The sequence below is a fragment of the Streptomyces sp. NBC_00096 genome, assembly GCF_045041305.1.
GTDB lineage: Bacteria > Actinomycetota > Actinomycetes > Streptomycetales > Streptomycetaceae > Streptomyces.
This window is the reverse complement of the sequence record NZ_CP108221.1, coordinates 4,116,612-4,231,954: the sequence shown is the minus strand read 5'-3', so window position 1 is coordinate 4,231,954 and position 115,343 is coordinate 4,116,612. Positions and strand designations below refer to the sequence as shown.

82 protein-coding genes and 3 rRNA genes (2 of these 85 cut by a window edge) are annotated in these 115,343 nt (G+C 71.6%); 34 read left to right on the top strand and 51 right to left on the bottom strand.

The genetic code is table 11. The features are described 5' to 3' along the window. On the top strand, positions 1-271 hold the end of the coding sequence (locus tag OG904_RS18540; RefSeq protein ID WP_405492332.1) for an isopenicillin N synthase family dioxygenase. The gene continues 791 nt to the left of window position 1, outside the view; 271 of the gene's 1,062 nt are visible here — the last part of the coding sequence; its start codon lies beyond the left edge, outside the window; its stop codon occupies positions 269-271. 359 nt (positions 272-630) lie between these two features. On the opposite strand, the gene OG904_RS18535 is transcribed toward OG904_RS18540, so the two are convergent. Both OG904_RS18535 and OG904_RS18530 read right to left on the bottom strand, forming a co-directional pair. Further along, entirely contained in the window at positions 631-1,872 is a 1,242-nt protein-coding gene (locus OG904_RS18535; protein WP_405492330.1) for a serine/threonine-protein kinase, read from the bottom strand. 168 nt (positions 1,873-2,040) lie between these two features. Next, positions 2,041-3,873, bottom strand: a complete 1,833-nt coding sequence (locus OG904_RS18530) for a serine/threonine-protein kinase (RefSeq protein WP_405492328.1) — start codon at positions 3,871-3,873, stop codon at positions 2,041-2,043. A gap of 503 nt (positions 3,874-4,376) precedes the next feature. Here OG904_RS18530 and OG904_RS18525 point away from each other — a divergent pair. The 5 genes from OG904_RS18525 (at position 4,377) to OG904_RS18505 (ending at position 14,257) form a co-directional block, all read left to right on the top strand. After that, positions 4,377-8,084, top strand: coding sequence for an FHA domain-containing protein (locus tag OG904_RS18525; protein WP_405492326.1), 3,708 nt, complete (start codon positions 4,377-4,379; stop codon positions 8,082-8,084). A 136-nt stretch (positions 8,085-8,220) separates the two neighbouring features. Further along, the gene (locus tag OG904_RS18520) at positions 8,221-9,669 is read left to right on the top strand and encodes an ABC transporter substrate-binding protein (RefSeq protein WP_405492324.1); all 1,449 of its coding nucleotides are present in this window, start codon (positions 8,221-8,223) and stop codon (positions 9,667-9,669) included. A 4-nt stretch (positions 9,670-9,673) separates the two neighbouring features. Further along, on the top strand, positions 9,674-11,032 hold the full coding sequence (locus OG904_RS18515; protein ID WP_405492322.1) for a carbohydrate ABC transporter permease: 1,359 nt from the start codon (positions 9,674-9,676) through the stop codon (positions 11,030-11,032). After that, complete coding sequence (locus OG904_RS18510; RefSeq protein ID WP_405492320.1) at positions 11,029-11,880, top strand: carbohydrate ABC transporter permease; 852 nt, start codon at positions 11,029-11,031, stop codon at positions 11,878-11,880. Before OG904_RS18515 ends, OG904_RS18510 begins: the two co-directional genes overlap by 4 nt. Positions 11,881-12,007: 127 nt before the next feature. Further along, positions 12,008-14,257, top strand: coding sequence for a CDP-glycerol glycerophosphotransferase family protein (locus OG904_RS18505; protein WP_405492318.1), 2,250 nt, complete (start codon positions 12,008-12,010; stop codon positions 14,255-14,257). 461 nt (positions 14,258-14,718) lie between these two features. Here OG904_RS18505 and OG904_RS18500 read toward each other — a convergent pair whose 3' ends face one another. Next, on the bottom strand, positions 14,719-15,360 hold the full coding sequence (locus OG904_RS18500; protein WP_405492316.1) for a TetR/AcrR family transcriptional regulator: 642 nt from the start codon (positions 15,358-15,360) through the stop codon (positions 14,719-14,721). 134 nt (positions 15,361-15,494) lie between these two features. Here OG904_RS18500 and OG904_RS18495 point away from each other — a divergent pair, with 134 nt between their 5' ends. Further along, entirely contained in the window at positions 15,495-16,415 is a 921-nt protein-coding gene (locus tag OG904_RS18495) for an ABC transporter permease (RefSeq protein WP_405492314.1), read from the top strand. Then, entirely contained in the window at positions 16,408-17,184 is a 777-nt protein-coding gene (locus tag OG904_RS18490; protein WP_405492312.1) for an ABC transporter ATP-binding protein, read from the top strand. The genes OG904_RS18495 and OG904_RS18490 overlap by 8 nt, the downstream gene beginning before the upstream one ends. A 220-nt stretch (positions 17,185-17,404) precedes the next feature. Here the strand turns inward: OG904_RS18490 and OG904_RS18485 are convergent, their stop codons facing one another. From OG904_RS18485 to OG904_RS18475, 3 genes are all read right to left on the bottom strand, one after another. After that, positions 17,405-22,387, bottom strand: a complete 4,983-nt coding sequence (locus OG904_RS18485) for an NAD-glutamate dehydrogenase (RefSeq protein ID WP_405492310.1) — start codon at positions 22,385-22,387, stop codon at positions 17,405-17,407. A gap of 390 nt (positions 22,388-22,777) precedes the next feature. Further along, positions 22,778-23,458: an HAD family hydrolase gene (locus OG904_RS18480; RefSeq protein WP_405492308.1), complete on the bottom strand. Its 681-nt coding sequence runs from the start codon at positions 23,456-23,458 to the stop codon at positions 22,778-22,780. Further along, on the bottom strand, positions 23,455-23,955 hold the full coding sequence (locus OG904_RS18475; protein WP_405492306.1) for a DUF6912 family protein: 501 nt from the start codon (positions 23,953-23,955) through the stop codon (positions 23,455-23,457). Before OG904_RS18475 ends, OG904_RS18480 begins: the two co-directional genes overlap by 4 nt. Before the next feature lie 338 nt (positions 23,956-24,293). Between OG904_RS18475 and OG904_RS18470 the strand changes: the two genes are divergently transcribed. Beyond that, positions 24,294-24,695, top strand: coding sequence for an Rv3235 family protein (locus OG904_RS18470; RefSeq protein WP_405492304.1), 402 nt, complete (start codon positions 24,294-24,296; stop codon positions 24,693-24,695). Positions 24,696-24,877: 182 nt separating this feature from the next. On the opposite strand, the gene secA is transcribed toward OG904_RS18470, so the two are convergent. Next, on the bottom strand, positions 24,878-27,652 hold the full coding sequence (gene secA / locus OG904_RS18465; RefSeq protein ID WP_405492302.1) for a preprotein translocase subunit SecA: 2,775 nt from the start codon (positions 27,650-27,652) through the stop codon (positions 24,878-24,880). Between the two features lie 240 nt (positions 27,653-27,892). Between secA and OG904_RS18460 the strand changes: the two genes are divergently transcribed. After that, positions 27,893-28,489: a GNAT family N-acetyltransferase gene (locus tag OG904_RS18460; protein ID WP_405492300.1), complete on the top strand. Its 597-nt coding sequence runs from the start codon at positions 27,893-27,895 to the stop codon at positions 28,487-28,489. 9 nt (positions 28,490-28,498) lie between these two features. Further along, the gene (locus tag OG904_RS18455) at positions 28,499-29,683 is read left to right on the top strand and encodes a winged helix-turn-helix domain-containing protein (RefSeq protein ID WP_405492298.1); all 1,185 of its coding nucleotides are present in this window, start codon (positions 28,499-28,501) and stop codon (positions 29,681-29,683) included. A gap of 274 nt (positions 29,684-29,957) precedes the next feature. Here OG904_RS18455 and OG904_RS18450 read toward each other — a convergent pair whose 3' ends face one another. The 6 genes from OG904_RS18450 to mtrA form a co-directional block, all read right to left on the bottom strand. After that, complete coding sequence (locus OG904_RS18450; protein WP_405492296.1) at positions 29,958-30,686, bottom strand: response regulator; 729 nt, start codon at positions 30,684-30,686, stop codon at positions 29,958-29,960. Between the two features lie 259 nt (positions 30,687-30,945). Beyond that, positions 30,946-31,647 carry a ribosome hibernation-promoting factor, HPF/YfiA family gene (gene hpf, locus OG904_RS18445; RefSeq protein ID WP_405492294.1) on the bottom strand — a complete coding sequence of 234 codons (702 nt, stop codon included), beginning with the start codon at positions 31,645-31,647 and terminating at the stop codon, positions 30,946-30,948. 363 nt (positions 31,648-32,010) lie between these two features. Further along, positions 32,011-32,820: a ComF family protein gene (locus OG904_RS18440; protein WP_405492292.1), complete on the bottom strand. Its 810-nt coding sequence runs from the start codon at positions 32,818-32,820 to the stop codon at positions 32,011-32,013. A gap of 96 nt (positions 32,821-32,916) precedes the next feature. Beyond that, positions 32,917-34,803, bottom strand: coding sequence for an LpqB family beta-propeller domain-containing protein (locus tag OG904_RS18435; RefSeq protein WP_405492290.1), 1,887 nt, complete (start codon positions 34,801-34,803; stop codon positions 32,917-32,919). Continuing rightward, on the bottom strand, positions 34,793-36,871 hold the full coding sequence (gene mtrB / locus OG904_RS18430; protein WP_405492288.1) for an MtrAB system histidine kinase MtrB: 2,079 nt from the start codon (positions 36,869-36,871) through the stop codon (positions 34,793-34,795). The genes OG904_RS18435 and mtrB overlap by 11 nt, the downstream gene beginning before the upstream one ends. A gap of 13 nt (positions 36,872-36,884) precedes the next feature. After that, positions 36,885-37,574, bottom strand: a complete 690-nt coding sequence (mtrA, locus tag OG904_RS18425) for a two-component system response regulator MtrA (RefSeq protein ID WP_328298976.1) — start codon at positions 37,572-37,574, stop codon at positions 36,885-36,887. 234 nt (positions 37,575-37,808) lie between these two features. Here mtrA and OG904_RS18420 point away from each other — a divergent pair, with 234 nt between their 5' ends. The 6 genes from OG904_RS18420 to OG904_RS18395 are packed head-to-tail and all read left to right on the top strand — an operon-like array spanning position 37,809 to position 44,017. Then, the gene (locus tag OG904_RS18420) at positions 37,809-39,050 is read left to right on the top strand and encodes a glycerophosphoryl diester phosphodiesterase membrane domain-containing protein (RefSeq protein ID WP_405492285.1); all 1,242 of its coding nucleotides are present in this window, start codon (positions 37,809-37,811) and stop codon (positions 39,048-39,050) included. A 16-nt stretch (positions 39,051-39,066) separates the two neighbouring features. After that, positions 39,067-39,711 (top strand): DUF4129 domain-containing protein, encoded by a 645-nt coding sequence (locus OG904_RS18415; RefSeq protein WP_405492283.1) that lies wholly within the window; start codon positions 39,067-39,069, stop codon positions 39,709-39,711. After that, the gene (locus OG904_RS18410) at positions 39,708-41,093 is read left to right on the top strand and encodes a DUF4350 domain-containing protein (RefSeq protein ID WP_405492281.1); all 1,386 of its coding nucleotides are present in this window, start codon (positions 39,708-39,710) and stop codon (positions 41,091-41,093) included. Before OG904_RS18415 ends, OG904_RS18410 begins: the two co-directional genes overlap by 4 nt. Then, a complete protein-coding gene (locus OG904_RS18405) occupies positions 41,090-42,052 on the top strand; it encodes an AAA family ATPase (protein ID WP_405492279.1) in 963 nt (320 codons plus the stop codon). Before OG904_RS18410 ends, OG904_RS18405 begins: the two co-directional genes overlap by 4 nt. Then, the gene (locus OG904_RS18400; protein WP_405492277.1) at positions 42,052-43,362 is read left to right on the top strand and encodes a DUF58 domain-containing protein; all 1,311 of its coding nucleotides are present in this window, start codon (positions 42,052-42,054) and stop codon (positions 43,360-43,362) included. The genes OG904_RS18405 and OG904_RS18400 overlap by 1 nt, the downstream gene beginning before the upstream one ends. A 58-nt stretch (positions 43,363-43,420) precedes the next feature. Next, the gene (locus tag OG904_RS18395) at positions 43,421-44,017 is read left to right on the top strand and encodes a Uma2 family endonuclease (RefSeq protein ID WP_405492275.1); all 597 of its coding nucleotides are present in this window, start codon (positions 43,421-43,423) and stop codon (positions 44,015-44,017) included. Positions 44,018-44,122: 105 nt separating this feature from the next. Here OG904_RS18395 and rrf read toward each other — a convergent pair. The 4 genes from rrf to OG904_RS18375 all read right to left on the bottom strand — a co-directional run bounded on the left by rrf (position 44,123) and on the right by OG904_RS18375 (position 50,863). Further along, positions 44,123-44,240: ribosomal RNA gene (gene rrf, locus OG904_RS18390) — 5S ribosomal RNA — on the bottom strand. Positions 44,241-44,313: 73 nt separating this feature from the next. Then, positions 44,314-47,436, bottom strand: a 23S ribosomal RNA gene (locus OG904_RS18385). A 285-nt stretch (positions 47,437-47,721) separates the two neighbouring features. Next, positions 47,722-49,246: ribosomal RNA gene (locus OG904_RS18380) — 16S ribosomal RNA — on the bottom strand. The 16S, 23S and 5S rRNA genes sit together here, the layout of an rRNA operon. A gap of 609 nt (positions 49,247-49,855) precedes the next feature. Further along, positions 49,856-50,863, bottom strand: coding sequence for a stage II sporulation protein M (locus OG904_RS18375; RefSeq protein ID WP_405492273.1), 1,008 nt, complete (start codon positions 50,861-50,863; stop codon positions 49,856-49,858). A 162-nt stretch (positions 50,864-51,025) separates the two neighbouring features. Here OG904_RS18375 and OG904_RS18370 point away from each other — a divergent pair, with 162 nt between their 5' ends. Continuing rightward, complete coding sequence (locus OG904_RS18370) at positions 51,026-52,000, top strand: RDD family protein (protein WP_405492271.1); 975 nt, start codon at positions 51,026-51,028, stop codon at positions 51,998-52,000. Here OG904_RS18370 and OG904_RS18365 read toward each other — a convergent pair. Next, a complete protein-coding gene (locus OG904_RS18365) occupies positions 51,997-52,632 on the bottom strand; it encodes a hypothetical protein (protein ID WP_405492269.1) in 636 nt (211 codons plus the stop codon). The genes OG904_RS18370 and OG904_RS18365 overlap by 4 nt on opposite strands. A 112-nt stretch (positions 52,633-52,744) precedes the next feature. Then, positions 52,745-54,196 carry an adenosylhomocysteinase gene (gene ahcY, locus OG904_RS18360; protein ID WP_405492267.1) on the bottom strand — a complete coding sequence of 484 codons (1,452 nt, stop codon included), beginning with the start codon at positions 54,194-54,196 and terminating at the stop codon, positions 52,745-52,747. Positions 54,197-54,548: 352 nt separating this feature from the next. Between ahcY and OG904_RS18355 the strand changes: the two genes are divergently transcribed. Further along, positions 54,549-56,615 carry a fructose-specific PTS transporter subunit EIIC gene (locus OG904_RS18355; protein ID WP_405492265.1) on the top strand — a complete coding sequence of 689 codons (2,067 nt, stop codon included), beginning with the start codon at positions 54,549-54,551 and terminating at the stop codon, positions 56,613-56,615. Positions 56,616-56,733: 118 nt separating this feature from the next. Beyond that, the gene (lepB, locus tag OG904_RS18350; RefSeq protein ID WP_405492263.1) at positions 56,734-57,459 is read left to right on the top strand and encodes a signal peptidase I; all 726 of its coding nucleotides are present in this window, start codon (positions 56,734-56,736) and stop codon (positions 57,457-57,459) included. A gap of 69 nt (positions 57,460-57,528) precedes the next feature. Here lepB and OG904_RS18345 read toward each other — a convergent pair whose 3' ends face one another. From OG904_RS18345 to OG904_RS18320, 6 genes are all read right to left on the bottom strand, one after another. Continuing rightward, positions 57,529-58,494: a cation diffusion facilitator family transporter gene (locus OG904_RS18345; RefSeq protein ID WP_405492261.1), complete on the bottom strand. Its 966-nt coding sequence runs from the start codon at positions 58,492-58,494 to the stop codon at positions 57,529-57,531. A gap of 93 nt (positions 58,495-58,587) precedes the next feature. Next, positions 58,588-59,760 (bottom strand): mannose-6-phosphate isomerase, class I, encoded by a 1,173-nt coding sequence (manA, locus tag OG904_RS18340; RefSeq protein WP_405492259.1) that lies wholly within the window; start codon positions 59,758-59,760, stop codon positions 58,588-58,590. Between the two features lie 42 nt (positions 59,761-59,802). Then, positions 59,803-60,936, bottom strand: a complete 1,134-nt coding sequence (locus tag OG904_RS18335; RefSeq protein ID WP_405492257.1) for an SIS domain-containing protein — start codon at positions 60,934-60,936, stop codon at positions 59,803-59,805. A gap of 83 nt (positions 60,937-61,019) precedes the next feature. Beyond that, positions 61,020-61,208: a Trm112 family protein gene (locus OG904_RS18330; RefSeq protein ID WP_274552984.1), complete on the bottom strand. Its 189-nt coding sequence runs from the start codon at positions 61,206-61,208 to the stop codon at positions 61,020-61,022. A 150-nt stretch (positions 61,209-61,358) separates the two neighbouring features. Further along, positions 61,359-62,729 (bottom strand): phosphomannomutase/phosphoglucomutase, encoded by a 1,371-nt coding sequence (locus tag OG904_RS18325; RefSeq protein ID WP_405492255.1) that lies wholly within the window; start codon positions 62,727-62,729, stop codon positions 61,359-61,361. A 78-nt stretch (positions 62,730-62,807) separates the two neighbouring features. After that, on the bottom strand, positions 62,808-63,185 hold the full coding sequence (locus tag OG904_RS18320) for a DUF3499 domain-containing protein (protein WP_405492253.1): 378 nt from the start codon (positions 63,183-63,185) through the stop codon (positions 62,808-62,810). A gap of 226 nt (positions 63,186-63,411) precedes the next feature. On the opposite strand from OG904_RS18320, the gene OG904_RS18315 reads away from it, so the two are divergent. Then, positions 63,412-63,795 (top strand): metallopeptidase family protein, encoded by a 384-nt coding sequence (locus OG904_RS18315; protein WP_328303791.1) that lies wholly within the window; start codon positions 63,412-63,414, stop codon positions 63,793-63,795. 201 nt (positions 63,796-63,996) lie between these two features. Here the strand turns inward: OG904_RS18315 and OG904_RS18310 are convergent, their stop codons facing one another. The 3 genes from OG904_RS18310 to OG904_RS18300 all read right to left on the bottom strand — a co-directional run bounded on the left by OG904_RS18310 (position 63,997) and on the right by OG904_RS18300 (position 69,805). After that, the gene (locus tag OG904_RS18310) at positions 63,997-65,490 is read right to left on the bottom strand and encodes a DUF5719 family protein (protein WP_405492251.1); all 1,494 of its coding nucleotides are present in this window, start codon (positions 65,488-65,490) and stop codon (positions 63,997-63,999) included. After that, complete coding sequence (locus OG904_RS18305; protein ID WP_405492249.1) at positions 65,487-69,167, bottom strand: glycosyltransferase; 3,681 nt, start codon at positions 69,165-69,167, stop codon at positions 65,487-65,489. Before OG904_RS18305 ends, OG904_RS18310 begins: the two co-directional genes overlap by 4 nt. A 374-nt stretch (positions 69,168-69,541) precedes the next feature. Beyond that, positions 69,542-69,805 (bottom strand): WhiB family transcriptional regulator, encoded by a 264-nt coding sequence (locus OG904_RS18300; protein WP_112450237.1) that lies wholly within the window; start codon positions 69,803-69,805, stop codon positions 69,542-69,544. A gap of 732 nt (positions 69,806-70,537) precedes the next feature. Here OG904_RS18300 and OG904_RS18295 point away from each other — a divergent pair. The 3 genes from OG904_RS18295 (at position 70,538) to OG904_RS18285 (ending at position 73,450) form a co-directional block, all read left to right on the top strand. Then, complete coding sequence (locus OG904_RS18295; protein ID WP_405498104.1) at positions 70,538-71,029, top strand: cysteine dioxygenase; 492 nt, start codon at positions 70,538-70,540, stop codon at positions 71,027-71,029. 157 nt (positions 71,030-71,186) lie between these two features. Further along, the gene (gene cofD / locus OG904_RS18290) at positions 71,187-72,146 is read left to right on the top strand and encodes a 2-phospho-L-lactate transferase (RefSeq protein WP_405492246.1); all 960 of its coding nucleotides are present in this window, start codon (positions 71,187-71,189) and stop codon (positions 72,144-72,146) included. Continuing rightward, positions 72,143-73,450 carry a coenzyme F420-0:L-glutamate ligase gene (locus OG904_RS18285; RefSeq protein ID WP_405492244.1) on the top strand — a complete coding sequence of 436 codons (1,308 nt, stop codon included), beginning with the start codon at positions 72,143-72,145 and terminating at the stop codon, positions 73,448-73,450. Before cofD ends, OG904_RS18285 begins: the two co-directional genes overlap by 4 nt. 130 nt (positions 73,451-73,580) lie before the next feature. Here OG904_RS18285 and OG904_RS18280 read toward each other — a convergent pair whose 3' ends face one another. Together OG904_RS18280 and OG904_RS18275 are read right to left on the bottom strand one after the other, a co-directional pair. Beyond that, a complete protein-coding gene (locus tag OG904_RS18280; RefSeq protein WP_405492242.1) occupies positions 73,581-74,471 on the bottom strand; it encodes a DNA-3-methyladenine glycosylase family protein in 891 nt (296 codons plus the stop codon). A gap of 718 nt (positions 74,472-75,189) precedes the next feature. After that, on the bottom strand, positions 75,190-76,722 hold the full coding sequence (locus tag OG904_RS18275) for a peptidoglycan recognition protein (RefSeq protein ID WP_405492240.1): 1,533 nt from the start codon (positions 76,720-76,722) through the stop codon (positions 75,190-75,192). A 150-nt stretch (positions 76,723-76,872) separates the two neighbouring features. On the opposite strand from OG904_RS18275, the gene OG904_RS18270 reads away from it, so the two are divergent. The 4 genes from OG904_RS18270 to OG904_RS18255 all read left to right on the top strand — a co-directional run bounded on the left by OG904_RS18270 (position 76,873) and on the right by OG904_RS18255 (position 82,862). Further along, positions 76,873-77,622, top strand: coding sequence for a TIGR03089 family protein (locus OG904_RS18270; protein ID WP_405492238.1), 750 nt, complete (start codon positions 76,873-76,875; stop codon positions 77,620-77,622). A 169-nt stretch (positions 77,623-77,791) separates the two neighbouring features. After that, positions 77,792-79,048, top strand: coding sequence for an LCP family protein (locus OG904_RS18265; RefSeq protein ID WP_405492236.1), 1,257 nt, complete (start codon positions 77,792-77,794; stop codon positions 79,046-79,048). A 222-nt stretch (positions 79,049-79,270) separates the two neighbouring features. Next, positions 79,271-81,019 carry an LCP family protein gene (locus tag OG904_RS18260; protein WP_405492234.1) on the top strand — a complete coding sequence of 583 codons (1,749 nt, stop codon included), beginning with the start codon at positions 79,271-79,273 and terminating at the stop codon, positions 81,017-81,019. Positions 81,020-81,167: 148 nt separating this feature from the next. Then, entirely contained in the window at positions 81,168-82,862 is a 1,695-nt protein-coding gene (locus OG904_RS18255) for an LCP family protein (protein WP_405492232.1), read from the top strand. 113 nt (positions 82,863-82,975) lie between these two features. Here the strand turns inward: OG904_RS18255 and OG904_RS18250 are convergent, their stop codons facing one another. Beyond that, positions 82,976-84,016 (bottom strand): glycosyltransferase family 2 protein, encoded by a 1,041-nt coding sequence (locus OG904_RS18250; protein ID WP_405492230.1) that lies wholly within the window; start codon positions 84,014-84,016, stop codon positions 82,976-82,978. Between the two features lie 141 nt (positions 84,017-84,157). Here OG904_RS18250 and OG904_RS18245 point away from each other — a divergent pair, with 141 nt between their 5' ends. Continuing rightward, positions 84,158-85,651 carry an LCP family protein gene (locus OG904_RS18245; protein WP_405492228.1) on the top strand — a complete coding sequence of 498 codons (1,494 nt, stop codon included), beginning with the start codon at positions 84,158-84,160 and terminating at the stop codon, positions 85,649-85,651. Between the two features lie 63 nt (positions 85,652-85,714). On the opposite strand, the gene OG904_RS18240 is transcribed toward OG904_RS18245, so the two are convergent. The 3 genes from OG904_RS18240 to OG904_RS18230 form a co-directional block, all read right to left on the bottom strand. Further along, on the bottom strand, positions 85,715-87,226 hold the full coding sequence (locus OG904_RS18240; protein WP_405492226.1) for a glycosyltransferase family 39 protein: 1,512 nt from the start codon (positions 87,224-87,226) through the stop codon (positions 85,715-85,717). Beyond that, a complete protein-coding gene (locus OG904_RS18235; RefSeq protein WP_405492224.1) occupies positions 87,223-88,449 on the bottom strand; it encodes an acyltransferase family protein in 1,227 nt (408 codons plus the stop codon). The genes OG904_RS18240 and OG904_RS18235 overlap by 4 nt, the downstream gene beginning before the upstream one ends. Positions 88,450-88,627: 178 nt before the next feature. Beyond that, a complete protein-coding gene (locus tag OG904_RS18230; RefSeq protein ID WP_405492222.1) occupies positions 88,628-89,170 on the bottom strand; it encodes an acyl-CoA thioesterase in 543 nt (180 codons plus the stop codon). 104 nt (positions 89,171-89,274) lie between these two features. Between OG904_RS18230 and OG904_RS18225 the strand changes: the two genes are divergently transcribed. Then, positions 89,275-90,630, top strand: coding sequence for an LCP family protein (locus OG904_RS18225; RefSeq protein ID WP_405492220.1), 1,356 nt, complete (start codon positions 89,275-89,277; stop codon positions 90,628-90,630). Between the two features lie 93 nt (positions 90,631-90,723). On the opposite strand, the gene OG904_RS18220 is transcribed toward OG904_RS18225, so the two are convergent. The 3 genes from OG904_RS18220 to OG904_RS18210 all read right to left on the bottom strand — a co-directional run bounded on the left by OG904_RS18220 (position 90,724) and on the right by OG904_RS18210 (position 93,988). Then, entirely contained in the window at positions 90,724-91,533 is an 810-nt protein-coding gene (locus tag OG904_RS18220) for a polyprenol monophosphomannose synthase (protein WP_405492218.1), read from the bottom strand. Between the two features lie 32 nt (positions 91,534-91,565). Next, entirely contained in the window at positions 91,566-92,648 is a 1,083-nt protein-coding gene (locus tag OG904_RS18215; RefSeq protein ID WP_405492216.1) for a sugar phosphate nucleotidyltransferase, read from the bottom strand. A 167-nt stretch (positions 92,649-92,815) separates the two neighbouring features. Next, the gene (locus OG904_RS18210; protein WP_405492214.1) at positions 92,816-93,988 is read right to left on the bottom strand and encodes an acyl-CoA dehydrogenase family protein; all 1,173 of its coding nucleotides are present in this window, start codon (positions 93,986-93,988) and stop codon (positions 92,816-92,818) included. A 215-nt stretch (positions 93,989-94,203) separates the two neighbouring features. Between OG904_RS18210 and OG904_RS18205 the strand changes: the two genes are divergently transcribed. Together OG904_RS18205 and OG904_RS18200 are read left to right on the top strand one after the other, a co-directional pair. Continuing rightward, positions 94,204-95,547: a UDP-glucose dehydrogenase family protein gene (locus OG904_RS18205; RefSeq protein ID WP_405492212.1), complete on the top strand. Its 1,344-nt coding sequence runs from the start codon at positions 94,204-94,206 to the stop codon at positions 95,545-95,547. A gap of 110 nt (positions 95,548-95,657) precedes the next feature. Next, complete coding sequence (locus OG904_RS18200; protein WP_405492210.1) at positions 95,658-96,950, top strand: glycosyltransferase 87 family protein; 1,293 nt, start codon at positions 95,658-95,660, stop codon at positions 96,948-96,950. Between the two features lie 62 nt (positions 96,951-97,012). Here OG904_RS18200 and OG904_RS18195 read toward each other — a convergent pair whose 3' ends face one another. The 4 genes from OG904_RS18195 to OG904_RS18180 form a co-directional block, all read right to left on the bottom strand. Next, positions 97,013-98,089: a membrane dipeptidase gene (locus OG904_RS18195; RefSeq protein WP_405492208.1), complete on the bottom strand. Its 1,077-nt coding sequence runs from the start codon at positions 98,087-98,089 to the stop codon at positions 97,013-97,015. 151 nt (positions 98,090-98,240) lie between these two features. Continuing rightward, positions 98,241-99,419 (bottom strand): dipeptidase, encoded by a 1,179-nt coding sequence (locus OG904_RS18190; protein ID WP_405498102.1) that lies wholly within the window; start codon positions 99,417-99,419, stop codon positions 98,241-98,243. A 53-nt stretch (positions 99,420-99,472) separates the two neighbouring features. Next, the gene (purE, locus tag OG904_RS18185) at positions 99,473-100,009 is read right to left on the bottom strand and encodes a 5-(carboxyamino)imidazole ribonucleotide mutase (protein ID WP_405492206.1); all 537 of its coding nucleotides are present in this window, start codon (positions 100,007-100,009) and stop codon (positions 99,473-99,475) included. Next, complete coding sequence (locus tag OG904_RS18180; RefSeq protein ID WP_405492204.1) at positions 100,006-101,145, bottom strand: 5-(carboxyamino)imidazole ribonucleotide synthase; 1,140 nt, start codon at positions 101,143-101,145, stop codon at positions 100,006-100,008. The genes purE and OG904_RS18180 overlap by 4 nt, the downstream gene beginning before the upstream one ends. Before the next feature lie 200 nt (positions 101,146-101,345). Here OG904_RS18180 and OG904_RS18175 point away from each other — a divergent pair, with 200 nt between their 5' ends. Then, positions 101,346-101,879 (top strand): GtrA family protein, encoded by a 534-nt coding sequence (locus OG904_RS18175; protein ID WP_405492202.1) that lies wholly within the window; start codon positions 101,346-101,348, stop codon positions 101,877-101,879. 112 nt (positions 101,880-101,991) lie between these two features. Here OG904_RS18175 and OG904_RS18170 read toward each other — a convergent pair whose 3' ends face one another. After that, the gene (locus tag OG904_RS18170; RefSeq protein ID WP_405492200.1) at positions 101,992-103,257 is read right to left on the bottom strand and encodes an ATP-binding protein; all 1,266 of its coding nucleotides are present in this window, start codon (positions 103,255-103,257) and stop codon (positions 101,992-101,994) included. 30 nt (positions 103,258-103,287) lie between these two features. After that, on the bottom strand, positions 103,288-103,965 hold the full coding sequence (locus OG904_RS18165) for a response regulator transcription factor (RefSeq protein ID WP_125816630.1): 678 nt from the start codon (positions 103,963-103,965) through the stop codon (positions 103,288-103,290). Positions 103,966-104,455: 490 nt separating this feature from the next. Here OG904_RS18165 and OG904_RS18160 point away from each other — a divergent pair, with 490 nt between their 5' ends. Further along, positions 104,456-105,973 carry a peptide MFS transporter gene (locus OG904_RS18160; protein ID WP_405492198.1) on the top strand — a complete coding sequence of 506 codons (1,518 nt, stop codon included), beginning with the start codon at positions 104,456-104,458 and terminating at the stop codon, positions 105,971-105,973. Between the two features lie 82 nt (positions 105,974-106,055). Here the strand turns inward: OG904_RS18160 and OG904_RS18155 are convergent, their stop codons facing one another. The 8 genes from OG904_RS18155 to hutU all read right to left on the bottom strand — a co-directional run. Then, a complete protein-coding gene (locus OG904_RS18155) occupies positions 106,056-107,339 on the bottom strand; it encodes a hypothetical protein (RefSeq protein WP_405492196.1) in 1,284 nt (427 codons plus the stop codon). Then, positions 107,336-108,490 carry a hypothetical protein gene (locus tag OG904_RS18150; protein ID WP_405498100.1) on the bottom strand — a complete coding sequence of 385 codons (1,155 nt, stop codon included), beginning with the start codon at positions 108,488-108,490 and terminating at the stop codon, positions 107,336-107,338. The genes OG904_RS18155 and OG904_RS18150 overlap by 4 nt, the downstream gene beginning before the upstream one ends. Positions 108,491-108,609: 119 nt before the next feature. Further along, entirely contained in the window at positions 108,610-109,626 is a 1,017-nt protein-coding gene (locus tag OG904_RS18145) for a hypothetical protein (RefSeq protein WP_405492194.1), read from the bottom strand. Positions 109,627-109,643: 17 nt separating this feature from the next. Next, positions 109,644-110,324, bottom strand: coding sequence for an LPXTG cell wall anchor domain-containing protein (locus tag OG904_RS18140; protein WP_405492192.1), 681 nt, complete (start codon positions 110,322-110,324; stop codon positions 109,644-109,646). A 155-nt stretch (positions 110,325-110,479) separates the two neighbouring features. After that, complete coding sequence (hutI, locus tag OG904_RS18135) at positions 110,480-111,661, bottom strand: imidazolonepropionase (RefSeq protein WP_405492190.1); 1,182 nt, start codon at positions 111,659-111,661, stop codon at positions 110,480-110,482. A gap of 231 nt (positions 111,662-111,892) precedes the next feature. Then, positions 111,893-113,254 (bottom strand): formimidoylglutamate deiminase, encoded by a 1,362-nt coding sequence (locus OG904_RS18130; RefSeq protein WP_405492188.1) that lies wholly within the window; start codon positions 113,252-113,254, stop codon positions 111,893-111,895. Beyond that, positions 113,245-114,435, bottom strand: a complete 1,191-nt coding sequence (locus tag OG904_RS18125; protein ID WP_405498098.1) for an allantoate amidohydrolase — start codon at positions 114,433-114,435, stop codon at positions 113,245-113,247. The genes OG904_RS18130 and OG904_RS18125 overlap by 10 nt, the downstream gene beginning before the upstream one ends. A gap of 35 nt (positions 114,436-114,470) precedes the next feature. Continuing rightward, positions 114,471-115,343, bottom strand: partial view of a urocanate hydratase gene (hutU, locus tag OG904_RS18120; RefSeq protein ID WP_405492186.1) — the 3' portion only. Its footprint extends 792 nt past the window's final position; the window shows 873 of its 1,665 coding nt (coding positions 793-1,665); the start codon falls outside the window, past its right edge — the gene reads right to left on this strand; the stop codon is at positions 114,471-114,473.

Below are 115,343 nucleotides of genomic sequence, written 5' to 3'. Positions count from 1 at the left end.
CGCGACGGAGGGGTACCTGACCGCGACGGACCACCGGGTGGTCAGCCCGCAGGGGGCGGTGGAGCGCTACTCGGTGCCGTTCTTCTACAACCCGCGGCTGGACGCCGTCATCGAGACGGTCCCGGGCGACTACCTGCGCTCGGCGCCGGGCATCGCCCACGACGCGTCGAACCCGCTGCACGCGGAGTACGGCCGCAACGAGCTGAAGGGATGGGTCCGCGCCCACCCCGCCGTTGCGCGGCGCTGGCACCCGGAGCTGGTCGGCGCGTAACCACCGCCGCGGCGGCACCCGGGCCCGGCGACCGCGCCGGGCCTCCCCCGTGCCTCAATCGCCGGCGGGGCTGGATGTGCCTCCGGCGGCGCCTCAAACGCCGGCGGGGCTGGATTTTCCGGCCCCCCGGCGATCACGTGCGGGCTGAGGCCGGCCAAGATCCAGCCCCTCCGGCGTTTGAGGAGCGGGGTCTGGGGCGGAGCCCCAGGAGGGGTCCGGGCGCAGCCCGGGGAACGGTGGAAGGGCGGGTAGGGGACGGCCCCGCAGGGCAGCCCCGGGGTGCGGGGCCGCGGAGTCACCGGGACGCCGGGGCACCGGGGCACCGGGGCACCGAGCTACCGAGCTACCGGGCTACCGGGCTACGGAGTGGCCGGGCCGGACTGTTTGTTGTCCTGGGGCGGCGGGGAGTCCGAGGACACCGCCAACCAGCTGCCGACCCCGACCACAGCGGCCAGCACAACGGCGGCAGCCGACAACGCCAGCCTCCGCTTGCGCACCGTCTCCGCCCGGTGCCGCGCGGCCCCCGGCCGGTGCCCGCCGGCCGGCCGCGGCACCCGGGCCGTACCCAGCGCACCGCCCGCCAGCTCCTCCGGCCCCGGCACCCGCATCGAGGTGTGGGTGTCCCGGTTGGAGTCCGTGGAGGACCCCGGCACCAGCGGAACCACGCCCCGCCGCCGAACCGGGTCCGCGGCTTCCTGTTCCGGGAAGTCCGCCGGCTCCGGCTCGTCCGGCTCGTCCACGTCCAGCGGCGGCATCCCCGCCAGCAGCGGCAGCAGCTCCCGCAGCCGCAGGGAGAGTTCCGAGGCCCGCAGCCGCGAAGCGGGGGCCTTCGCCAGGCACTGGACGATCAGCTGCCACAGCTCGTCGGGGATACCGGGCAGCGGGACGACGGTTTCCGTCACGTGGCGCCGTAGCACCGCCCCGGGATGCCCGCCGCCGAACGGCGTGAAACCCGCCAGGAGTTCGTACAGCACGGTGGCCAGGGCGTAGATGTCCACCGCCGCTCGCGGCGGCAGGCCCTCCACGATCTCCGGCGCCAGGTAGTCGGGCGTCCCGATGATCCGGGTGGTCGGGGCGGACGCCCGCCCGCCGGTGGCCCGCCGCGGGGAATCGATGAGCTTGGCCACGCCGAAGTCGGTGAGCAGCGCCGGGTGCGCGCCGCCCGGCCCGAGCGGGCCCTGCATGTCGAGCAGGACGTTCTCCGGTTTGACGTCCCGGTGCACGACCCCGGCCGCGTGCGCCGCGGCCAGCGCGTCCGCGACGTCCGCGACGATCGCGACGGCCGCCTCGGGGGCGAGCCGCCGCTCGCGGTCGAGGCGGGTACGGAGATCCGTACCGCGGACGAGGTCCATGACGAGGGCCAGGTCGTTGCCGTCCACGACGAGGTCGCGGACGCAGACGACGTGCGGGTGCTCCAGTCCGAGCAGCGCGCTGCGCTCCTGGACGAACCGTCCGACGAGTTCCTGGTCGGACGCGAGGTCCTCGCGCAGCAGTTTGACGGCGACGGGCCCGTCAGGCCCCTCGCCCAGCCACACCGTGCCCGCGCTGCCGCGTCCAAGGATCTGGTGCGCGGTGTACCGGCTGCCGATCTTCCGTGCCACAACTGCTCCCTCAGCGGCTGGCGTACGCACCAAAGCTACGCGGCCGGGTGGGGGTTGGAGCCCACGGATCGCGGCGACCTTCACTTCTGCGGGCGAAATCACGTCCCGGAAGTCGACAAATCCATGAAGTCAGTGGCGCGGGGCCCGGTTCGGCCCGTTTCGGCCCGGTCAGGGGTTCGGGCCACCCGTCGAGTCGCCGATCGCGCTCACCCAGTCCACGACGTCGGAGCCCCAGGTCCACACCTGGTCCCACCAGCCCTTGCCGGTGCCGACCCACTCCTGGAGCGGGGTCAGCTCCCAGATCAGCCAGCCCGCGACGAAGAACACCAGGATCATCACCAGGCAGCCCTTGAGGCAGCCCAGCCCCGGGATCCTGACCGGGTTCGCACTGCGGCGCGGCTCGCGCGGCTCGCGCTGGGGCGGCTGCTGACGCGGCGGCGGTCCCTGCGGGGGCTGCTGCTGGGGCTGCTGCTGGGGCTGGCGGTACTGGGGCTGCCCCTGCGGCTGCTGGTACTGCTGAGGGTGGTGCTGCTGCGGCTGGTAGTGCTGCGGCGGGGGCGGCGGGGCGTACTGCTGCTGCTGGTACTGCTGAGGCTGCTGGTACTGCTGCTGCGGCGGGCCCTGGCGGTACTGCGGCGGCTGCTGCGGCTGTTGGCCCCGCTGGGGCGGCTGCTGGCCGCGCGGGGGCTGCTGCGGCTGCTGGTACTGCTGCTGCGGCGGCGGGCCCTGCCGTTGCGGACGGCGGCGCAGCGGGTCCTCGCTCGGGTCGAGGTACTGCATCTGCGTCTGCTCGTTGCGGTCGCGGGCCGCCTGCATCTGCGACTGCCACGGGTGCGGCTGGTCCGGCCGCTGCACGGGCGGCATCACGGAGGTCGGATCCGCGCCCGGACCACCTCCCGGACCGCCTCCCGGACCACCTCCCGGCCCGCCGGTGCTCGGCAGCACGGAGGTGGCGTCGGCCGCGCCGACCGGCGGCAGCACGCTGGTCATGCCGTTGGGGTCGTAGGCCCCCAGCGGGGAGATCCCGGCGCCTCCGGGCAGCACCTGCGTCGCGTCGGCGGCGCCCGGGGTCGCGGGGACCGGCGCGGGCGAGGGGTCGGGCGCGAGGAGCGCGCCGACGCCGAGCGCGGCCTCGACCTCGGAGACCGTGGAGTGCACTCCGATGCCGGAGGCGACGACGCGCAGGCCGCGCGCCAGGCTCTCCGCGCTCGGGCGCTCGTGGGGCTCCTTGCGCATGCAGCACTCGATGACGGTCCAGAGCGGCTCGGGCACGTTCGGCGGGCGCTGCGGGTCCTCGCTGAGGTGGCGGTGCAGGACCTCCAGCGCGGTGCCGCCGGCGAAGGGCGGACGGCCGGTGAGGAGCTCGTAGAGCAGGATGCCGGCGCCGTAGATGTCGACGGCGGAGGTCTGCGGGCGGCCCTCCGCGGACTCGGGGGCGACGTAGGCCGGGGTGCCGACGAACTCGTGCGTGCGCGTCAGGCCCGGGGAGTCGGCCAGGCGCGCGATGCCGAAGTCGGTCAGCATCGGCTTCATCTGGCCGTCGCGCTCGTCGAGCAGGACGTTGGCGGGCTTCAGGTCGCGGTGGACCACGCCGTCGGCATGGCTGGCGGCGAGCGCGTCCGCGATCTGGGCGGTCAGCAGGCTCGCGGCGACCGGCGTGAAGGGGCCGTTCTCGCGGAGGTACTTGTGCAGGTCCGGACCGTCGATGAGGTCCATGACGAGCGCGAGCAGGTCACCCTCGACCACGAGGTCGCGGGTGCGGACGATGTTGGGGTGGGTCAGGCGCAGCAGGACGGAACGCTCGCGCAGGAAGCGCATGACGATGTCCGCGTCCTGGGCCAGCTCCTCCTTGAGGACCTTGATGGCCACGGTCTCGCCGGGGTGGCCGGCCACGGCCGCCTCCGCGCCGGCGGCCTCCCTCTGGCGGGCGCGCCAGACGGTGCCCGTGGCGCCGCGCCCGAGCGGCTCCTCGAGCAGGTACTTGCTGCCGACTGGCCGCACGTCGCGCGCTCCCTGCTGTAGTCGATGGTCGATTTCGGCGAACTGTCCGGCTGGTCCGGCGAACGATCCGGCACATGGTTTTCCGGCCCACTCTAGGGGTTGTCCGAGGGAAGACGCGGGGCGTGGAGGGTTGGTTGCCGCACATATGCACGAAGGGTGATGTTTGCGGTGTATGCCAGGGGCGATTTTCCTCCGGTCGGTGTCGATATCCGATCGGCCCGCTGGCCGGTCCCGTGCCCATCCCGTGCCGGTCCGCGACCGATCAAGATCACTTGTTGGTGGGTGGCGGGCGCGTCGCGGACGACAGGTGCGAGGATGCACCCGTACGGAACGGCCGGGACGGGAGCCCCGCCTTCCGGGCAGACCTGACCGGACGACGCGTCCGTGCCGGGTGGGGGTGGGCGGACAGCCATGTCATGTCATGCAAATGACGTGTGACATGTCCCGCAGGTCCCTGCCGGGCGCACACACCGCGCACCGCGCAGAAGGGACCGCTGACGGCGATGCAGATCCGGCTGACCGTCCTTGGGTCGGGGTCGCGCAGCGGCCACCAGACCGCCACCGCGACCGCCTCCGGCGGGGGCACCGGCGGAGGCGGCGCACCGGCGAGCTGTGACGTACTCGTCACCGCGCCCGCCGGTACCGCGCTGTCCTCGGTGGCCTCAGGGCTCGCTGCGACCGTCGGCGGGCCCGACACCGGCGGCACGGTCGTGCTGTACGCCGGTACGGAGCGGCTCGACCCCGCCCGGTGCGCGCTCGGTGAGCCGCCGCTCGTGGACGGCGCGGTGCTGTCGCTGAACGTGCCCGGCCCCGACCTCCAGGCGGACGCCGAGACCGGGGACGGGCCGCAACTGCACGTCGTGGCCGGGCCGGACGCGGGTGGTGTGCACCTGCTGCACCCGGGGGCGATCCGGATCGGGCGCTCGGCGGACGCGGACGTACCGCTGGACGACCCCGACGTCTCGCGCCTGCACTGCACCGTGACGGTGCTCCCGGACGGGCGGGTGGCGGTGGCCGACCTCGGGTCGACGAACGGTACGACGCTCGACGGCGCGGTGGTCGGCGCGGAGCGGGTGTCGCTCGCGCCGGGTGCACTGCTGCGGGTGGGCGAATCCACCCTCCGCCTGGCCGTGGGCCCGGCCCCCGCACGCCTCGCGGTCACCCCCGACCTGGAGGGCCACCTCTCCCTCACCCTCCCGGACCCTCCACCGGGCCCCACCGCCGACGGCGGCACCCCGGGGCCCGGGACCGCACCCGACCCCCACCCGAACCCCTCCCCGGACGAAGCCCGCACCGGCGCCCCCTCCGGGGCGTACCCCGGCGGCGGGACCTCCGGCGGAGCCTGGAGCGGCGTCACCTCCGGGGCGTACCCCGGCGGCGGGACCTCCGGCGGCGCGCGGGGGGTCGGCGGGGGCCCGAGGGGACAGTTCCCCCAGCCCGCCCCTTCCCGTAACGGGGGCTCCGCCCCCGACCCCGTCTGGCCCGGCGCGGAACCCGGCGGCCGGGCCACCGGCCCGGGCCTCCCCGCACCCGCCGCGAACTGGGACGGCACCGCCGACCAGGGCCACGGCGGCCCGACCACCACCCCGCGCACCGGAGCCGACCGGGGCACCTCCGGCACCGGACAGCACGCCGGAGCAAGCTGGGGCGCGCCCGATCCGGGCCAGTACGGCACCGGCGGCACCGGGCGGTCCACCGCCCCCGGCACCGGACAGCACGGCGCAGCGGGCTGGGGCACCGAGCAGTACGGCGCAGAGAGCTGGGGAACCCCGGGCTCGGGTCAGTACGGCACCGGCGGCACCGAACAGCGCGGGACCGGCGGCACCGGGCAGCCCGCCACCCCCGGCACCGGGCAGCACGGCGAGGGCACCCAGAGCACCGCACAGCACAGGGGAACCGACTCGGGCACCCAGAGCACCGAACATCACAGCGGAGCCGGCTGGGGCACCCCCGCTGGCGAGCAGCACGGCGGGGGTGGCGGGGGCGCCCCCGCCACCGGCCAGTACGGCACCGGCGGCGCCGGACAGTCCAGCACCCCCGGCTCCGCCGCCCCCGGTGCGGACGCCGCCCCCGGTGCGGACATCGCCCCCGAGCCCCGTCGCGGGGCCCGTCGCGGGATCGGGGCGTGGGCCCGGAAGTGGGTGCGGGGAGCGGAGGCCGCGGAGGTGGCTGAGGAGGTGGCCCAGGCCGAGGCCGCCGTCGCCGCGCGGCCCGGTTCCGACGATCCGGCGGCCCTGCTGCTCGCCGCCCTCGGGCCGGCCCCGCGGCTGTGGGCCGGGCCCGCCGGGCTCGACGTCACGCTCGGCGCGGGCAGCGAGGTGGCGCTCCGCGAGACCGGCGCGCTCGGCATCGCCGGGCCCCGGGCCAGGCTGACCGGCGTCGCCCGGTCGGTGATCGCGCAGCTCGCCGCCCTGCACGCCCCCGGCCAGCGCCTGGAGATCGTGCTGGTCGCCGCCGACCGGGCCCGCCCGCTCGCCGAACGCCGCCGCGACTGGGGCTGGCTCGGCTGGCTGCCCCACGTACGGCCCGCGCACGGGCAGGACTGCCGGCTGCTGCTCGCGTACGACCGCGACCAGGCGACCGCCCGCGCCGGCGAGCTGACCCGGCGCCTCGACGACGGCCCCCTCGGCACCCACTGGGCCGCCGCCCCGGCGGACGCCGTCCGCGAGGCCTCGTACGCCTACCGGGGCCCGTACACCCTCCTCGTCATCGACGGTGACCCCGGCTCCGGCGCGCTCCGGGACGTCACCGGCCGGCTCACCACCCACGGTCCGGCCGCCGGGATCCACGTGCTGGTCCTCGCGGACGCGCCGGCCGCGACGCCCGCCTCCCCGGTCGCCGAAACGTACGAATCGGCCTGCGCGGCCGCCCCCGCCTTCCGGGACTGCGCCGCCGCAGCCCTGCTCAGCGGGGACGTGGCCACGGCCGTACGGACCTTCGCGGTCTCGGGAGGCCGGCCGGCCGGGTCCGGCTCGATGGCCACCGCGGACGCCGTGTCGGCGGCCTGGGCGGAGCGGTTCGCCCGCGCCCTGGCCCCGCTCAAGGCCGACTCCCCATCGGCGGAAGGCGGTTACCGGCCGGCCGCCGCGAACCTGCCCCAGACCGCCCGGCTGCTGGACGAGTTGGGGCTGGCCCGGGCCACCCCGGCCTCCCTGATGGCCCGTTGGGCCGCCGCCACCGACCAGGGGCAGCGGGTCGGCGGTCTCGCCGAGATCGTCCTCGGCACCGGCCGGCGCGGGCCGGTGGGCGCCGAACTCGTCACCGACGGACCGCACCTGCTGATCGAGGGGCCCGCCGGCAGCGGCCGTACCGAGCTGCTCCGTTCCGTCGCCGCCTCCCTGTCGGCCGCCGCCCGACCCGACCGGCTCGGGCTGGTCCTGCTCGACGGGGCCGGCGGCGAACGCGGTGACGGGCTGCTGCCCTGCACCGAGCTGCCGCACGTCTCGGCCCACCTGGTCGCCTCCGATCCGCTGCGCATGCGGGAGTTCGCGCAGGCCCTGGGTGCCGAGCTCAAGCGGCGGGCCGAACTGCTGGACGGGGTCCCCTTCTCCGAGTGGCACGCACTGCGCGAGGTCTCCGACCGCTTGGTCTCGCCCCGCCAGCCCACCCCCGGCGAGCTGCGCGGGGACATCGACCCCCAGCGTTCCGGCACCCTGCGGCTACGCTCCTCGGCCACCCGCACCGACCCGGCGGCCGGTCCCAGCCCGCTGCCCCGCCTCGTCGTGCTGGTGGACGACTTCGACGCGCTGGTCGCGCCGGGGCTGGGCAGCACGGGCCGGCCCGCCGCCGGTTCGGTGGTCCGCGCGCTGGAGGCGGTGGCCCGCGAGGGTGCGCGGCTCGGTGTGCACCTGGTGGCCACCAGCGCCCGCCCGGACCGGACCGCCGATACCGAACTGGCCCGGCTGACCACCCTGCGCGTGGAGCTCGACGCCCCCGACCAGCCGGGGCCCGGCCGCGGCGTGCTCCGGTCCGCCGACGGCCGCACGGTCCCGTTCCAGGGCGGCCGGGTCACCGGCCGGATCCCGCGGACGGCGACGCTGCGGCCGACGGTGGTGCCGGTGGAATGGGAGCGGATGGGTGATCCGCCGGCCCGCCGCCCGGTCCGCGAGCTGGGCAACGGCCCGACCGACCTCGCCCTGCTGGCGAGCGCCCTGGACCGGGCCTCGCACCTGGTGTCGGCGATACCGGTGCTGTTCCCGCCGGCCCCCTGACCCCCTCCCCGGCCCCCTGAGCGACGGTCGTCCACCCGGTCGTACGCGGCGAGGCGCTATTGCGGGGGTGCGCGGGTCGGCGTAGACCTTGTGGCACGGGACACACCATCGCCAGCGAGGCATCGGGGGCACCGCCATGCGCAAGCACGGAACGAGCCGCACGAGGACGCTTACGGGACGCCGCACGAGAGTGCCCACGGGCCGCCGTACCGGGACACCCGACCGCGACCGTACGAAGGCGCTTGCGGGGCACCGCGCTTGGGCCGCCCTCGCGGCCGTCGGCGCGCTCGCGCTCAGCGGGTGCGGCGGCGGCGCCAAGGAGCCCCCGAAGGCGGCCGACGGTCCCACCCCGACCGCGGCCACGGTCGTATTACCCCGGCTCGACGGCGAGAAGCTGGAGGTCGCGGCCGTCTGGACGGGCCAGGAGCAGGAGAACTTCGTCAAGGTGCTGAAGGAGTTCGAGCGGCGGACCGGCGCCACGGTCACCTTCGTCCCGGCGCAGGACCCGATCGTCACCTTCCTCGGCTCGAAGATCGCGGGCGGCGCCCCGCCGGACGTGGCGCTGCTCCCGCAGGTCGGTGCGCTGGTCTCGGCGGTGAAGAACAAGTGGGCGCAGCCGGTCGGCACCGAGGCGCAGGCCCAGCTCGACAAGAACTACTCGAACGGCTGGAAATCGCTGGGCGCGGTCGACGGCGCCCAGTACGGCGTGTACTACAAGGCCGCCAACAAGTCGCTGATCTGGTACAACGCGAAGGCCTTCGAGGCGGCGGGGGTGAAGCCCCCCAAGACCTGGAAGGAGCTCATCGCCGCGGCCGACACCCTGTCCGCGTCCGGCACCCCGGCGGTCTCGGTGGCCGGTGCCGACGGCTGGACCCTGACGGACTGGTTCGAGAACGTCTACCTCTCGCAGGCGGGCCCGGAGAAGTACGACCAGCTCGCCGGGCACCAGCTCAAGTGGACGGACGACAGCGTCAAGCAGGCGCTGACCACCCTCGCCGAGCTGTTCGGGCGGGCGGACTTCCTGGCGGGCGGCCAGAGCGGGGCGCTGGCGACGGAGTTCCCGAAGTCGGTGACGCAGACCTTCACCGGCGGTGACCGGCCGGCGGCCGCGATGGTCTACGAGGGCGACTTCGTGGCGGTGAACATCGCGCAGACGCAGGCCAAGGTGGGCACGGACGCCCTGGTCTTCCCCTTCCCCTCGGTCGGCGCGAAGGCCCCGGTGGTCTCGGGCGGTGACGTGGCGGTCGCGCTGAAGGCCTCGAAGGGCGCGCAGGCGCTGCTGACGTTCCTGGCCTCGGCCGATTCGGCGCGGATCCAGGCCCACGAGGGCGGTTTCCTCTCCCCGAACAAGTCGGTCGAGCCGGGCGCGTACCCGAACGACATCCAGCGCGGCATGGCCCAGGCCCTGATCGCGGCGGGCGACGACTTCCGCTTCGACATGTCGGACCAGGCGCCGGCGGCCTTCGGCGGGACTCCGGGCGCGGGCGAGTGGAAGGCGCTCCAGGACTTCCTGGCGAACCCGTCGGACGTGGCGGGGACGCAGGCGAGGCTGGAGGCGGACGCGGCCAAGGCCTACGGGAACTGAGCCCGTGACCACCCGTGACGCCCATGGCACCAGCGACGCCCGCGGCTCTCGCGGCACCCGCGTCACCCCCAGGTGGAAGGAGACCCGGCGCCGCCGCCTGACCGCGGTGGCGTTCCTCCTCCCCTCCCTCGTGCTGCTCGGGGCGCTCGTCGTCCATCCCATCGGCTACTCGCTCTACCGCAGCTTCTTCGACCGCTCCGGCGACACCTTCGTGGGCGCCGGGAACTACCGGGAGATACTGCGCGACGACACGATCCGCACCGCCCTGGGGAACACCGCGATCTGGGTGGTGGTGGCCCCGGTCACCGCCACCGTGCTCGGCCTGCTCTTCGCGGTGCTGACCGAACGGGTGCGCTGGGGAACGGCGTTCAAGCTGATCGTGTTCATGCCGATGGCCATCTCGATGCTCGCGGCGGGCATCATCTTCCGGCTCGTCTACGACGCCGACCCCGACCGGGGCGTCGCGAACGCCGTCTGGGTGGGCGTCCACGACACCTTCGCCGAGTCCTCCGCCTTCCCCAAGGCCCGCCCCGGCCGGGACTCCCCGCTGGTCCCGGCCGCCGGGGGCGCGTACCTGACCCGCGATCCGGTACGGGCGGGCGTGCCCGCGCTGCTCCCGCTGGTCGGCATCGCCCCGGAGGACCTGCCCGGGGGCACCGGCACGGCGAAGCCGGCCGCCGCCGAGCCCGGCAGGGTCACCGGCACCGCCTGGCAGGACTTCACCCGGGGCGGGGGCGGCGTCACGAACGCGGTCGACCCCACGGAGTCCGCTCTCGCGGGGCTGCGGATCGAGGCGGTGAAGGACGGCCGGGTGGTCGACTCCGCGACGGCCCGCGCCGACGGCACCTTCTCCCTGTCCGCGAAGGCCGACGGGGCGCTGCTACGCCTGCCCGCCTCGAACTTCCGTGAGGCGTACGGGGGCGTGGAGTGGCTCGGCCCGACGCTGGTGACCCCGGCGGTGATCGGGGCCTACGTGTGGATGTGGGCCGGGTTCTCGATGGTGCTGATCGGGGCCGGGCTGGCCGCCGTACCGCGCGAGCTGCTGGAGGCGGCGCGGGTGGACGGGGCGACCGAGTGGCAGGTGCTGCGGCGGATCACCGTGCCGCTGCTGGCGCCCGTCCTGGCCGTCGTCATGGTCACCCTCGTCATCAACGTGATGAAGGTCTTCGACCTGGTGTTCGTGATCGCTCCGGGCGCGGTCCAGGACGACGCCAACGTCCTGGCCCTCCAGCTGTACCGGACCTCCTTCGGCGCGGACGCCGATCCGGGGCTGGGCAGCGCCATCGCCGTGCTGCTGCTGGTGCTGGTGGTCCCGGTCATGGCCTACAACATCCGCCGGATGCGCCGGGAGGCCCGCCGATGAGCACGATGTCGCACTCCCTCGCCTCCCGCGCGGCCGGCGGGGCGCTGCGCGTCTTCCTGGTCCTCGCGGGCCTGTTCTGGCTGCTGCCCACGCTCGGGCTGCTGGTCTCCTCCTTCCTTTCCCCCACCGCCCTGAACGAGGGCGGCTGGTGGCGGGCGCTGACGGAGCCGTCCCGGCTGACGGCCGCCAACTACGAGCGGCTGCTGGCCAACGACACCATCACGGGCTCGCTGCTCAACACGGCGGCCATCGCCGTGCCCGCGACCCTGCTGGTCCTGGCGCTGGGCGCGTTCGCCGGATACGCCTTCGCCTGGCTGGAGTTCCCCGGCCGGGACTGGCTGTTCCTGATCGTGGTCGGGCTGCTCGTGGTCCCCGTCCAGGTGGCGCTGATCCCCGTGTCCGAACTCTTCGGTTCCATCGGCCTGTTCGAGACGACGGCGGGGGTGGTCCTCTTCCACACCGCTTTCGGGCTGCCGTTCGCCGTGTTCCTGCTGCGGAACTTCTTCGCGGAGATCCCGCGCGAGCTGCTGGAGGCGGCCCGGCTGGACGGGGCGGGCGAACTGCGGCTGTTCACGCGGGTGGTGCTGCCGCTGGGCGCTCCGGCGATCGCCTCGCTCGGCATCTTCCAGTTCCTGTGGGTGTGGAACGACATGCTGGTCGCGCTGGTCTTCGCGGACTCGACGCACCCGCCGATCACGGTCGCGCTCCAGCAGCAGGTACGGCAGTTCGGGAACAACATCGACGTACTGGCCCCCGGCGCGTTCCTGTCGATGGTGGTGCCGCTCGCCGTGTTCTTCGCCTTCCAGCGGCAGTTCGTCTCGGGGGTGATGGCGGGAGCGATCAAGTAACCCGGATTGATCATGCGGTTGACGTGCCGGGTTGACGCTGCGTAACCCGAATGCCGCACGGTGCGTAACCCGATCACCACGCCGGGGGTTCCTGGGCAATATGCCCGTGCCGACCCCTGGATGTGCCGTGCCCCGGTTCAGCGTCATCGTGCCCGCGTACAAGGTCCAGGCCTACCTCCAGGAGAGTCTGGACTCGGTCCTGAGCCAGTCGTACCCGGATCTCGAACTGATCGTGGTCGACGACGCCTCCCCGGACGCCTGCGGTTCGATCATCGACGACTACGCCACCCGGGACCCCCGGGTGACCGCCGTGCACCTGGCGCACAACCTCGGCCTGGGGCCGGCCCGCAACGCGGGCCTGTCCCGGGCCACGGGCGACTACCTGATCTTCCTCGACGGGGACGACACCCTCGCCCCGGGCGCCCTGCAGGCCATCACCGACCGGCTGAAGGCCACAGGCTCCCCGGACGTCCTGGTCTACGACTACGCGCGCACCTTCTGGACCGGCGAGCTGGTCCGCAACAGCCTCTCCCACCGCCTCTCCGAAGAGGGCCCGGCCAGCTTCCGCCTCGCCGACCGCCCCTCCCTGCTGGGCATGCTGATGGTGGTGTGGAACAAGACGTACCGCCGCGAGTACGTGGAGCGCGAGGGCCTCTCCTTCCCGCCCGGCTTCTACGAGGACACCCCCTGGACCTATCCCGCGCTCCTCGCGGCGGAGTCCGTGGCCGTCCTGGACCGGGTGTGCGTCCACTACCGCCAGCGCCGCACCGGCTCGATCCTGACCACCACCAGCCGGCGCCACCTCGACATCTTCGACCAGTACGACCGCGTCTTCGGCTACCTCGCCACCCGCCCCGAGCTGGAGCGCTGGCGGCCCGCCGTGCACCGGCGGATGGCCGAGCACTTCTGCACCCTGTACGCGGACCCGCGCCGCCTCCCGCGCGCCGCCCGGGCCGAGTTCTTCACCCGGGCCTCGGCCCTGCTGCGCCGCTACCGCGCCGCCGGCCCCCGGCCCCTGTCCCTCACCCGCACCGACCGCACCCGCCACCTCCTGATGCGGCTCGGCACGAGGCGCACGTACCGCCTGCTGTCCCTGCTGCGCTCGGCCTCGCTGACGGCCCGCCGCGCGGGGGTCACGCTGTGGCGGGGGCTGCGCGAAACGGGCCTGCGCCTGCACTACCGCGTGCAGCGGCTGCTCCCGCTCCGCCCGGAGCTGGCGGTCTTCTCCGCGTACTGGCACGGCGGTTACGCCTGCAATCCGGCGGCGATCGAGGCCAAGCTGCGCGAACTGGCCCCGCGCATGCGGACGGCCTGGATCTGCGACCCCGCCCACGCCGCGACCCTGCCGCGCGAGACGACCCCCCTGCGCCCGGGATCGATGGCGTACTGGACGGCCCTGGCCCGCGCCACGTACCTCGTCACGAACGTCAACTTCGAGCGCACGCTGGTCAAGCGCCCGGGCCAGATCCTGCTCCAGACCCAGCACGGCACCCCGCTCAAGCGGGTCGGCCTCGACCTCCAGGACCGCCCGGCGGCCACCCCGACCACGGACTTCGCGGGCCTGCTGCGCGGCGCCGACCAGTGGGACTACCTGCTCTCCGCGAACCGCCACTCCACCCTGGTCTGGGAGAAGGCCGTCCCCTCGTCGTACACGACGCTCGAATACGGCTACCCCCGCAACGACGTGTTCCACCGGGCCACCCAGGCGGACGTCCTCGAACTGCGCGAACGCCTCGGCATCCCGCCGGGCTCCACGGCGATCCTGTACGCGCCCACGCACCGCGACTACCGCCGCAGCCGCCCGGCACACCTGGACTTCGAGCGCATCCTGCGCGACCTGGGGCCCCGCTACACGATCCTGACCCGCACCCACCTCACCTACGCGGGCTCACCCGCCCCCGACCCGCACCCCCGCCTGCTGGACGTCTCCTCCCACCCCTCGGTGGAGGAACTCTGCCTGGCCTCGGACGCGCTGGTGACGGACTACTCCTCGCTGATGTTCGACTACGCGTCCCTGGACCGGCCGATCGTGATCCACGCGGACGACTGGGAGGCGTACGAGGCCTCGCGCGGCACGTACTTCGACCTGCGCGGGTTCCCTCCGGGGGCGATCGCCCGCACCGAGGACGAGCTGGTGGACATCTTCTCCACCGGCCACTGGCAGGGCTCGCGCTCGGCGCAACTCCGCGCGTCGTTCCGGACCCGCTTCTGCACGCACGACGACGGCCAGGCGGCCGAGCGCGTGGTCCGCCGGGTCTTCCTGAGCCAGCCCGCGCCGCCCATCATCCCCCCGGAGGACCGCCGCCCCACCCCCGCGGCCCCCTCCGCCACCCCGGAACCCACCCTGGCCCACCTCACCACGACCCGCTGGCCATAACCGAGCCCCACCCCGCGGGCCAGCGGGGCTTGATTTTTTCGGCGTCAGCCCACACGTGACCGCCGGAAAATCCAGCCCCGCCGACGATCTTTCCAGCCCATCCGGGAACCCCTCCAGCCCGTCCGGCGCTTGAAGACCGGGCCCGGGCAGCGCCCGGGAACCCCTCCAGCCCGCCCGGCGCTTGAAGACCGGGTCCGGGCAGCGCCCGGGAACCCCTCCAGCCCGTCCGGCGCTTGAGGACCGGGCCCGGGCAGCGCCCGGGGAACGGGCGAAGGGCGGGTAGGGGACTTCCGCCCCGCAGGGCCGACCGCCCGCACCCGCCCACCGGCCCACGCCGGGACGACGGCGGCCGCGACCGCGCTCAGGCCCCGCCGGACGGAGTCATGCGCAGCGGCCCGAAGCCCGGAAGGCCCGCCAGGGCCGAGCGGTGCGAGGGCCGCGTCAAGAAGGCACGCGGCCCGTCAAGAAGGTGCGGGCCCGGCCGTGAGCCCCGCGACCACCGACCGCGCCAGGTCATCCAGGTAGCCGCCGGCCACGGCATCCCGCACGACCACCTGCCGCCAGTACAACGGCCCGATCGCCAGATCGAGCGCCCTCCCCGCGTCCACCCCCACCGGCAGCTCCCCCCGAGCCACCGCCTCCGAGATGATCCCCTCGGCCATCCGCCGCTGCCCCTCCAGCAGCGCCCCCCGCACGGCGTCCGCGATCTCCGGGTTCCGCGCCGCCTCCACCAGCAGGTCAGGGATCACCGCCGAGGCCACCGGATGCCGCAGCACGTGTGACATCACCTCGAGCAGCGCCCGTACGTCCCCGTACAGCGTCCCCGTCGCCGGGACCGGCAGGCCGTCCACGGCGAAGGCCCCCACCAGGTCCAGCACCAGGTGCAGCTTCGACTTCCACCGGCGGTACACGGCCGTCTTCCCCACGCCCGCCCGCCGCGCGATCCCCTCGATCGACATCCGCGCGAACCCGACCGTCGCCAGCTCCTCGACCACGGCCGCCCGGATCGCCTCGGTCACGTCCTCGCGCAGGACGGCGGCCCCGGCGGGGGCTCTGCGGGCGGCGGGGGCGGGGTTGGCGGGGGCAGCAGGATCAGTCGTCATGGGCAGAGCATATCCGCGCGACGACGATACGGTTGCGTTCCGACGCTCGAGGTCTTAACCTCGCCGTAGCGACGATACGGACCCGTCCCATCGCCAGCGACGCACTGACCCCGTCGAAAGCGACCCTCGTGACAGTGACCACCGCGCCCCCGGCCCCCGCCCCGGCGAAGGACGGGGCCAAGGCCCCGGACCCCATCGCCGAACTGGCGGCGGCCCACGACCTGACCCTCAGCGGCGCCCGCCCCCCGCTCCCCCAGTACGTCGCACAGCTCTGGGGCCGCCGCCACTTCGTCACCGCGTACGCCACCGCCCGGATGCACGCCCAGTACAGCGAGGCCAGCCTCGGCCAGGTCTGGCACCTGGTGACCCCGCTGCTCAACGCGGCCGTCTACTACTTCATCTTCGGCATCGTCATGCACGCCAGCCACGGCGTGCCGGACTACCTGCCCTTCCTGATCACCGGCGTCTTCGTCTGGGACTTCATCGGCAGCTCCATCAACGCCTCCACCCGCGCCGTCCAGGGCAACCTCGGCCTGGTGCGCGCCCTGCACTTCCCGCGCGCCTCGCTGCCCCTGTCCACGGTCGTCCAGCTCTTCCAGCAGCTGCTCGTCACCATGGGCGCGCTGATCATCCTGCTGTTCGTCTTCGGCCAGACCCCCACCCTGAACTGGCTGTTCGTCTTCCCCACCCTGCTCCTCATGGCCGCCTTCTGCGCCGGCTGCGCCATGATCATGGCCAGGATCGGGGCGAAGCACCCCGACGTCAGCCAGCTGATGCCGTTCGTCCTGCGGACCTGGATGTACGCCTCGGGCGTCATGTGGTCCATCGACTCGATGCTCAAGACGGACCACCTGCCGAGCTGGGTCGCCATGGCGCTCAAGCTCAACCCCGCGGCCGTCTACATCGACCTGATGCGCTTCGCACTCATCGGCTCCTACAAGGCGAGCCAGCTCCCGCACCACGTCTGGCTGATCGCACTGGGCTGGGCCCTGCTCGCCGGCGTCGGCGGGTTCATTTTCTTCTGGAAGGCTGAGGAGGAGTACGGCCGTGGCTGACACCGCAACCCGTGTCCCGACCGTCATCGCGGACGACGTGCACGTGATCTACAAGGTGCACGGATCCGGCGGCCGCAAGGGCGGCGCCACCGCCGCCCTGAGCCGGATGTTCTCCCGCAAGCCCGCCCCCGGCATCCGCGAGGTGCACGCCGTCAAGGGCGTCAGCTTCACCGCCTACAAGGGCGAGGCCATCGGCCTGATCGGCACCAACGGCTCGGGCAAGTCCACCCTGCTGTCGGCCATCGCCGGGCTCCAGCCCGTCGCCCACGGCCGGATCTTCTCGCACGGCCAGCCCTCCCTGCTCGGCGTGAACGCCGCCCTGATGAACGACCTGACCGGCGAACGCAACGTGGTGCTCGGCGGCCTCGCGATGGGCATGTCCAAGCAGCAGATCCGCGAGCGCTACCAGGGCATCGTCGACTTCTCCGGGATCAACGAGAAGGGCGACTTCATCTCCCTCCCGATGCGCACCTACTCCTCCGGCATGGGCGCCCGGCTGCGCTTCTCCATCGCCGCCGCCAAGGACCACGACGTCCTGATGATCGACGAGGCCCTGGCCACCGGAGACGCGGCCTTCCAGCGGCGCAGCCAGGCCCGCATCGAGGAACTGCGCGAACAGGCCGGCACCGTCTTCCTCGTCAGCCACGGCATCGGCACGGTCCGCGAAACCTGCGACCGCGCGATCTGGCTGGAGTCGGGCGTCCTGCGCATGGACGGCCCCTCCGCAGAAGTCTGCGACGCGTACGAAGCCTTCACGAACAGTCGCTGACCCCCCGCCACATCCAGCGCCGCCACATCCAGCCCCGCCAGATCCGGCCCCGCCCCGCCAAATCCAGCCCCGCCGGCGTTTGAGGCGCGGGGGTCCGGGGGCAGAGCCCCCGGCAACGGCGCCGCACCAGCCCACAACGGGACACACGAACGGGCCGGGCCCGGGACCACCAAAGGTCCCGGGCCCGGCCCGCTTCAGTTCCCGCACAAGCCCCGCAGGGCTACGTGTGGGCCCGGAGCAGCGACCGCATCGTCCGCATCGCCACCGACAGGTTCGCCAGGTCGAAGTCGTCCGACCCCTGGATCTCGTCCAGGGTCGTCCGCGCCCGCCCGATGATCGCCGAGTTCTTCTCCTCCCAGGCCTTGAACCGCTCCTCGGGAGTCGACGTGCCGTTGCCGACCGTCAGCACGTCGGCGGTCAGGGCCGCGTGCGCCGAGAAGAGGTCCTCGCGGATGGAGGCACGGGCCATCGACTGCCAGCGGTCGGCCCGCGGCAGGTCGATGATCCGGTCCATCAGCTGGGTGATGTCCAGACGGTCCGCGAGGTCGTAGTACACCTCGGCGACGGCCAGCGGCTCCACACCCGTACGGTCCGCGATCGCGACGATGTCCAGCGTCGGGAAGGCGGACGAGAAGCCGGCCACCTTCGCCGCCAGCTCCTCCGGCACGCCCTCGCCGATCAGCTCGGCCATGACCGCCTCGTACCACTCCAGGTCCGCGCCGCGCACCAGCTTCGGCACGTCCGACCAGACCCGCGCCACCCGCTCGGAGAACAGCTCGATGGTCTCGGTGATCTGGAGCGGCTGCGGCCGGTTGTTCAGCAGCCAGCGCGTACCGCGCTCGACCAGGCGCCGCGAGTGCAGCCGCACCCGGGTCTGGACGTCCGCGGCGACCTTGTTGTCGAGCGCCTCCACCGCGTCCCACACATCGGCCAGGCCGAAGATCTCGCGGGCCGCGAGCTGTGCCCGCACGATCTCCTCCAGGGAGGCCCCGGTCTCCTCGCGCAGACGGTGCAGGAAGGTCGAGCCACCGCTGTTGACGGTGTCGTTGACCAGCACGGTGGTGATGATCTCGCGGCGCAGTGCGTGCCCGTCGACCTGCTCCGGGAACTTCGCGAGCAGTGCGCCCGGGAAGTAGGCGTGCAGCAGGCGGTCCAGGTACGGGTCGTCCGGGAGCTCGGTGTGGATGAGCTCGTCCGCCACCGTGATCTTGGTGTAGGCGAACAGGACGGCCAGCTCCGGCTGGGTCAGGCCCTTGCCGTTGTTGAGCAGCTCGCGGATCTGCCGGTCGTTGGGCAGGAACTCCAGCGCCCGGTCCAGCAGTCCGTCGCGGCCCAGGCGGCGCATGAAGCGCTGCTGGGCGTGGAGCAGGCTGGGCGCCTGGGCGGCGCCGTTGGCCAGCGCCACGTTCTGCGCGTAGTTGTTGCGCAGCACCAGACGGCCGACCTCGTCGGTCATCGCGGCGAGGAACTTGTTGCGCTGCTTGACGGTCAGGTCCCCGTCGGCGACCACCGAGTTCAGCAGGATCTTGATGTTCACCTCGTGGTCGGAGGTGTCCACGCCCGCACTGTTGTCGATGGCGTCGGTGTTGACCTTGCCGCCCTCGCCGCCGGCGCCGCCGCGGGCGAACTCGATGCGGCCGAGCTGGGTCAGGCCCAGGTTGCCGCCCTCGCCGATGACCTTGGCCCGCACGTCGGAACCGTTGACGCGGATGGCGTCGTTGGCCTTGTCGCCGACGTCCGCGTGCGTCTCGGCCGTGGCCTTGACGTACGTACCGATGCCGCCGTTCCACAGCAGGTCCACCGGGGACTGGAGGATCGCCTTCATCAGGTCGGCCGGGGTCATCTTCGTGACGCCCGCCTCGATGCCCAGGGCCTCGCGGACGTGCGCGTTGACCGGGATGGCCTTCGCGCTGCGCGGGTGGATGCCGCCGCCCGCCGAGAGCAGCGAGGTGTCGTAGTCGGCCCACGAGGAGCGCGGCAGGTCGAACAGGCGCCGGCGCTCGGCGTACGAGGTCGCCGCTTCCGGGGTGGGGTCGATGAAGATGTGCCGGTGGTCGAAGGCGGCGACCAGGCGGATGTGCTCGGAGAGCAGCATGCCGTTGCCGAAGACGTCACCGGACATGTCACCGACGCCGACGACCGTGAAGTCCTGCGTCTGGGTGTCGTGACCCAGCTCGCGGAAGTGCCGCTTGACGGACTCCCAGGCGCCGCGGGCGGTGATGCCCATGCCCTTGTGGTCGTAGCCGGCCGAGCCGCCGGAGGCGAAGGCGTCGCCCAGCCAGAACCCGTAGGACTCGGCGACCCCGTTGGCGATGTCGGAGAAGGTCGCGGTGCCCTTGTCGGCGGCGACGACGAGGTAGGTGTCGTCCTCGTCGTGGCGGACCACGGCCTTGGGGTGGACGACCTCGCCGCCGACCATGTTGTCGGTGATGTCGAGCAGCGCCGAGATGAAGATCTTGTACGAGGCGATGCCCTCGGCGAGCCACGCGTCGCGGTCCACCGACGGGTCCGGCAGGTTCTTGGCGACGAAGCCGCCCTTGGCGCCGACCGGGACGATGACGGTGTTCTTGACCATCTGCGCCTTGACCAGGCCGAGGATCTCCGTACGGAAGTCCTCGCGCCGGTCGGACCAGCGCAGACCGCCCCGGGCGACCTTGCCGAAGCGCAGGTGGACGCCCTCGACGCGCGGGGAGTACACCCAGATCTCGAAGGCCGGGCGCGGCGCCGGCAGATCGGGGATGGCCTGCGGGTCGAACTTCATCGACACGTAGGAGTGCTGCTCGCCCGAGTCGTTGAGCTGGAAGAAGTTCGTGCGCAGCGTCGCCTTGATGAGGGTGAGGAAGGAGCGCAGGATCCGGTCCTCGTCCAGCGAGGCGACCTGGTCCAGGGCCCCGTCCAGCTCCTCCAGCATCGCGTCCACGAGCTCGCTGCCCGCCGACTGGCGGCCCGGCGACATCCGCGCCTCGAAGAGGGAGACCAGCAGCCGGGTGGTGTGGACGTTGTTGCGGAGGGTGTCCTCCATGTAGTCCTGGCTGAAGGTGGCACCGGCCTGGCGCAGGTACTTGGCGTACGCGCGCAGCACGACGGCCTGGCGCCAGGTGAGTCCGGCGCCCAGCACCAGGGTGTTGAAGTTGTCGTTCTCGGCGTCGCCCTGCCAGACCGCCGCGAAGGCGTCCTGGAACCGCTCGCGGGCGTCGTCGCCGAGGTAGTTGGACGTCGGGACGGAGTCGCCGTTGCCCGTGGGGAGCGGCATGCGCAGGCCGAAGTCGTAGATCCACGCGTTGGAGCGGTCGCTGCACCGCAGCTCGTACGGCCGCTCGTCGGTGACCTCGACGCCCAGGCGCTGCAGGACCGGCAGGACCGCGGAGAGCGAGACCTGCTCGCCGGTGCGGTAGATCTTGAACCGGCGCTCGCCGGGGCCCGCGCCGACCGGCTCGTACAGCGACAGCGCGAACTCGCGGTCGCTCGCGGAGAGCCGCTCCAGGTGGCACAGGTCCGCCACGGCCGCGCGCGGCGAGTGGTCGGCCTTGTAGCCCTCGGGGAAGGAGGTCCCGTACTTGCGCAGCAGCTCGGCGGCGCGCTCCTCGCCCAGCTCGGCGACGAGCGCCTCGCCGAAGCCGTCGGCCCAGGAGCGGGCGGCCTCGACCAGGCGGCCCTCGATCCGCTCCACGTCGGCGTCGGTCAGCATGGGCAGCTCGGTGCCCTGCGGGACGCGGACGACGAAGTGGATGCGGGAGAGGATCGACTCGGTGTTCCAGGCGGTGAAGTCGACGCTGATGCCGTCGAGCTCCTCCTGCAGGATCGCGATCAGCCGCAGCCGCACGCCGGTGGTGTAGCGGTCGCGCGGCAGGTAGACGAGCGCGGAGTAGTAGCGGCCGTACTCGTCCTGGCGCAGGTACAGCCGCAGCCGGCGGCGCTCCTGCAGGTAGAGCACGGAGGTGGCGATGGCCTGGAGCTGCTCGACGGGGGTCTGGAACAGCTCGTCGCGCGGGTAGGTCTCCAGGATCTGGAGCAGGTCGCGGCCGTCGTGGCTGGACGGCGCGAAGCCGGCGCCCGCGAGGACCTCGGCGACCTTGCGGCGGATGACCGGGACCCGGCGCACCGACTCGGTGTAGGCGGCGGAGGAGAACAGGCCGAGGAAGCGGCGCTCGCCGACGACGTTGCCCTCGGCGTCGAACTTCTTCACGCCCACGTAGTCGAGGTACGAGGGGCGGTGCACGGTGGAGCGGCTGTTGGCCTTGGTCAGCACCAGCAGGCGGTGCTCGCGGGCCTTGGCCCGGGCGTCGGCCGGCAGCCGGTTGAAGGACGGCGAGACGGGGTGCGCCTCGTCCTGGCCGTGGTGCAGCGGGTCGGAGCGCAGGATGCCGAGGCCGGTGCCGGGCACGGCGGCCAGGGAGTCCCCGTCCACGAGGTTGTACTCGCGGTAGCCGAGGAAGGTGAAGTGGTCGTCGGCGAGCCAGCGCAGCAGCTCACGGGCCTCTTCGAGCTCGTATTCACGCAGGTCGGGAGCGGTGGGCTCGTCCGGAAGGCCCTCGGCCATGCGCAGCGCGGCGTCGCGCATCTTCTCCCAGTCCTCGACGGACTCGCGGACGTCGGACAGGACGCGCAGCAGGTCGACCGTCATCTGCTTGAGGTCGGCCTTGTCGGTCTCGCGGTCGATCTCGACGTGGATCCAGGACTCGACGAGGGAGTCGTGGGGGCGCGCGGTGCGGGGACCGTGCGCGTCGCAGTCGGGGCCGAGGATCTCGATCAGCTTGCCGGTGACGTCGCGGCGGACGACGACCTGCGGGTGGATCACGACGTGGATGCCGCGGCCCTGGCGGGACAGCTCGTTGGTGACGCTGTCGACCAGGAACGGCATGTCGTCCGTGACCACCTCGACGACGGAGTGGCTGGAGGTCCAGCCGTTCTCCTCCACCGTGGGGGTGTGCACGCGGACGTTCGCGGTGCCCTGCGGGCGGGTCTCCGCGAGCCGGTAGTGGGAGAGCGCTGCCCCGAACACGTCGACCGGATCCCGGTCCAAGAGGTCCTCGGGAGCGGTGTGCAGGTAGTAGCGCTGGAGGTAGGAGAGCATCGCGTCCCGGTCAGGACGCTCCCCTTGCTCGGACCCAGTCGGAAGTAGCCCCCCGGCCGGGCTGTTCTCAGCTACCCGTGCCGCCCGCGCGAGCAGCTCGGCCTTTGCTTCGTCCAGCTTGGTCTGCATGTCCTCTGGCTCCTGTCGCGCGCCATTGCGTGACGTAGGTGAAGGAAGGAATGACATAGCTCCGCGAGGCGGTGTGTCCGTTCGGGATCGACGCTATGTCGTCGGGAGAGCCGCTCGGGAGGAAATCGGCCATGATCGGCAGGATGTCCCGGCGGCGGGGATCAGCGATGGCCCGGGCACGGTGGTGCGCCGGGCGCTGGCCGGAGGCTTCAGTGCCTCCGAGGACTATCGCGCTGATCACGGGTACCAGGCTATCTCGCCCCACCCCCGGCTCGTCATGAGCTGTATGTGTACAAAACCTGGGGTGGAACTTTGACACTCTGGACAGCGACTGGCCTGATCTGGCGTGCCAGACCGTCGCTCCGTCGCTCTCCGCTCATTTCCCTGTCGCTATCCGGCCAGCTCGCGAGCCGTGCGCACGGCGTCCGCCAGGCTGTCGACGACGGGGACACCGGCCGATTCCAGACTGCTGCGACTGTGCGAACCACCCGTGTAGAGCACGGCCCGGGCGCCCACGTGCGCGGCGGCCAGCGCGTCGTCCACGGCGTCTCCGATGAGCACCGTACGGCCGGCCGTCACCCCCGTCCCGTCCAGGGCCTCCAAGTGACGTACGAGGTGTCCCGCCTTGGTGGTGTGCGAGGGGCCGGTACGCCCGTCGACGCGCAGGAAGTGCCGGTCGATGCCGTGCGCCCGGACGAGTGGCACGAGCTTGTCGTGGGGCGCGAGGGACAGCAGGGACTGCGTGAGCCCGGCCGCCTGCCAGTCCCGCAGCAGCTCCCGGGCCCCCTCGGCGAGCCCGGCGTCCTCGGCGGCGGCCCAGTAGTGACGGTGGAAGGCCTCGTCCATGACGGCCCACTCGGCGTCCGTGGGCAGCCGGCCCATGAGCCGCTCGTAGAACTTCGGCACCGGTACGACGTACAGCTCGCGGTACCTCTCCAGGGTGATCGGCGCGAAGCCGAACTCGGCGAAGGAGGCGTTCGTCGCCGCTATGACGGCGTCGATGTCGTGGAGCAGCGTGCCGTTCCAGTCCCAGACGATGTGCGAGGCGGCGGTGGCGGGGGCCTGGCTCACTTCAGCAGCCCCGCGATCTCCTGGATCCCGAACCAGAGCAGCTCGTGGTCCTCGGCCCCGTCGACGGCGGACTGGGCCCCCTGGTCGCCCTGGTCCGCGGCCGCGACGGCCCCTACGGCGGCGCTCACGTCCTCCAGGGCGTCCTCCGCGTCCACGTGCACCGCGGCCGCCACCGAGAGCCGTACGGCCCCGGCGAGGGCGACCTGGCCGAACGCGTCCCCGTCGGGCCCGGGGGCCGCGGTGGCCGCCTTGTCGTCCACGTCCACGGCCACGACGACCCGCTTGGCGGGGGCCGCCCCGTCCTCGGCGATCATCCGCAGCGAGGCGGCGGCGGCCAGGGTCAGCGCGGCGTACTCCAGCTCCTCCATGTCGTCCGACGCGTACCACTCGCGCAGCGCGGGCGTGACGGCGTAGGCCCGCAGCGGAGCCGGACCCAGCTCACCCGCCTGGTGCGCCTCGGCGAGGCCGGGCAGGGTCAGGGGTACGTACACGCGCATGGCCGGCTGCTTTCGGTAGTCGGAAACGCCTTCAGGATACGACCGCACCCGGCTCCGTCAGCTGATGGCCCGGGGCGCCGCCCCCGACTCCGTCCGTGACGGGTCGCGTCCCCCTTCGGAGTGCGGGGGCGCGGCCGCGGGGCGTCCACCCCGCTCCCGGCGGGCAGGCCGCGGGGGCGCCGGGGCCGCGGGAGGGCGACCCGGATAGGTGAAGGCGGGCCGGGTCCCCGCGGGCTCCGCGGCGCCGTTGCGGAGCGTGTTCGCGGGCCCGTAGAAGTCCCCTACCAAGTTACCGCCCGGTACTCGACCGGGCCCGGCCTTCTCGGGGGACGACCGCCATGACCACCAGGACCGCCCGGACCAGGAACACCACCCGGCCCCCCGGCCGCCACGACCAGCACCGGCCGCCGGCCGTCGTCCACCGCGGCCCGCACCACTGGTTCGCGGACCGGCTGCTCGCGGTGCTCACCGGCCGCCGCCCGGTCCACTCGCTCATGGGCCACACCGTCGGCCCCGCCTACGACCAGCTGATCGCCCTGGCCCCCGCGGACCCCCGGTGCGAGCACCTCACCCCCGTGATCCGCGGATGCGGCCGCTTCACCCCCGGGCCCGGGGTCATCGAGGCCTTCGCCCGCATCGCCACCGGGGACCGGCTGACGGCCCTGGCCTTCCGTCTGGAACAGGGCCCCGACCTGCGCTGGCGCTGCGCGGCCGTCGAACTCCAGGGCCTGCGCCCATGACCCCGCCGGCCGCCCGCGGCGCCCGTACCCCGTACGACGACGCCGGGGCCGCCGCCGGGGCCGCCGCCTGGGCCGGGGCCGGGGCCGGGGCCGGGGCCCCGTACGACGACGCCGGGGCCGGACCCCACGCGGTACGTGGTGTCCGGCCCCGGCGGGCACGCCTGCGCCGCGAACGGCGGAGGTTACTTCTTGCGGCGACGGCCACCCGTGGCCTTGGCGGCCTTGCGGCGCTCCGCGCGCGTCATCCCGGAGTCGTCACCGGACTCCGATTCGAAGTCACCCTCGACGACGCCGCCCTCCCCGTCCACCGTCGGGGCGGAGAAGTGCAGGCGGTCCGGGCGCTGCGGGGCGTCCAGGCCCTTGGCCCGGATCTCCGGCTTCGCCAGCGACGGACCGGCGTCCGCCACCAGGACCTCCTCGACCTGCTGCTCGACCTGGACCTCCAGGTTGAACAGGTAGCCGACGGACTCCTCCTTGATGCCCTCCTGCATGGCGTTGAACATGTCGAAGCCCTCGCGCTGGTACTCGACCAGCGGGTCCTTCTGGGCCATCGCCCGCAGGCCGATGCCCTCCTGCAGGTAGTCCATCTCGTACAGGTGCTCGCGCCACTTGCGGTCCAGCACCGACAGCACCACGCGCCGCTCCAGCTCGCGCATGATGTCGGAGCCGAGCGCGGTCTCGCGCGCCTCGTACTGCTCGTGGATGTCGTCCTTGACGGACTCCGCGATGAACTCGGCGGTGATGCCCGCGCGGTCGCCCGCGGCGTCCTCCAGCTCGTCCACCGTGACCTTGATCGGGTAGAGCTGCCGGAAGGCGGTCCACAGCCGGTCCAGGTCCCACTCCTCCGCGAACCCCTCGACCGTCTCGGCCGTGATGTACGCGTCGATCGTGTCGTCCATCATGTGCCGGATCTGCTCCTGGAGGTCTTCGCCCTCCAGGACCCGCCGGCGCTCCGCGTAGATGACCGTGCGCTGGTTGTTGAGCACCTCGTCGTACTTCAGGACGTTCTTGCGCGTCTCGAAGTTCTGGGTCTCGACCTGCGACTGGGCCGACGCGATGGCCCGCGTGACCATCTTGTTCTCGATCGGCACGTCGTCCGGCACGTTCGCCATCGACATGACGCGCTCGACCATCTGCGCCTTGAACAGACGCATCAGGTCGTCGCCGAGCGACAGGTAGAACCGGGACTCGCCCGGGTCGCCCTGACGGCCGGAACGACCGCGCAGCTGGTTGTCGATACGGCGCGACTCGTGGCGCTCGGTGCCCAGCACGTACAGCCCGCCGAGCTCCTTGACCTCCTCGAACTCCGCCTTCACGGCCGCCTCGGCCCGCGTGAGCGCCTCGGGAAGGGCGTGCGCCCACTCCTCGATGTGCTCCTCCGGGTCCAGACCGCGCTGGCGCAGCTCGGCCTCGGCGAGGTCGTCCGGGTTGCCGCCCAGCTTGATGTCCGTACCGCGGCCGGCCATGTTCGTGGCGACCGTGACGGCGCCGCGGCGGCCGGCCTGCGCGACGATCGAGGCCTCGCGCTCGTGCTGCTTCGCGTTCAGCACTTCGTGCGGGATGCCCCGCTTGGAGAGCTGCTGCGAGAGGTACTCGGACTTCTCGACCGACGTCGTACCGACGAGGATCGGCTGGCCCTTCTCGTGCTTCTCCGCGATGTCGTCGACGACGGCGGCGAACTTCGCGACCTCGGTGCGGTAGATCAGGTCCGCCTGGTCCTTGCGGACCATGTCGCGGTTGGTGGGGATCGGGACGACACCGAGCTTGTAGATCTGGTGGAACTCCGCCGCCTCGGTCATGGCCGTACCGGTCATGCCCGACAGCTTCGAGTACAGGCGGAAGAAGTTCTGGAGGGTGATCGTGGCAAGGGTCTGGTTCTCGTCCTTGATGTCCACCCCTTCCTTCGCCTCGATCGCCTGGTGCATGCCCTCGTTGTAGCGGCGGCCCGCCAGGATGCGGCCGGTGTGCTCGTCGACGATCATGACCTCGCCGTCGATGACGACGTAGTCCTTGTCGGCCTTGAACAGTTCCTTCGCCTTGATGGCGTTGTTCAGGTAGCCGACGAGCGGGGTGTTGACCGCCTCGTAGAGGTTCTCGATGCCGAGCCAGTCCTCGACCTTCGCGACACCGGTCTCGTGGATGGCGACGGTGCGCTTCTTCTCGTCGACCTCGTAGTCGCCGGTCTCCTCGATGCCCTTCAGCGGCTGGCCGGGCTCGCCCTTGGTCAGGCGGGTGACCAGCTTCGCGAAGTCCGCGTACCACTTGGTGGCCTGGTCGGCCGGGCCCGAGATGATCAGCGGGGTACGGGCCTCGTCGACGAGGATCGAGTCGACCTCGTCGACCACGGCGAAGTTGTGGCCGCGCTGGACGAGCTCCTCCTGCGACCACGCCATGTTGTCGCGCAGGTAGTCGAAGCCGAACTCGTTGTTCGTTCCGTACGTGATGTCGTTGGCGTACTGCTCACGGCGCTGCGCCGGAGACATGTTCGCCAGGATGCACCCGACCTCCAGACCGAGGAACTTGTGCACCCGGCCCATCATCTCGGAGTCGCGCTCGGCGAGGTAGTCGTTCACCGTGATCAGGTGGACGCCCTTGCCGGACAGCGCGTTCAGGTACGCGGGGAGCGTGCCGACGAGGGTCTTGCCCTCACCGGTCTTCATCTCGGCGACGTAGCCGAGGTGCAGCGCGGCACCGCCCATGATCTGGACGTCGTAGTGCCGCTGGCCGAGGACGCGCTTGGCGGCCTCGCGGACGGTCGCGAAGGCCTCGGGCAGCAGGTCGTCCAGGCTCTCGCCGTCCTGGAAGCGCTGCTTGTACTCCTCCGTCAGCGCACGCAAGTCGGCGTCGGAGAGGTTGACGAAGTCCTCTTCGATGGAGTTGACCTGGTCCGCGATGCGGTGCAGTTTTTTGAGGATCTTGCCTTCGCCTGCACGCATGAGCTTGTTGAAGACGGACACCGAGGTTTGTCTCCTTGCCGGTCGGGCCTGGCACTGGTTCGTGCACGGGCACGGAGGGTGGGCCCCACCGCAACGGCCATCGTAAGCGAGGACGCGGTCGCGTCGGGAGGTCCGCACTGCCGCGGGACAGGACTGCCCGGAAATGAGAACGTGCGGGGGGCGCCGAAGGTGCCGGGACGGATCGTCCCACTTCCCCAAAAAGTGTTCACACCCGCTGTCCTCCACCAGCAGAATCCGTTCATGGAACCGATCACCCTGACCACCGAACGCCTCGTCCTGCGCCCCCACCTCCCCTCGGACGCCGACGAGGTGCACGCCGCGTGCCAGGACCCGGCCATCCAGCGCTGGATCCCCGTCCCCGTCCCGTACGCGCGCACGGACGCCGAGGGCTACGTGGCCAGGGGCCCGGCCGGGTGGGAGGAGGACTCCGAGTACAACTTCGCGGTCCGCCTCCGCGCCGGCGGCCCGCTCGTCGCCACCGTCGGGATCGTGCCGCGCGGCCCGCACGCGCACGAGGTCGGCTACTGGACCGTCGCCGCGCACCGGGGCCTCGGCTACCTCCCCGAGGCCCTGTCCGCCGTACTGCCCTGGGCCTTCACCGAGGCCGGCTGCGTCCGCATGATCTGGCGGGCCGGCATCGGCAACGACGCCTCCCGCGCCGTCGCCGAAAAGGCCGGATTCACCGTCGAGGGCGTCCAGCGCGCGGGCATGGAACACCGCGGCACCCTGCGGGACTGCTGGGTGGGCTCCCTGCTCCCCTCGGACCTGGGCCTGCCCGCCCGCCTCCCGTACCTGCCCTCGCCCGCTCCGCGGACCGCTGTCAGTGGCCGGGTCTAGGGTGCGGTCATGACGACCGCCACACCCCGGCCGCGGCCGACCGTGTCCCTGTCCGCCGACGATGCCCGCCTCATCGCCCTGCGCGCGCAGGGGTTCCTGGGAGCGCCCGACCGCAAGGGCGGCGTCCGCGGCGTCCTGCGCCACCTGGGCGCCGTCCAGCTCGACACGATCTCCGTACTGGCCCGCTCCCACGAGCTCGTCCCGTACGCCCGCCTGGGCGCGGTCGGCCGCTCCACCGTCGAGGCCTCCTACTGGTCGGACCAGCACGCCTTCGAGTACTGGTCGCACGCGGCCTGCATCCTGCCCATCGAGGAATGGCCGCACTTCGCCTTCCGCCGCCGGGCCCGCAAGGCCCGCGGCCACCGCTGGCACGTCCTGCAGGAAAAGGACCGCTCCACGAAGACCGTCCTGGACCGGCTGGCCGCCGAGGGCCCGCTCACCTCCACCGAACTGGGCGGCGCCAAGAACGGCGGCGAATGGTTCGAATGGTCCGAGACGAAGATCGCGGTGGAGTGGCTCCTGGACATCGGCGAGGTCGTCTGCACCGAACGCCGCGGCTGGAAGCGGGTCTACGACCTCCCCGAGCGGGCCGTCCCCGCGGCACTGCTCCACGACGACCTGGACGACCTCGAGTGCAAGCGCCGCCTGGTCACCCTGGCGGGGCAGTCGCTGGGCGTGGGCACCCGGTCCGACATCGCGGACTACCACCGCCTCAAGGGGCCGGACTTCGACGCGGTCGTCGCGGACTCGGGCCTGGTCCCGGTGGAGGTGGAGGGCTGGTCCAAGCCGGCCTGGGCCGATCCCGCGGCCCTGGCGTCACCGCCCCGCGGCCGCCACCGCACCACGCTCCTGTCGCCCTTCGACTCCCTCGTCTGGGAACGCCCGCGCACGGAGCGGATCTTCGGCTTCACGCACCGTCTGGAGGCGTACGTACCCAAGCCCCAGCGGATCCACGGCTACTTCGCGATGCCCCTGCTGGCGGGAGGCCACCTCCAGGGCCGCGTGGACCCGGCCCGCGAAGGCACCACCCTGGTGGCCCGCCAACTCTCCCTGACCACCCCCAAGGCAGCCCGCCCCATGGCCCAGGCCCTCCGGGAAGCCGCCTCCTGGGTCGGCTGCGACACCATCCGAATCGACCGAGCCACCTCTCCCGCGGAAGCGGAGGCGGTCACCTCGGAACTCTCGACCCTCTGACGAGCGATCTCCCAGCCCGTCAGACGCTCAGGGCCCGGGTCCGGACGCAGCCCAGGCCCCTCAGCCCGTCCGGCGTTTGAGGCCCGGGTCTGGGCGGAGCCCAGGCCTTTCAGCCCGTCCGGCGTTTGAGGACGGGGCCCGGGCGCAGCCCAGGCCTTTCAGCCCGTCCGGCGTTTGAGGACCGGGTCTGGGCGGAGCCCAGGGAACGGGCGAAGGGCGGGTAGGGGACAGCCCCGCAGGGCCCAACCACCCGCACCCACCGCCACCCACCCACTCACCGGATCTCGAGGATCTTCTCCCGCATCGCGTACACCACCGCCTCCATCCTGGAGTGCAGCTGCAACTTCTCCAGAATGTTCCGCACATGGTTCTTCACGGTGTTCTCGGAGATGAACAACTCCTTGGCGATGTCCCGGTTGTTCATCCCGGTGGCCACCAGCTTCAGGACCTCCAGCTCCCGGTCCGTCAGCCTCGGCGCCGGCACCAGCCGCCGCTCATCCGTCCGCTGGATCATCGACTTGAACTCCGTCAGCAGCTTCGACGCCATCGACGGACTGATCTGCGACTGCCCGTCCGCCACCGCCCGGATCGCCGTGGCGACCTCGTCCGTCGAGATCTCCTTCAGGAGGTACCCCGTCGCGCCCGCCTTGATCGCGTCGTAGAGGTCCGCCTCCTCGTCGCTGATCGTCAGCATGATGATCTTCGCGGAGGGCGCCACCTCCTTGATCGACGTGCACGCCTCGATCCCGCCGCGCCTCGGCATCCGCACGTCCATCAGCACGATGTCCGGCAGTAGGTCCGCCGCCTTGTCCACGGCCTCCGCGCCGTCACCCGCCTCGCCGACGACCTGGATGTCCTCCTCCTGCGCGAGGACGATTTCCAGCCCGCGCCGGAACAGCGCGTGGTCGTCGACCACGAGCACCCGGATCGGCTCTGCCGTCCGGCCTTCCTCACGGCAGCCCGCACCGTCGTCATCGCGCACCGGCCCGAAGCTGTCCGCCATCGTTCCTCCCCCTGCACCGCGTGTGCTGAGCTGCTGGGTCAATCCGACGAGAGCGGCCGCCGGGTGACTGCCCGACATGATTCCATGCCCGCGTGGCCCGGCGGGGGCAGACGATTACAGGCCGGTGGTTACCAGCCACCGTGAGCCATCGGGTTGCAGCCACCACATCGCACAAATGCCCCCGCGCCCGCCTGAGCGAACGCGGGGGCACCGAACGGACATCCGGTTTCAGCCCGGAATCAGTCCGGAATCAGCGGTTTCAGCCGCCGAGCGCTCCACCGGCTCCGGCGCCGTCGAGCTCGCCCGAGCTGGACGCGGCGTCGGAGGCGTCGAGGTGGATCACGCCGTAGTCATAACCGTGGCGCCGGTAGACGACGCTCGGCATCTTGGTGTCGGAGTCGACGAACAGGTAAAAGTCGTGACCGACCAGCTCCATCTCGTACAGAGCCTGGTCGAGTGACATGGGTGTGGCCGCGTGGGTCTTCTCGCGAACGATGAGCGGGCCTTCGCCCTGCACTTCCAGCGATCCGATCCGCGTGGTCGGAATCGCGTCCGCCTTCTCGCCGTTGACCGGCTCGCCGTTGCCGTTCAGGGTCGCGGCGTTCGGGACCACATCGGCGACCTCGGCCGCCGAGAGCCGTCCGGCGCCGCGCCGGGTGTAGCGCTTGTCGTGCTGCTTGCGCAGCCGGGCCTCCAGCTTGTCCTGAGCGAGGTCGAGCGCCGCGTACGGGTCTGCGGCGGCGGCTTCGGCACGAATCACCGGGCCCCGCGAACGCAGGGTGATCTCCACGCGGTCGGAACGGTCGGCCTGGCGCGGGTTGTGCTCCTTGGACACCTCGACGTCCAAGCTGATCACCTTGGCGTCGAGCTTCTGGATCCGCTCCGGATTCAGCTTCTCGGCGACGTGCTTGCGGAACCGGTCGGGCACCTCGGTCTTACGGCCCTTGACGACGATGTCCACGCAGAACTCCGTTCCCGGATAGCTCCGCCCCAGGGGCGAAGCGTCTCCCTTTCGCACCAGACTCCGGTGAACACCGGAGCCTCGGACTTGGCGACTTTCACCTCCTCCTCCCCCACCGGCAAGATCTACACCCCACCGACTTCGGAGTCGAGGGACAACCTCTGACACGAAGTTTCCGAAACGTACAAACGCTCGAAATGCCCGTTCCGACGCGCGGGGCCCAAGGTTCGCCAATTCCTTACAACCGAACATATCCCTCTATGCCGGTTGTCGGCACCCGCTACCGGAACGTACCTCCGTTCAGGTGGCCGTTCCCTCTTACTACCTGCAACGATGCGCCTTCCCTCCCAGTTCCAAATCTATTCACAAGTTTTTTGCTCTGTTCGAGTTGCGGACCGGATCCGCCCGGCTCCGACCGGACCCGCCACCCGCACCGGGGCGTACGAAGGCATCCGCCGGCGCGGCCACCACCGCGGCCAGCAGCACGGCCCCCGGCGCCGCCCCGTCCGGTCTCCCGATCCCGGCCGCACGCAGCGCCCGCGCCGCCTCCACCAGCGTGGACCCGGTGGTGACGAGGTCGTCCACGATCACGATCCGGGCCGCGCCGGCCGTCACCCGACCGGCGCCGGGACGTGCCACCAGGGCACCCGCGAGGTTCTCCCGGCGCTCCGACGCCCCCAGGCCCGCCTGGTCGGCCACCGCCCGCCGCAGCCGCAGCACGGGCGTCACGCGCGCGGGCACGCCCTCCCGCCGCAGCCGCGCCGAGGCGGCCAGCGCGATCCTGCGCGCCGGGTCGTGACCGCGCGCCCGTACCCGGTGGGGCGCGGAGGGGACCGGAACCAGGGCCACTTCCCCCTCCCCCACCCCGCCCACCCCGCCCGTGCGGACCGCCGCCGCCAGGGCTGCGCCGAGGGCACCGGCCAGCGGGAGCGCGCCGCGCTCCTTGTGTGCCAGTACGACGGCCCGTACGGCCTCCCGGTACGCGACGGCCGCATACACCGCGGGCAGCCCCGCGGGGCTGGGAGACGGGCGTACCGGGCCCGCCCCGGCCCCGCTGAGCGCCGACCGGCAGACTCCGCACAGCGTCTCCCCGGCGGCCCCGCATCCCGCGCAGTCGACCGGCAGCACCAGCCCGGCGAGCTCACCGGCCAGCCCCCGCCACCACTCCCGCATGACGTCCACTCTGCGGGTCGGGGCCGGGACGCCGCCACCCCTGTGGACAACGCGGAAAAGAGCAGGCCAGACCCCGGGCGGGGCAGTCCGGACAGGTCAGCCCGGGTAGACCGGCGCGCGGCCGCCCGCCGCCACCATGCGCCACTGCGCACCCGGCGGCAGCCAGACGATCCCGTCCTCCGCCGAGGAGGCGACCACGGGCTTCTTCTCGTCCTCGCTCGCCGCGACCGCCTCCAGCCCGGTCGCACCGGGCAGCCCGGCCCCGACCATCGAGCCGTCGGCCAGCATGTAGCGGGCCTGCACGACACCGCCGCTCTCGCGGCCCACCACCAGCAGCCGGCCGCGCGGCGCCCAGCTCATCGCCGTCACGTCCGCCAGCTGCGGGGCGGCCGGGCGCAGCTCGCGCACCGAGACCGCCGAGGAGTCGCCCTTGCCGTCGGGCCGCTCGATCCGGCCGATGTACAGGGTCTTGCGGCCCTGCCGTTCCACCAGCAGCGCCATCCGCACCCCGTCGGGCGAGGCCTTCAGCCCCGTGATGCGCCCGCCGTCCAGCCCGGACACCTCGACCCGCTCGGCGGGCCCCGCCCCGTGGGGCAGCCGCCACAGCGCCGGGGCCTGCGGGTCCGGGTCCGCGATCCACAGATCGCCGGCCGCGTCCCACGTGGGGGCGGTCAGCCCGTTCGGTTTGGCGCCCTTGCCGGTCAGCAGGGGCTGCGGCATCGGTCCGGCGGTGGTCAGGTTGACCACGTACAGCCCGTGCCCGTCGTCGGAGACCACCGCGGCGCGCTTCTCGTCGTAGGCGATGGCGGCGGAGGAGACCTTGAAGGGCGGGTTCCCGGACAGCGGTCCGGGGACCGGCCTCGAAGGCTCCTGCTCCTCCCGGTTGGGGTCCAGGCTCATCCACTGGAGCCGGCCCTCGCTGTCCACGTAGTACTGGTGGCCGGGCGAGAGCGGCCGGTTGGCGATCACGGCGGCGGTGGCCTCGGTGACCTGGCACAGCGAGGACTTGCCGTCGGCGCGCACGAGTTCGACCCGGTCGACCCGGGAGCCCGTCAGGTCCTTGACGGTATAGAGGAGTTGGGTGGCCATCTTCTGGCACTGCGGCCCCGCTACGTCGTCCGCCTTCTCGTTCAGCGGCACGCGCAGCGTGTTCTGGCCGTCGTACGAAAGGGACTTGGTGCCCTCGCGCAGTTCGGTACCGGTGGGGAAGCTGGACGTGACGACGGGCCCGAGCCACTTGGAGGGGCCCGCCAGCAGCGATTTGACGGTCTGGGTGGTGGGGTCCATCCGGGAGTCGGGGTCACTGCGCTGGCGCATGTAGACGGGGTCGGCCACGAGCGTGCCGCCCGCGAAGTAGTACTTGTTGACCGGCATGTAGATGCGCTGGAAGTCGGACTCGCTCAGGACCAGGCCCCTGGGCGGGGTCGCGATCCGCCACTCCTTGTTCTCCTGCGTGAGCTGGAGGAACTCCTCGTAGCGCCGGTCGCCGGTCTCCGGCTGGTAGGCGCTGCGCTCGTCCACCGTGGCCAGCGTCTTGCCCGCGACCTTGAAGCGGGGGGCCGCCGGGTCCTTCTCGCCCTGTACGGAGAACCGGTCGAGGCCGGAGGAGAGCACGGTGACCGCCGAGGCGGGCTTCCAGTTCTTCGCCGCTTCCTCGGTGAGGTACTTGCGGGCGGTCTGGAGCTGCGGGTCGTCGCTGGTCATGGCCTCCAGGAAGCCGTCGACGATCTCCTGCGGGCTGGCCCGGTCGGCCGGCGGCACGCCGAAGACGCGGACCTGCGAGTCGACGCCCTGCGAGGCCTGCACGGGCCGGATCTCGCCGTGGTCGGGCATGGAGGCGCAGCCGGCGAGCAGCAGCCCGGCCGCGGCGAAGGCGTACGCCCTGAGGGTGCGCGTCGTACGGGGCCTGCGCGGCGGGAGTCCCGTCCGCAGGGGTTCCGTCCGCAGGGGTACCGTCCGCGGACGGTCCGGGTCAGTGCCCATGCGATCCACCCGCTCCGCCCGCTCCACCGGCTCCACCCTCTCGGTCCGCCGCTCCGCCCGTCCCGCCCGCTCCGCCCGTCCCGCCCGGCCCGGCACCCGCCACCCCGTTGCCGGCACCGGCACCGGCACCGGCACCGGCACCGGCACCAGCACCGTTCGCCGTCTGCTCCGCCGGCCGGGTGACGACCCGCGCCCCGCTGCCGGGCAGCGCCGTCGGGTCGGCCGGTACCTGAAGCGCGCTGGCGACCGGGGACCTCGACGGTATCGGCGACCGGTCGGGCCGCCCCGCGGGCTCCGCCTGCCCGCGGGGCTCCAGGGAGCCCTCCGCGGCGGCCCTGGCCCGGTTGGCCCGGGAGTCCTCGGGCTCCAGCGGGATCGGCGATCCGCGCAGCGGCTCGTCGGCGGTGCGCGGCAGGGTCAGGCGGAACTGCGAGCCTCCGCCGGGCTCGCCCCAGGCCTGGAGCCAGCCGCCGTGCAGCCGGGCGTCCTCGACGGCGATGGACAGGCCCAGGCCCGTACCGCCGGTCGTGCGCGCCCGCGCGGGGTCGGCCCGCCAGAAGCGGTTGAAGACGCGGGTGGCCTCGCCGGGCTTGAGCCCGACGCCGTAGTCCCGTACGGCCACGGCGACGGCACCGCCGGCCGAGGCGAGCCGGACGACCACGTCGCGGCCCTCCCCGTGCTCGACGGCGTTGACGACGAGGTTGCGCAGGACCCGCTCCACGCGCCGGGCGTCGGCTTCGGCTATCACCGGCTGGGTGTCGCCGAGGACGCGGATCCGGGTGTTCTTGTGTTCGGCGAGCGGTTCTGCGGCGTCGATGACGCGGTGCACGACGTCCCGCAGGTCGATCGGCTCCGCCTCCAGGGCGGCGGCGCCCGCGTCGAACCGGCTGATCTCCAGCAGGTCGGCCAGGAGCGACTCGAAGCGGTCGAGCTGTCCGGCGAGGAGTTCGGCGGAGCGTGCGGTGACCGGATCGAAGTCGGCGCGGGCGTCGTGGATGACGTCCGCGGCCATGCGTACCGTCGTGAGCGGGGTGCGCAGCTCGTGCGAGACGTCCGAGACGAAGCGGCGCTGGAGCCGGGAGAGGTCCTCCAGCTGCTGGATTTTGTTCTGGAGGTTCTGGGCCATCTTGTTGAACGCTTCGCCCAAGCGGGCGATGTCGTCCTCGCCGGTGACCTTCATCCGCTCCTGGAGCCGCCCCGCGGAGAGCCGCTCGGCGATGCCCGCGGCCATCCGGACGGGGGTGACGACCTGGCGCACGACGAGCCAGGCGATCCCGCCGAGGAGGACGACGACGAAGAGCCCGGCGGTGGCGATGGTGGCCTTGACCAGGTTGAGGGACTCCTCCTCCTGGGTCAGCGGGAAGAGGTAGTACAGGTCGTACGGGTCGCCGTTGATGTCCGTGAGCCGCTTGCCGATGACGAGCGCGGGCTCGGGCGCCTTGTCCCCGGCGTCGGTGTAGCGGATCCGGGAGAAGGTCTTGAAGGCGCCGGTGGCGTGGTTGACGTTGCGGCGCAGTCCCAGCGGGACGCTGGCCGTGGGGTCCACGTTGCCGGAGGCGCGGGCACCGCGGACGCCGACCGCCCCGCGGCCGGCCTGCTGTTCCTCGCCGGTTCCGGTGCCCGCGCCCAGCGCGGCCACCTCGAAGGCGCTCTGCCCGCCACTGGCGAGCTGTTTGACCAGGGAGTTCATCCAGGTGCTGGCGTCGCGGCCGACCTTGTTGTCGGAGGCGTCGGGCCCGTCGGCCGTATAGGGCGTGTTGGCCTTCTCCTGTGCGACCGCGAACCCTCCCGCGGCCTGGCTCTGCGCGGCCTCCTCCTTGGCGTCGAGGAGGCCCTTGCTGACCTGTGCGATGACCACGAAGCCGAGGGCGAGGACCACGGCGAGTGAGATCAGCAGGGTGGCGGCGACCACCCGGAGCTGGATGTTGCGCCGCCAGAGCCGGACAGCCGGAAGCAGCGGCCGGCGTCCGAGGCGCACGCACAGCCGCAGCACGGGGCCGCCGGGTGCTCCGTCGCGGAGCAGCCGGCTTCCCCGCAGCGCTCCCCAGCGGGAGCGGCCACGGGGCATGCCGGGTTTCATGTCAGCTCGGTCCGGCCTTGTAGCCGACACCGCGCACCGTCACGACGATCTCGGGGCGCTCGGGGTCCTTCTCGACCTTGGAGCGCAGCCGCTGCACGTGCACGTTGACCAGGCGGGTGTCCGCCGCGTGCCGGTAGCCCCAGACCTGCTCCAGCAGCACCTCGCGGGTGAACACCTGCCAGGGCTTGCGCGCGAGGGCGACCAGGAGGTCGAACTCGAGCGGGGTCAGGGCGATCGAGGCGCCTTCGCGCTTGACCGAGTGCCCGGCCACGTCGATGACCAGGTCACCGATGGTCAGCTGCTCGGGTGCGGGCTCCTCCGACCGGCGCAGACGGGCCCGGATGCGGGCCACCAGCTCCTTCGGTTTGAACGGCTTCACGATGTAGTCGTCGGCCCCGGACTCCAGGCCCACCACGACGTCGACCGTGTCGCTCTTGGCGGTGAGCATGACGATCGGCACGCCGGATTCGGCCCGGATCAGCCTGCACACCTCTATGCCGTCCCGTCCGGGAAGCATGAGGTCGAGCAGTACCAGATCCGGCTTGGCCTCCCGGAAGGCAGCCAGCGCCTTGTCACCGTCCGCTACGAACGACGGCTCAAAACCTTCTCCACGCAGCACAATGCCGAGCATCTCGGCCAGCGCGGTGTCGTCGTCGACGACAAGGACTCGTCCCTTCATGCTTGACATCATCCCATTAGCTAATCGTTACCTGGCGGTGAGCTGTCCCACAGCCAAAGGGGCTGGAAATAGTCCCTCGGACCTGCGTGGAGATCAGGGCGCCCAGTGTGCCCCGGATCCACACGACAAATGAAGGCGCGAACGGCCCGGGATCCAGGGGACGGCTGGTCCGTTCGAGGTTGTCACATGGCACGATGGCAGCCGGACCAAGCGCCCCGCACCAGCAGTGCACGTGAAGGAGCGACGATGAACGACTCTCCGGGCTGGGCTACGCCCGGATCCTCCCCGTCCGATGGTGAGGGCTCCCACGGTACGCAGCCACCCGCGCCGGCCCCGCAGCCCCCGGGCGGCGACCCGAAGTGGTCCGCCGAGCAGCCGCCGCCCGGCCAGTGGTCGAGCCCGGCCGCCGGTCAGGCCCCGCAGCCGCCCGCGCCCGCGCAGCCCCCGCAGGGCTGGGGCTCGTACGGCGGCGGCTACCCGCCCCAGAACGGCAGTGGTGGCGCACCCGGCAGCTGGGGCAACCAGGCCCCGGCGGCCAAGCCGGGCGTGATCCCGCTGCGCCCGCTCGGCCTGGGCGAGATCCTCGACGGCGCGGTCGCCACCATGCGCAAGCACTGGCGTTCGGTGCTGCCGATCACCCTGGCCGTGTCCGTCGTCGTGCAGCTGGCCACCGTCATCACCCAGAAGTACGCCCTCTCCGACCTCACGATCGACCCGGCGCGCCCCGAGATGGCCCCCGACGAGGTCCTCAACAGCCTGGGCAGCACCCTGGCGCTGAGCGGCGCGAGCCTCTTCCTCCAGTTCGTCGGCGGCATCGTGGCCACCGCGATGCTCACGATGATCTTCAGCCGTTCGGTGCTCGGTCAGAGCTCTTCGGTCGCCGAGGCCTGGCGCGGTGCCCGTTCGCAGCTGCTGCGGCTGGCCGGTCTGACCCTGCTCCTGGGCCTCGGCGCGGGCCTCCTGATCCTGGTGCTGATCCTGCCCGGCGTCCTCCTCGAGAACGTCCCCGTCGGCGTCCTCGGCGGCTTCGCCGCCTTCGGGCTGATCGTGTGGCTGTGGATCAGGTTCTCGCTCGCCTCTCCGGCACTGATACTGGAGAAGGCGTCGGTGTTCAAGTCCCTCGCCCGCTCCTCGAAGTTGGTCAAGGGCTCCTGGTGGCGCGTCTTCGGGATCACCGTCCTCACCGTCGTCATCACGTTCTTCGTCTCCATGATCATCGTGACACCGCTGACGATCGTGGGCGCCGCGCTGTTCGGTGACGGCCTCCGGAACCTCGCCGAGGGCACCGGGACCACCAGCTGGGGGTACCTGATCGTCTCGGCGATCGGCGCCGTCATCGCGATGACCATCACCATGCCGATCCAGTCGGGCGTCACGGTCCTGCTCTACGTCGACCAGCGGATCCGCCGCGAGGCCCTCGACCTGGAGCTCGCCCGGGCGGCGGGCATCGAGAACTACGGCGCCGCGTCGCCGCCGACCGCGGGCTGACGCGGGGATGAGGGGCATGGGGGGCCTGCTCTCGGAAACACCACCGGTCACGACAGGACGTGAGGCCGCTCGCGAGGCGGCACGGCACGAGCTGTCCAGGCCGGAGTACCACCGGAACGACCCGGGCCTGTTCCGGCGTGCCATGGACCGCTTCTGGGACTGGATCGGGAGCCTCTTCGAGCACGCCTCCGGCGCGACTCCCGGCGGCACGGCCGGTCTGGTCGCCGTGGCCGTCCTCGTCCTCCTCGTCGTCGCCGCGCTGTGGTGGCGCCTGGGCACCCCGCGCCGGGCCGCGACCGCGGCGGGCCACCTCTTCGACGACCGCGTGCGCAGTGCGGCCGACCACCGCGCGGCCGCCGAGGCACTGGCCGCGGACAGCCGCTGGAACGAAGCCGTCCAGGAGCGCATGCGCGCCGTCGTCCGCTCCCTGGAGGAGCGCACCCTCCTCGACCCCCGCCCCGGCCGCACCGCGGACGAGGCGGCCGCCGAGGCCGCCGTCTCCCTCCCGTCCCACGCCGCGGACCTCCGCGCGGCGGCCCGCACCTTCGACGACGTCACCTACGGCGCCCGCCCGGCCGACGCGACGATGTACGCCACCCTGCGCACCCTGGACCAGGCCCTGTCCCGCACGAAGCCCCTCCTGACGGGCCCCACCCCATGACCACCCCCACCCCGGACCCCCGAGTCCCCACACCCCAACCCACCACCCCCGGACCCACCCCGGACACGCCCGGCCCCGGCACGACGGCCGGAGGGGCCCCGCAGACGGGCACGGCCTCCGAGTTCGGCGCCACCCCGGGGGGAACACCAGCCGGCCCCCGTACGACCGCCGGAGGCACCGGCACCGGCGTCCGTGCCCGCGACCTCTGGGCGCGCTCCCGGGGGTTCCTCGTCGCGCTCGCGGTGCTCCTCGCCGCCGGGCTGGCGCTCGCCGCGCTGAACTCCGGCGCCCGGCACGGCTACCTCGACCCCCGCTCCGCCGACCCCTTCGGCAGTCAGGCCGTCGCCGAACTCCTCAAGGCCCGCGGGGTCGCCACCCGCGTCGTCACCACCGCCGAGGAAGCCGCCGACGCCGCCGGTCCCGACACGACCCTGCTGGTCACCGACCCCGACCGGCTCGACGAAACCCGGCTGCGCTCGATCCGCTCCGCCATCGACCTGTCCGGCGGCCGCACCGTCCTGCTCGCCCCGAGCGTCCTGAGCCTGCCCGCCCTGGCCCCCGGCACCCGCACCCACGGCAGCACCACCCCGGACACCCCCCTGGACCCGGGCCCCACCTGCACCCTGCCCGCCGCGAAGACCGCCGGCCGCGCGGCCACCGGCGGCGGCTACCGCTACACCACCAACACCCCCGGAGCCGGCGGCTGTTACCCCTCCGCCGGTCACCCCACCCTCCTCGTCCTGCCCACCGGCACCCCCGGCGGCGACACCGTCCTCCTCGGCTCCGAGACCGTCCTGCTCAACAAGAGCCTCGCCAAGGAAGGCAACGCCTCCCTCGCGCTTCAGCTCCTCGGCTCCCGCCCCCACCTCGTCTGGTACCTGCCGTCCCCCGCCGACAGCAACCCCGACGAGGCCACCGACAGCCGGCAGCAGGACTTCCTCGAGCTGATCCCCGCCGGCTGGAGCTGGGCCCTGCTCCAGCTCTTCCTCGCCGCCGCCGTCGCCGCCCTCTGGCGCGCCCGCCGCCTCGGCCCGCTCGTCACCGAACGCCTGCCCGTCCTCATCCGCGCCTCCGAAGCCACCGAGGGCCGCGCCCGCCTGTACGTCAGGGCCGGCGCCCGCGACCGCGCCGCCACCGTGCTGCGCACCGCCGCCCGCGAACGCCTGGCCGCACTGGTCGGCGTACCGCCCTCGCAGGCCCACGACCCGGCCGCCCTGGTCCCCGCGGTCTCCGCCCGCCGGAGCGCCGACCCGGGCACCGCCCCCGGCCCGGGACATGACCCGGCCACCCTGCTCTTCGGCACCACCCCCGCCACCGACGCGGCGCTCGTCGCGCTCGCCGACCAACTCGACGCCCTCGAAAGAGAGGTCCGCACCTCATGACGGCCACCACGGACAGCGCCCGCTCCGCCCTGGAAGCGCTCCGCACCGAGATCGGAAAGGCCGTGGTCGGCCAGGACTCCGCCGTCACCGGTCTCGTCGTAGCCCTCCTGTGCCGCGGCCACGTCCTCCTCGAAGGCGTCCCCGGCGTCGCGAAGACCCTCCTCGTGCGGGCCCTCGCCGCCTCCCTCGAACTCGACACCAAGCGCGTCCAGTTCACCCCGGACCTGATGCCGAGCGACGTCACCGGCTCCCTCGTCTACGACGCCCGCACCGCCGAATTCTCGTTCCAGAACGGCCCGGTCTTCACCAACCTCCTCCTCGCCGACGAGATCAACCGCACGCCTCCCAAGACCCAGTCCTCCCTCCTCGAAGCGATGGAGGAGCGCCAGGTCACCGTCGACGGCACCCCCCGCAAGCTGCCGGAGCCGTTCCTCGTCGCCGCCACCATGAACCCGGTCGAGTACGAGGGCACGTACCCCCTGCCCGAGGCCCAGCTCGACCGCTTCCTCCTGAAGCTCACCGTCCCCCTCCCCTCCCGCGAGGACGAGATCGGCGTACTCACCCGCCACGCGGCCGGCTTCAACCCGCGCGACCTGCACTCCGCCGGGATCCGCCCGGTCGCCGGCCCCGCCGAACTCGAAGCCGCCCGCAAGGCCGTCGAGGCCACCGCCGTCTCCCCGGAGATCACCGCGTACGTCGTCGACATCTGCCGCGCCACCCGCGAGTCCCCCTCCCTCACCCTGGGCGTCTCCCCCCGCGGCGCCACCGCCCTGCTGGCCACCGCCCGCGCCTGGGCCTGGCTCACCGGCCGCGACTACGTCACCCCCGACGACGTGAAGGCCCTCGCCCTGCCGACCCTGCGCCACCGCGTCCAGCTGCGGCCCGAGGCCGAGATGGAGGGCGTCACGGCCGACGCGGTCATCACCGCGATCCTCACCCACGTCCCCGTCCCGCGCTGATGGGGTTCACCGGACGCGCCGCCCTCCTCGCGGCCCTCGGCTCCGTCCCCGTCGGCATCCTCGAACCGAGCTGGACCGGGATGCTCGCGGTCAACGGCCCCATCGCCCTGGCCTGCGCGGTCGACTACGCCCTCGCGGCGCCGGTCCGCACGCTCCAACTGGCCCGCTCCGGCGACACCTCGGTGCGGCTGGGCGAATCCGCCGACGTGCACCTGACCGTCACCAACACCTCCACCCGCACCCTGCGCGCCCGGATCCGCGACGCCTGGCCCCCCAGCAGCTGGGTCCCCGGCACCGAATTCGACGCCTCCCGGCACGCGTTGACCGTTCCGGCCGGCGAACGCCGCCGCCTCGCCACCCGCCTGCGGCCCACCCGCCGCGGCGACCGCCGGGCGGCCCGCGTCACGATCCGCTCGTACGGCCCGCTCGGACTGCTGGCCCGGCAGGGCCACCACACCGTCCCGTGGACGGTCCGCGTGCTCCCGCCCTTCGCCAGCCGCAAGCACCTCCCCTCCCGCCTGGCCCGACTGCGCGAACTCGACGGCCGCACCAGCCTCCTGACGCGCGGTGAGGGAACGGAGTTCGACAGCCTGCGCGACTACGTGCCCGGCGACGACACCCGTTCCATCGACTGGCGGGCCACCGCCCGTCAGAACAAGGTCGCCGTCCGCACCTGGCGCCCGGAACGCGACCGCCACATCCTCATCTGCCTGGACACGGGCCGTACTTCGGCGGGCCGCGTCGGCGACGCCCCGCGCCTGGACGCCGCGATGGACGCCGCCCTGCTCCTGACGGCCCTGGCCACCCGCGCCGGTGACCGCGTGGACCTCCTGGCCCACGACCGCCGCCCCCGCGCCCAGGTCCAGGCCCGCACGGCCGCCGACACCCTCCCGGCCTTCGTCAACGCGATGGCCACCCTGGAGCCGGAGCTCGTCGAAACCGACTCCCGCACCCTGGTCTCCACCATCCTGCGCAGCGCCCCGCGCCGCTCCCTGGTGGTACTCCTGACCAGTCTCGACGCGGCCCCGATCGAGGAGGGCCTGCTCCCGCTCCTCCCCCGCCTCACCCAGCGGCACACGGTCCTGCTGGCCTCGGTCGCGGACCCCCACATCGCGGAGATGACGAAGTCCCGCGGCACCCTCGAAGCCGTCTACGAAGCCGCCGCCGGCACCCAGTCCCAGTCCGCCCGCCGCCGCACCGCCGACCAGCTCACCCGCCACGGCGTCCACGTGGTCGACGCCACCCCCGAAACCCTGGCCCCGGCCCTGGCCGACGCCTACCTGTCCCTCAAGGCCGCCGGCCGGCTGTAGTACGGCCCATCCGTCCCAACCTGGATACGCTGGGTGGCGCACCCACCAGGAGGACACCATGGCCGACCTCACTCCCGAGCAGATGCGTCGCATGCACGACTTCGCGGAGCAGCTCTCGGAGCTGGCCGAACACCAGGAAGACCAGTGGAAGGTGCAGACCACCGACGGTCAGATCTCCCTCACGATGATGAGTCCCACGGCTCCGCACGGGCTGAACGTGGTGCGGCTGCGCCGACAGATCGAGGCCCAGACACCCGAGGTCATGGCCCTCAACGACACGAACATGGGCGATCCGGTGACCGGCCTGACCAAGGTCCCCGACCTCATGGTCATCGCCGAGGAAGACACCGACGACACAGCGAAGGTCGTGAACTCCCGCGATGTCCTGATGGTGGTCGAGGTCGTCTCACGCACGAACTCCCTCACCGACATCCGCGACAAACTTCACGACTATCCGAAGATGGGGGTCCCGCTCTACGTCGTGGTGGACCCCCGCAAGGACAAGAGGACCGCCACAGTGCACAGTGACCCCTCGGAAGGTCCCGACGGCATCCGCTACCGCAAGACAGTTCCCTACTCCTTCGGGGACACCGTCCCCGCCGGCCGCTGGACGCTCGAGACGAGCAGCCTCAAAAGCTACCCCGCCGACTGGTAGGCCCCGACTGAATCCACACATACTGGTCCCAGAACAGGTCTGTAAACGCAGAAAAGCCCCGCACCGAACCCATAAGGGCTGGTGCGGGGCTTCCCCACAATAATTGTTCGGCGGCGTCCTACTCTCCCACAGGGTCCCCCCTGCAGTACCATCGGCGCTGAAAGGCTTAGCTTCCGGGTTCGGAATGTAAACCGGGCGTTTCCCTAACGCTATGACCACCGAAACACTATGAAGTTAACCAACCGGATATGACACAGTTCGTTACTTCAGAACTAACACAGTGGACGCGAGCAACTGAGGACAAGCCCTCGGCCTATTAGTACCAGTCAGCTCCACCCGTTACCGGGCTTCCACATCTGGCCTATCAACCCAGTCGTCTACTGGGAGCCTTACCCTCTCAAGGAGGTGGGAATACTCATCTTGAAGCAGGCTTCCCGCTTAGATGCTTTCAGCGGTTATCCCTCCCGAACGTAGCCAACCAGCCATGCCCTTGGCAGGACAACTGGCACACCAGAGGTTCGTCCGTCCCGGTCCTCTCGTACTAGGGACAGCCCTTCTCAATATTCCTACGCGCACAGCGGATAGGGACCGAACTGTCTCACGACGTTCTAAACCCAGCTCGCGTACCGCTTTAATGGGCGAACAGCCCAACCCTTGGGACCGACTCCAGCCCCAGGATGCGACGAGCCGACATCGAGGTGCCAAACCATCCCGTCGATATGGACTCTTGGGGAAGATCAGCCTGTTATCCCCGGGGTACCTTTTATCCGTTGAGCGACGGCGCTTCCACAAGCCACCGCCGGATCACTAGTCCCGACTTTCGTCCCTGCTCGACCCGTCGGTCTCACAGTCAAGCTCCCTTGTGCACTTACACTCAACACCTGATTGCCAACCAGGCTGAGGGAACCTTTGGGCGCCTCCGTTACTTTTTGGGAGGCAACCGCCCCAGTTAAACTACCCATCAGACACTGTCCCTGATCCGGATCACGGACCGAGGTTAGACATCCAGCACGACCAGAGTGGTATTTCAACGACGACTCCACCCCAACTGGCGTTGGGGTTTCAAAGTCTCCCACCTATCCTACACAAGCCGAACCGAACACCAATATCAAACTATAGTAAAGGTCCCGGGGTCTTTCCGTCCTGCTGCGCGAAACGAGCATCTTTACTCGTAGTGCAATTTCACCGGGCCTATGGTTGAGACAGTCGAGAAGTCGTTACGCCATTCGTGCAGGTCGGAACTTACCCGACAAGGAATTTCGCTACCTTAGGATGGTTATAGTTACCACCGCCGTTTACTGGCGCTTAAGTTCTCAGCTTCGCCACACCGAAATGTGACTAACCGGTCCCCTTAACGTTCCAGCACCGGGCAGGCGTCAGTCCGTATACATCGCCTTACGGCTTCGCACGGACCTGTGTTTTTAGTAAACAGTCGCTTCTCGCTGGTCTCTGCGGCCACCCCCAGCTCACGGAGTAAATCCGATCACCAGTGATGGCCCCCTTCTCCCGAAGTTACGGGGGCATTTTGCCGAGTTCCTTAACCATAGTTCACCCGAACGCCTCGGTATTCTCTACCTGACCACCTGAGTCGGTTTAGGGTACGGGCCGCCATGAAACTCGCTAGAGGCTTTTCTCGACAGCATAGGATCATCCACTTCACCACAATCGGCTCGGCATCAGGTCTCAGCCTTATATGAGGGACGGATTTGCCTACCCCTCGGCCTACACCCTTACCCCGGGACTACCACCGCCCGGGCTGGACTACCTTCCTGCGTCACCCCATCGCTTACCTACTACAAGTCTGGTCCGCCGGCTCCACCACTTTCCATTCCCCGAAGGGTCCGGAACGGCTTCACGGGCTTAGCATCGCCTGATTCGATATTGGGCGTTTCAAAGCGGGTACCGGAATATCAACCGGTTGTCCATCGACTACGCCTGTCGGCCTCGCCTTAGGTCCCGACTTACCCTGGGCAGATCAGCTTGACCCAGGAACCCTTAGTCAATCGGCGCACACGTTTCTCACGTGTGTATCGCTACTCATGCCTGCATTCTCACTCGTGAACCGTCCACAACTAGCTTCCGCTGCTGCTTCACCCGGCACACGACGCTCCCCTACCCATCACAGCGGGCGTTGGCCCTATAGCTGCAATGACACGACTTCGGCGGTACGCTTGAGCCCCGCTACATTGTCGGCGCGGAATCACTTGACCAGTGAGCTATTACGCACTCTTTCAAGGGTGGCTGCTTCTAAGCCAACCTCCTGGTTGTCTCTGCGACTCCACATCCTTTCCCACTTAGCGTACGCTTAGGGGCCTTAGTCGATGCTCTGGGCTGTTTCCCTCTCGACCATGGAGCTTATCCCCCACAGTCTCACTGCCACGCTCTCACTTACCGGCATTCGGAGTTTGGCTAAGGTCAGTAACCCGGTAGGGCCCATCGCCTATCCAGTGCTCTACCTCCGGCAAGAAACACGTGACGCTGCACCTAAATGCATTTCGGGGAGAACCAGCTATCACGGAGTTTGATTGGCCTTTCACCCCTAACCACAGGTCATCCCCCAGGTTTTCAACCCTGGTGGGTTCGGTCCTCCACGAAGTCTTACCTCCGCTTCAACCTGCCCATGGCTAGATCACTCCGCTTCGGGTCTAGAGCGTGCAACTCAATCGCCCTATTCGGACTCGCTTTCGCTACGGCTTCCCCACACGGGTTAACCTCGCTACACACCGCTAACTCGCAGGCTCATTCTTCAAAAGGCACGCAGTCACGACGCATTGAGTAAACTCAATGCGCGACGCTCCCACGGCTTGTAGGCACACGGTTTCAGGTACTATTTCACTCCGCTCCCGCGGTACTTTTCACCATTCCCTCACGGTACTATCCGCTATCGGTCACCAGGGAATATTTAGGCTTAGCGGGTGGTCCCGCCAGATTCACACGGGATTTCTCGGGCCCCGTGCTACTTGGGAGATTCTTAAGCAAGCCGCTGATGTTTCGTCTACGGGGGTCTTACCCTCTACGCCGGACCTTTCGCATGTCCTTCGACTACATCAACGGTTTCTGACTCGCCGACCGGCCGGCAGACCGATCAAAAGAATTCCCACAACCCCGCATGCGCAACCCCTGCCGGGTATCACACGCATACGGTTTGGCCTCATCCGGTTTCGCTCGCCACTACTCCCGGAATCACGGTTGTTTTCTCTTCCTGCGGGTACTGAGATGTTTCACTTCCCCGCGTTCCCTCCACACTGCCTATGTGTTCAGCAGTGGGTGACAGCCCATGACGACTGCCGGGTTTCCCCATTCGGACACCCCCGGATCAAAGCTCAGTTGGCAGCTCCCCGGGGCCTATCGCGGCCTCTCACGTCCTTCATCGGTTCCTGGTGCCAAGGCATCCACCGTGCGCCCTTAAAAACTTGGCCTACAGATGCTCGCGTCCACTGTGTAGTTCTCAAGCAACGACCAGCCACCCATCACCCCCATCCGAAGATGAAGTTCACTGGGGCCGGCATCACAGAAGGCATGACCTTACGGCCGTACCCTCAGATACCCAACAACGTGCCAAGCACGATCCCCCATCAGTGAGTCACTTTCCACGCCGAAGCAGTACTCGTGATCCATCAAGGAAACCGTGCCAACTAATCAACGTTCCACCCATGAGCTGACCGTGCAGAACATTCGTCTGCAATCGGTACTGTGCTCCTTAGAAAGGAGGTGATCCAGCCGCACCTTCCGGTACGGCTACCTTGTTACGACTTCGTCCCAATCGCCAGTCCCACCTTCGACAGCTCCCTCCCTTACGGGTTGGGCCACCGGCTTCGGGTGTTACCGACTTTCGTGACGTGACGGGCGGTGTGTACAAGGCCCGGGAACGTATTCACCGCAGCAATGCTGATCTGCGATTACTAGCAACTCCGACTTCATGGGGTCGAGTTGCAGACCCCAATCCGAACTGAGACCGGCTTTTTGAGATTCGCTCCACCTCACGGTATCGCAGCTCATTGTACCGGCCATTGTAGCACGTGTGCAGCCCAAGACATAAGGGGCATGATGACTTGACGTCGTCCCCACCTTCCTCCGAGTTGACCCCGGCGGTCTCCTGTGAGTCCCCATCACCCCGAAGGGCATGCTGGCAACACAGGACAAGGGTTGCGCTCGTTGCGGGACTTAACCCAACATCTCACGACACGAGCTGACGACAGCCATGCACCACCTGTATACCGACCACAAGGGGGGCACTATCTCTAATGCTTTCCGGTATATGTCAAGCCTTGGTAAGGTTCTTCGCGTTGCGTCGAATTAAGCCACATGCTCCGCTGCTTGTGCGGGCCCCCGTCAATTCCTTTGAGTTTTAGCCTTGCGGCCGTACTCCCCAGGCGGGGAACTTAATGCGTTAGCTGCGGCACCGACGACGTGGAATGTCGCCAACACCTAGTTCCCAACGTTTACGGCGTGGACTACCAGGGTATCTAATCCTGTTCGCTCCCCACGCTTTCGCTCCTCAGCGTCAGTAATGGCCCAGAGATCCGCCTTCGCCACCGGTGTTCCTCCTGATATCTGCGCATTTCACCGCTACACCAGGAATTCCGATCTCCCCTACCACACTCTAGCTAGCCCGTATCGAATGCAGACCCGAGGTTAAGCCTCGGGCTTTCACATCCGACGTGACAAGCCGCCTACGAGCTCTTTACGCCCAATAATTCCGGACAACGCTTGCGCCCTACGTATTACCGCGGCTGCTGGCACGTAGTTAGCCGGCGCTTCTTCTGCAGGTACCGTCACTTTCGCTTCTTCCCTGCTGAAAGAGGTTTACAACCCGAAGGCCGTCATCCCTCACGCGGCGTCGCTGCATCAGGCTTTCGCCCATTGTGCAATATTCCCCACTGCTGCCTCCCGTAGGAGTCTGGGCCGTGTCTCAGTCCCAGTGTGGCCGGTCGCCCTCTCAGGCCGGCTACCCGTCGTCGCCTTGGTGGGCCATTACCCCACCAACAAGCTGATAGGCCGCGGGCTCATCCTTCACCGCCGGAGCTTTTAACCCCCGCCCATGCAGGCAGGAGTGTTATCCGGTATTAGACCCCGTTTCCAGGGCTTGTCCCAGAGTGAAGGGCAGATTGCCCACGTGTTACTCACCCGTTCGCCACTAATCCACCCCGAAGGGCTTCATCGTTCGACTTGCATGTGTTAAGCACGCCGCCAGCGTTCGTCCTGAGCCAGGATCAAACTCTCCATGAATGTTTACCCGGCTGTGCTTAATTAAAAGCTGCCCGGTGCACACGCACTTAGAGCGGGACAGTCATGTCGGAATAAGACCGACCGTCCACTGCGTCCTCGCTGTGTAATTGCCTGCAAGCATCACAGCCGAAGCCGCGACCTCACAGGTCTTTTTCAAAGGAACCTCATCCACCGAAATGGACGGGGTATCAACTTTTGGCGTTGATTTTTGGCACGCTGTTGAGTTCTCAAGGAACGGACGCTTCCTTTGTACTCACCCTCGCGGGTTTTCCTCCGGGCGCTTCCTTCGTTCTTACGTTTCCGACTCTATCAGAGTCAGTCTCGCTTGTTTTCCGCCTTCCAGGTCATTCGCTTTCGCGTTTTCCCTTTCCGGCGAGTCCGACTCTATCAGAAGTTTTCCACCGGATTTCCCGGCTTCAGTTTCCTGAATGAAGAGTCGAGTGTGCCCACTTGGAATTCAATTCCTGGGGGCGAGAAAGACTTTAAACCATCGCTGCCGAACTTGTCCAGTTCGAGGCAACCGTTCGAATCTACCTCCCCGCAGCTTCCGTGTCAACGGTGTTTGCGGGACGACGAGGAGACTAGCAGCTCAGCAGGCCTGTACGCACATCAGGCTGCCGTGGGGAGCGTCGCCGTCTGGTCGGCGAGCTCCACGTCGCCCACGTCGCCGGCTCGGGCCGCTCGGCCGCCCAGGGCGTAGACGTAGAGGAGGAAGGCCGCCTCGGCTGCGACGCCGATGGTGATGCGGGCCCAGGTGGGGAGGCCGGAGGGAGTGACGAAGCCTTCGATCAGGCCCGAGACGAAGAGCACCACCGCCAGGCCCATCGCCATGCCGAGGGCGGCGCGGCCCTGTTCGGCCAGTGCGGTGCGGCGGGTGCGGTGGCCGGGGTCGATGACCGTCCAGCCCAGGCGCAGGCCGGTACCGGCGGCGACGAAGACGGCCGTCAGTTCGAGCAGGCCGTGCGGGAGGATCAGGCCGAGGAAGACGTCGAGGCGGTCGGCCGAGGACATGAGGCCGATGCCGACTCCGAGGTTCAGCATGTTCTGCCACAGGATGTACAGCACCGGCAGGCCCAGGAAGCCGCCCAGGACCAGGCAGATCGCGGCGGCCTGGGCGTTGTTCGTCCAGACCTGGGCCGCGAAGGAGGCCGCGGGGTGGCTGGAGTAGTACGTCTCGTACTCGCCGCCCGGCTTCGTCATCGCCTTCAGGTCCTCCGGTGCGCCGATGGCGCCCTGGATCTCCGGGTGGGTGGCTATCCACCAGCCGACGAGCACGCCGGCCGCGGTGGAGATGAGCGCCGTGGGTATCCACCAGCGCCGGCTGAGGTAGACGGCCGCGGGGAAGGTGGACGTGAAGAAGCGGGCCGCGTCGCGCCAGCCGCCCTTGCGGGTGCCCGTCACCGTGGCGCGGGCGCGGGCGACGAGCTGGGTCAGGCGGCCCGTGAGCATCGGGTCCGGGGTGCTGGACTGGATCAGGGAGAGGTGGGTGGAGGTGCGCTGGTACAGCGCGACGAGCTCGTCGGCCTCGGCCCCCGTCAGGCGGCGGCCGCGGCCCAGGAGCTGTTCCAGGCGGGCCCATTCCGCCTGGTGGGCTGCAACGAAGACGTCGAGATCCATGTGGTTGGCGCTCCCCTGCCCCTGGTCCCTCTGATGGCCGGCCCCTGGTCGGACCCCGGTCCGTCCCCGGCCGGCCCCTGATTGTCCTACTGCTTCCTTCGTCAGCTTGGCAGACTGGGTGCCAAAGGGGCGGGGCAGGTCACGTGAAGGGTGTGTGCGTCGGTGAGCGATCTGGTGACGGGGGACGCGGTCGTCCTGGGGCTGCGGCCGGCGAGGCTGCCGAGCCGGGCGCTGGCGATCCTGCTCGACCTGGTCGTGTACGTCGCCGGCTATCTGGCCGTCTCCATGGGGCTGGTCCTCGCCACCGCCTCGATGGACGGGGCGGCGCAGGCTGCCGTGTCGGTGACCTCGTTCGTCCTCGTCCTGGTCGGCGTGCCGATCGCGGTGGAGACGCTGAGCCACGGACGGTCGCTGGGCAAGCTCGCGTGCGGACTGCGCGTGGTGCGTGACGACGGCGGGCCGATCCGGTTCCGGCACGCGCTGGTGCGCGGGGCGTTCGGGGTCTTCGAGCTGCTGATGACCTTCGGGTCCGTGGCGTGCATCGCCTCGCTGTTCTCGGAGCGGGGGCGGCGCCTCGGGGACGTGTTCGCGGGGACCCTGGTCATCCGGGAACGGGTGCCGGGGGCGCGGGTGATGCCGGTTCCACCGCCACCGCCGTGGCTGGCCGGGCGGTTCGGGGGGCTGGACCTGTCGGCGGTGCCGGACGGGCTGTGGCTGGCGATCCGGCAGTACCTGACGCGGATGAACCAGCTGGATCCGCAGGTGGGCGCCGCCATGGCGGTGCGGCTCGCGGACGATCTGGTGGCGCGTACAGGGACCCCGCCGCCGGTCGGGGTGCCGGCCGCCGCGTTCCTGATGGCGGTGGTGCACGAGCGGCAGTCGCGGGATGCGGCGCGGGCCTTCCGGCGGCCGGCTCCGGGGGCCTTCCCCGTCCCGTACGGGCTGCCCGTGCCGTACGGGCAGCCCGTGCCGTACGGGCAGCAGCCCGTGCCCGTGGTGATGCCGACCGTGGGACCCGTCGCGGCAAGCGTGGTTCCGGTCGCGCCGGTGGCGCCCGCGCAGGTGGCACCCGTACCCGTACCCGTATCCGAACCGGGGCCGCCGCCGCGGGCGACCGGGTTCGCTCCGCCCGCCTAGACGGCCGGAGTCGTCTCGGGGAAGGCGGACGGCGGGGTTTCCAGGTGTTCCAGTTCGATGCCGGGGGCCGAGAGGACCACGTCGCCGGCGATGTGGACCGTGTGGACCTCGCCGGTGTCCAGGGCGCTGACCCGGTACTCGTCGACGAGGAGCGGGCCGCTGTCGGTGGGGTGCTCGGCGCGGCGCAGGAGGGACCAGGCCTGGTCGACCGTACGGGCCGCCAGGACGGGGTCGGTCAGGGCGACGAGGCGGACGCGGGTGGCGGGGGCTCCGGGGGTGAGGCGGAGCAGGCGGGCCGTGGCGACGAGGAAGGCCGGGGAGCTGCCGGTGAAGCCGGCGGCGCCGCGGACGTTGCCCTCGGTGGCCTCGGCTCCGGTGGGGTCGGTGCGGACCCAGGTGACGCCGTCGATGGCGGCGCCGCGGACCTGCCAGCTGGAGGCGTTGGCCTCGAGGCGGATGGGGCGGCCCAGTTCGTCGACGGCCAGGTCGACGGAGCCGCGGTGCCCGCCGTCGGGGGCGGTGAGCTGGGAGACGTAGCGCCAGCCGGAGGGGCCCGGGGCGCAGTGGAAGTGCTCCTCGCCGAGCGGGGTGTGGTCGTGCGGGTCGTGGAGCGAGTAGCGGCCGCGGGGCATGGGGGCGTCTTCCTGGGTTTCGGGCGGGTACGGGGCAGGCCCCCGGCACGGATGCCGGGGGCCTGACGCGTGGTTGTTCCTGGTGCTCGTGGGTGCTGCGGATCCGTGGGGATCAGTAGCGGTAGTGGTCCGGCTTGTACGGGCCCTCGACCTTGACGCCGATGTAGGCGGCCTGCTCGGGGCGCAGGGTGGTGAGCTTGACGCCGAGGGCGGCGAGGTGGAGGCGGGCCACCTTCTCGTCGAGGTGCTTGGGCAGCACGTAGACACCGGTGGGGTATTCGGCCGGCTTGGTGAAGAGCTCGATCTGGGCCAGGGTCTGGTCCGCGAAGGAGTTCGACATCACGAAGGACGGGTGACCGGTCGCGTTGCCCAGGTTCAGCAGGCGGCCCTCGGACAGGACGATGAGGACCTTGCCGTCGGGGAACTTCCAGGTGTGGACCTGCGGCTTGACCTCGTCCTTGACGATGCCCTCGATCTTCGCGAGACCGGCCATGTCGATCTCGTTGTCGAAGTGACCGATGTTCCCCACGATCGCCTGGTGCTTCATCCTGGCCATGTCCCCGGCCATGATGATGTCCTTGTTGCCCGTGGTCGTGATGAAGATGTCCGCGGTCTCCACCACATCGTCCAGCGTCGCGACCTGGTAGCCGTCCATGGCCGCCTGAAGGGCGCAGATCGGGTCGATCTCCGTGATGATCACACGCGCGCCCTGGCCGCGCAGGGACTCGGCGCAGCCCTTGCCGACGTCGCCGTAGCCGAAGACGACGGCCGTCTTGCCACCGATCAGGACGTCGGTGGCACGGTTGATGCCGTCGATCAGGGAGTGGCGGCAGCCGTACTTGTTGTCGAACTTCGACTTCGTGACGGCGTCGTTCACGTTGATCGCCGGGAAGAGCAGGGTGCCCTCGGCCATCATCTCGTAGAGGCGGTGGACGCCGGTCGTGGTCTCCTCGGTGACACCGCGGATCTCGGACGCCAGCTGCGTCCACTTCTGCGGGGCCTCGCCCAGGGTGCGGTTGAGGAGGGTCAGGATGTGGCCGTACTCCTCGGAGTCCGCCGTGGACGGGTCCGGGGCGGCGCCGACCTTCTCGAACTCGACGCCCTTGTGGACGAGGAGGGTGGCGTCACCACCGTCGTCCAGGATCATGTTCGGGCCGCCGGTGGGGGTGTTGGGCCAGGTCAGCGCCTGCTCCGTGCACCACCAGTACTCCTCCAGCGTCTCGCCCTTCCAGGCGAAGACCGGGACGCCCTGCGGGTTGTCCACGGTGCCGTTCGGGCCCACCGCGATGGCGGCGGCCGCGTGGTCCTGGGTGGAGAAGATGTTGCAGGACGCCCAGCGGACATCGGCACCCAGAGCCACGAGGGTCTCGATGAGGACGGCCGTCTGCACCGTCATGTGCAGGGAACCGGTGATACGGGCGCCGGCCAGCGGCTGGGTGGCCGCGTACTCCCGGCGGATCGACATCAGGCCCGGCATCTCGTGCTCGGCGAGGGTGATCTCCTTGCGGCCGAACACGGCCAGGGAGAGGTCCGCGACCTTGAAGTCGGTGAATGCGGCAGTCATGTGGTGCTGCTCCTCGTGCGTAGAGAGGTGGGTACGGCTGAGCCGCGCACCGTCCGTGGGACGGCGTGCTTGGCGCTCAGTCCGTCGGGGGTCCTCTCTCCCCTCGGCCGGTCCGTGGACCGCCCGACCGCCATCAGCAGCGACGCCTGACACTGATGACGAATCTACACCGATCGGCGGAGCGGGGCCCAGGTGACCGAGGGGCAAGTCGTGGCCGGGGTTCGGGGCCTCTGGCGCTGAATCCGGGGCCTTTCGGACTTTTGATGCACCCCCTACATGCGGAAGGATGCCGGTGGGTCGGGTTGTACGCGCGATCCCGCAGGACCAAGGCATGTGGCGTGAGGAGATTCCAGTGACCAGTCCGGTAGGCCCTCCCGGCAGTGGGGACGCGAGCGGGCGCAAGCCCGTGAAGTTGGTCGCCGTCACCGCGTGTCCCACGGGCATCGCGCACACCTACATGGCCGCGGAGAAGCTCCAGCAGGCCGCCGACCGCCTCGGCATCTCGATGAAGGTGGAGACGCAGGGCTCCATCGGGGCCGAGAACGTGCTCTCTGACAACGATGTCAGAGAGGCGGACGGCGTCATCATCGCGGCCGACAAGGAGGTCGACCGGGAGCGGTTCGCCGGAAAGCGCGTGCTGTCCACGGGCGTCGCGGACGGCATCCACAAGCCGGAGGAGCTCTTCGAGCGCGTGCGCACCGCGCCGGTGCAGGCCGGGACCGCCGCGGCCCCGGGCAGCGGCGGCGGTGGCGGTCGCCAGCGCCGCCAGGCGTACAAGGCGCTGATGAACGGCGTCTCCCACATGATCCCGTTCGTGGTGGTCGGCGGTCTGCTGCTCGCCATATCCCTGTCGCTCGGCGGGCACGCGGACGCCAAGGGCGGCCTGGTCATTCCCGACGGGACCTTCTGGTTCTACGTCAACAAGCTCGGCGTGACCGGCTTCAGCCTGATGCTGCCGATCTTCTCCGGCTACATCGCCTACGCACTGGGTGACCGGCCGGCGCTCGTACCCGGCATGATCGGCGGCTTCCTCGCCGCCGACGCCGTCCACATCTACGGGGCCGATGCGAACGCCGGCTTCCTGGGCGCCATCGTGACGGGCTTCCTCGCGGGCTATCTGGTCATGTGGATCAAGAAGGTCAAGGTCCCCAAGGTCATCCAGCCGATCATGCCGATCATCGTGATCCCGATCCTGTCGACACTGGCCCTGGGGTTGTTCTACATCTACGTGATCGGCCGTCCGATCTCCTGGGTCTTCACGCACCTGACCAGCTGGCTGAACGGGATGACCGGCTCCAGCGCGATCGTGCTGGGCACCCTGATCGGCCTGATGATCGCCTTCGACATGGGCGGTCCGGTCAACAAGACCGCGTTCCTCGTCGCCGTCGGCCTCATCGGCACCAACAACCACGTCATGGGCATGGCCGCGGCCGCCATCCCCGTCATGCCGCTCGGCCAGGGTCTGGCCACACTCCTGCGCCGCAAGCTCTACAGCGACGAGGAGAAGGAAACCGGCCTCGCGGCCCTGTTCATGGGCTTCTTCGGCATCTCGGAAGGCGCGATCCCCTTCGCCGCCGCCAGGCCCGCCCAGGTCATCCCGGCGAACATGCTCGGTGGCGCGGTGGCCGGTGCGATCGCCGGTGTGGCCGGGGTCCAGGACTCCGTACCGCACGGTGGTCCGATCGTCTCGCTGTTCGGTGCGATCAGCGGTGTCGCGATGTTCTTCGTGGCCATCGCGGCCGGCGCCGTGGTGACGGCGCTGACGACCAACGCGCTGATCGAGATCAAGCAGCGCCGGGACGGTACGGCGGGCACGCCGGCGGCGCTCTCGCCGGAGCCGGTCCTGGTCGGGGCCGGTGTCGGGGCCGGTGTCGGCGCCGGTTCGGGTGCCGGTGCGGGCGCCGGGACGGCCGTACGGACGCAGGCCGCGGCCGCGGCCCCCGTCTCGGCGGCCGGTCCGGCGGAGGTGCTGTCCGGGTACCTCACCGAGCGGACCGTGAAGACGGAGCTGGCCTCGGACTCCAAGGAGGCCGCGATCCGCGAGATGGCGGAGATGCTGGCCACCACCGGCAACGTCCGCGACGTGGACGAGCTCGTACGGGTCGCGCTCGCCCGGGAGGCGCAGGGTACGACGGGTCTCGGCGAGTCCATCGCGATCCCGCACGCCAAGACGGACGCGGTGACCCGCCCGACGGTGGGCTTCGCCCGGTCCGACGAGGGCATCGAGTGGGGTGCGCTGGACGGGACGAAGGCCCGGCTGGTCTTCATGATCTCCGTGCCGGAGGCCGCCGCCGGGGACGAGCACCTGCGGATCCTGGCGCTGCTGTCGCGCAAGCTGATGGACACCGGCTTCCGGGAGCGGCTGCAGGCCGCGCCGGACGAGCCCGCGGTCCTGGACGTCCTGCGCGAGATCCGGTAGCCGCGCGGCCCCTCCGCACGAGCCGCCGGGCCCCGTACCCCACCTCGGTGGTACGGGGCCCGGCGGCTGTGCGTACGCTTCGCCGACCGGACAGGACTTTGGGCGAAGGGGAACGGGCATGGGGCGGGATCAGCGCAGGCCGGGGCGGCGCAGGGGGATGTGGGCGGTATCGCTGATGGTCCTCGGCGCGGGGCTGTTCGTCGGGGCGGGCACGGGAGTCCGGTACAGCTTCGCGGACGAGTACTCCCATCAGCTCATCGCGTCGCAGTCGATGGAGCCGGCCTACACCAAGGGCGACGAGGTCTGGTTCGGACGGGTCGCCCCACAAGAGCTGCGCCACGGGGACCCCGTCCTCGTCACGCCGCCGGACTCGTGGCGGACCGGCGGGGACGTGTTCAAGCGGGTGGTCGCGCTGGGCGGGGACCACGTCTTCTGGGCCAAGGGGGACGCCACCCTGACGCTCAACGGGAAGCCCCTCACCGAGCCGTACCTGAAGGACCCGGCCGTCCCGGCGTTCGTTCCCTTCGACGTCACGGTGCCCGAGGGCCGGGTGTTCGTCATGGGCGACCACCGCCTCAACTCCGTCGACTCCTCCCTGATGGCGAGCCAGGACGGGACGGACGGCACCCTGCCGGTGTCGGCCGTGCGCGGAGTGCCCATGGGCGATGTTCCCGTCACCGTGCTGGTCCTCGCGGCGCTCGGCACCCTGGGCGCGACCGTCTTCCTCGCCGGAGGGGGGCTCGGCATCGCCTCGCTGGTGGCGCGGCGGCGGGCCGCGAAGGCCCCGCAGGGCGCCGGCCCCGCCCACGTGACCTGGTCCGACGAGACGGCGGCGAACGACTGACCCGGTGCCTCCGGAAACGGCGAGGCCCCCCGCACCGCCGCGGGGGGCCTCGTCACGTCGCGGAGCGGGTCAGTGGCCGTCGCCGCCCGGGGACTTGGCCGGGTTGGCGCCCTTCGCCGCGGCTTCGGCGTTGAAGATGTCCGGCTCCAGGTAGATCACGCGGGCGATCGGGACCGCCTCGCGGATGCGGGCCTCGGCGGCGTTGATGGCGTTGGCCACCTCGGTCGCCGTGTCGTCGCTCTGGACCGCGATCTTCGCGGCGACCAGCAGCTCCTCGGGGCCCAGGTGCAGCGTGCGCATGTGGATGACGCCGGTCACCACGTCGCCGTCGACCACGGCGGCCTTGATCTTCTCGACGTCCTCGGTGCCGGCGGCCTCGCCGAGCAGGAGGGACTTGGTCTCGGCGGCGAGGACGATGGCGATGACGATCAGCAGGACGCCGATGCAGAGCGTGCCGATGCCGTCCCAGATCCCGTCCCCGGTCGCCAGGGCGATGCCGACGCCCGCGAGGGCCAGGACCAGGCCGACGAGGGCGCCGAGGTCCTCGAGGAGGACCACTGGGAGCTCGGGGGCCTTGGCGCGCTTGATGAACTGGCCCCACGAGAGGTTCCCGCGGATCTCGTTCGACTCCTTGATGGCGGTGCGGAAGGAGAAGGACTCCGCGAGGATCGCGAAGACGAGCACGCCGATCGGCCAGTACCAGTGCTCGATCTCGTGCGGGTCCTGGATCTTCGCGTAGCCCTCGTAGATGGCGAACATGCCGCCGACGGTGAACAGCACGATGGAGACGAGGAAGGCGTAGATGTAGCGCTCGCGCCCGTATCCGAAGGGGTGTTGCGGTGTCGCCTCGCGCTGGGCCTTCTTGCCGCCCAGCAGGAGCAGGCCCTGGTTTCCGGAGTCCGCCAGCGAGTGGACGCTTTCCGCGAGCATCGACGACGAGCCGCTGAAGACGAAGGCCACGAACTTGGCCACGGCGATGGCCAGATTGGCGGCGAGTGCCGCCACGATCGCCTTGGTACCGCCCGACGCGCTCATGGTTGCGATGTGTCCCTTCCTCGGTGCGGCGCCCCTGTGCGGGGCGCCGCGCTACGGCCGCAGATTCTCACAGCCACCGGTAGGGACGGTACGTCAGACCACCACGGTGGCACGGAAGACGGTGCCGGTTCCGGACAGTTCGACCTTTTCGCCGGCCGGTACGAAGACCGATTCGCCGGGGGCCAGGGTCAGTTCGCCGGACTTCGTGGAATCCGCCTTCGGGGATCCGGCCGTGCACAGCAGGATCTGCGGGGTGCCGTCCGGGACGGGGCGGGGGGCGCCGCCGGGTGCCAGGACGAAGCGGGAGAGCCGGAATTCGTCGATGGGGGTCTCGTAGACCTCCTCGCCGTTGCCCTCGGGGCGCAGGACCGCGGGGTCGCCGGGCTCGAAGATGGTGACCTTCAGCAGCTCGGGGACGTCGACGTGCTTGGGCGTGAGCCCGCAGCGCAGGACGTTGTCGGAGTTGGCCATGAGCTCGACGCCGAGGCCCTCGATGTAGGCGTGCGGAATGCCGGCGCCGAGGAACATGGCTTCGCCGGGCTGGAGCCGCACGTGGTTGAGGAGCATCGCGGCGATGACCCCGGGGTCGCCGGGGTAGTCGTGGACGAGTCCGGCGTACGGGGCGTACGGGCCCCCGAGCCGCTGTGCGGCGGTCGCGGCCTCGGTGACCGTACGGGCCATCTCGGTGCGGTCGGCGGTCAGTACGGCGGTGAGCACCTCGCGCAGGGCCGCCTCCTCGGGATGGGCCCGCAGGAGATCGGCGTAGGGCTTCAGGGAGTTGACGCCGAGGCCCTCGAGCAGTTCGGCGGCCTCCAGCGGGCGGCGGAATCCGCACAGGCCGTCGAAGGGGGTGAGCGCGCAGATCAGCTCGGGCTTGTGGTTGGCGTCCTTGTAGTTGCGGTGCGGTGCGTCGATCGGGACGCCGCGGCGCTCCTCGTCCGCGAATCCGGCCTTCGCCTGGGCCAGGTCGGGGTGGACCTGGAGGGAGAGCGGGGCGCCGGCGGCGAGGATCTTGAGGAGGAAGGGGAGCCGGGGGCCGAACTTGGCGACGGCGGCGACTCCGAGCTCGCCTTCGGGGTCGGCCGCGATGACGTCCGAGAGGGCGCTCTCGCCTGCTCCGCGGTCGATGCGGGAGGGGGCTCCGGGGTGGGCACCCATCCACATCTCCGCCTGGGGTTCACCGGTGGGCGCTGCTCCGGTGAGTCCGGGGATCGCGGTGGTCGATCCCCAGGCGTAGGGGCGGATCGTGTTCGTGAGGCGGTCCATCGCTGGTCTTCCTGCAGTAGTGCGGGCACGGGATCGTGTGCCTCAGCTGTGTCCCCCGGAGGCCAGCGCCAGGTAGGCGGTGGCGAAATCCGTGACGGCGAGGAGTTCGGCGAGCTGTTCCAGCTCGGTGCCCTCCTCCGGTTCGAGCTCGCTGATGGCCGTGTCGTGGCTGAGGGCGAGCTCTCGTGCGGCAGGGGCGGCTGTCAGTCCGCCCGCGGGCCGGTCGCGCAGCAGGACGATGCGTGCGCGGAGGGCCTGCGGTTCTTCCACTCGGTCGCGGAAGAAGTCTTCGGGGTCGGCGCCCGCGGCGAAGTCCCCGGCGAGCAGGACTCCGTGGGCCGGCAGGGCCTCGGGGAGGTCGGCGGCGAGCGCGGGGCGTCCGGCGAGTTCTGCGAGGGTGGCGGCGAAGCGCCGGCCGGCGGGTCCGGCGCCGATGCCCTCGCTCCAGATGAGCGGGAGGGAGTCGGCGAGCTCGGAGGCGAGGGTCTTGGCCGGGTTGGAGTAGGTGGCGATGGCGGGGCCGCAGCGTTCGGCGGTGCGGTCGAGCCGGTCGGCGACGAGTTGCAGGGTGTGCGGGGCGGCGGCGATCAGGCCGACCCGGTCGAGGAGCACCAGCAGCGGGGTCAGCAGCGCCCACAGGGCGCCGGGGCCGGCCGCGGCGGACTCGTCGTACTCCTGGTACGGGGCTTTGGCCATCGGTACGAGGAGTCCGTGCGCGCCGTCCACCGCCTCGCTCAGGGGCGAGCGTTCGGGGGCGACGGCGACGACGGTGGAGCCGCGCCGGTAGGCCTGCTCGGCGAGGACGGCGAGGCCGGGCTCGGTTCCGTCGGTGGTGGCGATGAGCAGCAGGTCGACGGGGCCGGCCCAGCCGGGCAGGGTCCAGCGCAGCGCCCCGGCGGCGTGCGCGACGCCGGTCGGGTGCAGCCGGATGACGGGCGCGGAGGCCCCGGCGAGTGCTCCGAGGAGGTCCGCGACCCCGGTCGCGGCGGTGCCGGGTCCGGCGATGAGGACCGCGCGGGGGCGGCCGTCGGGGCGCAGGTCGCCGAGACCGGCCTCGGCGGCGTGCCGGGCTGCGGTGCGGACCCTGGCTCCGGCGTCCGCGGCGCCGCGGAGCAGGCCGCGGCGGTCGGCTCGGGCGAGATCGTCAGGTGCGTCGAGGAGCGGCTCGTCGAGCATGGCGGCCTCCGGCTGTTCGGGTGACGGAACCTATGAGGTGACGGAACCAGTCTCAGCTCTTGCGCGGGGTGGCGGTAGGAGGCTCAGGCGGGACGGCGTGCCTCGTCGACGAGGAGTACCGGGATGCCGTCGCGGACCGGGTAGGCGAGACCGCAGTCCTGGCCTCCGGTGCAGATCAGCTCGGGGGTCTCCGCGTCGGCCGACTTGTCCTCGAGGGGCGAGTGGCAGGCGGGGCAGGCGAGGATCTCCAGGAGGCCGGCTTCGAGCGGCATGGGGCGGTTCCCTTCGGGGATGCGGATCGGGCCTGGTCAGCCTACCGCCGAGTCACCTCCGGTGTGGGGTGGAGGTGGCTCGGCGGTACGGCGGGGGTCGGGTGCGGCACCGTTGCCGGGGCTCCGCACCGGGCACCGGGCATCGGGCCCTTACGCGCGGATGAGGGCCAGGACCTCGTCGCGCACCTTGGCGAGGGTGGCGGCGTCGCGGGCCTCGACGTTCAGGCGCAGCAGCGGCTCGGTGTTGGAGGCGCGCACGTTGAACCACCAGTCGGTGCTGGTCACGGTGAGGCCGTCGAGCTCGTCCAGGGTGATGTCGGGCTGGCCGCCGTACGTCTCCTTGACTGCGGTGAGGCGGGCCGCCTGGTCGGCGACGGTCGAGTTGATCTCGCCCGAGCCCGCGTAGCGGTCGTAGGAGGAGACCAGGTCGGAGAGGGTGCCGTCCTGGCCGCCGAGGGCTGCGAGGACGTGGAGCGCGGCGAGCATGCCGGTGTCCGCGTTCCAGAAGTCCTTGAAGTAGTAGTGCGCCGAGTGCTCGCCGCCGAAGATGGCGCCGGACTTGGCCATCTCCTCCTTGATGAAGGAGTGGCCGACGCGGGTGCGGACCGGGGTGCCGCCGTGTTCGCGGACGACCTCGGGTACGGACCAGGAGGTGATCAGGTTGTGGATCACGGTGCCGGTGCCGCCGTTGCGGGCCAGTTCGCGGGCCGCGACCAGGGCGGTGATGGCGGACGGGGAGACGCCTTCGCCGCGCTCGTCGACGATGAAGCAGCGGTCGGCGTCGCCGTCGAAGGCGATGCCGAGGTCGGCGCCCTCGGACTTCACGCGGGCCTGGAGGTCGACGATGTTCTTCGGGTCGAGGGGGTTGGCCTCGTGGTTGGGGAAGGTCCCGTCCAGTTCGAAGTACATGGGGACCACGTCCAGCGGGAGGCCCGCGAAGACGGTGGGGACGGTGTGTCCGCCCATGCCGTTGCCCGCGTCGACGACGACCTTCAGCGGGCGGATGGCGGTGAGGTCCACCAGGCCCTTGAGGTGCTCGGCGTAGCCGGTGAGGGTGTCCTGCTCGGTGACGGTGCCCGGGACGGTGCCGGCGGGGATCGCGGGGGCGCCGTCGTCGCTCCACTTCTCCGCGAGCTCGCGGATGGTGGACAGGCCGGTGTCCTGGCCGACCGGGGCGGCGCCCGCGCGGCAGAGCTTGATGCCGTTGTACTGGGCCGGGTTGTGCGAGGCAGTGAACATCGCGCCGGGCAGGTCCAGCTTGCCGGAGGCGTAGTACAGCTGGTCGGTGGAGCACAGGCCGATGAGGGTGACGTCGACGCCGCGGGCGGCCGCGCCGCGGGCGAAGGCGGCGGACAGCGCGGGGGAGGAGGGGCGCATGTCGTGGCCGATGACGATCGCCGCCGCACCGGTCACCTCGACGAAGGCGGCACCGAACAGTTCGGCCAGGGGTTCGTCCCACTCGTCCGGCACGACGCCTCGTACGTCATAAGCCTTGACGATGTTCGAAAGATCGGTGGCCACTGCCTGCCCTCCTGAAGGTGATGTGCGGGGAAGCAAACCTACCGTGGATGCAGTACGGCTTTTCGGACGAGCCGAATGTCAGGTTTCTGGCGAACGCAGGACGCGCAGGTGTCCGCGACGGGTCTCGCCGGTGGCCGGACCACCGTTGCCCGCTCCGCCGCCGGCGCCGGCCGCGCGCTCGGGCGGACGGGCCGCCTCGCGCACGGCGTTGGCGAGGGCTTCGAGGTCGTCGCCGGTGGGACGGGAGGGAGAGGAGGCGCCGGTGAGGCGTACGACGTCCCAGCCGCGCGGGGCGGTCAGGCGCTCCGAGTGCTCGGCGCACAGGTCGTAGCAGTGGGGTTCGGCGTAGGTGGCGAGCGGGCCGAGAACTGCGGTCGAATCGGCGTAGACGTACGTCAGTGTCGCGACGGCAGGGCGGCCGCACGCGGTGCGCGAACAGCGACGTACAAGGCTCACGACGTTGGACGGTACCGCACTCTTGACCGGGCCGCGACGACGCTCCCTCCGGCCGGTCCCCCGTGTCGTCCGATCGCCCCCGCCCCGGTGGGGGTGTGCGGGCTACCCTGCGTGGGTGACGGACAGCACTCTGCCTCCCCCTCCCCCTCCCTCTTCGGCGTCCCTTCCTGGCGGCTCCCCCATCGGCGAACCGCGGGTGCGGCGGCGCGACCGGCACGGGCGGGGGATGCGCGGGCCGGTGGCCCCACCGCAGGTGCCGCTGTCGGCGAGCCGGGGGGAGCTCTTCGGCGATCTCGTACGGGACTCCGTGGAGCGGCTGGAGCGGCGCTGGCCGCAGCTGGCGGAGGTGGAGTTCATGGTCGGCGACGTCCCCGGCCCGCCGGGCGGCGCGGACGCGGGCTGGAACGACGAGGCGGTGCCGCTGGGGGCGCTGGTGGAGGCCGGGGGCGGGCGGCCGGCGCGGATCGTGGTGTTCCGGCGGCCGGTGGAGATCCGGGCGAAGTCGCGGGACGAGCGGGCGATGCTCGTGCACGAGATCGTGGTGGAGCAGGTCGCCGAGCTGCTGGGACTGTCGCCGGAGACGGTGGATCCGAGGTACGGGGAGGCTTAGGCCCGGGCTTGGGCCTCGGTCCGGGCCCCGGTCCGGGCCTGCCTGGACCCAAGCCGGGGCCCCGGTCCGGGCCCAAGCCGGGGCCGAGCCCAAGCCGGGGCCGAGCCCAAGCCGGGGCCGAGCCCAAGCCGGGGCCGAGCCCAAGCCGGGGGCCCGGGCCCGGGCCGACCGGCTGAGGATTCCCGGGGTCCCGGGGTCGGGTCAGCGGGCCGTGAGGACCGTGAGGTCCTGGGTGGCCTTGGGGACCGCGACCGTGGAGCGGTCGTCCGTCAGGGTCTGGACCGTGAACATCGGGATTCCGTCGCGCGGGATCGTCAGGGTGCGGGCCGCGTGGACCGGGCCGCCGGAGAGGGTTTCGACCGTCAGGGCGTAGGAGCCCTTGCCGCCCGTCGGAACCAGCGTCAGGTTCTGGGTGGTACCCGCCTTGAGGGTGACCTCCTGGGAGGCCGGTTCGCCGCCCTCCGTGCCCGGCGAGGCCGTCACCCTGACCTTCGCGTCGGCCCCGGACGCGGCCGTCAGCGACAGCACCGTCGCGTTCTGGTCGGTCCGGTTGTCGGCCACGGTCGCCCGCGCGCCCACCGGGGCGGCCGCCTGGATGAAGGCGATGTCCTGCTTGGGGCCGTTGCCGCGGACCACCCGTAGCGCCGCGACCACCGGGACGGCCTTCTTGCCGTCGGCCGGGGACAGGATCAGGGAGCCCGCCTCGCCGCGGGTGACGTCCTTGAGGTCGACGCTCGCGGTCATGCCGGCCTTGACGTGGAGCTGCTCGTTGTCCGCGGGGCTGATCGAGCCCGTCGGCCCGGCCAGCCGGAGCCTGAGGTCCGCGTCGTCCTCGCCGGGCGCGAAGGCCACCAGCCGGACGGAGGTGGCGTCCGCCGGGATGCCGGGCAGGACCAGGGTCCCGGCCGGGTCCACGGAGGCGGGCAGCCAGTCGGAGCCGGTGCCCTCCTCGCCCGCCTGGGTGGTGGCCCCGACCCGGCCCGCGCGGGTCGTCACGTGTGCGGTGACGTCCGCGAGCTGCGCGCCGGGGGCGAGCGAGGTCAGGGAGATGGCCTTGCTGGACTTCGGGTCGATGCGGATGTTCTCGCTGGTGCCCGGTTCGGTCTTGACCGCTCCGTCGGGGCCGAACAGCTTGATGTCCACCACGGCCGCGGTGTCGTCGGGGTTGGTGAGGTGGATGTAGTCCTCGCGGCCCTTGGCGGTGCTCACGCCGGGGAACCAGAAGTCGGTGCCGGCCGCGGTGCAGCCGACGCCGAGCAGGCCGCGGGTCCGGCCGACCGAGACCACGGTGGTCTGCTGGGCGCTCCAGCCGGGGGCGAGGAACCCGTCGGCGATGCCGGTGAGCGCGGGGGCCTCGGCTCCGGAGGCCTTGGCGCCGACGGGTTTGCCGGGCTCCTTGAGCTCCAGTACCTGCTTGGCGTCCTTGGTCGCGCCCAGCAGCCGGGCCGTGCCCTTGGCTCCCGCGGCGGCCGACCCCGGGGTGATCGCCGTGTACACGGTCTCGGCGATGTCGGACGTGCTGGGCGCGGGGCACACCAGCAGGGACCGCTCCACCGGCATCCGCGCGGCCGCCTTGCCCTGCGCGGCGGCCGCGGGGGCCCCGTCGGCGGCGGGCGCGGTGAGCGCGGCCAGGCCCGTGACGGCGGCCAGGGCGGCCGTCACCGCGGCGAGCGTGAGGGGTACGCGCTGCTTCACTGGGGGCTCCCGTCGGGACGCGGGGCGTGCTGCCCGTCCTGCTGTCCGTGTCCGTCGTGCTGTCCGTCGTGCTGTCCGTAGCCGTCGTACGGCTCGTAGGGGCGGCCGTGCTGCTGCCCTTGCTGTTCCTGCTGCTGGTAGGGCGGGTACGGCTGCTCGTACGGGTACTGCTCGAAGGACTGCTGCCCGCCGTACTGCTGCGGCTGCTCCGGTTCCTGCTCGTACGGGTACTGCTCGTACGACTGCGGCTGCTGCGGCTGGTGGTGGGGCTGCGCCTGCTGCTGTCCGTAGGCGTAGCCGCCCTGGTCACCGTAGGCCGGCTGGTAGGCGTACGCCTCGTCCTCGCCGTACGCAGGCTGCGCCGGGATCTGCGCGTACGGGTCGGCCGCGACGGCCGCCTCGGCGGGGGCTTCGGTCTCGGTCTCGGACTGCTCGCGCAGCCGGCGGGCGCGGCGGCCCTCGCCGGCCTCCTCGGCGGCGGGGGCGTCCTCCTCGGGCAGGTCGTCGTCGAGGCGGGCGCGGCGGCCCGGCAGGGCCATCACGAGGAGCACCAGGGCGAGCAGGCCCTGGGCCCAGTGCCAGGCGGTCCGGGCGAGGGCGTCCTCGTGGACGAGGTCGAGCTTGCCGCCGCCGGCGGGGAGCTCGAAGCCCTGCGCCCAGCCGTCGAGGGTCTTCGCCTTGAGCGGCTTGCCGTCGAGGGTGGCCTGCCAGCCGGGGTCGGCCTTGTCGGCGATGCGCAGGACGCGGCCGGCCTCGCCCTCCGGGATCTTGGTGTGGGCCTCGACGGGTCCGGAGGCGACGGGGATCGGCGCTTCGCCGGGCTTGCCGGGGACGATCACGGCGCGGGCGACCTGCCGGTCCACGCGCCACAGGGCGCTGCCTTCGAGCTTGCTGAGGCGGCTGAGGCCGGGGGTGGCGTCGAGGACGCGGCCGATCTGCGGCGGAGCTCCGTCGCGGACCAGGATGTAGCGGATGGCGAAGCCGCCGAGCTGGTCGGTCTGGTCGGCGCCGGAGCCGGCGACGAGGCTGGAGACGACCTTGTCGAGGCGGGTGTCGCTGCCGGCCCGGTCGCCGAGTTCGGCGTCGCCGAGGCGGCCGCCGGAGCCGCGGACCAGGCTGTAGGAGACGGCGGCGGGGGTGGTGGCGCCGAGGACGAGGGTGCGGGCCTGGTCGCGGGTGCCGCTCTCCTCGGCGACGAAGGCGGGGACCTGTACGGGGTCGCGCCGCTCCAGCGGTCCGGCGGCGCCGCTGAGCATCCAGGCGGCCGCGCCGATCAGCGGGCCGGCGGCGGCGGCGAGTGCGATCAGGGCGGCGAGGGGCTGGCGCCAGCCGAAGCTGCGGGCGGCCACGCGCTCCTTGGCGCCGTCGGCGCCGATGGCGGCGGCGGCCAGCAGGGCGAGTCCGTGGACGAGGGTGGCGGGGCCGGCCCAGGTGGTGCGGTTGACGAGGACGGCGAGGACCAGCGCGGCGAGCGCGGCGGCCCAGGCGGTGCGTACGGCGAACTGCCGGTCGGTGCGCAGCAGCGCGCCCAGGGCGGCCAGGACGATGCCGATGAGGATCAGCCCGCCGGCGGTGCGGGGTCCGCCGGGGCTGATGCCGAGCAGGTCCAGGGCGGTGGCCGAGCCGGCTCCGTAGGACAGTCCGGCCTCGTGCAGGAAGCGGGCGGGGTGGGTGAACAGGGTCAGCGACCAGGGCGCGAGGACCAGGAGCGGGACGCCGAGCGTCGCGAGGAGGCGCGGGCCGTACGTCTTCCACTGCGCGCGGCGCAGGACCAGCGCGGCGGCTCCGAGGACGGCGGCGAGCGGCCAGACGACGGGGGTGAAGGCGGCGGCCAGGGTCAGCAGCAGGGTGTAGGTCCAGGCGGAGCGCCAGCTGCCCTCTTCCCCGCCGAAGCCGAAGGCGGCGACGGCGGAGCGGGCGATGAGCGGGAGCAGGATCGCGAGGACGGCGGTGCCCAGGCGGCCGCCGGCGAGGGCTCCGGTGACGGCGGGGAGGAAGGCGTAGGCGACGGAGGCCCAGGCGCGCAGCAGCCGGGATTCCACCAGCGGCCGGGAGGCGAAGTAGGCGGTGAGTCCGGCGAGCGGGACCGAGCAGACGAGCAGCAGGGTCAGCGCGGCGTTGGTGGATCCGAAGAGCAGGGTGGACAGGGCACCGAGGACGGCGAGGTAGGGCGGGGCGCCGGCGGTGGAGCCGGTGCCCACGGGCTGCCAGTCGTCGGCGTAGACGCGCCAGAGGTCGAGTCCGCCGCCGGGGGCGGGGAGCAGGGCTCCGCCCATGAGGGAGCCGCCGCCGAGCAGGGAGCGGCAGGCGATGACGGAGACGAGCAGGAGGAGCGCGAAGAGGACGGGCGCGGGCTTGCGGGCGATCCGCTTGAGGCGCGCGAACTGTTCGATCTCCAGGTAGTCGGCGTCGTCCCCGCCGGGCCCCGATTCGACGGCTCCGCCGTGCCGGCCGGCGTTGGAGGCCTCGGCTTCGGCGTCGGCCCCGAAGTAGCCGGCGAGCTGTTCGGCGTTGGCGCGCAGGGTGGCGCCGGGCGGCGGGAAGAGGGGGCGCAGTTCCTTGGCGGGGACGGCGGGGCGGCCCCGTCTGCGGCGGGCTCCGAGGATGCGGCCGGGGCGCAGCAGGGTGGCGAGGAGGCCGGTGACCTCGTCGACGGCCTGTCCGGGGGCCTTGCCGACGAGGTAGGCGAGGGCGCGCAGGACGGTGCCGACGAGGACGCGGAGCAGGACGTAGGGGAGGGCGCTGCCGGAGCTGTTGGCCAGCATCGTGTAGACGGCGCCGGCCTTGTCGACGCGGTGCGGGCTGGCGGCCGAGCGGCCGGCGCAGTCGACGGTGCGGCGTTCGCGGGCGGAGGCCTCGGCGTGGCGCAGGACGGCGTCGGGGGCGATGAGGACGGCGTGGCCGGCGCTCTGGACGCGCCAGCACAGGTCGACGTCGTCGCGCATGAGGGGCAGGCGGCGGTCGAAGCCGCCGAGGGCGTCGTAGACGTCGCGGCGGATCAGCATGCCGGCGCTGGAGACGGACAGGACGGGCTGGACCTGGTCGTGCTGGCCCTGGTCCTGTTCGCGGCGGTCGAGGCCGGTCCAGCGGCGGCCGCTGCGGGCGATGGTGACGCCGACTTCGAGGAGCTGCTTCTTGTCGTACCAGCCGCGCAGTTTGGGGCCGATGACGGCGGCGTCGGGGTTGCCCTCGGCGACGCGCAGCAGTTCGGCGAGGGCGTCGGGCTCGGGTGCGCAGTCGTCGTGGAGCAGCCAGAGCCACTGGACGGGTTCGCCGTGGGGCAGTTCGGGGAGGTCGTACGCGTCGTCGCGCCAGGTGCGGCTGACGGGGTCCCAGCCGGAGGGGCGCTTGAGGTACGGGAGTTCCTCGGGAGTCAGGGTGCCGGCGGTGCGGGCGGCCTCGTCCACGGCGGCGCCGAAGCCGGTGCGGCGGGCGAGGTGCAGGACGCGGTCCTCCCCCAGGGCCTCGCCGAGCAGTCGCGCGGAGTCGTCGGCGCTGCCGGTGTCGGCGGCGACGTGGTTCTGGGCGGGGCGTTCCTGGCCGAGGAGACCGGCGAGGGTCCGGGGCAGCCAGCGGGAGCCGTCGTGGGCGACGATGACCGCGGTGACGACGTGCCGGGGAAACTCTGGTGCGGCGGCAGCCTGGTGGGAGGCGCTCGACTGGCTGTGCAGGGACATCGCGGTACGGGCCCTCCGGCCGGGGGTCCGGGGGTGGTGTGCCCTCGGAGGCTGCTGGACAGGCGACCCACACTAACGGCTGGGAACACAGCGGTCCGCCTCCTGCGGGGAAGGTGCGGGAGGCGGACCGTTTGCTCTGCTCGTCATCGTGTTCGTTGTACTGCGATTTGTACCGTTGTGTGCACTGCCGTGTGCACCGCTGTGTGTACTACTGCGCGTACTGCCGCGTGTGCTGCTGTGTGCACTGGCGTGTGCACGGGCGGTCACGCCGCCGGATATGCCGTGGGGCACGCCGCCGGATATGCCGCTCGGGATGCCGCCGGATATGTCATGGATCGCCCTGTGAGCGCCGGCCGGTGCGCGCCGGGAGCGTTTCAGACGGCGGCCTTCTTCAGACGTCGTCGCTCGCGCTCGGACAGGCCGCCCCAGATGCCGAATCGCTCGTCGTTGGCGAGGGCGTACTCAAGGCATTCGGAGCGGACTTCGCAGGCGAGGCAGACCTTCTTGGCCTCGCGGGTCGAGCCGCCCTTCTCGGGAAAGAAGGATTCGGGGTCGGTCTGGGCGCAGAGAGCTCGCTCCTGCCATCCGAGCTCTTCGTCCGCCTCCTCGACCAGCAGTTCCTGAACCAGCTCGGTCATGTGCGCCCCTCGCTCTGTCTGTGCGTCCCCGTGGTGATGCCGTTACTCATCGCTACGTAACGACACGAGTGAAATTACAAGTGCGGGCTCCGGAGCAGTCAAGCCGAGATCTGCTATTGGGCCCCTTATTCACTCTGCGGAACCAAGCCTATGCAGAAAGTGTTCAAATCGCCAAAAATCGTGACACATGCCACACGTGTCACATGCGGGACTCCCTCACCCGTAACCGACGGATCACTCTGCGACGTGGTTCCGATCCGGCCGAAGAAGCGGCGCAGATCACATTTCAGCCACAGCCCGACATCACACGGCGTTACGGGTTTGAGAGCCGCCGCGGTGGGTTGCAGCGCGACTCGCAGCGCCACATCCCCTGGTGGCGACTGCACAAACCTTTCTCCGGGCACGGTAACCGGATGAGGTGAAACTTTTCCACCAAATCGGACATTGGGTTGACAGTCCGGCCTCTCAGACGGTCTCCTTGTTGCCATGTCAGCGCCCGCAGCCACCACCTGGACCCCCATTCGTGGGTTCCTGTGCGCTGCGCAGGTTCGCTGTTGCTGTTGCAGCTGTTGATGCCTCGGGAGCTTCGGCTCCCCTGAGCTCCAGCTCGCCCCCCACAGCACCCGCCTGCACGACTGACATCCGTCGAGGAACCCCCCGATGAACCGCACCAGCACGCTGAACGCCACCCCCACCGCGGCCCCCACCGGCCCCACCGCCTCCACCACCCGGATGGTCGAGAGCGACCTCCAGATCGCCGGCGACATCCTCTCCGTCCAGCACCTCCTGCAGCCCGCCCGCGAGCACCCGGCCACCGTCGCCGAGTTCGTGGGCCTCGCGCGTTCCATCGCCCAGAACCGCTCCGAGTGGGAGCACCTGGTCCAGTACGACGCCACCACCCGCTGGTACCACCGGCTGCGCACGGGTCCCGGCTACGAGGTCTGGCTGCTCAGCTGGGTCCCCGGCCAGGGCAGCGGCCTGCACGACCACGGCCCCTCCTCCGGCGTGCTGACCGTCCTGGACGGGGAGCTCACCGAGCGCACCGCCCGCGGCGCGCTCACCCTCGGCGCCGGCTCCCAGCGGGTCTTCGCCCCCGGCTACGCCCACGAGGTCCAGAACGACAGCCTCGACGGAGCGGTCAGCCTGCACGTGTACTTCCCCGGCCTGACCGAGATGCCCATGCACAGCTGCTCCCCGGCCCGGCCCGAGGCCCTCCCGGTCTGATCCCGGCGCCGCCCGGGTCCGATCCCGCCCCATCCCGGGTCCGATCCCGTCCCGCCCCGTCCCGCCCCGGGTCCGATCCCGGCGCCGCCCGGCAGTCCCACCCGTCACCCGACCACCGCCACCCGGCGGACAACCCGCGGCTGACAGACTGTGCCGCATGCGCATTGTTGTTCTGGCCGGCGGCATCGGCGGCGCCCGTTTCCTCCGCGGTCTGCAGATCGCGGTTCCCGACGCGGACATCACGGTCATCGGCAACACCGGTGACGACATTCACCTGTTCGGGCTCAAGGTGTGCCCCGATCTGGACACGGTGATGTACACCCTCGGCGGTGGCATCAACGAGGACCAGGGCTGGGGCCGCACCGACGAGTCCTTCACCGTCAAGGAGGAACTCGCGGCGTACGGGGTCGGACCCACCTGGTTCGGCCTCGGCGACCGCGACTTCGCCACCCACATCGTCCGTACGCAGATGCTCGGCGCGGGCTACCCGCTCAGCGCCGTCACCGAGGCCCTCTGCGACCGCTGGCAACCCGGCGTCCGGCTGCTCCCCATGTCCGACGACCGGGTCGAGACCCACGTCGCGATCACCGAAGCCGGCACCGGCGAGCGCCGGGTCATCCACTTCCAGGAGTACTGGGTCCGGCTGCGCGCCGAAGTGGACGCGGAGGCCGTCGTACCCGTCGGGGCCGAACGGGCCAAGCCCGCGCCCGGCGTGCTGGAGGCCATCGCCGCCGCCGACGTGATCATCTTCCCGCCGTCGAACCCCGTGGTCTCGGTCGGCACCATCCTGGCCGTACCCGGCATCCGTGAGGCCGTGGCCGCCGCCGGGGCGCCCGTCGTGGGACTCTCCCCCATCGTCGGGGGCGCGCCCGTGCGCGGGATGGCCGACAAGGTGCTGGCCGCCGTCGGCGTCGAGGCGACCGCCGCGGCCGTCGCCCTGCACTACGGCACCGAGCTGCTCGACGGCTGGCTCGTCGACACCGCCGACGCGGACGCCGTCGCCGAGGTGGAGGCCGCCGGCATCACCTGCCGGGCGGTGCCGCTGATGATGACCGACCCGGCGGCCACGGCGGAGATGGCGCGGGCCGCGCTCGCACTGGCGGAGGCCTCCCGGTGACCGGCGGGGACCAGCCGCCCGCCTATCTGGTGCAGGCCGTGCCCGGGATTCCCGAGGTGCGCCCCGGCGACGACCTGGCCGCGCTGATCGCCGCCGCCGGCACGCCGCTGCGGGACGGGGACGTCCTGCTCGTCACCTCGAAGATCGTCTCGAAGGCGGAGGGCCGGATCGTCCGCGCCGATTCGCGCGAGGAGGCGATCGACGCCGAGACCGTACGGGTCGTCGCGCGCCGGGGTCCGCTGCGGATCGTGGAGAACCGGCAGGGGCTCGTCATGGCGGCCGCCGGCGTCGACGCCTCGAACACCGCCGCCGGCACCGTCCTGCTGCTGCCCGAGGATCCCGACGCGTCGGCCGCCGCGATCCGGGCCGGGCTGCGGGAGCTGCTCCGCGTGGACGTGGGCGTGATCGTCACGGACACCTTCGGGCGGCCGTGGCGCACCGGGCTCACCGACGTGGCGATCGGCTCCTCGGGCGTCCGGGTCCTGGACGACCTGCGCGGCGGCACCGACGCCCACGGCAACCCGCTGAGCGCGACGGTGGTCGCGACCGCCGACGAGCTGGCCGCCGCCGGTGACCTGGTCAAGGGCAAGGCCACCGGGCTGCCGGTGGCGGTGGTGCGCGGGCTGGCGCACGTACTGGGCGAGGGCTCCACGGCGGCGGACCTGGTCCGCTCGCCGGCCGACGACATGTTCCGGCTGGGCACCTCGGAGGCAGTACGGGAGGCCGTGACGCAGCGGCGTACCGTACGGGCCTTCACCTCCGAGCCGGTCGACCCGGGCGCGGTCCGCCGGGCCGTGGCCGCGGCCGTGACCGCCCCGGCTCCGCACCACACGACGCCGTGGCGGTTCGTGCTGCTGGAGTCCGCGGTGGCCCGGCTGGAACTGCTCGACGCGATGCGGGACGCGTGGATCGCGGACCTGCGCCGCGACGGCAAGTCCGAGGAGTCCATCGCGAAGCGGGTCCGGCGGGGCGACGTCCTGCGCGCCGCCCCGTACCTGGTGGTGCCGTGCATGGTCACCGACGGCGCGCACGACTACGGGCACGCGCGGCGGGACGCGGCGGAGCGGGAGATGTTCGTCGTCGCGATGGGCGCGGGCGTGCAGAACTTCCTGGTCGCGCTGGCCGGGGAACGGCTGGGCTCGGCGTGGGTGTCCTCGACGATGTTCTGCCGGGACGTGGTGCGCAAGGTGCTCGGGCTTCCGCAGGACTGGGACCCGATGGGGGCGGTGGCCGTGGGCCACCCGGCGGCCGCTGCGGCGGAGCGGGCTGGGCGGACGGCGGAGGAGTTCATCGAGGTCCGCTGAGCCTTGGTCCGCTGAGTCCTTGATTCGCTGGGTCCTTGATTCGCTGGGTCCTAGGTCCGCTGGGTCCTAGGTCCGCTGGGTCCTTGGTGGCCGGGCCCTGGACGGGGTACGGCCCTTGGCGGTACGGACCTCAGAGCCTGCCGATGTCGCCCCGGGGCATCCGGGGGGTGCGGCGGGGCGGGACGGCTCCGGACAGCAGGACGAGGCGGGCCGCTCGGTGGCGCTGGCCGGCGTACGGGGCGAGGAGCTCCAGCATGGCGGCGTCGTCGGCGTTCCGGTCCCCGGCCAGGGCATAGCCCACGATGCCCGGCAGGTGCAGGTCGCCCGTGGTGACGGCGTCGGGGGCGCCGTTGCTGCGCTGGAGGGTCTCGGCGGAGGTCCACGGGCCGATGCCGGGGACGGCCTCCAGCCGGGCGGTGGCCGCCGGGAGCTCCATGGCGGCGGCCTCCTCGAGGCGGGCGGCCGCGCGGGCGGCGCGGATGACGGTGGCGGAGCGCTTGGCGTCGACGCCGGCCTTGTGCCAGTCCCAGGAGGGGACCAGCGTCCAGGTGCGGGGGTCGGGCATGACGTACAGCTCCGGCGGGCACGGGCCGGGTGCGGGCTCGCCGTACTGCCGTACGAGGCGGCGCCAGGCGCGGTAGGCCTCGTCGGTGGTGACCTTCTGCTCCAGGATCGTGGGGATCAGGGTCTCCAGGACCAGGCCGGTACGGGTCAGGCGCAGGCCCGGGCGGCGGCGGTGGCTGGCGTGCACGAGCCGGTGGCGGGGGACGAAGGCGGCGGGGTCGTCGGCGGAGCCGAGCAGTTCGGGCAGCCGGTCGAGCATCCACTCGGCGCCGGGGCCCCAGGCCTCGGCGGTCACCTCCCCGGCCTGTTGCGCGACGCGGAGGGTGGCGGGACCGGCCGGGGTCCGGCTGGCACGCCAGACCGCTCCCGGAGCGGTACGGAAGGTGGGATCGGCGGGCCCGCGCCGAAGCGGCCCGACCGTGAGCCCGAGATCCACCGGCCCGACCGGCCTCCACACCCGACTCCGCCCACTCCCTTGGCCACCGCCGGAGCCCTGGCGGGGGCCGCCACCGGAGCCGGGGCCGGGGCCGTTGCCGGACTCCGGGCCGGGGTGCAGGTCCGGGCGCGGATCCGGGGCCGGCCCCGAGCCCGTGCCGGAACCCGGAGCCGGACCCGAGTCCGGGCCTGGGCCCGTGCCCGAGTCCGGGCCTGGGCCCGTGCCCGGGTCCGGGGCGGGGCCCGGGGGTATGTCGGTGCGGCCGCCGCGGATCGCGGTGCGGGTGAGGGGGTCGAAGCGGCCGGCCATGAATCCGAGCGTAGCCCTGCGGGGCCGTCCCCTACCCGCCCTTCCACCGTTCCCCGGGCTCTGCCCGGACCCGCGCCTCAAACGCCGGCGGGGCTGGAGGACCCGGGGCCGCACCCGCGCGCCGGGCCCGCGCCGGGACTGCCGGGGCCGCACCCGAGCACCGGACCCGCGCCAGAACGGCCGGGCCCGCACTCGAGCACCGGACCCACGCCAGAACGGCCGGGCCCGCACCCAAGCACCGGGCCCGCGCCGGGACGGCCGGGGCCGCGCCGGGACGGTGGTGGCTGCGACCCCCGGCCGGGGCCCCGGCGGACGGGGTCCGGGAGGCCCGCCAGGGTCGAGCGGTGCGAGGGCGTCCGGCCGGGGCCCCGGCGGACGGGGTCCGGGAGGCCCGCCAGGGTCGAGCGGTGCGAGGGCGCGTCAGGGGGGCTCAGGGGCGGCCCTGGAGTTTGGCTGAGGTGGTGCGGGTGGGGGGGAGCTGGCCGTAGAGGAGGCGGCCGGGGCATTCCGTCGCGAAGCCGTCGCGGTGGCCCGAGATGACGTTCATGCGGACGTTGGTGCCCTTGGCGTAGAGGTTGCCGCCGCCCGAGCGGAGGGTCGTCTTCGCCCGGGGGTCGGCTCCGAAGAGGCCGAGCTTCCAGGCCGTGAGGCGGGCCACCGCGTCGACCGCCGCCTTGGGCGGGGCCGTGCCGGTGAACGTGCCGATCACCGCGACGCCCATGCTGTCCGTGTTGAAGCCCATGGTGTGCGCACCGAGCACCGGCTTGGCGACTCCGCCCGCCCGGCCCTCGTAGACGGTGCCGCACTTGTCGACGGCGAAGTTGTAGCCGATGTCCCGCCAGCCGCTGCTGACCACGTGGTAGCGGTACAGGCTGCGCAGCACCGCCGGGGCGTCCTTGCAGGCGTAGTTGTTGCCCGAGGCGGTGTGGTGGACGAAGGCGGCCTTGACGGTGTTCGTGTAGACGAAGCCCTTCTCCCGCAGGTTCTCGTCCGCGCCCCATCCCAGCCGGGTGACGATCCGCGGGCGCGGGCCGATGTACGGGCGGGCGGCGGCCTCCAGCGAGCCGTCGGCGAGGACCGCGTCGGCGGTGGAGTCGGCCTTGTTGAGGGCGGTGATCTCCGTGGCTCCGAGGGAGGCCATCGGGAGGTTGGCGGAGGAGGACTCCGCCATCTCCATCGACATGCCGGGGAGGAGGACCAGTTCCCCCTTGTCGTCGTCCACCGGGGAGGTTGCGGCGACCTGGCCGAGTTCTGCCCGGTCGGCGCGGTCAGCCCGGTCAGTCCGGTCGGCGCGGTCAGCCCGGTCAGTGACCTCCCGGGTCCGGCCCGTCCCGCCCGTCCGGCCGGTCCTGCCCTCCTTGCCGTTCTTGCCGTCCGCGGTGGACCGGTCCGGGTTTCCCGGGTCGACGAGCTCGATCCGCATGCCCGCCGGGAGGCGGCCGGTCACCGGGCGGGCGCCCGCTTCCGCCTGGACACGGACCTCGACCCCGTCGGACGCGCCGACCCACAGGGGGGCGGTGCTGCCGCGGACGTGGCCGGAGCCGCGTTCGGCCGTGTCGAGGTCGGCGGCGTGTTCGCCGTTGTGGGTTTCGACGTCCTGCCAGTCGGACCAGGCCGAGGTGGCCACGGAGCGGGTGCGGACCTGGACGCGGCCGTCGAGCCGGGTGCTCGCGTCGTCCCAGACGACGCCGACCAGCGAGAAGGTCTTGACGTCGCGCGCGGCCAGGCCCCGCGTCTCGGGGAGCCTGGGCGAGGTGCTCATGCCGGGGACGCCGGTGGTGCGGTCCGCCGCGGGTCCCACGGGGACCAGCGGCAGCGACTGGGTGGATCCGGCTGGGGTCACCGGGGCGGCCGGCGCCGTGACCGCCGCCGGGGTGGCGAGGGCCGTAGTGGGGAGCGCGAGCGGCAGGGCCAGTGCGGCAGCCGTCGCGACGCCGATCGAGGAAGCAAGGAATGCACGCATGAGAAGGATGTTCAGCACTGCCGGTGGCGGGCGCCATCCGAAAACTGACGCATCGTCGGTTCGATGCGCCGATACCCCTCCCCCGTACGGGGGACCGCACTGCCGCCGTACGGAGGAGGGGCCCGCCCCGCCCCGCGTAGGCTCTGATCCGTGAACGCCACTGACCGCACCCCTGCCGACCTGCTGCGATCCGCGCTCGCCGCTGATCCCGGCCGCCCGCTCGTCACCTTCTACGACGACTCCACGGGCGAGCGCGTCGAATTGTCCGTCGCCACCTTCGCCAATTGGGTGGCCAAGACCGCCAATCTGCTCCAGGGCGACCTGGGCGCGGAACCCGGCGACCGGCTCGCCCTGCTGCTCCCCGCCCACTGGCAGAGCGCCGTGTGGCTGCTCGCCTGCGCCTCGGTCGGGGTCGTCGCCGACGTGGGCGGGGATCCGGCCGCCGCGGACCTGGTCGTGAGCGGGCCGGACACCCTGGACGCGGCCGCCGCGTGCTCCGGCGAGCGGGTGGCCCTCGCGCTGCGGCCGCTGGGCGGGCGCTTCCCGCAGCCGCCGGCCGGGTTCGCCGACTACGCCGTGGAGGTGCCGGGGCAGGGCGACCGGTTCGCGCCCTTCCAGCCCGTGGACGCGGACCGCCCGGGCCTGGTGGTCGGCGGCGAGCAGCTCTCGTACGCCGGGATCTGCGAGCGGGCCCGCGAGGACGCGGCGAAGCGCGGCCTCGGCGAGGGTTCGCGCGTGCTGTCGCGCCTGGGCTACGACAGCTGGGAGGGGCTCTCGGCCGGGCTCTACGCGGCCCTGGCCACCGGCGGCTCCGTGGTGCTGTGCCGCAACGCCGGGGGGCTGTCGCCGGAGGCGCTGGCGCAGCGGATCGAGAGCGAGCGCGTCACCCACACCGCCTAATACGGCCGTCACCCACACCGCCCAATGCCGGATATCGGCTATTTGTCACCCACATGGCCCTATACAGGGGCGTGCCCCCGGGCCGCACCGGTCACCCGGGGGCACGATCGGCACAGGCCGTACTCACCCGTACGGCCCGTACCTGGACGGGTGAGGGGACGGAACTCCAGTGAGGGACAGCGCGGGCATACCGGGCGGCACCGATGCGGCCGGGGGCACCGAAAAGCCTCCGAGCGGCCGCAGCCGGCGCCGTCTGCTGCGCTGGATCGGGCTCGGGGCGGTCCTGCTGGTCCTGCTCGGGGCGGCCACCGGCTGGTGGGTCTACTCCAAGCTCGACGGGAACATCAGCGAGGACACCTCGGCCGCCGCCGAGCTGCGGCGCTACGACAAGGAGCGCCCGGCCCACCTGGCGGGGGGCGCGCAGAACATCCTGCTGATCGGCTCGGACTCGCGCAGCGGCGCGGGCAACTCCCGCTACGGGCAGGACGGCGGCACCCAGCGCTCGGACACCACGATCCTGCTGCACCTGCCGGCGGACCGGAAGAGCGCGACCGCGGTGTCGATACCCCGGGATCTGATGGCGCGGGTGCCCGCGTGCCTGAAGCAGGACGGCACGCGCACCACGGAGCAGTTCGCCCAGTTCAACTGGGCCTTCGAATGGGGCGGGGCCGCCTGCACGATCCGTACGGTGGAGGCGCTGACCGGGATCCGGATCGATCACCACATGCTGCTGGACTTCAGCGGGTTCAAGAAGATGGTGGACGCCATCGGTGGGGTGGAGGTCTGCCTCAAGCGGCCGGTGGACGACGTGGAGGCCAAGCTGAAGCTGCCGGCCGGCCGGCAGACCTTGCAGGGCGAGCAGGCGCTGGGCTTCGTACGGGCGCGCTACAGCCTGGGCAACGGCAGCGACACCGAGCGGATGGAGCGCCAGCAGCTCTTCCTCGGGTCGCTGGTGAAGAAGGTGCAGAGCAACGGGGTGCTGCTGAACCCGGCGCGGCTGTATCCGCTGCTGGACGCGGCGACCTCCTCGGTGACCACAGACCCGGGGCTGGCCTCGCTGCGGGGGCTGTACGAACTGGTCCGGGGCGTACGGGACATTCCGACCGACCAGATCAAGTTCCTCACGGTGCCGCGCGAGCCGTACGCCGCCAACCCCAACCGGGACGAGCTGCGGGAGCCGGGCGCGAGCCAGCTCTTCCAGCGGCTGCGGGCGGACCAGCCGCTCACCATCGCCCCGCCCGCCCCCGTGCCCGCCGCCGTTCCCGCCGCCGACACGGACCCGGAGTCGGCCGGGGGGGCTGCCGGGGAGGCCTCCGAGGACGGCTCCACGGCCGCGCCGCGGACGGACCGTCCGGGAACCGCGGAGCCCTCCGCACCCGTCCCCACCTTTACCGGCACCACGGCCGGTGTGGCCGATTGCCGGTAAAGCAATCCCAAAAGCCGGTGCTCGGGCCGAGCTTGTTGGGGCGATTGCCCCGTTGTAAGAGCGTGGAATTCATCACCAGCATGGTTTGCGGCGAACCTGTCCGGATAAGGTGAGCGATCCGGCGCCCGGCCAGCACAGAGGCCGTGTGCCAGCAGCCGGATCGTTGACCGTGCGCCCGGGGGAGGCGCGTCGCGAAGCACCGACGGAGGATTCGAGCAAACCGTGGATGCGCAAAGCCGTGGCCGGGCCGACGAGATCGACCCCGCAGACCAGTGGGTACTCAACCCCCGCACCGGCAACTACGAGCTGCGACTGGAAGATTCCGCTGCGCAACCGTCGCCGGGGCGGCGGACCGCGTCCGCGGCGCCCCCCGCGTCCGCCCGCAGGGCCCCCACCGCTCCCGGATCCCCCGCCACCCCGTCCCCCGGGGTCCCCGGGCCGCGGCGCGGTGACGGTTCTCCGCCCGGCGGTGGCCGCAGGGGCGGACGCTCCCGCAAGGGGGGCGACGGACGCCGCAAGAAGGCCCTGGTCGTCACCGGCGGGACGCTGGCCCTCCTGCTGGTCGGCGGCTCGGTGGCCGCGTACCTCTACTACGACCACCTGAACGGCAACCTCAAGGTCACCGACGTCGGCGACGCCGGCACGAGCGGCGGCTTCAAGAAGGACCAGCCGATCAACATCCTGGTGATCGGCACGGACAAGCGCAGCGGCGCCGGCAACGAGGGGTACGGGGACGCCGGCAGCGTCGGCCACGCGGACACCACGATCCTCTTCCACGTCTCGAAGGACCGTTCCAACGCCACGGCGCTGTCCATCCCGCGCGACCTGATCACCACCGTGCCGGCCTGTCCGACGAAGCAGCCGGACGGCTCGACGAAGACCATCGCCGGCGAGCACGGGGTCCGCTTCAACACCAGCCTCGGGCAGGCGGGCCGCGACCCCGGCTGCACGATGCGCACGGTCAAGGAGCTCACCGGGATCCAGGTCGACCACTTCATGATGGCCGACTTCAACGCGGTGAAGAACCTGAGCACGGCGGTCGGCGGGGTGCCGGTCTGCGTGCAGAAGAACGTCGACGACAAGGACTCCAAGCTCAAGCTGACGGCGGGCGAGCACCGGCTGCAGGGCGAGCAGGCGCTGGCCTTCGTGCGCACCCGGCACGCCTTCGGCAACGAGAGCGACCTCGACCGGATCAAGACCCAGCAGCAGTTCCTGAGTTCGATGATGCGCGAGATGAAGTCGAAGGAGACGCTGACGAGTCCGCAGAAGTTCTTCTCCCTCGCGGAGGCGGCGACGAAGTCGCTGAGCGTGGACTCGGGGATAGGGTCGATCGCCAAACTCACCGATCTTGCCGGTGAATTGAAGGGCATAGACCTCAAGAACATCACCTTCACCACACTTCCCGTGCTCGACAATCCGGCGGAGAAGATCAAATCCACCGTCGTGGTCAATCCGTCGCAGGCCGATCCGCTGCTGCAGATGATCCGGGGCGACGTCTCGCTCACGGAGGTCGAGCAGAAGGAGCAGGCCGCCAAGGACGCGGCCGACGCCGACGCGAAGGCCAAGCAGGACGCACTGCTGCAGGGCCAGCGGGCGGCGGCCAAGGACGTCCGGGTGGACGTCTACAACGGCGGCGGCCCGGCCGGATCCGCGTCCGGCACGCTGACCTGGCTGCAGAACACCAAGGGGGTGCCCAAGTCCACCAACCTGGGCAACGCGCCCGCCAAGGTGGACACCACGCAGCTGGAGTACGCGCCCAACCAGGCCGACCAGGCACGGGCGTTGGCGGACATGATGGGGCTGCCCGCGACGGCGCTGAAGGTGGGCACGGCCGACGCCGGGCCGAAGACTCCGATGAAGCTGACGCTCGGCGCGGACTTCAAGGGGGCGGGGGTCTCCCTGTCCGCTCCGCTGAAGGCCCCCGAGGGGGTACAGCGGGTCGAGGCGGACAAATCGATCTGCGCCAAGTGACCGGCTGAGGGATCGGCACGGAGAACGTCTGGGAGAGCGTCACAGGGACCGGCAGAGGGGCCGCCCGGCCGTCCACGGCAGCCCGATGACCATCGGGCGCACGTCGGACCGGCAGAATACCGACACGGATTGATCTTGAGGGGGACGAGTGAAGCGCAGCAGCGTGCAGGGGGAGGGGGCGCAGGGGCATGTCGGTGACGGCATATCCGGCAGCAGCCCGACGGGGAACGGCGTCGTACCCCCACCGCGGTCCGGCTCCAGCCGCCACCGCGGCGGCGGTGGCGACGGCGGGCGCGGGAGCGGGAACGGCCGGCGGCCGAACCGGCGCGGGCGGCGGCGCGTACTGCGCTGGACCGCCTCCATCGTGGCGCTGCTCATACTCGGCACGGCGGCGGCCGGCTACCTCTACTACCGCCACCTCAACGCCAACATCCGCAGCGGCCAGCGCCTGAGCGGTGACAGCGGGGTCGCCAGGACCGAGGCGGACGCCGCGGGCCGGCGCCCGATCAACATCCTGATGCTCGGCTCCGACGCCCGCGACGAGGCGAACGCGGAACTCGGCGGGGGCTGGGACATGATCGGCGCCCAAGCTCGGGCCGACGTGCAGATGCTGATCCACATATCCGCCGACCGGAAGAACGCCTCGGTCACCTCCGTTCCCCGCGACACCCTCGTGGACATACCGGAATGCACCGATCCCAAGTCGGGCGAGAAGTTCAAAGCCACCAGGACGATGATCAACGAGAGCCTCGCGCGCGGGGGTCCCGGATGCACCCTGGCCACCTGGGAGAAGCTGACCAACGTCTACATCGACCACTGGATGATGATCGACTTCACCGGTGTCGTGAGCATGGCCGACGCCATCGGCGGCGTCGACGTCTGCGTCAACCAGAACGTCTTCGACACGTCGAAGCCGGGCTCGGGGACGGGCGGTTCCGGCCTCAAGCTGAAGGCGGGCACCACCAAGGTGCAGGGCCAGCAGGCCCTGCAGTGGCTGCGCACCCGGCACGCCTTCGGCAGTGACCTCGGCCGGGCCAAGGCGCAGCACATGTACATGAACTCGATGATGCGCGGGCTCAAGAGCCAGAACGCCTTCACCGACCTCCCCCGGCTCACGAACCTGGCGGAGGCGGCGACGAAGGCGCTGAAGGTCTCGGAGGAGATCGGGTCGGTCAAGAAGCTCCTCGACCTCAGCCTCACGCTCAAGGACGTACCGGTCAACCGCATCACGATGGCCACGATCCCGGTGCTGCAGGCTCCGTCCGACAAGGACCGGCTGGTCATCAACAACACGGACGCCGAAAAGATGTGGACGATGCTCCGCAAGGACGTCGCCCTGGACGCCAACGGCGACCCGGCCGCCCCGGCCCAGAGCGGCCAGCCCGGCAGTTCCCCGTCGGCGCCGGCCACCGGGCCCTCCACGGCCCCGCCCGCGGACCCGGCGAAGATCGCCGTGCACGTGGTCAACGGCACGGGCGTCGGTGCGGCTCCGGTGGGCAAGCGGGCCACGGCCATCGCCGGACAGCTGGTCTCCAAGGGCTTCACCCAGGCCAGGGCGGAGAACACGCTCACCCCGGAGAAGACCACGCTCGTCCGCTACGCCACGGACGCCCAGGCGGCCGACGCGCAGGGCGTGGCGGCGGCGCTCGGGGTTCCCGCCACCTCCGTGCAGAAGTCCTCCGCGGTGTCCGCGATCACCGTCGTGGTGGGTGCGGACTGGCGGGAGGGGAACGTCTTCCCGCAGCAGGCCGCGCCCGAGGCCGGCGCGGTCCCGGAGAGCGCCGACGTGCTCAACGGCTCGGACACCGGCTGCATGGACGTGTACGGGCCGTACCGCTGGTGAACTGACGCGGCACCACCACCCGGTGCCGTACGGAATGCGAAAGGGGTGACCCGGTCCTCAGCGGACCGGGTCACCCCTTTCGCGTGCGTACGGGGCTGCGCGCCCGCGGCGGCTCAGAGCTCGGCGGGGTCCCGGCGCACCGACGGGCGGCGGCTCGCGATGACCTTGGCGGCCAGCGAGCGCGGGCTGGTCAGGAAGCCGAAGCCCCAGCACATGTGCATGGTCGCCAGGGCGACGGGGATCTGCGCACGGGCCTTGAGCGAGAGGCCCTTGCCGGCCGGGACCGACCCGGCGGTGATCGCCGCGAGGTAGCCGGCCGGGACCGCGAAGGCCCACGGGGTGACGGCCGCGCCGACGACCAGGCCGGCGGCGATCGCGCAGACGGCGGCCGGCGGGGCGAGGTAGCGCAGGTTGATGGAGCCCGCGTGGTAGCGGGACACCACGTGGCGCCAGCGCCCGTAGTCCTTGTACTGCTTGGCGAGCGCCCGCACGGAGGGCCGCGGACGGTACTGGACCTTCAGCTCCGGCGAGAACCAGATGAGTCCGCCGGCCTCGCGGATGCGGAAGTTCAGCTCCCAGTCCTGGGCGCGGATGAACTCCACGTTGTACCCGCCGGCGGCCTCCAGGGCCTCGCGGCGGAACACACCGAGGTAGACGGTCTCGGCCGGGCCGGCCTTGCCGCCGGTGTGGAAGGCCGCGTTGCCGACGCCGATCTTCGAGGTCATCGCGGCGGCGACGGCGTCCTCCCAGGCGTTCTCGCCCTCGGCGTGCATGATGCCGCCGACGTTCTGCGCCCCGGTCTCCTCCAGGAGGCGGACCGCGGTGGCGATGTAGTTGGGGGAGAGCATGCCGTGGCCGTCCACGCGCACCACGATCGGGTGGCTCGAGGCCTGGATGGCCGCGTTGAGGGCGGCGGGCGTGCGGCCGGTCGGGTTCGGCACGGTGCGGACCCGGGCTCGTTCACTGGACGCCGTCTCGCGTACGAGTTCGGCGGCGATCTCGTCGGTGCGGTCCGTGGACGGCCCGAGCGCGATCACCACCTCCATCTCACCCCCGTACTCCTGTCCGAGGATGTGGCGGACCGAGTCGCGCAGGTGGCGCTCCTCGTTGAGTACCGGCATGATCACCGAAACTGCGGGCTGCTGGGCGGGCATGTGGTCCTTCAAGGTCGGGTATCGGTGTCACGTTACCGCGTACGGGGGACCCGGGTGCGCGGCGGATGAGCAGTACGGACAGAGGCTGATCGTATGGACCTACTGTTCTGAAGAATCAGCCGAACGTGCGAGGTGTCCCCCGTGCCCCAGCCGCACCGTCCCACCCGACCCGCCCTGCCCGCCCGGCCGTCGCAGCGCGCGCCGCGGGCCGACGGTCAGGTCAGGCGCCGGGCGGACAGACCGCGCTGGGGGGTCCGGCTCGCAGCCGTCCTGTCGGTGGCCGTCCTGGGCTCCGGGGCCGTCGGGCACGCCGTGATGACCGGGCTGGACACCGGGATCCAGCGGGTGGACCCCTTCAAGGACATGAAGAACCGCCCGCAGGCCGGGCACGGGGTGAACTTCCTGCTCGTCGGCACCGACGGCCGCGACAAGATCACCGCCGAGGAGAAGCGCGAGTACCGGCTCGGCGGTGCGCCCTGCCACTGCACCGACACCGTCATGCTGGTCCACCTCTCGGCGGACCGGGCCCGGGCCAGCGTGATCAGCCTCCCCCGCGACAGCTACGTGGAGCTGCCCGCGCACCTGGACGAGGCCGACGGGAAGCAGCACGGGCCCCACCCGGTGAAGCTCAACGCCGCGTACGCCGAGGGCGGGCCCAATCTGACCGTGCGCACCGTGGAGAACATGACCCGCGTGAAGATCGACCACTACCTGGAGGTCGACTTCACCAGCTTCATGAAGACGGTCGACGCGATGGGCGGCGTGGAGATCTGCACCGCCAAGACCATGCACGACCCCAACACGGGGCTCGACCTGCTCCCCGGCACCCACCGGCTGAGCGGCGGCCAGGCCCTGCAGTACGTGCGCTCGCGCCATGTCGACGGGGCCTCGGACCTGGGCCGGATGCAGCGCCAGCAGCGGTTCATCGCCGCCCTGATCAAGCAGGCCACCGGCGGCGGGGTGCTGCTCAACCCCGTCAAGTTCAAGGAGGTCAGCTCCACCCTGCTGGGCTCGGTGCGGGCCGACAAGGGTTTCGGCTCGGAGCAGATGCTGGCGCTCGGACAGGCGATGCGGGACTTCACCCCGTCCTCCTCGGAGTTCGCCTCCGTGCCCGTCGGCAACCCCTCCTTCCCGGTCAAGGGCCTCGGCTCCACCGTGAAATGGGACGAGGGGAAGGCCGCGAAGCTCTTCGAGGCCCTGCGCGAGGACCGGCCGATGGCCCTGGCCCCGGCTCCCGGCCGGCCCGCGCACCAGCAGCCGGCGGTGCCGGTGGACGTGGCCCCGCAGCAGGTGCGGGTGCAGGTGGAGAACGGCACCCGGATCGACGGCCTGGGCACCCGGGTGGACTCGGCGCTGCGCGCCACCGGTTTCGACACCACCCGTGCTCCGGGGAACGGCGCGAGCCGGGAGGTCAAGCGCACGGTGATCACGTACGACCCGCGCTGGGACCGGTCGGCCCGTACGGTCTCCACCGCGCTGCCCGGCAGCGAGATGCGGGCCGTGCCGGGGCAGGGGCGGACCGTGGTGGTGATCGCGGGCGCGGACTACCGCAAGGTGGTGGCGGTCCGCGCGGAGGACCCGTACCAGGGCGAGTTCGGTGTGGTCACCGGTGACCAGGTGGTGTGCGGGAAGTGACCCCGCCCCCACCCGGCCCGGACCGGCCCGTCGCCCCGTCCCCCGCGCGGTGTGCCCGGCGCGCTAGCGGACGCGCTCGACCAGGGTGACCTGGAAGCCGTGCGTCTTGGTCGTCTGGACCACCTTGTAGTGCTTCTCCAGCGCGGCGGCCTGGTCCTTCGGGAGCTTGTGGTACGGGTTCGCCGTACCGCTCCAGGTGACCACCCAGATGCGCTGGGTGGTGCCGAGGCACTGTTCGGCCTGCTTGCACTCCACCGGGAACAGGTCGTCGTTGGCCACCCCCGAGCGCTCCGCGAACACGTCGCGCAGCTTGACCCGGTCCGGCAGGGCGTACTCGACCTGGAAGTCGACCATGTACACGCTGTCGTTGCCGCGGACCGGAACGAAGCCGTCGCCGGGGCGGTAGCCCTTGGCGATGATCTGCGCGGCCTCTTCGCCCTGCACGCCGTTCTTGACCTGCTCCGTGCGGATCTGACGCTGGTCGGGGAGGCCGAGGAGGATCACCGCGGCCAGGCCGGCCACGCCGAGCGGGCGGGGCCGCAGGGCCGCCAGGCCGGCGGCGGCGAGGACCACCCACGCGGGCATCGTGAAGAGCAGGTAGCGGTCCATGAAGTACGAGGTGCTGCCCTGGGAGACCACCCAGTCCGCCAGGATCGGGACCGCGCCGACGAGCAGGAGCTCCAGCGCCCGCCGGCGGCCGCGGGGCCACGCGAGCGGGAGCATGGCCAGCCCGATGACGGCGAGCGCGATGAGCGGGGAGCCGAACAGCGCGTTCCACACGTCCGCGATGCTGCGCAGGTGCGGGGTCTTGATCCAGCTGATCTGCCGGCCCACCTGGCGCTGCCCCAGCAGCACCAGCGGAACCACCGGGACCAGGGCCAGCGCCGTCGTCACCGCGAAGGCCACGAGGGTGCGCCCGCGCAGGTCGCTCCACCAGCGCAGGAGCACGATCAGCGCGTGCGGCAGCAGGAACAGCAGCGAGACGATGTGGAACAGCCCGGCCGCCGCCACCGCGACGGCGTACGGTGCCCAGCGGGCCGGGGAGGACCGGTCCAGGGCCCGCAGCAGCAGCCAGGTCGCGGCGGTGACCGCGAGCACCACGAAGGCGTACGAGCGGGCTTCCTGTCCGTACCGGGTGACGGACGGGAGCAGGGCGAAGAGCAGGCCGGTGAAGACGGCGGTGCGGCGGTCGAACGCCGTGCGGGCGGTCAGCACGGCGAAGGCGGCTGCTCCGGCCATGGCGATGGCCGAGGGCATCCGCAGCATGGCCTCGGAGTCGCCGAAGACGGAGATCCAGGCGTGCAGCAGCAGGTAGTAGAGGCCGGAGACGGCGTCGACGTGGCCCAGCATGCCGATCAGGTCGCCGGTGCTGCGGACGGCCGCGTTCCAGCTGGCGAGCTCGTCGCGCCACAGCAGCGGGGTGCCGCTGCCCACGACGGCGACCACGAAGGTCAGCGCGGCGGCCCACAGCCAGTCGAGCCGGCGGGAGGGCCGGGAGCCGGCGCGTGCTCCGTCACCGGAGGACGCCGCGGGGGTGGTACCGCCGGGGGTGGCGCGTCGGGTGCTGGTGGTCATCGGGCGGTACCGGCCGTGTCCATCGCCTTGCGCTCGCGCTCCGCCTGCCGGTCCCGTACGGGTGGGTCGGATTTCGGCAGCCTGAGGCCGGGTGCGTCGAGCATCCGCTTCAGGAGCGCCGACAGCGGCCGCTCGGCGTACCGGTGCACGATCCACGCGAGCAGGAGCACGATGGCGAGCGCGGCGGGCAGGATCACCTTGATGGCGATGCCGTGCCCGCGGCCCCAGTGGATCAGGGCGAAGCCGATCTCCTGGTGCAGCAGGTAGACGGGGTAGGTGAGCGCGCCCGCGACGGTCAGCCACTTCCACTGGATCCGGTCGAAGGCTCCCAGGGACACGGCGAGCATCACGCCGAAGGCCACGAGGGAGAAGGCGACCATCACGTTCCAGCTCAGCTCGTGCATGACGCCGTACTGGTAACTGGCCTTCGTGCCCAGCAGCATGTGCTGCGCCACCAGCCAGGAGAACCCGACGATGCCCAGCAGCAGCCAGTTCGCGCCGAAGCGGTAGATCAGGAACATGGCCACGCCGGCGATGAAGTACGCGGCGTACTCCGGCATCACGAACATGTTCAGCAGGGCACTGTCCGCCTTGCCGGCGACCACCGCGAGGACCATCCAGATCCCGCAGAAGGCCACCACGCGGCGGTAGGTGACCCCGAGCGCCACGACGACGGCGAACAGCAGGTAGAAGCGCAGCTCGACCCAGAGGGTCCAGTAGGCGGGGTCCACCTCGGAGACGCCCAGCGGCTGCTGGAGCATCGTGAAGTTGGAGAGCACTTCGGTCTTGCTGACGTGGCGGTCGCGGGCCGAGGCCGCGTAGTTCAGCACGAGCGTCGTCAGGATGATCGCGACCCAGTAGGCGGGCATGAGCCGCACGACGCGGGACGTGAAGTACTGGCGGGGGGTCTTGCCCCAGCAGGACATGCAGATGACGAAGCCGCTGATCAGGAAGAAGAGCTGGACGCCGAGGAAGCCGTACGCGGTGAAGCGGTGCAGGTCCGGCATGAGCTTCTGCGGGACGCCGTCCCAGACGTCGGACATGCGGTTGACGCCGGTCCAGTGGAAGGCGACCACCATGAGCGCGGCCACCAGGCGCAGGCCGTCCAGGGCCCGCAGCCGCGCGCGCCGACCGCCACCGCCCGGCGCGGGTGCCGCCTGGGGGTGCGGGACGTGGGGCGCGTTGGTGCCCGGCGCCGAATGGGGCGGTATTACCGTCGACATAGAGGAGTTTCTCCGCAGCAGAGCCGGTTCGAGGGCCACGTCGATCCGCCCGGTGAGCCGAGCCAAGCCGAACGTCGGCTGATCAGTCTACGCGGGGCCCGTGGCGAGACCAGGCGCCCGAATCCAGGAGTGAGGCAGAACTCAGTGCGCGGGCGGCCCGCGGGAGCCGCGCGGCGGCTCAGAGATCGCCGTCGAAGCCCTGGGCCGTCCGCTCCTCGCGCAGCGCCATGATCGCCCGGCGGCGGGCGAGGCGGTGGGTGCGGCGGATCTGGGCCTCCTGGTTGCGCCGCTCGTCCTGTTCGGTCTCCGGCAGGACGGGCGGGACCGTACGGGGCTTGCCCTCGGAGTCGACGGCCGTGAAGACGAGGTAGGCGCTGCCGACCTGGGTGGCGGGGGTGGACTCGTTCCACCGCTCCGCGAGGACGCGTACGCCGATCTCCATGGAGGAGCGGCCGGTCCAGTTGCACTGGGCCTTCACGTGGACGAGGTCGCCCACGCGGACCGGCGCGAGGAAGGCCATCTCGTCCATGGACGCGGTGACCGCCGGGCCTCCGGAGTGGCGGCCGGCCACGGCGCCGGCCGCGTCGTCCACCAGCTTCATGATCACGCCGCCGTGCACGGTACCGAGGAGGTTGGTGTCGTTCGCGGTCATGATGTGGCTGAGGGTGGTGCGGGAAGCCGAGATCGGCTTTCCGAGCAGCTCGCCCGGTATCTCTGTCATACGGCCACCTTAAGTGCGGTGCGCGGGCATCAGCTCTGCAACAGGACCGGAACGATGCCCTTCCGGGCTGTTCCGCGACACGCCCGGCCAGGCATTCTTGGCACATGAGCGACTGGGACGGGTGGAGCGGCGAGCAGAGCGGGCGCGGCCGCCGCGATGACGGGTACGGACGCGGCAGCGAGCAGGCGCAGCCGGAAGGCGCGCAGCGGATGCGGCACGTCCAGCGGCCCGGCCCCCAGGCGTCCCGGCAGCAGCCGCCGCAGCCGCAGCAGCCTCCGCGCCGCCCGGCCGAGCAGCCGGCCGGGCCCGGCGGTCCGGGCCGGCCCGCGTACGTGCCCGGGCAGCAGGACGGCTCGTACGACAGCGGTTACAACACCGGCCAGGTCTACGGCGGCGGGCACGGCAGCGCGCAGCCGCCCGCCGGGCCGCGCGGGCGCGGTACGGGTGGCCCGGGCGGACCGGCGCGACCGGCGGGACCGGCCCCGGACTGGCGCAGGCGGATCAAGATCGGGTCGATCGTGCTGGTCTCGGGCCTGCTGGTGACGGGCGTGGGCACGTACTTCTGGGCCGACTCCAACGTGCGCCGCGAGGTCGACCTCTCCAAGGTCATCGAGCGCCCGAAGGAGGGCGACTGCACGACCTACCTGATCGTGGGCTCCGACAGCCGCGAGGGCATGTCCGACGAGGAGAAGAAGAAGCTCCACACGGGCTCGGCCGAGGGCAAGCGGACCGACTCGATGATGATCCTGGCGAAGTGCTCGAGCGGGAACACGATGATCTCGCTGCCGCGCGACTCGGACGTGGAGATCCCGTCCTTCGTCGGCTCGGAGTCGGGCAAGAAGTTCGCGGGCACGGGCAAGCGGACCAAGCTGAACGCGGCGTACGCCGAGGACGGCCCGGAGCTGCTGGTGCGGACGGTGGAGTTCAACACCGGCCTGCGCATCGACCACTACGCGGAGATCGGGTTCGCCGGCTTCGCGAACATCGTGGACGCGCTGGGCGGGGTGGAGCTGAACATCGAGAAGGGGTTCAAGGACGAGAAGTCCGGGGCCGACTTCAAGGAGGGCACCCAGACCCTCAACGGCGAGCAGTCGCTGGCCTACGTGCGCACCCGCTACGCCTTCGCCGAGTCGGACCTGCAGCGGACGAAGAACCAGCAGAAGTTCCTGTCGGCGCTGGCGAGCCAGGCGGCGACCCCGTCGACGATCCTCAACCCCTTCTCGCTGTACCCGATGCTGGGCGCGGGCCTGGACACGCTGATCGTGGACAAGGACATGTCGCTGTGGGACATGGGGTCGATGTTCTTCGCGATGAAGGGCATCAGTAGTGGTGACGGCGTCTCCATGAACATGCCGATCTCGGGGCAGCGCGGCGGCAACCTCGTCTGGGACAAGGCGAAGGTGCAGCAGCTGGTCAAGCAGATCCAGAACGACGAGAAGGTCACCGTCCGGGGGCAGTGAGCGGTCCGCGGAAGAGGCCCACGGAAAAGGGGCACCCCCGAGGGGGTGCCCCTTTTCCGTATTCCGCAGGTCGTGCTTGGTACCGCGTGCGGGTCAGCGCTTGCCGGCGCGGGCGCGCAGCTTCCACGGCATGGCGATCGATTCCAGCTGGACCGCGAAGTTCATCTTGGATTCACCGACGGTGCGGTCCTCGAAGTGGATCGGGACCTCCATCACCTGGAAGCCGCGGCGCAGGGCCTTGAACTTCATCTCCACCTGGAAGCTGTAGCCCGCGCTGCCGACCGAGGCCAGGTCTATCGCGGTCAGCGCCTCGGCGCTCCACAGGTTGAAGCCGCCCGTGATGTCGCGCACGCGGGTGCCCAGGATGGTGCTCGCGTAGGCGTTGGCCCAGCGGGAGAGCAGCTTGCGGTGCGCGCCCCAGGCCTCGGACAGGGTGCCGCCGGGAACGTAGCGGCTGCCGACGACGAGACCGGCGCCGGTGGACAGGGCCACGCCCAGCATCTCGGCGATCTTGCCGGCCGGGTGGGAGCCGTCCGCGTCCATCTGGAGCACGTACTGGGCGCCGTCCTCGACGGCCTTGGCCATGCCGGCCGCGTAGGCGCGGCCGAGGCCGTCCTTGGCGGTGCGGTGCAGGACGGACATGCGGGGCTTGCCGTCCGCGGTGAGGTGACCCTCCGCGAGCTCGTCGGCGATCTTGCCGGTGCCGTCGGGCGAGGAGTCGTCGACGACGAGCAGGCGCAGGCCCGGCTGGTCGAGGCCCATCAGGAGCTCGACCATGCCCGGGAGGTTGCCCGCCTCGTTGTACGTGGGCATCACCACGGTGAGCGGCGTGTGCGCCCAGGTGTCGGGAAGCTTCGTGGACGCGACGTCGGTCGCGCGGGGGGTTTGCTGTTCGCCTGTCACAGGGTCAATGCCTCACAGAAGACTGAAGTTGGTCAGCGGTCGGAGGAGAAGCGGACTGCCCCGGCCGGTACTTCGGCCTCGCACCACACCCTGACGCCCGCGCGGAGTTCATTGTCGGCGCCCACGACGGCGCCGTCACCGATGACCGCTCCGTCCAGGACGGTGCGCGCTCCCACATGGGCGCCGGCACCGATGAGGCTGGCGTTGACATGCGTGTCCGGACCGACGGTCGCACCGTCCAGCACGATGGAACCCCGGACGACGGCTCCCGCCTCGATCCGGGCTCCGGCGCCCACCACGGTACCGCCTGTCAGTTTCGCGCCGTCGGCGACCAGTGCGCCGGGGAGGACCAGGGCCTCGCCGCGGGGGCCGGGGACGGCCGGGGAGGAGACGACGCCGCGGACGAGGTCCGCGGAGGCCTGGACGAAGGACTCGGGCTTGCCGAGGTCCAGCCAGTAGGTGTCCTCGGTGACTCCGTGCAGCCTGGCACCGGAGGCGAGCAGGCCGGGGAAGGTCTCGCGCTCGACGGAGACCGGCCGGCCGGCGGGAATGGAGTCGATCACGCTGCGGCGGAAGACGTAGCAGCCGGCGTTGATCTGGTCGGTGATGATCTCTTCGGGGGTCTGCGGCTTCTCGGTGAAGGCCAGCACCCGTCCGTCGGAGTCGGTGGGCACCAGGCCGAACGCGCGGGGGTCCTCGACCCGCACGAGGTGCAGGGAGACGTCGGCGTCGGCCGTCCGGTGGGACTCGACCAGGCCGGCTATGTCCAGGCCGGTCAGGATGTCGCCGTTGAAGACGAGGACCGGGGAGTCGGGGCCGCCGGTCAGCCGCTGCGCGGCGTTGCGGATGGCGCCGCCGGTGCCGAGCGGCTCGTCCTCGACGACGTACTCGAGGGTGAGGCCGAAGGCGGATCCGTCGCCGAAGTAGGGCTCGAACACCTCGGCCAGGTAGCACGTGGCCATGACCACGTGGGTCACGCCCGCGGCGGCGGCCCTGGCTATCTGGTGGGCGAGGAACGGCACACCGGCGGCCGGGACCATCGGCTTGGGGGTGTTGACCGTAACGGGGCGCAGACGCGTCCCCTGCCCACCGACCAGCAGGATCGCTTCCGTCATTTCTTCTCCCCGAACAGTTTCCGGCGTACGAAGGTTCAAATTTAGCCCACGCGGAGAAGCGGAATCACCGAAGGTAAGCCATCACACCCCGGGGGCCCGCCGCCCCGGCGCGCGCACCGAGGCCCCCGGCAGCTGCCGGGGGCCTCGGTGCGCGCGGCGCGGGGTGGTTACGGGAGGTTCCGCGCCATGACGATGCGCTGGACCTGGTTGGTGCCCTCGTAGATCTGGGTGATCTTCGCGTCGCGCATCATGCGCTCCACCGGGTAGTCGCGGGTGTAGCCGTAGCCGCCGAGCAGCTGGACCGCGTCGGTGGTGACCTCCATGGCCACGTCGGAGGCGAAGCACTTGGCGGCGGCGCCGAAGAAGGTGAGGTCCTCGTGGGCGCCTCCGGCGGAGACGCGCTCCGAGCGGGCGGCGGCGGCGTAGGTCAGCTGGCGGGCGGCCTCGATCTTCATGGCCATGTCGGCGAGCATGAACTGGACGCCCTGGAAGTCGCCGATCGGCTTGCCGAACTGCTTGCGCTCCTGGACGTAGCCCTTGGCGTAGTCCAGGGCGCCCTGCGCGATGCCGAGCGCCTGGGCGGCGATGGTGATGCGGGTGTGGTCGAGGGTCTTCATCGCGGTGGCGAATCCGGTGCCCTCGGCGCCGATCATGCGGTCGGCGGGGATGCGCACGTTGTCGAGGTAGACCTCGCGGGTCGGGGAGCCCTTGATGCCGAGCTTCTTCTCCGGGGCGCCGAAGGAGACGCCCTCGTCGCCCTTCTCCACGACGAAGGCGCTGATGCCCTTGGAGCGCTTCTCGGGGTCGGTGACGGCCATGACCGTGTAGTACTCGGAGACGCCCGCGTTGGTGATCCAGCGCTTGACGCCGTTGAGGACCCAGAAGTCCCCGTCGCGTACGGCGCGGGTCTTCATGCCGGCGGCGTCGGAGCCCGCGTCCGGCTCGGAGAGCGCGTACGAGAACATCGCGTCGCCCGTGGCCAGCGGGCCGAGGTACTTCGCCTTGAGCTCCTCGGAGCCGGAGAGGATCACCGGGAGGGAGCCGAGCTTGTTGACGGCCGGGATGAGGGAGGAGGAGGCGCAGACGCGGGCCACTTCCTCGATCACGATCACGGTGGCGAGCGCGTCGGCGCCCGCACCGCCGTAGGTCTCGGGCACGTGCACGGCGTGCAGGTCGCTGGCGACCAGGGCGTCGAGGGCCTCCTGCGGGAAGCGGGACTCCTCGTCGACCGCGGCGGCGAAGGGCATGATCTTCGCCTCGGCGAGCGCACGGACGGACTCGCGGAGCATGTCGTGCTCCTCGGCCGGACGGTACAGGTCGAAGTCGGCAGAACCCGCCAAGATGTCTCACTCCCCAAGTGGTGCGCGATGCTAACTACCGTTAAGTAACCCAATCTTAGTGTCCGGCGCCCCGGCAGCGGTACGTAGCGCGCACGTGAGCTGCGTGACAGCCCGGGCACCGGCGGTGTTCACGCGGCGTTCTCGCGGAGCGTCCCCTCTGACCGGCCCGACTATGCTCAGTGGCCGTAAACGGCCCCGCACCTCCAGGAGCACGTATGGCCCCCCTCAAGATCACCGTGATCGGCACCGGATACCTCGGCGCGACGCATGCCGCGGCGATGGCGGAGCTGGGGTTCGAGGTGCTCGGGCTGGACGTGGTGCCGGAGAAGATCGCCATGCTGGCCTCGGGCCGCGTGCCCATGTACGAACCCGGGCTGGAGGAGCTGCTGGCCGCCCATGTGGCCGGACTGCCGGGCTCCACCGGACGGCTGCGCTTCACCACCTCCTGGGAGGAGGTCGGCGCCTTCGGCGACGTCCACTTCGTCTGCGTGAACACCCCGCAGAAGCACGGCGAGTACGCGTGTGACATGAGTTACGTCGACTCCGCGATGGAGTCGCTGGCCCCGCACCTGACCCGCCCCGCCCTGGTCGTCGGCAAGTCCACCGTGCCCGTCGGCTCCGCCGAGCGCCTCGCCGCGAAGCTGACGGCGCTCGCCCCGGCCGGCGACGAGGTCGAACTGGCCTGGAACCCGGAGTTCCTGCGCGAGGGCTTCGCCGTCCAGGACACCCTGCACCCCGACCGGATCGTCGTCGGCGTCCAGGGCGAACGCGGCGAGAAGCTCCTGCGCGAGGTCTACGCGACCCCCATGGGCGAGGGCACCCCGCTGATCGTCACGGACTTCCCCACCGCCGAACTCGTCAAGACCGCCGCCAACTCCTTCCTCGCCACGAAGATCTCCTTCATCAACGCCATGGCCGAGGTCTGCGAGGCCGCCGGCGGCGACGTGGTCAAGCTCGCCGAGGCCATCGGCCACGACGAGCGCATCGGCAAGAAGTTCCTGCGCGCGGGCATCGGCTTCGGCGGCGGCTGCCTGCCCAAGGACATCCGGGCGTTCATGGCGCGGGCCGGCGAGCTCGGCGCCGACCAGGCCCTGACCTTCCTCCGCGAGGTCGACTCCATCAACATGCGCCGCCGCGGCCACATGGTCGAGCTCGCCCGCGAGGCGGTCGGCGGCTCCTTCCTCGGCAAGCGCGTGGCCGTCCTCGGCGCCACCTTCAAGCCGGACTCCGACGACGTGCGCGACTCCCCCGCCCTGAACGTGGCCGGCCAGATTCACCTCCAGGGCGGCCAGGTGACGGTCTACGACCCGAAGGGCATGGCCAACGCCCGCAGCGTCTTCCCCACCCTCGGCTACGCCGACTCCGCGCTCGCCGCCGCCCGCGGCGCCGAGGTCGTCCTCCACCTCACCGAATGGCGCGAGTTCCGCGACCTCGACCCGGCCGCGCTCGGCGAGGTCGTCACCGACCGGCTGATCCTCGACGGCCGCAACGCCCTCGACCCCCTGCGCTGGCGCGCCGCGGGCTGGACCTACCGCGCGATGGGCCGCCCGCGCGCCTGATCCGGACCGCCCGCGCGGCAGGTTGCGGAATACAGGGCCCCGTATCTCGTTACAGGTTCTTTGTCGCCGCTCGACGAGCGGTCAGCGTCGGATAGCTAGACTCACCGCCGATGACCAGTACGAGCAGTCCTCCTGCCCGCTCCATCGACGAGGCCCTGCGGGGGCGCGCCGGTCATCTGGCCATGGCGGCGTTCTGGCTGGTCACCCGGGCGTTGATGGTTTCCCTCCTCGTCGTGAACCTCAGCGGCACCTCCTCCGTCCGGGTGGAGATCACCAAGACCTACAACAACTGGTACGACGTCCTCATCACGGGGACGATGCCGCACAACGACGTCATGTGGCAGTACCCGCCGGCCGCGGCGGCCATCTTCCTCTCGCCCGACCTGCTGCCCTTCTTCAGCTACTTCCAGGCCTTCGTCGCCCTGACCGTGGTCTGCGACGCGCTCATCGCCATCGGCCTGGTCCGCGCCGCCCGCCGCCCCGACGGCAGCAAGGCCGGCGCCGTGCTGTGGCTGACCACGCTGCCGCTGCTGCTGTCGCTGCCCTTCGGCCGCTACGACCTCCAGGTCACCCTGCTCGCCGTCGGCTCGCTGCTGTGCCTGCGCTTCCGCCGCAAGCTCGGCGGCGTCCTCGCCGGCGTCGGCGCCCTGGTCAAGGTGTGGCCGCTGCTCACCCTGATCGGCACCCCGCGCGGCCGGACCACCCGCGACGCGGTCCTGGCGGCCCTGGCGGCCTCGGCCGCGCTGCTAGCCGTGCTCGCGCTGTTCTTCCGCGACACCCTCGGCTTCCTGGGCAACCAGGGCAACCGCGGCATCCAGGTCGAATCCCTCGGCGGCTCGGCCCTGATGCTCGGCAAGCTCATCGGCGCCTGGTCCGGGAAGGTCGAGGTCCGCTACGGCGCCTACGAGTACCTGGGCCCCTACGTCTCCAGCGTGGCCCTGCTCTCCGTCCTGCTCACGCTGGTGGGGTTCGCGTGGTTGCTGCTGTGGCGCGTGAAGTCCCGGCGCTGGTCGACCGCGACCCCGCTGGACGCGGCGCTCTGCGCGATCCTGGTGTTCACGATCACCAGCCGCGTCCTCAGCCCGCAGTACCTGATCTGGCTGGTCGGCCTCGCGGCCGTCTGCCTGACCTGCCGGCACACCACCCAGCGCCCGGTCGCCTGGCTGATCGTCGCCGCCACCGCGCTCAGCACGGTGATCTACCCGCTGACGTACGGCTCGCAGATCCTCCCGGGCACCGCCTTCGGCACGCTCCTGCTCTGCGTCCGCAACGGCCTGCTGGCCTGGGCCGCCGTCCTGTCCTGCGTCCGCCTGTGGCGGGCGAGCGTGACCGCGCCGCCGGATCCCGGCCCCGCCGCCGCCCCGGCGGTCCCGGCCGGGACCGGGGTTCCGGCGCGCGTCTAGGCCGTGACCGGCGCCGGCACCGGCGGGCCGGCGCCCCGGCCCGGCGGTGCCCGGGCGGGTGCCTAAGCCGTCCTGCGGTGCTGCGCGGCGCGGGCCGTGAACTCCGCGTCGCGCACCACCCGCTGGGCGTTGCCCCAGGTCAGCAGTGCCAGGTCGGCCTCCGGCCAGCCCCGCTCCAGCAGTTCCGCGACGAGCCGCGGATAGCCCGAGGGATCGGTCAGGCCCATCGGCCGCGGGATGCCCGGCTCGGCACCGAAACCGGCGCCCAGGCCCACGCAGTGCGGGCCCGCGACGGCCCGTACGTGCTCCACGTGGTCCGCCACCGCGTGCAGGGAGTCCCCCGTGAGCGCGGTGTCGAAGCTGATCATCGCCAGGCCGTTCGCCGCGCGCAGCGCGAGCAGCACCTCATCGGTGACGTTGGCCGGATGCGGATTGAGCGCGGCGGCCGCCGTGTGCGAGATGATCACCGGCGCCTTGGAGGCCGCGGCGAGCTGGCAGGCCGCCGCCGGCGGGCAGCCGGTGAGGTCCAGCAGCATGGCCAGCAGGTTCATCTCCCGGACCACCTCGTGGCCGAAGGCAGTGAGGCCCTCCATCGCCCACGGGGCCCCGGCCGGCGCGAGGATGCGTACGCCCAGCGCGTGGAAGGCGCGCAGCACGCCGAGGGAATCCGTCAGGGTCCGGCCGGGCACGGGGCCGAGGAACGAGGCGATGCGGCCCCGATTGCGGGCGTCCGCCAGGTCGTCGGCGCTCAGCGCGAGGCAGAGGCCGTCGGGGTAGCGGCGCATCAGGGCCAGCGCCACGTCGATCTGTTCGAGGGTGTCGGAGACCACCTGGTCGGCGACCGCGGCCTCGCGCGGCGTGAGCAGCGACCAGAACTGCGCGCCCACTCCCCCGGCGCGCAGCCGCGGGATGTCGGTGTCGACGCCCGTGTCCGAGGTCTCGATGTCGTGGTACGGACTGGTCCGCAGGGTCCAGACGAGGGTGTTGCAGCCATCCGCGACGGGATGGACGCTGAGCAGTGCGGCGGCCCGTTCCAGGGCGCCCTGCAGCGGGGTGCCGGGGGTGTCCTCGGCTCCGAGGGAGCCGGGGCCCACGGGGGTCGCCGGGCTCGTGTGCGGTTCATCCTGCAAGTCGGCCATGGCATGCGCTCCGGTCTCGGCGGCAGCGGGAGAGAAGCAGGGAAGTTGTTGCCACCGTGACATGTGGGACACCAGAGGCGCCCGGCGGATGTGGCGTTCGGGTGTAACCGGCAGGTCACACCCCATGCGCCGGATCCGCCGGGCGGGCCGGTCAGGAGGGAGCGGGCGCCGGGAGCACCGCGTTGGACGGGCCCCGGGAAGCCGACTGCTCGCGCGCCACCGCTTCGGCGTCGCGCAGCACGCGTACCGCGTTCGACCAGGTCAGCTTGGCCAGGTCGGCCCTGGACCAGCGGCGGGCCAGCAGCTCGGCCACCAGGTTCGGGTACCCGGCCACGTCGTCCAGACCGGCCGGGGTGAAGGCCGTGCCGTCGTAGTCCCCGCCGATGCCGATGTGGTCGACCCCGGCCACCTCGCGCATGTGGTCCAGGTGGTCGGCGACCGTGGCGGCCGTGGCCACCGGGCGCGGGCGCCCGGCCTCGAACGCCCGGTGCAGTTCCATCGCCGCAGGGGTGGTGTCGAGGTGGTGGTGGCCGTGCGCGCGCAGGTTCTCGTCGGCGGCCAGGGTCCATTCGACGGCCGCCGGGAGGATGAACTTGGGCACGAAGGTGGCCATCGCGATCCCGCCGTTGGCCGGCAGCAGCGCCAGCACGTCGTCGGGGATGTTGCGCACGTGGTCGCAGACCGCCCGGGCGGAGGAGTGCGAGAAGACCACCGGCGCGGCCGAGACCGCGAGCGCGTCGCGCATCGTCGTCGCCGCGACGTGCGAGAGGTCGACGAGCATGCCGATGCGGTTCATCTCGCGGACGACCTCGCGGCCGAAGTCGCTCAGGCCGCCGTGCCGTGGCTCGTCGGTCGCCGAGTCCGCCCAGTCGATGGTGTCGTTGTGCGTCAGCGTCATGTACCGCACGCCCAGCTGGTGCAGGGCGCGCAGGGTGGCGAGCGAGTTGTTGATGGAGTGCCCGCCCTCGGCGCCCATAAGCGAGGCGATCCGGCCCCCGGCGCGGGCCGCCTCCATGTCGTCGGCCGTCAGCGCCCGCACCAGGTCGCGCGGGTAGCGGTCGATCAGCTGGGCGACGACGTCGATCTGCTCCAGGGTGGCGCTGACCGCGTCGTCGCCCGCGTAGTCGGAGCGCACGTAGACCGACCAGAACTGCGCGCCCACCCCGCCGGCCCGCAGCCGGGGGATGTCGGTGTGCAGGTGGCCCTTCTGGTCGCGGCCGATGTCCCGCCGGTCCAGGTCGTAGCGCACGGTCTCGCGCAGCGCCCAGGGCAGGTCGTTGTGCCCGTCGACGACCGGGTGCTCGGCGAGCAGCTCGCGCGCCGCGTCCAGGTACCGGGCCGCGCCGGTGACGTCCGTACCGCTGCCGGTACCGCTGCCGGGGGTCACTTGCCGAATCCGAAGGACTCCTGGCCCGCGACCTTCGTACGCAGCCGCTTGCCCTTCTCGGTGGCCTGGTCGTTGAGGTCCTGCAGGAAGTCGTTCATCCGGCCCAGCAGCTCCGGATCGTGCGCGGCCAGCATCCGTACGGCCAGCAGACCGGCATTGCGGGCGCCGGCGATGGAGACGGTGGCGACGGGAACCCCTGCGGGCATCTGGACGATCGACATCAGCGAGTCCATGCCGTCGAGGTACTTCAGCGGCACCGGCACGCCGATGACCGGCAGGGGGGTGACCGAGGCGAGCATCCCGGGCAGGGCCGCGGCCCCGCCCGCGCCCGCGATGATCGCCTTCAGGCCGCGGTCGGCGGCCTGCTCCCCGTACGCGATCATCTCGCGCGGCATCCGGTGCGCGGAGACCACGTCGACCTCGTAGGGGATCTCGAACTCGTCGAGGGCCTGGGCGGCGGCCTCCATGACGGACCAGTCCGAGTCCGAACCCATGACGATGCCGATGACGGGGCCTGTTGCGGAGGTGCTCATTCGGTGATGGTTCCTCTGAGGTAGCCGGCTGCGTGACGTGCGCGCTCCAGCACATCGTCCAGATCGTCGCCGTAGGTGTTGACGTGGCCGACCTTGCGGCCGTGTTTCACGTCCTTGCCGTACATGTGGATCTTCAGCTGGGGGTCGTGCGCCATGCAGTGCAGGTACGCCGCGTACATGTCGGGGTAGTCCCCGCCGAGCACGTTCGCCATGACCGTCCAGCGGGCGCGCGGGCGCGGGTCGCCGAGGGGGAGGTCCAGGACGGCCCGTACGTGGTTGGCGAACTGGGAGGTGATGGCACCGTCCTGGGTCCAGTGGCCGCTGTTGTGCGGGCGCATCGCCAGCTCGTTGACCAGGATCCGGCCGTCGGTGGTCTCGAAGAGCTCCACGGCCAGGTGGCCGGTGACCCCGAGCTCCTTGGCGATGCGCAGGGCCAGTGCCTGGGCCTCGCCGGCCAGCTCCTCGGAGAGGTTCGGCGCGGGGGCGATCACCGTGTCGCATACCCCGTCCACCTGGACGGATTCCACGACGGGGTAGGCCACCGCCTGGCCGTGCGGGGAGCGCACGATGTTGGCCGCGAGCTCGCGGACGTAGTCCACCTTCTCCTCGGCCAGGACCGGGACGCCCGCCTTGAACGGGGCCTCGGCGTCCGCCGGCGTGCGGACGAACCACACGCCCTTTCCGTCGTACCCGCCCCGCACCGTCTTGAGGATGACGGGGAACCCGCCGACCTCCTCGGCGAAGGCCGCCGCGTCCGCCGGATCGCTCACGATCCGGTGGCGGGGGCTGGGCGCGCCGATCTCGTCGAGCCTGGCGCGCATCACCCCCTTGTCCGCGGCGTGCACCAACGCGTCGGGCCCCGGGCGGACGGGGATGCCGTCCGCTTCCAGGGCCCGCAGGTGCTCGATGGGCACGTGCTCGTGGTCGAAGGTGATCACGTCACAGCCGCGCGCGAAGGCGCGCAGGGTCTCCAGATCGCGATAGTCGCCGATGACGACGTCGCTCACGACCTGGGCCGCCGAGTCCTGTGGGGTGTCACTGAGGATCTTGAATCTGATGCCGAGGGGGATACCCGCCTCGTGGGTCATGCGGGCGAGCTGTCCGCCGCCGACCATGCCGACTACCGGGAACGTCACACCACCAGGGTATCCGGCGGTATTCCGCCATACGGACGTGCCCCTGGCCGGTAGGCGGCGTCCGGGGCGGTGGGTGTGCCGTGTGTCGCACGGTCTCCGAAGGCGCAGACGTACCAGCGGGGCGACACTTAGCATGGATGCGCAGCGGTAAACGCGTGAAGCCTCATACGGAGGCCCGAAGGACAGGATTGAAGCCTCATATGAGCAAGCCGGAGAACGGATCCATCCTCGACCGCGTGCGCGGGCTCGTACGCGAAATAGCCAAGTTCGGGGCCGTCGGCGGACTGGGCGTCCTGGTCAACCTGGGCGTCTTCAACCTGATCCGCAGCATCACCGACCTGCAGGTGGTGCGCGCGAGCGTGATAGCGACGCTGGTCGCCATCGTCACGAACTACCTGGGCTTCCGCTACTTCGCCTACCGCGACCGCGCCGACCAGACCGGGGCCGGGCGCACCCGTGAGGTCGGCCTGTTCATCGCGTTCAGCGCGATCGGGCTGGTGATCGAGAACGGCATCCTGTTCGCGGCCACCTACGGCTTCCACTGGGACGGGCCGCTGGCCTCGAACTTCTTCAAGTTCGCCGGCATCGGCATCGCCACCGTGTTCCGCTTCTGGTCCTACCGGACCTGGGTCTTCAAGGCCCTGCCCGTGGCGCCCGCGGCCTCGCTGGTCGTCGAGCAGCGTGACGGTCAGAGCGACGCCCCGGCCCGGACCCCGGAAACCGCCGCCAACTGACCGCCACGATCCACCCGGTCCAGGCCGTCTCTTTCGGATCTTGCCGGGCCCGCGACGCCTGGCACGGCACCGGACGCCGCGGGCTCGGCCGACAAGATCCGAAAGAGACGGCCTAGCGGACCGTCTGTTCCGGCTCGGCGCGCTGCGGCGCCGTCCGGCTGAGGAACAGGGCGAAGACCGGCGGCTGCGTCTGGAGCAGCTCCAGGCGGCCGCCGTCCGCCTCGGCGAGGTCCCGGGCCACGGCGAGGCCGATCCCGGTGGAATTGCGGCCGCTGATGGCCCGCTCGAAGATCCGGTTGCCGAGGTCCGGCGGGACCCCCGGCCCCTCGTCGGTGACCTCCAGTACGGCCTGGTTGCCGATCACCCGGGTCCGCAGGGCCACGGTGCCGCCGCCGTGCATCAGGGCGTTCTCCACCAGGGTGGCCAGTACCTGGGAGACCGCGCCCGGGGTGCCCACGGCCCGTACGCCGGTCTTCCCGGAGCGGACGATGGCCCGGCCGGCGCTGCGGTAGGCGGGGCGCCACTCCTCCAGCTGCTGTTTGACGACCTCGTCGAGGTCGAAGGGGACCGCCGAGCCCGTACGGGGGTCCCTGGAGTTCGTCAGGAGCCGCTCCACCACGTCCGTGAGCCGCTCCACCTGGGTGAGGGCGATCGTCGCCTCCTCCCGTACGGTCTCCAGGTCGTCGGTGACGGTGATCTCCTCCAGCCGCATCGACAGGGCCGTGAGCGGGGTGCGCAGCTGGTGCGAGGCGTCCGCGGCCAGGCGCCGCTCGGCGGTGAGCATCCGGCCGATCCGCTCGGCGCTGGAGTCCAGTACGTCCGCGACCCGGTCCAGCTCGGGGACCCCGTACCGCTTGTGGCGGGGCCGCGGGTCGCCCGATCCCAGGCGCTCGGCGGTCTCGGCGAGGTCGGTGAGCGGGGAGGCCAGCCGGTTGGCCTGGCGCACGGCGAGCAGGACGGCCGCCACGACGGCGAGCAGCGCGACGGCGCCGACCACGGCCAGGGTCCGCCCGACCTCCCTGGTGACGGTGGAGCGGGACTCCTCGACGACCACGACCTCGCCCTGTTCACCGCGGGCGGTGCCCCGGATCACGCTGTCGGCGATGCGCGGCCCGACCTCGACCGGGGGCCGGCCGGGGATGGTGATCCGCGCGTACCGGCCGGCGTCGAGCTGATCCCCGAGCGTCTCGGCGTCGACACCCTTCTGTTCCAGGACGTCGCTCTCCACGATGCCCACCAGCCGCAGCGCCTCGGACTCGATGCGGTCCTGGGCGCTGCTGGTGATGGTCCGGGTCTCGACGATGACGAGGGAGACCCCGAACACGGCGATGACGACGAGCACCACGGCGAGCGTGGAGTTGATCAGGCGGCGGCGCATGGCTTAGAGAATGCCCTAGAGCGGGCGGTTTCAGCTCTTCTCGAAGCGGAAGCCGACCCCGCGGACGGTGGCGATGTAGCGGGGGTTCGCCGCGTCGTCACCGAGCTTCTTGCGGAGCCAGGAGATGTGCATGTCGAGGGTCTTGGTGGAGGACCACCAGGTGGTGTCCCAGACCTCGCGCATCAGCTGGTCGCGGGTGACGACCCGGCCGGCGTCGCGGACCAGGACGCGCAGCAGGTCGAACTCCTTGGCCGTGAGCTGGAGCTCCTCCTCCCCCATCCACGCCCGGTGCGATTCGACGTCGATGCGGACCCCGTGGGTGGCGGGGGCCTGGGAGGCCTCGTTGGCGCCGCGCCGCAGCAGGGCCCGGACCCGGGCGAGCAGCTCGGCGAGGCGGAAGGGTTTGGTCACGTAGTCGTCGGCCCCGGCATCCAGGCCCACGACCGTGTCGACCTCGTCGGCACGGGCGGTCAGGACCAGGATCGGGAAGCCGTGGCCCTCGGCGCGCAGCCGGCGGGCGACCTCGAGGCCGTCCATGCCGGGCAGGCCCAGGTCCAGGACGACGAGATCGACGCCGCCCTGCAGTCCCGCGTCCAGGGCGGTGGGGCCGTCCTCCCGGACCTCGACCTCGTACCCTTCCCGGCGCAGGGCGCGGGCCAGGGGTTCCGAGATGGATGCGTCGTCCTCGGCGAGCAGTACACGCGTCATGTGGGTGATGGTAGTCCGCGGCGGGGGAAAGAAGAGGCCCGCGTGCACACCCCTGCCGATCTGGGCTTATGAAGTACTAACGGCCTTCGAATGTACCCACTTGGTTCCACTGCAACCTGTGATCCATATCTCAAGTACTTTCATATGCGGCACTGTCGTGTCGTATGGTGTCGAGACGCCTGATGCACTACCTCAGAGACTTTCGTGCCAAAACCAGCCGGAAGTCTTTATTTCTGTCCTGACCGGACAGGCATTGTTGTCTCAGAGCCCGTTCCGGGCAGAACAACAGTGAATGACCTATGGGCCGGGCCCTTCGCGCGATGGAGCGCGGCGGGGCGTGGATCCCGGTTACGGATGTTCCTTCGTCTCCGCCCCCGCGGAGCGAGGCCCCCGGGCGTGGGGCGGGACAGCCGCTGCCGGTACCGGCCACCCCTCACCGGGCGCCGTTGAGCTCACGAAGCCGCGCGTCCCGAGCAAGCAAGGATCGACCATGGCTTCCAGCCTGACGAGGGACTCGGCGGACCCGTCCACCGAGAAGACCTTCTTCGGACACCCCCGTGGCCTGGCCACTCTGTTCATGACCGAGATGTGGGAGCGTTTCTCCTACTACGGCATGCGCGCCCTCCTCGTGTACTACCTGGTCTCGGGCGGCGCCGACGCCGCCACGGGCAGCCAGGGCGGCGGTCTCGCGATGACCGCGGCCACGACCACGGCCATCTACTCCGTGTACGTCTCCATGGTCTACCTCATGGCCATGCCGGGCGGCTGGTTCGGTGACCGCGTCTGGGGTGCCCGCAAGACGGTCGCCATCGCCGGGTTCGTGATCATCGCCGGTCACGTGTCGCTGGCCGTGCCGGGTCAGGCGATGTTCTTCGTCGGCCTGATCCTCGTCGCGGCGGGTTCCGGCCTGCTGAAGGCCAACATCTCCACGATGGTCGGCCACCTGTACGACGGCCCGGAGGACCCGCGTCGCGACGGTGGCTTCACGCTCTTCTACATCGGCATCAACCTCGGTGCCTTCGTCGCCCCGCTCGTCGTCGGAACGGTCGGCAAGGAACACAACTGGCACCTGGGCTTCGCCCTCGCCGCCGTCGGCATGGCCCTGGGCCTCGCCCAGTTCCTGCTCGGCACCAAGCACCTGAGCCCGAAGAGCAGCGTGGTCCCGAACCCGCTGTCCCCGCAGGAGCGCAAGGCCGTCCTCACCAAGGTCGCGCTCGCGGTCCTGGGCATCGCCGTGTTCTACGGCGCCGTGGTCGCCCTCGGCGCGTACACCCTGAACTGGGCCCTGGTCCCGCTGACCCTGGCCGGCCTGTTCATCCCGATCGCCGTTCTGACGCGCATCAAGCGCGACAAGGACCTGTCGGTCACCGAGCAGTCGAAGATGACCGCGTACATCTTCTTCTTCATCGCGGCCGCCGTCTTCTGGATGATCTACGACCAGGGCGGCTCCACGCTGTCCCTGTTCGCGGACGCCAAGACCGCCGACACCGTCTTCGGCCTCGGCTTCTCGGCCACCTGGTACCAGTCGCTGAACCCGCTGTTCGTGATGGCCCTGGCCCCGGTCTTCGCCTGGCTGTGGCTGTGGCTGGCCCGCAAGAACCAGGAGCCGAACACCATCGTGAAGTTCGCGATGGGCCTGGTCCTGATCGGCGCCTCGTTCTTCGTCTTCATCGTCCCGATGAACATGGCGGGCGACGGCACGAAGGTCTCCCCGATGTGGCTCGTCTCGATCTACATGATCCAGACCATCGGTGAGCTGTGCGTCTCCCCGGTCGGCCTCTCCGTCACCACGAAGATGGCCCCGCAGAAGTACGCCTCCCAGATGATGGGCGTCTGGTTCCTCGCGGTCACCGCCGGTGACTGCATCACCAGCCTCCTGTCCATCGGTGGCGTGGACCTCAACGGCACCTGGGTGATCGCCTTCGAGGCGCTGGCCGCGGTGATCGCGGGCTTCGCGGTCTACGCGTACCGCAAGAACGTCCAGAAGCTGATGGGCACCGTCCACTGACGCGTCCCGCTTCACGGAACGGCCCGGCACACCCTGAGGTGTGCCGGGCCGTTCCGTCGTTGCGGGGGCGGGTCGCCGCCTCCTACCGCTGGCCGCGCAGGCGGCGCCACGGGGTGAAGGTGAACACCGCGGCACCGAGCAGGATGACCGTGCCGGCGACCAGGCCCAGGGCCTTGATGCCGCCGTCGTCCCCGGCGCCGGTCTGGGCGAGGTCGCCCGTGGTGCTGCCGCTGGTGCCCGAGCTGCCGGACGTGCCGGAGCCGCCCGCCTGGGCGGTGGTGTCGAGCGTGAGCGACACCGAGCTGGCCGTCGCGGCGCAGGGCACCACGATCGGGTCGACGCCCGCGGCCATGACCACGTTGATCGTCAGCTTGTCCGGGGTCAGCGTGGTCTTTCCGGTCTTGCCGGGCTTGTAGGTGCCCGTCATGGCGCTGAGGTCGACCGGCGAGCCGGCCTTGATCGGCCCGGGGTTGCCCGGGCCGCTGACCTTGACGGTGCCGCTGTCGGCGCCGCCGAGCTTGATGTCCAGCGAGGGCTTGAGGGCCCCCGCCGGCAGGTCCGCGGGGCTGTTCATCACGCCCTTGGCGGTCGTGGCGGTCAGGTCGTAGCTGCCGCCGTTCTTCTTCGCGCTGATCGTCACCTTGCCCTTCAGGGGGCCGTTGGGGAGGAAGCTCCCGCAGTCGAAGGTGACGTCGACGGGCTGGCCCGGGAAGTCGGTCTGGCCCCCGCCGGTCGCCGTGGGCGAGGGGCCCGCGCTGCTGGGCGGCGGGCTGCTCGGCGGCGCCGAGGTCGGCGGCGGGCTCGTGGGCGGCGCCGAGGTCGGGGGCGGGCTGGTCGGCGGCTGGGTGCTGCCGCCCCCCGCCGTCACGTCGAGTTCGAGTGAGGGCTTGGGGCTGTTGCCCGGGGTGCAGGTGGTGGTCGTGCCCATCGCCTTGATCGTGAGGACACCGGCCGTGAAGGTGACCTTGCCGGACTTCTTGGGCGTGTAGGTGCCCGAGAGGTCACTGATCTTGATGGGCGTGTTGGCGGGGATGGGATCGGCGTTGGCCGGGCCGGAGACCGGGACGGAGCCGGGATCGGCGCCGCCCAGGACGATGACGGCGCTCGGGGTCATCGCGCCCTTGCCGAGCTCGATGGGGCTGGAGGAGACGCCCTTCTGGAAGGACATCGTCAGCTTGTAGCCGAGGCCCTCCTTGACGGCCTTGATGTCGATCGGCGAGACGGCTTCCTTGTCCCCGATCGGCGTCTTGCACTTGTACTGGACGTCGATCACGTCCGCCTGCGCGGGCGTGGCCCCCATGGCGATGCCCGCGCCGCCGAGCAGCAGCGCGACCGCGGCCGCGCTCGCCCTCCGTTGGGTCTTCACGAGTGTCCTTTCGTCGTCGAACGGTTCTCAGACGGTGCGGACGTCTGTGGTGCGGTGGTGGTGTGTGGTGCGGTGGTGTGTGGCGCGTCCGTGTGTGGTGCGCCTGTCTGTGGTGCGGTTGGTCCCGGAGCGGTGTCCGGGGTGAACCACGGCAGTACCGCCGTGGTGGTCTGAGGCGGTTCGTCCGCCGGCTCGGAGCGGCCCGGCCCGGGTCCTCGTACGGGACCTCGCGCGGGTCCCCGTACCGCCGGGATCCTCGGCAGCCGGGCTGTCACGGCCGCCGCCGGGTCGGACGGCGGGCGCGGGCCCCGGTGGCGGCCGCCGGACTCGCGCGGGCGGACCTTGTCGACGACGGCCATGCCGATGCGGAAGATCCCGGCCGGGATCACCAGCAGGAGCAGGCCCCAGAACAGCAGTACCCCGTAGGGGCGGTCCACGCCCCAGGGCTGCGTGGCCACGACCGTCTCCCCGTACTTCAGGGAGAGCGTGTAGTCCCCGTGGGCTCCCGCCGACAGGGAGGCGTTGAAGGAGACCTCCGCCTTTCCGCCGGGCGGGATGGTGCCCTTCCAGCGGACCTCTTCCCAGAGGGGCGCGAACACCCCGTGGGCGGTGCCGAGCTGGAAGACCGGGTCCGTGACCGGGGCGGAGCCGAGATTGCCCACGGTGACCGTGAACTTCCGGCTGGGCGGTGCCCCGAACCAGGTCAGCACCCCGTCCTCACCCTTGAGCTGGACCCCGGTGAGCATGGCGAGGCGGGCCGTGCCGCCCTCGGCCGGCAGGTCGGCCACCGGGTGGTCGGTGATCTTCAGCGGGGCCGCGACCGTGGACTGGTCCCCGTTGACGGAGGTCACGTTGACCACGCACGGGCAGGGCTTGGGCGGGGCGACCACCGGGAGCTGGGCGGAGAAGTGCCCGTCGTCGGCTACCGAGGCGGCGATGCCGTCGGCGTTGGCGCAGCTGTTGGTGCCGCCGATCATGTTCTGCCCGCAGACCAGCAGCATCACCATGGTCTTGGCCCGCCAGCCGGTGCCGGTGACGGCGATCTCCGTACCCTTGGCGGCCTCCTTGAGCGAGAGGGCCACGGCGGGCTTGGCCCCGTCGTCGGCGGTGGCCGGGGCGGCCGCCAGCAGCGCCAGCGCGCACACCAGCACGCCCGCCAGCCCGCCCGCCAGCCCCGCCGAGGCCGCCGATCCCGCCGCGACGAGGGCCCTGATCCTGCCGCCGTGCGTCCCGCCGGCCCTGGCTCTCACCCTGGCCCTCACCTTGGCTCTCACCTGGGTGCTCCCGTCAACTCGTGTTCCGGCGCTGGGGCTTCTTCGGGTACGGCGCTCCCGTGCGGCGACGGACCGGGCCCGTCGCCGGACCGGATCCGCCGCTTGCGTACGAGCAGCAGCGCGGCCGCCGCGACGGCGCCGAGGCCGAGCAGCCCCACGCCGGTGCGGCCCGCGATCCCCCAGGGCACGAACCACGCCGAGGCGCTGCCCGTGGCGCGGGCGCCGCCGGGGGCGGTGACGGTGAGGGTCAGGCCGACCCGGTCGAGGACGGGCGCGCCGGGCCAGGGTTCGGTCAGTTCGACCCGCTGGCCCGGCAGCACCTCGACCGGCAGGGTGCGGGTGCTGCGGCCCGCGACCTTGCCGAGGGTGCCCTCGGCGCTGATGGACAGTTCGGGCGTGAGCGCCACGTTGCCGCGGTTGACCAGGGTGTAGGAGACGCGCGCGGTCGCGCCCTTGCCCCGTACGGACACGTCCTCGACCGTGAGCGCCGCCAGCGCCGGGCCGCCGACCCGCAGGTGGACCCGTACGCCCACCTCGTGGCCGGACTCGGTGGCGACGACGGCGGCCGGGTGGTCGCCGGGCTGGGAGCCGGGCGGCAGGGTGACGGTGAAGGGGACCACCGCGCGGGTGTGCGCCGGGACCTTGACCGTGGTGCCCGCGCCGAAGCTGATCCAGAGCCCGGCGCCGGTGGACTCCTTGGCGGAGCGCACCGCGAAGGCGCCGCCCGCCGTGTTGTAGGCGTCGGCCCCGCGCAGGGTGACGGTGTGCTCCTGGTCGCTGGTGTTGACCAGGGCGAGGCGGTCCTCCAGCACCGTGCCGGAGGTCCCCGCGAGGTAGAAGTACGGGCGGGCCCCGGCCTTCGCCGCCCCCGGCGCGCTCCCCGCGACGGGCTCGGCGGTCCAGCCGGGCTCGTCGGCGGCTGCCGGGACCGCCACCGCGCAGTGGAGCGCGGCGGCGGCGACGGTGGCGAGGAGGAACGCGCCGAACCTTCGGGGTGAGTGGGGCACGGGCATGACCGGGTGTGCTCCGTTCAGGACCGGGCCCGCTGGCCGCGCCGGGTCAGCCAGAGCACGCCGGCGGCGCCGGAGAGCAGCACGGTGGCGCCGAGGGTGCCCAGCGCGATGGCGGAGTCCTCGGGGCCGGTCTGCGGGAGGGTGTCCCCGGTGGAGCCCGTGGAGCCGGTGGTCGCCGGGGCGCCCCCGCTGCCCGTCACGTCCAGTTCCAGGGACGGCTTGGGGTTGTTGCCCGCGGTACAGGTGGTGGTCGTGCCCATCGCCTTGATCGTGAGCGTGCCCGCGGTCAGGGTGACCTTGCCGGACTTCTTCGGCGTGTAGGTGCCCGCGAGATCGGTGATCTTGATGGGCTGGTTGGCCGGAATGGCCTCGGGGTTGGGCGGACCGGAGACCGGCACCGACACCTTCTCCGCGCCGTCCACGAGGATCACGGCGCTCGGGCTCATCGCGCCCTTGCCGAGCTCGATGGGGCTGGAGGAGACGCCCTTCTGGAAGGACATCGTCAGCTTGTACCCGCTGCCCTCTTTCACTGCCTTGATGTCGATCGGCGAGACCGCCGATTTGTCCCCGATGGGGGTCTTGCAGTCGTACTGGACGTCGATCACGGCCGCGTGGGCTGCGGGGGCGGCCAGCAGTACCGCCGCCCCCGCGAGCGCGGAGGCCAGCGCAAGCGCGGTGGAACGTTTCCGGTCGGACACCTTCGTCTTCCCCTCGAACCTTGGGCCACAAGTTACTGACGGCACATCAGATTGGTGGCTCAAGGTACGCCGGGGGACTTACGGAGGGAAGACACAGGACAGCGCCGGATCAACGGCCCCCGGGCCGCACCGACGCCGTCCTGATTGCGGCTGGTTCAGGCCACCTTGCGGCCCTTCTGCCAGACGGCGGAGACCAGCGGAACGCCCGGGCGGTACGCGAGGTGGACGTGACTGGGGGCGTCGAGCAGGGCCAGGTCCGCGCGGGCTCCGGGGGTGACGGCGCCGATGTCGGTGCGGCGCAGGGCCCGGGCGCCTCCGGCGGTGGCGGACCACAGGGCCTCGTCCGGGGTCATCCGCATGTCGCGGACGGCGAGGGCGATACAGAACGGCATCGAACTCGTGTAGGAGGAACCGGGGTTGCAGTCCGTGGACAGCGCCACGGTGGCGCCCGCGTCGATGAGCCGGCGGGCGTCGGGCCACTGGGCGCGGGTGGAGAACTCCGCGCCGGGCAGCAGCGTGGCCACGGTCGTGCCGGCCGCCTGCACGAGGGCGTCCACGTCGGCGTCGGTGAGGTGGGTGCAGTGGTCGGCGGAGGCGGCTTCGAGCTCGACGGCGAGCTGGACGCCGGGGCCGTACGAGAGCTGGTTGGCGTGGACGCGCGGGATCAGCCCGGCGGCGGCGCCGGCGGTCAGGATCGCGCGGGCCTGGTCCCCGTCGAAGGCGCCCTTCTCGCAGAACACGTCCACCCAGCGGGCGTACGGGGCGCAGGCGGTCAGCATCTCGCCGGTGACGAGGTCGACGTAGCCGGCCGGGTCCTCGGCGTAGTCGGGGGAGACGATGTGCGCGCCGAGGTAGGTGACTTCCTCGGTGTGCGCGGCGGCGATGCGGAGTGCTCGTGCCTCGTCCTCGACGGTGAGGCCGTAGCCCGACTTGGTCTCGAAGGTGGTGGTGCCCTGGCGGCGGGCCTCGTCGAGGTGGCGCAGCAGGTTGGCTTCGAGCTCGGCGTCGGAGGCGGCGCGGGTGGCGGCGACGGTGGTGCGGATGCCTCCGGCGGAGTAGGCGCGGCCGGACATGCGGGCGTTGAACTCGGCGGTGCGGTCGCCCGCGAAGACGAGGTGGGAGTGGGAGTCGACGAAGCCGGGGATGGCCGCCCGGCCCCGGGCGTCGTACGCGCCGTCTGCCTGGGGGGCCTTGTCGGTGGGGCCGACCCAGGCGATCTTGTCGTCCTCGATGACGACGGCCGCGTGCTCGATGAGGCCCAGGGGGGTGCCGTCGCCGAGGGCGGGGTCGTTGGTGACGAGGCTGCGGATGTTCGTGATGACGGTGGTGGTGGTCATGGTTCCTCGGGTGGTCGAGTGGTTTGTTCCCCCACCCCGCCCCTTCCCGAAACCGGGGGCTCCGCCCCCGGACCCCCGCGCCTCAAACGCCGGCGGGGCTGGATACATCCAGCCCGCGCGGCGTTTGAGCGCACCGTGCGCGCAGCGCCCGGAACGGGGTCCGGGGCAGAGCCCCGGTTTCGGGAAGGGGCGGGGTGGGGTGGGGGGAAGCCTCGCCGCAGGCGGGGGCGGTCAGGCGCGCAGGGCGGCGATGGCTTCGGCCAGGGCCGTCGGGACGTCGGGGACCAGGGCGTGGGCGCCGTCGCGGACGATGTGGCGGCCGCCCACCACCGTGTGCCGGATGTCGGCGGCCGACGCGGCGAAGACCGCCGTCTCCGCGCCGAGGCGGGGAAGCGGACCGGCCGTCCGTACGGAGTCCAGCGCGATCGTGGTGAAGTCCGCGAGCGCACCCGCCTCCAGCCGCCCCGCACCCGACCACCCGAGGGCCGCGTGACCGTCCGCGGTGGCCGCGGCCAGCAGGGCGTTCGCCGTCCAGTGGCCGCGCGTACGGCTGCTCAGCCGCTCGTTCAGCTCCATCGCGCGGGCCTCTTCGAGCAGGTCGATCACCGCATGGCTGTCACTGCCGAGCGAGAGCGGGCTGCCCGCGCGCTGGAGGCGTACGGCCGGGCCGATGCCGTCCGCGAGGTCGCGTTCGGTGGTGGGGCACATGCAGGTGCCGGTGGTGGTGGCGCCCAGGAGGGCGATGTCGGCGTCCGTGAGGTGCGTGTTGTGCACCCCGGTGGTGCGCGGGCCGAGCACCCCGTGGTCGGCCAGCAGCTGCGTCGGGGTGCGGCCGTGGGCGGCCAGGCAGGCGTCGTTCTCGGCGGTCTGCTCCGAGAGGTGGACGTGCAGCGGGGCCCCGCGTTCCCGGGCCCAGCGGGCCACGGTCGCCAGCTGGTCGGCGGGCACGGCGCGCACCGAGTGGATCGCGGCGCCGATCAGCGCGTGTTCGCGGGGCTTGAGGGCCGAGGCCCGCTCCGCCCACGCGTCGGCCGTGCCGTCGCTGAAGCGCAGCTGGTGCGGGTTCGGGGCCTGTCCGAAGCCCGCCGACAGGTACGCCGTGTCCAGGAGGGTGATCCGGATGCCGGCCGCGGCGGCGGCTTCGATCAGGGCCTCGCCCATGGCGTTGGGGTCGGCGTAGGGGACCGCGCCGGGGGCGTGGTGGACGTAGTGGAACTCGCCGACGGCGGTGATGCCGGCCAGCGCCATCTCGGCGTAGACGGCGCGGGCGAGCTCGAAGTAGCTCTCGGGGGTGAGGTTGTGGGCGACCTTGTACATGAAGTCGCGCCAGGTCCAGAAGGTCCCCGAGCCGACCTGGACGGTTCCGCGCAGGGCCCGGTGGAAGGCGTGGCTGTGCGCGTTGGCCAGGCCGGGGAGCGTCAGCCCGCGCAGGATCTCCGCTCCCGGGGGCGGGGTCTCGGATCCGGGTCCGGTCCGCAGGGCGGCGATCCGCCCGTCGGACGCGACCTCGAGGGTGACGCCCGGCTCGACATGGGTGCCGAGCCAGGCGTGCTCCAGCCAGTACGTCTTCAGCACGTGCCCCTTCAACCGCATGCGAGGCCTTCCAGTACGTCGGCGAGGGCGAGGACGCCGGCAACGCAGTCGTCCTCGTCGGCGGACTCCCGCGGGGAGTGCGAGACGCCGGTGGGGTTCCGTACGAACAGCATCGCGGTCGGGACGGCCGCCGAGAGGATTCCGGCGTCGTGTCCCGCGCCGGTGCCCAGGACCGGGACGGCTCCGCCGAGGATCCGGTTGAGCTCGTCGCGCAGGGCGTGCTCGAACTCGACGACCGGGGTGAAGGACTCCCGGACGATGTCCAGGTCGATGCCGTCCTGGTCGGCGCGCTCGCGGGCGGCCTTCTCGATCGCGGTCACGACCGTGTCGAGGGTGGCCTGGTCGGCGGCGCGGGAGTCGAGCCAGCCGCGCACGAGGGAGGGGATGGCGTTGACCCCGTTGGGCTCCACCGAGATCTTCCCGAAGGTGGCCACCGCCCCGGCGAGGGCGGCCTCCGCGCGGGCCGCGAGCACGGTCTGCGCGTAGGTGAGCATCGGGTCGCGGCGGTCCACCAGGCGGGTGGTGCCCGCGTGGTTGGCCTCGCCGCGGAAGTCGAAGCGCCAGCGGCCGTGCGGCCAGATCGCGGAGGCGATGCCGACCCGGTCCCCGGACAGGTCCAGGGCGCGGCCCTGTTCCACGTGCAGTTCGACGAAGGCGCCGATGCGGGCGAGGCGTTCGGGGTCGGCCCCGATGGCGGCGGGGTCGTACCCGGCCGCCTCCATGGCCTCCGGCAGGCGTACGCCGTCCGCGTCACGGAGCTCGTAGGCCTTCTCCCTGGTCAGCTGCCCGGCGCTGAGCCGGGAGCCGACGCAGGCGAGCCCGAAGCGGGCCCCTTCCTCGTCGCCGAAGTTGGTGATGGCCAGCGGCCTGGAGAACTCCGCTCCCCTGCTGCGGAGTTCGTCCAGGGCCGCGAAGGAGGACACCACCCCGAGGGGGCCGTCGAAGGCGCCCCCGTCGGGGACGGAGTCCAGGTGGGAGCCGGTGACCACGGCGTCACCGGCCAGGGGGTCGCCGAGCCAGGCCCACTGGTTGCCGTTGCGGTCGGTCTCGTACGCGAGCCCGCGCGCCTCGGCCTGGGCCTGGAACCAGGTCCGGCAGTCGGCGTCGGCGCCGGTCCAGGCGTAGCGCCGGTACCCGCCGCTGCCCTGGTCCCGGCCGATGGGCCGGAGCTCGGCCCACATCTCGTGGAACGAGGCTCCGGCGGCGGCTTCCTGGGTCACGCCTGGTCGCCTTCGCGCATCGGGATGCGGACGCCGCGCTCGTCGGCGACCGTCTCGGCGATGTCGTAGCCGGCGTCGACGTGGCGGATGACGCCCATGCCCGGGTCGTTGGTCAGGACGCGGCGGATCTTCTCGCCCGCCAGCTTGGTGCCGTCGGCGACCGTGACCTGGCCCGCGTGGATGGAGCGGCCCATGCCGACGCCGCCGCCGTGGTGGATGGAGACCCAGGAGGCGCCGGAGGCCACGTTGACCATGGCGTTGAGCAGCGGCCAGTCGGCGATCGCGTCGGAGCCGTCCAGCATGGCCTCGGTCTCGCGGTACGGGGAGGCCACCGAGCCGCAGTCCAGGTGGTCGCGGCCGATGACCAGCGGCGCGGCGAGCGTGCCGTCGGCCACCATCTCGTTGAAGCGCTCGCCGGCCTTGTCGCGCTCGCCGTAGCCCAGCCAGCAGATGCGCGCGGGCAGGCCCTGGAAGTGGACGCGCTCGCCGGCCATCTTGATCCAGCGGTGCAGGGACTCGTTCTCGGGGAAGAGCTCCAGCATCGCCTTGTCGGTCTTGTGGATGTCCGAGGCCTCGCCGGACAGGGCCGCCCAGCGGAAGGGGCCCTTGCCCTCGCAGAAGAGGGGGCGGATGTAGGCGGGGACGAAGCCGGGGAAGGCGAAGGCGCGGTCGTAGCCGGCCAGCTGGGCCTCGCCGCGGATGGAGTTGCCGTAGTCGAAGACCTCGGCGCCCGCGTCCATGAAGCCGACCATGGCCTCGACGTGCGTGGCCATCGACTCGCGGGCCCGCGTGGTGAACCCGGCCGGGTCCTTGGCCGCGTAGGCCGCCATGTCGTCGAAGTCGACGCCGACCGGCAGGTAGGCGAGCGG

What these genes read in the sequence shown, in the direction of transcription:
- OG904_RS18205 (WP_405492212.1), top strand. Translation starts at nt 94,204, where the DNA reads ATGGCCCCCCTCAAGATCACCGTGATCGGCACCGGATACCTCGGCGCG.
- OG904_RS18195 (WP_405492208.1), bottom strand. Translation starts at nt 98,089, where the DNA reads ATGGCCGACTTGCAGGATGAACCGCACACGAGCCCGGCGACCCCCGTG.
- OG904_RS18275 (WP_405492240.1), bottom strand. Translation starts at nt 76,722, where the DNA reads ATGCGTGCATTCCTTGCTTCCTCGATCGGCGTCGCGACGGCTGCCGCA.
- ahcY (WP_405492267.1), bottom strand. Translation starts at nt 54,196, where the DNA reads ATGACTGCCGCATTCACCGACTTCAAGGTCGCGGACCTCTCCCTGGCC.
- purE (WP_405492206.1), bottom strand. Translation starts at nt 100,009, where the DNA reads ATGAGCACCTCCGCAACAGGCCCCGTCATCGGCATCGTCATGGGTTCG.
- hutI (WP_405492190.1), bottom strand. Translation starts at nt 111,661, where the DNA reads ATGACCACCACCACCGTCATCACGAACATCCGCAGCCTCGTCACCAAC.
- OG904_RS18395 (WP_405492275.1), top strand. Translation starts at nt 43,421, where the DNA reads ATGGCCGACCTCACTCCCGAGCAGATGCGTCGCATGCACGACTTCGCG.
- OG904_RS18510 (WP_405492320.1), top strand. Translation starts at nt 11,029, where the DNA reads ATGAGCACGATGTCGCACTCCCTCGCCTCCCGCGCGGCCGGCGGGGCG.
- mtrB (WP_405492288.1), bottom strand. Translation starts at nt 36,871, where the DNA reads ATGCCCCGTGGCCGCTCCCGCTGGGGAGCGCTGCGGGGAAGCCGGCTG.
- OG904_RS18240 (WP_405492226.1), bottom strand. Translation starts at nt 87,226, where the DNA reads ATGACCACCAGCACCCGACGCGCCACCCCCGGCGGTACCACCCCCGCG.
- lepB (WP_405492263.1), top strand. Translation starts at nt 56,734, where the DNA reads ATGGGGCGGGATCAGCGCAGGCCGGGGCGGCGCAGGGGGATGTGGGCG.
- OG904_RS18315 (WP_328303791.1), top strand. Translation starts at nt 63,412, where the DNA reads ATGCGCGGGCCGGTGGCCCCACCGCAGGTGCCGCTGTCGGCGAGCCGG.
- OG904_RS18305 (WP_405492249.1), bottom strand. Translation starts at nt 69,167, where the DNA reads ATGTCCCTGCACAGCCAGTCGAGCGCCTCCCACCAGGCTGCCGCCGCA.
- OG904_RS18410 (WP_405492281.1), top strand. Translation starts at nt 39,708, where the DNA reads ATGACCACCCCCACCCCGGACCCCCGAGTCCCCACACCCCAACCCACC.
- OG904_RS18330 (WP_274552984.1), bottom strand. Translation starts at nt 61,208, where the DNA reads ATGCCGCTCGAAGCCGGCCTCCTGGAGATCCTCGCCTGCCCCGCCTGC.
- OG904_RS18440 (WP_405492292.1), bottom strand. Translation starts at nt 32,820, where the DNA reads ATGCGGGAGTGGTGGCGGGGGCTGGCCGGTGAGCTCGCCGGGCTGGTG.
- OG904_RS18375 (WP_405492273.1), bottom strand. Translation starts at nt 50,863, where the DNA reads ATGGATCTCGACGTCTTCGTTGCAGCCCACCAGGCGGAATGGGCCCGC.
- OG904_RS18170 (WP_405492200.1), bottom strand. Translation starts at nt 103,257, where the DNA reads ATGCGCCGCCGCCTGATCAACTCCACGCTCGCCGTGGTGCTCGTCGTC.
- OG904_RS18175 (WP_405492202.1), top strand. Translation starts at nt 101,346, where the DNA reads ATGAGCAAGCCGGAGAACGGATCCATCCTCGACCGCGTGCGCGGGCTC.
- OG904_RS18250 (WP_405492230.1), bottom strand. Translation starts at nt 84,016, where the DNA reads ATGCCCGCCCAGCAGCCCGCAGTTTCGGTGATCATGCCGGTACTCAAC.
- OG904_RS18145 (WP_405492194.1), bottom strand. Translation starts at nt 109,626, where the DNA reads ATGCCCGTGCCCCACTCACCCCGAAGGTTCGGCGCGTTCCTCCTCGCC.
- OG904_RS18400 (WP_405492277.1), top strand. Translation starts at nt 42,052, where the DNA reads ATGGGGTTCACCGGACGCGCCGCCCTCCTCGCGGCCCTCGGCTCCGTC.
- OG904_RS18160 (WP_405492198.1), top strand. Translation starts at nt 104,456, where the DNA reads ATGGCTTCCAGCCTGACGAGGGACTCGGCGGACCCGTCCACCGAGAAG.
- OG904_RS18345 (WP_405492261.1), bottom strand. Translation starts at nt 58,494, where the DNA reads ATGAGCGCGTCGGGCGGTACCAAGGCGATCGTGGCGGCACTCGCCGCC.
- OG904_RS18165 (WP_125816630.1), bottom strand. Translation starts at nt 103,965, where the DNA reads ATGACGCGTGTACTGCTCGCCGAGGACGACGCATCCATCTCGGAACCC.
- OG904_RS18485 (WP_405492310.1), bottom strand. Translation starts at nt 22,387, where the DNA reads ATGCAGACCAAGCTGGACGAAGCAAAGGCCGAGCTGCTCGCGCGGGCG.
- OG904_RS18525 (WP_405492326.1), top strand. Translation starts at nt 4,377, where the DNA reads ATGCAGATCCGGCTGACCGTCCTTGGGTCGGGGTCGCGCAGCGGCCAC.
- OG904_RS18455 (WP_405492298.1), top strand. Translation starts at nt 28,499, where the DNA reads ATGACGACCGCCACACCCCGGCCGCGGCCGACCGTGTCCCTGTCCGCC.
- manA (WP_405492259.1), bottom strand. Translation starts at nt 59,760, where the DNA reads ATGGACCGCCTCACGAACACGATCCGCCCCTACGCCTGGGGATCGACC.
- OG904_RS18235 (WP_405492224.1), bottom strand. Translation starts at nt 88,449, where the DNA reads ATGTCGACGGTAATACCGCCCCATTCGGCGCCGGGCACCAACGCGCCC.
- OG904_RS18500 (WP_405492316.1), bottom strand. Translation starts at nt 15,360, where the DNA reads ATGACGACTGATCCTGCTGCCCCCGCCAACCCCGCCCCCGCCGCCCGC.
- OG904_RS18225 (WP_405492220.1), top strand. Translation starts at nt 89,275, where the DNA reads ATGAGCGACTGGGACGGGTGGAGCGGCGAGCAGAGCGGGCGCGGCCGC.
- OG904_RS18435 (WP_405492290.1), bottom strand. Translation starts at nt 34,803, where the DNA reads ATGGGCACTGACCCGGACCGTCCGCGGACGGTACCCCTGCGGACGGAA.
- OG904_RS18365 (WP_405492269.1), bottom strand. Translation starts at nt 52,632, where the DNA reads ATGCCCCGCGGCCGCTACTCGCTCCACGACCCGCACGACCACACCCCG.
- OG904_RS18130 (WP_405492188.1), bottom strand. Translation starts at nt 113,254, where the DNA reads ATGCGGTTGAAGGGGCACGTGCTGAAGACGTACTGGCTGGAGCACGCC.
- cofD (WP_405492246.1), top strand. Translation starts at nt 71,187, where the DNA reads ATGCGCATTGTTGTTCTGGCCGGCGGCATCGGCGGCGCCCGTTTCCTC.
- OG904_RS18200 (WP_405492210.1), top strand. Translation starts at nt 95,658, where the DNA reads ATGACCAGTACGAGCAGTCCTCCTGCCCGCTCCATCGACGAGGCCCTG.
- mtrA (WP_328298976.1), bottom strand. Translation starts at nt 37,574, where the DNA reads ATGATGTCAAGCATGAAGGGACGAGTCCTTGTCGTCGACGACGACACC.
- OG904_RS18405 (WP_405492279.1), top strand. Translation starts at nt 41,090, where the DNA reads ATGACGGCCACCACGGACAGCGCCCGCTCCGCCCTGGAAGCGCTCCGC.
- OG904_RS18415 (WP_405492283.1), top strand. Translation starts at nt 39,067, where the DNA reads ATGGGGGGCCTGCTCTCGGAAACACCACCGGTCACGACAGGACGTGAG.
- OG904_RS18520 (WP_405492324.1), top strand. Translation starts at nt 8,221, where the DNA reads ATGCGCAAGCACGGAACGAGCCGCACGAGGACGCTTACGGGACGCCGC.
- OG904_RS18230 (WP_405492222.1), bottom strand. Translation starts at nt 89,170, where the DNA reads ATGACAGAGATACCGGGCGAGCTGCTCGGAAAGCCGATCTCGGCTTCC.
- OG904_RS18215 (WP_405492216.1), bottom strand. Translation starts at nt 92,648, where the DNA reads ATGACGGAAGCGATCCTGCTGGTCGGTGGGCAGGGGACGCGTCTGCGC.
- OG904_RS18450 (WP_405492296.1), bottom strand. Translation starts at nt 30,686, where the DNA reads ATGGCGGACAGCTTCGGGCCGGTGCGCGATGACGACGGTGCGGGCTGC.
- OG904_RS18125 (WP_405498098.1), bottom strand. Translation starts at nt 114,435, where the DNA reads ATGTGGGCCGAGCTCCGGCCCATCGGCCGGGACCAGGGCAGCGGCGGG.
- OG904_RS18335 (WP_405492257.1), bottom strand. Translation starts at nt 60,936, where the DNA reads ATGCTCGACGAGCCGCTCCTCGACGCACCTGACGATCTCGCCCGAGCC.
- OG904_RS18300 (WP_112450237.1), bottom strand. Translation starts at nt 69,805, where the DNA reads ATGACCGAGCTGGTTCAGGAACTGCTGGTCGAGGAGGCGGACGAAGAG.
- OG904_RS18475 (WP_405492306.1), bottom strand. Translation starts at nt 23,955, where the DNA reads ATGCGCGTGTACGTACCCCTGACCCTGCCCGGCCTCGCCGAGGCGCAC.
- OG904_RS18460 (WP_405492300.1), top strand. Translation starts at nt 27,893, where the DNA reads ATGGAACCGATCACCCTGACCACCGAACGCCTCGTCCTGCGCCCCCAC.
- OG904_RS18470 (WP_405492304.1), top strand. Translation starts at nt 24,294, where the DNA reads ATGACCACCAGGACCGCCCGGACCAGGAACACCACCCGGCCCCCCGGC.
- OG904_RS18295 (WP_405498104.1), top strand. Translation starts at nt 70,538, where the DNA reads ATGGTCGAGAGCGACCTCCAGATCGCCGGCGACATCCTCTCCGTCCAG.
- OG904_RS18420 (WP_405492285.1), top strand. Translation starts at nt 37,809, where the DNA reads ATGAACGACTCTCCGGGCTGGGCTACGCCCGGATCCTCCCCGTCCGAT.